The organism is Sphingomonas trueperi, assembly GCF_040545665.1.
GTDB classification, from domain to species: domain Bacteria; phylum Pseudomonadota; class Alphaproteobacteria; order Sphingomonadales; family Sphingomonadaceae; genus Sphingomonas; species Sphingomonas trueperi_B.
On record NZ_JBEPMH010000001.1, the window covers coordinates 1,405,070 to 1,515,577 of the forward strand.

The window sequence follows — 110,508 nt, forward strand, 5'->3', positions numbered from 1 at the left end:
CAGCGAGCCCTGCGAGATCGCGAGGGTGAGCGAATCCATCACGCGGACGAACGGGATGATGCCGCTGGTCTTGCCATTGAGGCCCACCGGCTCGCCGATGCCGCGCACGCTGCCCCAGTAGGTGCCGATGCCGCCGCCGCGCGAGGCGAGCCAGACATTCTCGTTCCAGGTCTGGACGATGCCGTCCAGGCTGTCCGGCACCGAGTTCAGATAGCAGCTGATCGGGAGGCCGCGGCCCGTGCCGCCGTTGGACAGCACCGGGGTGGCCGGCATGAACCACAGCTTGGAGATATAGTCGTACAGGCGCTGGGCGTGCGCCTGGTCGTCGGCATAGGCCGAGGCGACGCGGACGAACAGGTCCTGATAGCTTTCGCCGGGGAGGAGATAGCGGTCCTTGAGCGTCTCCTTGCCGAAATCGGTGAGCAGCGCGTCGCGCGCATGATCGACCTCCACCGGATAGGGCTGCGGCACGATCGCCTTGCTGTCGAGCGCCTTGCTGGCGGGGGCGGCTTCGATGGTGGCGGTCTCGTTCACGCTGGTCTCACTATCTCTGAATTCCATACCTCGGACCCCTGTCTTCTGCGTTACGCAACAACCGACTCGGGGCACGGTAGCGATCGTAGCACCAGCCGGGTTTGCGCGAGAACAAAAAGTGTCCATCGGCCCGGCGCCCGGCACGAGTCTACCCAAGCCGCATTTGGGGATGCGAACGATGGGTTACCAGTGCTTGGGCTTGCCCCTTGGTGCGACCACTACAGATTGTGCCAATCCGAGTCCGGGCACAAGAGCGGAAATCACGGAGGATTGCAACGGCTCGTCGCTGAAATGACTCGGCTCGTGGCACGGTTAACAGTCGATTCATGTCGCGACGCATGGACCTTCCTCGCCTCCGCAAAAGGCAAGGGAACGAACATGGAACTGCAAATAAATTTTGGGGGATGAATCACCGCCGCCACAACCGCTGGTGGTCGCGGCGGCGCACGCTGCACCATGGGCGCTATCGGAGCGGCAGATAGAGCTCGGTCACGGCCTCGTTTTCGGGGACGTCGGGGAAGAAGGCGACCCGTCTTGCGAACAGCGGGAAATCGCCGGGCTCCTCGCCGCTCTCGGGCAGCCATGCGCGGTAGAGGAACAGCGCGGCGGGCTCGAGGTCGTCGGCATGCCGTACCACCCGCAGCATCGCGCAGCGGCTCGCCGGGATCAGGCCGGGTTCGATGCCATGCACCAGGTCCGCAACCGGGTGCGCGGCGCCCGCGCAGAGGTCGAGGCGATAGTCTTCCGGCGGCGTGGTGCGCGGGTCGGTATGGAAGATGGTGTAGGTGGCGCTCGCCGGCGGACGGTGGCCGGTCGTCTTGCGCCAGGCGATGAAGCGGCGGATCGTGTCGCCGAGAAGCGCGGGGTCGCCGCGGTGGGTGAGGAAGGCGACCGGGGTGGCGGGGAAATCGAGCGTCGTCACGTCGTCGAGGGCAAAGCGGGTCTGCATCGTCTGGCTCCTTGCTTGGGTGAGCGGCACGAGGGCCGCGTGCCAGGGGTGCCAGTCCGGCGCCGCGCGGAACTGCGAGGGCGCCTGGCCGAAGCGCTGGCGAAAGGCCCGGGCGAACGCCTCGGGCGCTTCGTAGCCGGCGTCGAGCGCAATGCCGGTGATCGGCTCGCCCGGCCGATAGGCGAGGCGGTACGAGGCCCGCTTCATCCGCACGAGCTGGACGTAGCGATGCACCGACAGGCCGAACAGCGCGCTGAACTGGCGGTGGAAATGATGCTTCGAAAACGCCGCGACGCCCGCCAGCGTCTCCAGGTCGAGATCCTCCTCGGCATGCGTGTCGACATGATCGAGCACGCGCTGCATCCTGGCATGGTAGCGGGCGAGCGGCGTCTGCATCTTTTCCTCCGTGGCGACGCCTTCCTAGGGAGCGGGGGTGCGGTCCGCCCGACCGATCTTGCCCATTGTCCATCGGGGCAGGATTGCGCTTGGTTCGGCACAGGCTAGGCTGCTCGCGAACCAGACAAAAGGGGGATGCGATGCGAGCTTGGGGTGTGGCGATGCTGGCGCTGGCGGCGGCCTGCCCGGCGGTGGCGCAGGTGCAGGTCGAGGAGGCGACGGCAACGAAGATCGCCGCCGATCTCGCCTCGGGCAAGACCAGCAGCGCGGCGGTGACCGCCGCCTATCTCGCGCGCATCGCGGTGATGGACCAGAAGGGCCCGACGCTGCGCGCGGTGATCGCGGTGAGCCCCGATGCGCTCGCCCAGGCGCGTGCCAGCGATGTGCGGCGCAAGGCGGGCAAGGCGCTGGGGCCGCTCGACGGTGTGCCGGTGCTGATCAAGGACAATATCGAGACGAAGGAGCTGCCGACCACCGCGGGGAGCCTGGCGCTCAAGGACAACCGCACCGGCCGCGATGCGCCGGTGGTGGCGCAGCTGCGCGCGGCGGGTGCGGTGATCCTCGGCAAGACCAACCTCAGCGAATGGGCCAACATCCGCTCGGACCATTCGATGAGCGGCTGGAGCGCGGTCGGCGGGCTGGTGCGCAATCCCTATGCGCTCGATCGCACCACCTGCGGATCGTCGAGCGGATCGGGCGCGGCGGCGGCGGCGAGTCTGGCGGCGGTGGCAGTGGGGACCGAGACCGACGGCTCGGTGGTATGTCCCTCGGCGATGAACGGACTGGTCGGCCTCAAGCCGACCTTGGGGCTGGTCAGCCGGACGCATGTCGTGCCGATCAGCCACAGCCAGGATACGCCGGGGCCGATGGGGCGCAGCGTGGCCGACGTGGCGCTGCTCTTCTCGGCGATGGTCGGCGAGGATCCCGCCGATCCGGCGACCAAGGGCGCGAACGCCTGGCGTAAGGACTATGCGGCTGGGCTTGCCGCCGATGCGCTGAAGGGCATGCGGATCGGCTATTGGCGGCCGGAGATGGCGGACGATCTGGGCGCCCGCTTCGACAAGGCGCTGGACGAACTGCGCGCGGCGGGGGCGACGCTGGTCGAGGTGAAGCTGCCCAAGCTGGATGGGCTGGGCGAGGCCGAGGGGTTGGTGCTCTATACCGAGCTCAAGGCCGATCTCGCTGCCTATCTTGCGACCACACCGGCGGCAGTGAAGGTCCGCACGCTGGCCGATGTGATTTCCTTCAACAAAGCGCATGCGGGCGAGGAGATGGCGTTCTTCGGCCAGGAGACCTTCCTGAAGGCTGAGGCGACCAAGGGGCTCGACGATCCCGACTACAAGGCAGCGCGCGCCAAGTCGCAGCGGCTGGCCGGGCCTGAGGGGATCGACGCGATGCTCAAAGCGGCGGGGGCGGCGATACTGGTGACGCCGACCTATGGCACGCCCTGGCTGAGCGATCCGGCGCATGGCGACCAGTTCGTGGGGCCCTCGGCGAGCGAGCTGCCGGCGGTGTCGGGCTATCCGCACCTCACCGTGCCGATGGGGCTGGTCAACGGGCTGCCCGCGGGTCTGTCGTTCATCGGCACGGCGCATGCGGACGGGCTGCTGCTGCGCGCGGGTTATGCGTACGAGCAGGCGAGCAAGGCGCGGGTGGCGCCGAAATACCGGGCGACGATCCCGGCGGATCTGGGGCCGCGGTGATACCCAAACTAAGCCCCTCCTCCTGGGAGGAGGGGTTGGGGTGGAGGGATTCCAGAACGTGCGTTGGTCTCGGTGAGACACTGCCCCACCCCAACCCCTCCCCTGAAGGGGAGGGGCTATTGCGCCACTCTTACCGCTCGCTCAGATAGTAGCGTTCGACTTCCTTCAGGTCCGCGTCGAGCTCGTACACGATCGGCTGGCCGGTCGGGATTTCCAGGCTGACGATCTCGTCATCCGGGATGCCCGACAGGTGCTTGACCAGCGCGCGCAGCGAATTGCCGTGCGCCGCGATCAGCACGCGCTTGCCGGCCTTGAGCTCCGGCGCGATGCGCTGCTCCCAATAGGGCAGAACGCGGGCGATCGTGTCCTTCAGGCTCTCGGTCTGCGGGATCGGGATGCCGGCATAGCGCGGATCCTTGGTCAGGTCCCAGGGCGAACCTGCCTCGGGGAGCGGCGGCGGCACGTCGAAGCTGCGGCGCCAGATCTTCACCTGCTCGTCGCCATGCTTGGCCGCGGTCTCCGCCTTGTCGAGCCCGGTCAGGCCGCCATAATGGCGCTCGTTGAGGCGCCAGTCCTTCTCTTCCGGCAGCCAGAGCCGGTCCATCGCCTCCAGCGCCAGGTGCAGCGTCTTGATCGCGCGGCTCTGGAAGCTGGTGAAGCACTGATCGAAGTCGAGCTCCTTCTCCTTCATCAGCGTGCCGGCGGCGGTCGCTTCGCGCACGCCCTGCTCGGTCAGGTCGACGTCCCACCAGCCGGTGAAGCGGTTCTCCAGGTTCCAGGCCGACTGGCCGTGGCGGATCAGGACGAGGGTGGGCATGGGCGTTCTCCTTGTAACTGCGCGTCGCCGTCCTTAGCGAAAGGGCCGACAGGGACAAGCGCAGGAGACGACAGGCATGGCATTGGTTCGGCAGACGCTGGTCTATGATGGCCCGGGCGGTCCGTTCGAAGGCGTGGCGGCATGGGACGATGCGGTTTCGGGCAAGCGACCGGCGGTGCTGGTGCTGCCCAACATCCTCGGCCAGAAGGAAGAGGACAATGTGAAGGCCGATGCGCTGGCGGCGCTCGGCTATGTCGCGCTGGTCGCGGACGTGTACGGGCAGGGCAAGCGCACGACGCTCAGCGATCCGGACATGGGCCGTTACATGGCCGAGCTGAACGCCGATCGCGGCCTGCTGCGTGCGCGGCTGGAGGGGTCGCTGGCGGCGCTGGTCGGGCTGGAGCAGGCGGACGGCGAGCGCGCGGCTGCGACCGGGTTCTGCTTCGGCGGCAAGTGCGTGCTCGACATGGCCCGCGCCGGACTGCCGATTCTCGGCGGCGTCTCGTTCCACGGCGTCTATGACCGGCCCGACTATGCCAATGTGTCCCCGATCACCGCGAAGCTGCTGGTCTGCCATGGCTGGGAAGACCCGATCGCCCCGCCCGAAGCGACCGTCGCGCTCGCGCAGGAGCTGACCGACGCCGGTGCCGACTGGCAGCTCCACGCCTATGGCCATGCCGGCCATGCCTTCACCGATGTCAGCCGCAAGGGCGGCGACAATCCGAAGGTTGCCTTCGAGCCCAAGGCCGATCGCCGCAGCTGGCAGGCGATGACCACTTTCCTCACCGAGCTGTTCGGATGAGATGACGCGTATCGCAGCCAGCTGGAATGCCCTGATCGCGCGGATCAGCCCGCGCACCGTCGATATCGGCGAGTGCGTGGTCTCCGTGCTGCTGGCGATCCTGGTGGCGCATGCGATCGGCGGCGACAATGTCGCCTGGGCGGCGTTCGCCGGCTATATGGTCATGCGCGGCCATGCCAGCGAGACGGTGCTCCGCGGCCTGCTGCGGATCGTCGGCACCGTCGCGGGCGGGCTGCTCGCGCTGGGCTTGGCGCCGCTCGTCGCGACCAGCTGGATGGGCAGCGCCCTTGCGATGATGGCGGTGGGCACGCTCAGCCTCTACCGCGCGCTCACCGCACGGCGGGCCTATGCCTGGCTGTTCTTCGGCCTAACCTTTGCGATGGTGCTGCTCGACAAGATCGAGACGCCGGCGACCGCACTCGACCAGTTCGTCCTTACCCGCATCCTGGAGACGGTGGCGGGTACGGTCGCCTGCGCGACGGAGAGCATCGTCTCGACCCTCACGCTGCGCCGGCGCTGGCCCGCACCGCCCACTCCGCCGCCGGAGATCACGCTGTGGCACCCGGCTGCGTTCCGCCATGCGGCGCAGGCAGGCGTGGCGTTGGCGTTGCTGATCGGCGTGGCGCGCGCGCTGGCGCTGCCGGCCCTCGCCCAGAGCGCGGTGGGCGTGATGGCGGTGATGCTGGTGCCGGTCCATGGGCTCGGCGCGGGCGGGCTGGTGCCGGTGAGCGTGCGGCTGGCCCAGCGCTTCGTCGGCTGCCTCGCCGGGGCGGCGCTGTCCGCGGTCTGCCTGTTCCTCGCCCAGGGCCAGGCGCCGATGCTGGTCGCGGGTACCGCGCTCGGCGTGGCGATCGGGCGGGGAATCGAGAACGGGCCGCACAGCTATCGTTATGTCGGTACCCAGTTCACGCTCGCCGTGCTGGTGATGCTGGTGCCGGACAGCTATGCCGATGGCGACGTGCTGCCGGGCGTCGAGCGGCTGATCGCCGTGCTGATCGGCATGGCCGTGCTGGAGCCGGTGCTGCTCGCCGGCCACTGGCTCGGCCCCCGTCGCCTTCCGGTCTCGCGCAGTCCGCAGGGGCTGGACGAGCCCGGCGGCGTGTGAGTTTCGCGACCGCAGCAAAAAGGCAACGTCACGCCAGTTTTATCGAAACGCCGCCGAACTGAAACATCGCGACCCTAGCCGCCCCCCAGCTTGCAACCGCAACATCAGACCTGGGGGGTCGCCACATGAAGTTCCACCACGCACTCCGCGCGACGGTTTCCGTCGCCGCCTTCCTCACTGCCGCCGCCGCGCTGCCCGCGCAGGCGCAGGAGACCAGCACCGTCGCCACCGACGACCAGGGCGGCAGCGACAGCGATACCGCCAGCACCATCGTCGTCACCGCCAAGACGACGCGCTCGGCGACCGCGATCTCGTCGGAAGAAATCCAGAAGATCCTGCCGGGCGTCTCGCCGCTCAAGGCGATCCAGACGCTGCCGGGCGTGCTCTACATCACCGCCGATCCCTGGGGGAACAACGAGCAGAACGCCCAGATCTTCATCCACGGCTTCAACTTCCAGCAGCTTGGCTACACGATGGACGGGATCCCGCTCGGGGATCAGAGCTACGGCAACTATAACGGCCTGTCGCCGCAGCGCGCGGTGATCTCGGAGAATGTCGGCCGGGTGGTGGTGACCACCGGCGCCGGCGATCTCGGCACCGCGTCGACCAGCAACCTCGGCGGCACGGTCGAGACCTTTTCGGCCGATCCGGCCAAGACGCTGGGCGGCACGTTCAACCAGACGGTGGGCAGCTACGGCACCTCGCGCACCTATCTGCGGCTCGACAGCGGCGCTTTCGGACCGGGCGGAGAGAACAGCGCCTATGTCTCGGGCGTCCGCCAGCGCGCCCGCGCCTGGGACTTCAACGGCATTCAGGGCGGCTGGCAGGCCAACGCCAAGTTCGTCCATGACAATGCCGCCGGCAAGCTGACCGTCTTCTTCGACTATTCGGACAAGAAGGAGCCGAACGAGGACGCGACCAGCTTCTTCCAGCCGTCGCCGGGCAAGACCGCGACCGCCGCGCAGCTCTACACCCCGCGGACCCGCCCCTTCTTCTATTCCGATCTCGCCGGCATGCGCGCCTATATGGACGCCTTCGGCAACACGCCGGGCGCGCAGGGCGGCAATTATCGCAACTATTATTCGGATGCGCAGCGCACCGACTACCTGACCTATGCCCGCTACGATGCCAAGCTGGGCGACCGGGTCACCTGGTCCAACACCGGCTATTATCATCATAACGACGGCGTCGGCGTGGTGGCGGGGCCGCTCGGCCAGTCGATCACGGTAATCCAGGCTTATCTCGACCCGAACTATGGCAAGGGGCCCAAGTACGGGACCAACGCCAACGCCTCGGCCGCGCTGGTCGCGGCGACGGGCGGCTCGGGTCTGGTGACTCGCACCACCGAATATCGCATCGATCGCGAGGGCGGCATCTCCAACCTCGACATCGATCTCGGCGCGCACCAGGTCCAGCTCGGCGCCTGGTTCGAGCATAACAGCGCGACCCAGTGGCGCCGCTGGTACGGGCTGGATGTCAACAACCCCGATTCCAGCAGCCCCTATATCCGCCCGTTTAACCCGCTGTTCACCCAGTATCAGGGCGAGGCGCGCGTCAACGTGCTTCAGCTCCATGTGCAGGACGCGTGGAAGGTCAACGAGCAGCTCCGCGTCGAGGCCGGCGTCAAGACCAGCGCGCAATGGGCGAACGGCTGGTTCCCGGTGCAGCCCAAGGCGGGCTCGCTCTCGGGCCTGACCGGCAACCTGCCGAGCGGGCGGATCAACACCAAGAACTGGTTCCTGCCCTCGGTCGGCGCGACCTACGACCTGAACGGCCATGAGCAGCTCTACTTCAACGTCCAGAAGAACCTGCACCAATATATGGCCTATCTGGGCGGCGGCTCGCTCTCGCCCTGGTTCACCGGCAGCCAGTCGGCGTTCGACGCCTTCGCCCAGCAGGGCAAGCCCGAGACCAGCTGGACCTATGAAGGCGGCGTGCGCACCCACCGCAGCTTCGACGGGGTCCTGAGCGGGCTCGACGCGCAGGTGAACTATTACCACGTAACCTTCAGCAACCGCCTGCTCGCGATCAGCACCAACCCCGGCGGCATCGCCGGCGGCGCGATCACCGGCGGCACCTCGATCCTGGTGAACGTGGGCAGCGTGCATACCGACGGCGTCGATGCCGCCTTCACGCTGCACTTCGGCCGCGCGCTGTCGCTGTACAACGCCGTCTCGTACAACAGCTCGACCTATCAGAGCGACTATAGCTCCACCGCGGCCGGCATCGGCGCGGCGGTGCCGGGCTGCATCGGCGGGGGCGTGGTGACCGGCGGCGTGGTGCCGACGTGCGGCAAGCAGGTGCCCGGCTCGCCGAAATGGATGAACAAGTCGGTCGCGACGCTGTCGCTCGGCGCGTTCGAGGCGCAGGTGACCGGCGACTATGTCGGCCGCCGCTATGCGACCTATGCCAACGACACCAGCGTGAAGTCTTACTTCCTCACCTCACTGCGCCTGGCCGCCAAGCTGCCGGCGGAGATGGTGCGGCTGAAGAAGGCGGAACTGAGCCTCAACGTCACCAACCTGGCGGATGTGGGGGGCTGGTCGACCATCTCGGTGGGATCGGCGACCAACAGCTACTCGCTTTACCCGATCGCGCCGCGCCAATGGTTCCTGACGTTTTCGGCCGGGTTCTGATCGCAATCGGCTGACAAGAAAAAGGCCTCGTCCTATCGGGCGAGGCCTTTTTTGCTAACTGGGGCAGGGCGCCTCAGTGGACGAAGCGCGCCACCACGTCGCGATACGAGCGCGACACCTTCACCTGCGCGCCCGAATTGAGCACCAGGAAGCATTCGCCATTGGTGTGCGGCTTCACCTGCCGCACCAGATCGAGATTGACGATCGTCGAGCGGTGCACGCGCTGGAAGCGGCGCGGATCGAGCCGCTTCTCCAGATCCTTCATCGTCTCGCGCAGGATCAGCGTGTTGTCGCCGGTGTAGATGCACATGTAATCGCCGGCCGCATCGATCCGCTCGATCGTGTCGACGTCGACGCGGAAGATCTGGCCGCGATCCTTGATGTTGATCAGCTTCTCGAAGCGGCTCGAGGCCGGCTCGGCGCCGTCGCCGGTGGCGATGTCGTCCACCGCATCCGGCGCCACTTCGGCGAGCACCTCCTTCAGCTTTTCCACTTCCTCCACGCCCCGCTTTTCGGTGAGGCGCTGGCGAACGCGGTCCAGCGTGTCGGCCAGCCGGGAAGGCTCGACCGGCTTCATCAGATAATCCACCGCCTGCGCCTCGAAGGCGCGGATGGCATGGTCGGAATAGGCGGTAACGAAGACGAACAGCGGCGGTTCGACCTCCATCAGGCCCTGGATGACCGAGAACCCGTCGAACCCCGGCATCTGGATGTCGAGGAAAACGAGGTCGGGCTTGTGCGTCTTGATCGATCGGATGGCTTCGCGGCCATTGGAGCATTTGTCGATGATTTCGACATCCTCATGCTCCTGCAGCCGGAGCTCGAGCCCCTGAATCGCCAGGGATTCGTCGTCAACGAGGATGGTACGGATGGTCATGCGGCCTCTCGGTTCGGTTCCTCAAGCTGGAACGGTATTTCGATCTCAACGCTGAAACCTTCCCCAGGTTTCGTTCGTGTCTCGAAACGATGGTCAGGCCCGAAGGCCTGCGCCAGACGTTCCCTGATATTGGCGAGCCCCACGCCGGTTGAAAGCGTCGGCCTAGGACGCGCTTCGATCAATCCCGGACCCGTATCGGACACGGCGATCTGCACCCTGTCTCCGGTGAGTCGAGCCGAAACGATAATATCGGCGCCGTCCTCCTGTGTGCTGACGGCATATTTGATCGCGTTTTCGACCAGGGGCTGGAGCAGCAGCGAGGGCAGCCGGCCCTTGGCGACGCGCGGATCGAGGTCGAAATGCATCCGCAGCCGCTCGTCGAAGCGCATCTTCTCGATCTCGAGATAGAGCTTCAGTGTCTCGATCTCCTGCGCCAGCGTGACGTGGGCGGTCGGCTCGTTGGCCAGCGTGTAGCGCAGGAAGGAGGAGAGGCGCGACAGCATGATGTTGGCCTTCTCGGTCTGCTTGAGCAGCACCAGCGTCGAGATCGAGTTGAGGGTGTTGAACAGGAAGTGCGGGTTGAGCTGGTAGCGCAGCATCGCCAGCTGGGCGCTGGAGGCCTGGTTCTCCAGGATCTGCATCTGGTCGATCTGCTGCTCGACGATCAGGTAGAAGTTGATCCCGAAATAGAGCGCCGACCAGCCCGCCAGCACCGTGAAGGTGAGGAAGCTGTAGCCGATCACGCGGGCGACGGTGATCCCCGCCTCGGCCGCTGTGAAGGAATAGGTGAACGCCTCCAGCACCGCATAGATCAGCGTTGCGGCGCCCAGGGTGGCAAGGGTGAGCAGCACCGCCGGGATGCGCGGCAGCCGGCGGTAGAAGCCGTAGAGTGCGGAGAGCAGCAGCGTCAGGCAATAGCCGACGATCGCCTCGATGATCGCCTTGATCAGCCCCTCGACCGAAAATCCGTTCGAGATCGAAGATACCGAGCGCAGCAGCAGATAGCCGCTCCAGCCGGTCGCCTGGAGAATCCAGAAGGCCCGGCCCTTGTCTTCGAAGAAGGGACGCGAAAACAGATCGGGCTTGGAAAGGCCCAAGGTCCGGGTGTTGGTCTGCGGAAGCGAAGTCTTTGCCACGCTGCGCCTGTACCATCGGGATGGCGAGGGGGCAAAAAAAATGCCGGGCGCGCTGGGCGCCCGGCATTCTGAAAGGATCGGTCGTGCCGCTTAGAAGGTGAAGCGGGCGCCGATGCGGATCGAGTAGAGCGACTGGTTCGCGTAGATCTGATCGCTCGGCGCCGTGAAGTTGGCCGAGCCACCCACCGGCGAATAGCGATACTGGGCGCAGGGCTGCGCGGCGCTGGTCGCGACGGTGCCCGCACCATCGGCGTTGCCCTTGGTGGTCAGGCACTGCACCCGGACCGTCGCCACGTTGTACGGGAACACGTACTCGCGGGTCTGGCCCCACTTCTTGTTGAGGAAGTTGGTGAAGTTCTCGATGTCGCCGAAGAGGGTGACGCGCGACTTGCCCAGGCCGGTCGGCAGTTCCTGCGAAACGTGCAGATCGATGCGGGTGAACCACTTGGAGTGGAACGCATTGCGCGGCGCGACCTGACCGCGATACTTGCCGAGGCCCGAAGCATCGATGAACGCGTTCACCGCATCGCGAACCGCCGGGGTGCTGTACGAAACCAGCGGATCGTTCACCGTCGGCACGTACATCAGATAGCGGTTGCCGCCGGTACCGGTGCCCGAGCTGACGCCGGTGGTGCCGAACACCGAGGAACGGCCGCTGCCGAAGTCCTGGAAGGTGTAGCTGTACGGGTGACCGATGCGCGATTCGCCGAACAGCGCGAACGTGGTCTTGTAGTCACCGAAGAACGCGTGCTCGTAGTTCAGGCTGTACTTGAAGAAGTACTTCACCTGATCGTTCGAGATGCCATAGGCAACGTTGTTGGGGTCGACGAAGGAGCCGTTGCTGTAGTTCGAACCCGCGGTCGACGAGGTCGCCGGCGACTGATCCTTCACGTCCTGATAGGTGAAGCTGCCGTTGATGTTGAGGCCGAAGTCCCAGGTCTTGTCGATGCGCGCGACGCCGATCAGCGCACGGCCCTTGCTGGTGTTGGTCAGCAGGATGTCGGTGTTGGTGTTGGTGCTGGCGGCGCCATCGATGATGTTCCGGTAACGCTGGCGACCATCCGGCGTCAGCGAACCTGCGATCGGCTGCGAACGGATGTCGGTGAAGTACACCTGGTCGCGAACCTTCGAGTAGAGGAAGTCCGCGCCGAAGGTCCAGCCGCTCACCGAATATTCGCCGCTCAGCGTCGCGCGCCACTGCGATGGCAGCTTGAAGTGCGGATCGATCGCATTGACGGGGGCGTTGGTGGCCACCGTGGCGTTGGTCAGCAGGGTGTTCACCGCGCCGGGGATCGAGGTCCCGGTAACGCCGGAGAGCGCGGCGTTGCCGATGGTGGCGTCAGTCGTCGCGCCCGAGAAGCCGGTGGCGGTGCGATTGATATTGATGGAGTTGGTCAGCACGCCGGTGTTCGAGAAGCTGTTCGACACATAGACGTCGGGCGTGCCGCCGCCGAAGATGCCGCCGCCGCCGCGGATGCTCACGCGCGGGAGCGGCTTCCAGTCGAAGCCGACGCGCGGCTGGAAGAGGCCCAGACCGGAGATGTTGGCGTTGTTGGCGCCGATGGTCTGGAGCTGGCCGTTGACGATCGCACCGGCGGCATAGCGCGCCGTGTAGGCCGCGCTGCGTGCCGGGAGATCGTGCATGCCGTACAGATCATAGCGCATGCCGTAGCTGATGTTCAGCGTCGGGGTGACGCGCCAGGAATCCATGACACCGAAGGTGTAGCTCTGGTACGAGAAGTTCGAGGCCGCATCGTTCGGGACCAGCGAGGGGATCGCGTTCCCATAGGTGATCGAGCTGGCAGTCCTGTTCTGCAGGTCGGCGAGCGAGTCGAAGTAATAGTTGCCGGCGCTGTTCTGCAGGAACGAGTTGAAGACGTTCACGAACGCAACTTCGCTGAAGATGCGCAGATCGTGGTCGTTCTTGGTAACGCGCGCCTGGAACATGCCGCCCCAGGTGTCGGTCTTCAGCTGGTTGGTCTGGCGCGAATTGTCCGGGCCGAACGAGACGATCGCTGCGTTGTTGTCACAGGCGGTAAGCGACCCGGTCGAGACCTCGTTGGAGCAGACGCGGAACTGGGCGAAGCCGCGGCCGAACAGCGGGTCCTGGATGCGCGTGTAGTTCTTGTAGAACACGCGCGCTTCGGTCGAGAAGTCATCCGCCCAGTCGGAGTTCAGCTGCACCACGCCGGTGTGCAGGCGGTTGCCCTGGATATAGGCGTTCGACGCCAGGCCCAGGCCGGTTGGCGCGTTGGTGAAGGTGTTGTTGAGCAGGTTGATCGCGTCATTGGCGTAGGTGTACGTCACCGACAGGCGCTGCTTGTCGCTGATGTTCGCGTCGAGGCGGGCGACGACGCGGTCGTCCTTGTCGCCCGAGTCGTTCAGTACGCCGCCGGTATTGTAGTTGTAGACGCTCTTGGCGATCGCGCTGATGCGATCCACCTGCGCCTGGGTAATGCCCGGGATCACGGTGCCGCCATTGTTGTCCACCGGGCCTTCGACGATCGGACGGCCGCCGCGCAGGCGCTCACCGGCGACCATGAAGAACAGCTTGTCCTTGATGATCGGGCCGCTCAGTTCGGCGCCATAATTGTCGACGTGGAACTTCGGCACGTTGACGGTGACGTTCTTGGTCTTGCTACCGACGAACGAGTCGCCCGAACGCGCATAGAAGCCGGTGCCGTGGAAATCGTTGGTGCCCGACTTCAGGACGATGTTGATCGCGCCGCCCTGGAAATTGCCTTCGCGCACGTCATAGGGTGCGACCTTGGCCTGGAACTGGCCGATCGCGTCGAACGGAATCGGGGAGCGGCGGCTGGGCAGGCCATCGGTATTGAGACCGAAATTGTCGGTGATCGGCACGCCGTCGACGCTGAAGCGGTTGTAGCGCGCATTCTGACCCGCGAACGAGATCGCGCGGCCGCCCGTCGGCGTATCGTCAAGACGGGCAAACGGATCGCGACGCGACAAGTCGCGGATGTCACGGTTGAGGCTGGCGACGTTGGCGATCTGCTCAGCCGTGAGCACGGTCGCAGGGCCTTGAGAGATGGAGCGAGCACCGCGAACGGTGCTGGCCGTCACGACGATGTCCTGGCCCTCTGCGACGAGTTCGACCGGGAGATCGAACGACTGTGCGGCCACCGTGTAGATGTCCGTGATCGAGGCGTTCGAATAGTTGGGCGCGGTGACTTCAACGGTGTACGGACCGCCGGTACGAAGACCGGTCAGGCTGAAGTTGCCGCTCGCGTCGGTGCGGGCAGTGGAGCGGGTTCCCGATGCGGAATTGGTCGCCACGACGGCCGCATCGGCGACCGGTGCGCCGTTGGCGGTCACGGTGCCGCGGATCGTCGAGGTGGTTTCCTGCGCATGTGCTGAAACCGGAATGAGCAGCGCGGCAGCGGCCACGCCTGCAAGATAGTGCGTTCGCATCGAGAGTTCCCTTTTTTAGCCTGTGGCTACCAGTCGTGGCGCTTTGCGCGCCATCTGTCTGGCTGCCCCCTGCTTGGCTTTGATTGCGGAATTGTGACAGTCAATACGTGCGCAACGTTCCACTATGGTGCGTTGCAAAAAGGCATCACTCGGAAGCGCTTACGATTGCCAGCCAGTCGCTCTCGCTGATCACCCGGATTCCGAAATCCGCGGCCTTTTTCAGCTTCGAGCCGGCACCCGGTCCCGCGATCACAAGGTCGGTCTTGGCCGACACCGAACCCGATACCCGCGCACCCAGACGCTCGGCCTGCGCCTTGGCCTCGTCGCGGCTCACCGCTTCCAGCGTGCCGGTGAAGACGAGCGTCTTGCCGGTTACTTCCGAGTCGCGCGACTCGACCACGAAGGGCGGCGGCGATACTTCGCGGAGCAGGTCGGCCCAGACGGCGCGGTTGTGCGGCTCGTGGAAGAAGTCCGCCAGCGCATGGCCTACCGCGGCGCCGACATTCTCCACGCCGATCCGCTCGGCGATCGCCTTGTCGAGTCGGGTACGATGCTTGGCCTCGGTTTCCCCCATCTGCGGCGGGGTGGCGTCGCGCAAGGCGATCAGCTCGTTGGCTAGCGCCTCCAGCGCGGGCACGGTGACATAGCGCTTGAGCAGGTCGCGCGCGGTGATCGCGCCGATGTGGCGGATGCCCAGGCCGAACAGCAGGCGCGCGGCGTCGGGCGTGCGCTTGGCCTCGATTGCGGCGAGCAGGCCATCGACTGACTTTTCCTGCCAGCCTTCGCGGCCGAGCAGCGCGTCGCGATGCTGCGCCAGGCGGAAGATGTCGGCCGGTTCGGCGATCCAGCCCAGGTCGAGCAACTCGATCAGCGTCTTCTCGCCCAGCCCGTCGATATCGAGTGCGCCGCGACTGACGAAATGCTTGAGGCGCTCCAGCCGCTGCGCCGGGCAGATCAGCCCGCCGGTGCAGCGGACATCGACTTCGCCTTCTTCCGCCACCGCTTCGGATTGACAGATCGGGCAATGGCTGGGGAAGTGCCACTCGGCGCGGGGTTCGTCGCGGGTGAGGTTCTCGACGATCTGCGGGATCACGTCGCCGGCACGCTGGAGCACCACGCGGTCGCCGGGGCGGACGCCCAGCCGCGCGATCTCGTCGGCATTGTGGAGCGTCGCGTTGCTGACGACGACGCCGCCCACCGTCACCGGCTCCAGCCGCGCGACCGGCGTGAGCTTGCCGGTACGGCCGACCTGGATGTCGATTGCCTGGAGCGTGGTCTGCGCGCGCTCGGCAGGGAATTTGTGCGCGAGGCCCCAGCGCGGCGCGCGGCCGACATAGCCGAGCCGTTCCTGCCAATCGAGCCGGTCGACCTTGTAGACCACGCCGTCGATGTCGAACGGCAGATCGGCGCGGCGGGCCTCGATCGCGCGATACTGGGCGAGCGCGTCCCCGAGCGTGGGCGCGCGGACGAACAGGTCGGAGACCGGGAAGCCCCAGGCGCGGATACGGTCGATCGCTTCATATTGCTTGTCGGCGAGCGGTTCGCTCAGCTCGCCCCAGCCCCAGGCGAGGAAGCGCAGCGGCCGCGTCGCGGTGACGGCGGCATCCTTCTGGCGCAGCGAGCCGGCAGCGGCGTTGCGCGGATTGGCGAACTGGCGCGCTTCCTTGCCGGTCTCCTCGGCTTCGAGCAGCAGCCGCGCGTTGAGCGCCGCAAAGTCTGCCTTGGCCATATAGACCTCGCCGCGCACCTCGCAGACCGGCGGTGCGCCTTCGATGCGGTGGGGGATGTCGGCGATGGTGCGGACATTGGGGGTCACGTCCTCGCCGATCCGGCCGTCGCCGCGGGTGAGGGCCTGCACCAGCACGCCGTCCTCGTAGCGCAGCGAGCAGGAGAGGCCGTCGATCTTGGGCTCGGCGGTGAGTTCGATCGCCGCATCGTCGGCCAGCTTGAGGAAGCGGCGCACGCGGCCGAGGAAATCGGCGACGTCCTCGTCGGCAAAGCCGTTGTCGAGGCTGAACATCTGCCGCGCATGCGCCACCTTGGCGAGCGGGCCCGAGGGCGTGGCGCCGACCTGGCGCGAGGGCGAATCGGCGCGGACCAGCTCGGGGAAGGCGGCCTCGATCTCGGCGTTGCGGCGAACCAGCGCGTCGAAGTCCGCGTCGCTGATCTCGGGCGCGTCGGCATCGTGATAGCGGCGGTTGTGGTGCGCGATCTCGGCCGCGAGCTGCTCGAGCTCGGCGGCGGCTTCCTCTTGCGTGCGGGGCAGCGTCATGGCGTTCGCGCTAGGGGATCGGGGCGGTTGATCGCAAGGGGCTTTGCGGCCATCACCCGCGCCCATGCGTATTGCGACCATGGCCAAGGCACTTGTCGGACTCCTGCTCTGGATCGTGGTGGCGCTGTGCCTGTTCCTCACGCTGGTGCCGCCCTTCCTCGATCGCATCTATTATCGCGGTGCCGAGACCGGCCATTTCGACGGACAGCATTTCGCCAATCCGGATGGCGAGACCGCGCCCGCCCCCGCGTTGGCTTTCGCCTTCCTGGCGCACCGGGCGGCAAGCGCCACGCAGCAGCCGCCCTGGCCGGCCCGCGTGCCGGTGGCGCAGGGGCATCCCCCGGCGCGGGTGGCGGGGCAGGCGATGACGGTCACCTGGATCGGCCATGCCAGCGTGCTGATCCAGACCCAGGGGCTCAACATCCTCACCGATCCGGTGTGGAGCGAGGTGGCCGGCCCGCTCGGCATCGGGCCGAAGCGCGTCGCCGCGCCGGGTGTGCGGCTGGCGGACCTGCCCAGGATCGACCTGATCGTCGTCAGCCACAACCATTACGATCATCTCGACCTCGCCACGCTGAAGACGATCTGGCAGCGCGACCGCCCGGTGATCGTCACCGGGCTCGGCAACGACAGCGTGATCGGGCAGGCGGGGGTGCCGGCGCGCGGGCTAGACTGGGGGCAGCGGCTCACGCTCAGGCCCGGCGTCGATGTCGTGGTGACCCGCAACCATCACTGGAGCAGCCGCTGGTTCGCCGATCGCAATCGCGCGCTCTGGTCGAGCTTCGTGGTGACGCTGCCGGGCGGCAACCTGTTCTTCGCCGGCGATACCGGCTGGGGCGACGGCAAATGGCCCGCCGAAGCCGCAGCACTCGGCCCGGTGCGCTTCGCCGCGATCCCCATCGGCGCCTTCCGCTTCAAGCCCGGCCAGATGGCGGCGGATGCGCATATCGGTCCGCGCGACGCAATCCGGGTGTGGGACGGGCTCGGCCGGCCTTGGGCGCTCCCGATTCACTGGGGAACGTTCCGCCTCTCTTGGGAAGCCTATCGCACCCCGCCGGACATGCTGGCCGCGATGCTGCGCTGTGGCGGGACGCGCGGCGATCGCTTCGTCGATCATGCAATCGGTCGCAGCTTTGACGTGCCCGCGATCAGCACCCCGCCGCCCGCGCCAGACGACCAGGGCATCGCGACATGCCGTGCCGAGGGGCACTTCGATCGTTTCCGCTGAGGTTGAGACGCTTCGCAACCGTTCCTAAGAAGGGGGCGAGGGCGGGGACGGATGCACGACGGCAGCGGCGCAGGGCGCCATCTAGAGACGAATGGAAAGCAGATCGCCAAGGCGCTGGCGGCCGGCAGCGCGCTGGGCGGGCTGCTGATCCTGCTGCTGCTGATCGCGGCGGGGCAGCGCGCGCCGCTGGCGCTGCTGGCGGGCTGGGCGGTCGGCACGCTGTTCGCGGGTCTGGCGCTTGCGGCGGTCGGCGGGCCGATCTGGCTGTTGCTGCACGCGATCGGGTTGCGGCGCGGCCGCTATGCCGCTGCGGTGACGGGGCTGCTCGGGCTGGGCCTGTTCGTCGGCGTGCAGAGCGGCGGGGGCATGTTCAGCCTGGCGCCGATCGACACGCGCAGCTGGCTGTTGGGGCTGGCGTTCAAGCTCGCCCAGGCGGCGGCGGTGACGCTGCTCGCAGGCGGCATCGGCCTGGCGATGTGGCGTATCGCCTACCGTCCAACACCCTGATCGCCCAAGTTCCTGATCGAAAGGCCGCTTTTCAGACGGCGCCCTGCACCCCATATTCCGGCCATGGCGATCCAGATCCGGACCAACCTTGCCGAGCCCGAGACGGGCCAGGCGTTCATCCCCCACCGTCCGCAGCGCCCCGAAAAGGCGGAGGGCGGCAAGGCGTTCAAGCTCGTCTCCGAATACCAGCCCTCGGGCGACCAGCGCTTCGCGATTCCGGAACTGGTCGAGCAGGCGCGCGCCGGCGAGCGCGACCAGGTGCTGCTGGGTGTCACCGGATCGGGCAAGACCTACACCATGGCTAAGGTGATCGAGGAACTGCAGCGCCCCGCGCTGATCCTCGCGCCCAACAAGATCCTCGCCGCGCAGCTCTATGGCGAGTTCAAGAACTTCTTCCCCGAGAATGCGGTCGAATATTTCGTCAGCTACTACGACTACTATCAGCCCGAGGCCTATGTGCCGCGGTCGGACACGTATATCGAGAAGGAAAGCTCAATCAACGAGGCGATCGATCGGATGCGCCACGCGGCGACCCGCTCGCTGCTGGAGCGCGACGACGTGATCATCGTCGCCTCGGTGTCGTGCCTCTACGGCATCGGCTCGGTCGAGACCTACTCCGCGATGATCTTCGACCTCAAGAAGGGCCAGGTGGTCGACCAGCGCGAGATCATCCGCAAGCTGGTGGCGCTCCAGTACAAGCGCAACGACGCCGCCTTCGGGCGCGGCGCCTTCCGCGTGCGCGGCGACAATCTGGAGCTGTTTCCGTCGCACTATGAGGATACCGCCTGGCGGATCAGCTTCTTCGGCGACGAGATCGAGGAGATCGTCGAGTTCGATCCGCTCACCGGCAAGAAGGTGGCGAGCCTCGACTATGTCCGCGTCTATGCCAACAGCCACTATGTGACGCCGGGGCCGACGCTGAAGCAGGCGATGGAGGCGATCCGCCACGAGCTCACCGAGCGGCTCAAGGAACTGGAGGCCGAGGGCAAGCTGCTGGAGTTGCAGCGGCTGGAGCAGCGGACGAACTTCGACCTGGAGATGATCGCAGCGACCGGCAGCTGCGCCGGCATCGAGAATTACAGCCGTTTCCTTACCGGCCGCCTGCCGGGCGAACCGCCGCCCACCCTGTTCGAATATCTGCCCGAGAATGCGCTGCTCTTCGTCGACGAGAGCCACCAGACGATCGGCCAGATCAACGGCATGTCGCGCGGGGATCACAAGCGCAAGCTCACCCTCGCCGAGTACGGCTTCCGCCTGCCGAGCGCGATCGACAACCGGCCGCTGCGCTTCAACGAATGGGACGCGATGCGGCCGCAGACCACCTATGTCTCGGCCACGCCCGGCGACTGGGAAATGGAGCGCACCGGCGGCGTGTTCGTCGAGCAGGTGATCCGCCCCACCGGGCTGATCGATCCGCCGGTGGAGATCAAGCCGGTCGAGGAGCAGGTGCAGGACCTGATCCAGGAGTGCAAGGCGACCGCCGCCAAGGGCTATCGCACGCTGGTGACCACGCTTACCAAGCGCATGGCCGAGGACCTGACCGAGTACATGCACGAGGCGGGCGTGAAGGTCCGCTACATGCACTCGGACACCGAGACGCTGGAGCGCATCGAGCTGATCCGAGACCTGCGGATGGGCGTGTACGACGTGCTGATCGGCATCAACCTGCTGCGCGAGGGGCTCGACATCCCCGAATGCGGGCTGGTCGCGATCCTCGATGCCGACAAGGAAGGCTTTCTGCGTTCGGAGACTTCGCTGATCCAGACGATTGGCCGCGCGGCGCGCAACGTCGAGGGGCGGGTGATCCTCTATGCCGATCGCATGACCGGCAGCATGGAGCGCGCGCTCGCCGAGACCGGCCGCCGCCGCGAGAAGCAGATGGCGTATAATCTCGAACACGGAATCACGCCGGAAACGGTCAAGAAGAATATCGGCGACATCATCGCGCATGTGTCGAGCAAGGACCAGGTGACGGTGGAGATCGATGCCGATCGCCCGCACATGGTCGGCCACAATCTGCGCGGCTATATCGAGGAGCTCGAAAAGAAGATGCGCGATGCCGCCGCCAACCTCGAGTTCGAGGAAGCCGGCCGCCTGCGCGACGAGATCCGCGCGCTGGAGGCGGAGGAACTCGGGCTGCCGGAGAGCGAGCGCAAGGCACCGGTGATGGGGCGCAGCAACGAAGGCAAGCCGGGCACGCGGAAGACGCGCTATGGCAAGCAGACCAAGACGAAGTTCGGCGGGCCGAGGCGGGGATAAGGGCGCTGACGGCGGTAACGAGGCACCTGTCGTCGTGGAAAGCGTGTGACAGTGTTGAACGGTCACACGAGGAAACGATGGTCCGCATTTCCAGGTTGTACGGGCAGGTGATGAATGATCCGCGAGCGACGCTGCCATTCCGCGATTTCGAGGATATTGTCGCTGAGTTCGGATTGAGTATGCAAGAATGAGCGAGCCGCATTACCACATCAATCTGCTCTGGTCGGACGAGGATGGGTGCTGGATCGCCGACGCTCCCGACCTGCGCTATTGCACGACTCATGGCGACACGCCCGAGGCCGCGCTCGCCAATGTTCGCGAAGCCATTGCCGGTTGGCTGGAGGCGGCGGCGGCAAACGGCATGCCGATCCCTGAGCCGCGATACCGCCCCTCAATCTATGCAGCGCGCTTCGCCGCTTGAGTATTCCCGCAAGCAATTGATTCAGCCGCTTCGTTGGGCGATCTTCCTCCCGGATCCGGGCACACCGGAACGACATGGGAGAGGGTAGGATGCGCGCACGCGGCATGGCGGCAGGCATTGCGATGGCGGCGCTGTGCGCCTGTGGCGGTGGAGGCTCCGCAGGGGGGACGGTAACGCCGCCGGTTTCCGCGCCGGCCCCGACACCCACGCCATCCCCAACGCCGGCGCCCACGCCGACCGCGACTAGCGCCAGCTACACGCCCGCCGCCGCCTTCCGCCCGACCACCGGCGCCGCCATCCCGATCGGCAAGTGCGTCAACATGGGCAACCATCTGGAAGCGCCCAACGAAGGCGATTGGGGCCGCGCGATCGGCGAGGCGGACTTCACGATCATCAAGACCGCCGGGTTCGACACGATCCGCCTGCCGGTGCGCTGGTCCAACCACGCGCTTGCCGCGCCGCCCTACACGATCGACGCAACCTTCCTCGCCCGCGTCCGCCACGTGGTCGATACCGCCCGCGGCGCCGGGCTCAACATACTGCTCAACCTGCACCATTATGAGGAAATGGCGACCGCGCCTGCCGCCCATGCCGAGCGGTTCGCGATGCTGTGGAAGCAGATCGCCGCCGCCTTCGCCGACGAACCCGAGGCGAGCGTGTGGTTCGAGCTGATGAACGAGCCCAATGGCGCGCTCAACGACGGCAATCTGCTGGCGATCCTCACCCCTGCGCTGGCGCAGGTGCGCGCCACCAACCCCACGCGCCCGGTGATCATCGGCGGGCAGAACTGGAGCGGCGTGCCCTCGCTCGCGACGCTGCAATTGCCCGACGATCCCCGGCTCGTCGTGACGATCCACACCTATGATCCGTTCGACTTCACCCATCAGAACGCCACCTGGCTGGCACCCGGCCGCGTGCCGCCGCTCGGGCGCATCTTCGGCGGCGCCGCGGACCTGCGCGAGCTCAATGCCAATCTGGCGGCGGTGCAGGCCTATATGCAGCGCACCGGCCGGCAGGTGTTCGTCGGCGAATATGGCGCGAACGACGATCCCGGCATCCCGCTCGCCCAGCGCATCCTCTATTACGGAACGTTGTCCTCGGCCTATGCCTCGATCGGCGTGCAGAGCTGCGCTTGGGCCTATACCAACACCTTCAAGCTCCGCGACGGCAATGGCTGGCTGCCCGGGATGGTCGAGGCGATCCGTACCACGACGACGCTGCGATAGCGGACCCCGTGCGACCGACTGCCGCTGGGATGCGGGCGGCGGGTGTTGAGGCGGGGGCACGCCTCGCCCATAAGCGCGCCATGCGTTTGCTTTCCCTGCTCGCCGGTGCCGGCCTCGTTCTCGTCGCCGGCTGCGTGCCCGCTCCGTCCACGCCGCCGCCTGCGCCTGCTCGGCGCCCGGTGCCGGTACCCGCGCCGCCACCGCCGCCCGCGTCCAAGCCGACGCTCCGCGCGGACTGGCGCGACTGGCCGCTCACGCCGGGCGATTGGCGATATCGCGCGGGCAGCGCGACCTATGGCGCGGCCGGCGGCGCCCCGCTTGCAACCTTCCGCTGCGATCTAACGACGCGGCGCGTGACGCTGGCGCGTACCGGCTCGGCGCCCGCCAGCCTCACCCTGCGCACGACCAGCGCCGTCCGGGCCGTGCCCGCGACACCGGACCCGAGTGCGCCCGGCATGCTCGCCATGGCCTTCGCTGCCAACGACAGCTTCCTGGACGCGCTGGGCTTCAGCCGCGGACGGTTCGTGATCGAGGGCGGGGGCATGCCGGTGCTGGTGATTCCGGCCTGGCCGGAGATCCTGCGGGTGGTGGAGGACTGCCGCAAATAGGGCGACGCGGCGCAGCGCTTCGGCCCAGACTTCCAGAATCGCACCGATAAAAATCTTTTACAAGACTTGTTCTGCGACTCGGGGTCATCCTACATGTCAAGTGTGTCGAGAGGCACAGGCTCTTCAACAAGCGAAAGGAGGTGATCCGATGTCTCATGGTTCAGCAGTGAGGTCGGTTCAGTTCGTTCGGGAGACGCGCCGCTGATCCTGCCGCGTGGATGGAAGCCCTCCATCCATATTGCCGCCGGGAGGTATTCTCCTCCAATCAACGTCGGCAGTTGCAGGTAACGCGGTCCGCATGGTCTCCCGGGCTGGAGCTCTCCGGCCGCTGACCATGTCGGGGGTCGCCGGGTACCCAGGAGTGGGGCCCGGCGGCCTCTTTCATTTTGGCCCCCGTTCTTCCGCTTTCCCGCAATGTCCTTTGGTTATCGGAAAATTACGTTTCCGATATGGATTTGCCCCAACTAGGCAGAACCCGAGTCGGCAGGGCAGAGCCGCACGCTCCAGGGACATTGGCAGCGGAGCGCCCGATGCAGCAGGCAGTGCAGGGAGACGCGGACGCGGCGCGCGGCGCCGATCTGCGCATGATGCTGGGGGCATTGCCCTCGCCGGTGCTGCTGATCGACCAGCACGATCGCATCGTCGAAGTGAACCAGGCATATTGCGACCTGGTCGGCAAAGACCGGGCGCATTGGCTCTCAACGCCGATCGAGGCCTATCTCTCGCGCGAACAGATATCCCGTTTCGTCGCCGAACATGCCCAGGTCTTCGCGACCGGCAAGGACCTCGAGACCGAAGAGCTTCTCGTCGGCCATGACGGCACGGTGCGGAACCTGGTCACCCGCCGCCGGCGGATCGTCGTTGGCGAGACCCTGCTGGTGCTGACCATCCTCACCGACATCACGCCTTTGCGCACCGCGGAAGCGCGAATCCGCCATCTCGCCTATCACGACACGCTGACCGGCCTGCCCAACCGCGCCGCGCTCGCCGAGCAGCTGGCCGGTGCGCTGGCGACATGCCCACCGTCGGCGCCCGCGCTGGTGCTGATCGACCTCTACCAGTTCAAGGACATCAACGACGCGTTTGGGGACAGTGTCGGCGATGCTTTGCTCCGAGCTTTCGCCTACCGGCTCGCGGGCGCTGCCCGCGGGTCGGACCGGGTAGCGCGGACCGGCGGGGACAGCTTCGCGGTGCTGGTCGATGATTGCCGCGACGCCGCCGCGGCCGAGGCGGCGTGCAGGCGGGTGCTCGCGCTGCTCGATGCGCCGCTCGTCGGGCCGTCGGGCGCCGTGACGCTCGGCGTCTCGGTCGGATGCGCCTGGGGGGAACCCGGCCTGTCCCCCGACGAACTGCATCGCCGCGCCGAATTCGCGCTCTACGAGGCGAAGCGCCAGCCGGCCAACGCGTTCCGCCTCTACGACGCAGCGCTGGCCGGCGAGATGCAGGCGCGCCGCATGCTGGCGGCGGACCTGCGCGCCGCACTCGCCGCGGGCGACCAGCTCGACGTCCATTACCAGCCGGTGATCGATGCCGGCGGCCACCGCGTCGTCGGCGTCGAGGCGCTGGTGCGCTGGCACCATCCCCAGCACGGCATGATCGCGCCGCTGCGCTTCATTCCCATCGCCGAGGCGAGCGGGCTGATCGTGCCGCTCGGCGAATGGGTGCTCGATCGGGCGGTTTCGATGATGGTGCGCTTCCCGGCACTGGCGCTGGCGGTGAACCTGTCGCCGATCGAGCTGCGCAGCCCGCATCTCGATTCCCGCATTCTCGCGATTCTCGCTCGGCACGGCATGGACCCGCGGCAGTTGCAGCTGGAGGTCACCGAAAGCACGATGCTCGCGATGGATGCCGGGGTGGAGCTGACCCTCGCCCGGCTGCGCGAGGCGGGCGTTCAGCTGGTGCTCGACGATTTCGGCACGGGCTATTCCAGCCTGTCGCACCTCCACAAGCTCGCGGTGGACCGGGTGAAGATCGACCAGAGCTTCGTCCGCGATCTCGCCCGCTCCAGGGATGCGCGGGCGATCATCCAGGCGGTGCTGGGCATCGGCCAGTCGCTGGGCATCGGCGTTACCGCGGAAGGGGTGGAGGACGAATTGCAGCAGAGCTTCCTGCGCTCCTTCGGCTGCCACGAATATCAAGGCTATCTGTTCTCGCGTCCGCTGCCCGCCGCCGAGGCGGCGGCCTTCCTCGAAGCGCATACGGAACGCGCGGCGGCCTGAACGGCGCTAGCGCAGCACGGTGCGTCCGGGCGTGCCTCCCGCGGGAAGGCGCGGCGCGATGCTCGGGTTGCCGGGATACCGGCGGCCGTCGAAGCGCAGCCGGACATCATATCCGCCCCCGATGCCGCCACCGGCGACATGGACGGCGAGATCGTGCCATCCGCGGGTCTTGCTTGCCAGCACGCGGATCGGCGGACGGGTGACCGACATCCTGCGCACGACGCGCCAGCCGCTGCCTCGGGGGGCCAGGATGTACAGGGTGCAGCCGCCGCTGCCGCACTGCCCGGCGGATTCCGCATAGGCTAGCACTTCCGGCCTGCCGTCCCCGTTCAGATCGGCTGCAGCCGCGCGATAGCGGTCGAGACCGAGCGTCCCGGTGAGGAAGGCCTCGGCGGAAGCGGGGACCGGCGGGGTGAACGCGAGCAGGGCAGCGAGCAGCATCGGGCGACCTCCGGCAGGACGGTGCGATCCTTACCCCTTAAAGCGCTTGGTAACGAAGCGCTTATGCTTCCTTCGCCAGGCCTTTCAGCTTGTACAGCACGTCCAGCGCCTCGCGCGGGCTGAGCGCGTCGATGTCGATCGCGTCGAGTTCGTGGCGCAGCGCGTCGACCTTCTCTTCCTCCGCATGCGCGGCGGCGGCGAACAGCGGCAGGTCGTCCAGGCCTGCAGCGAGGCCGCCGGTCTTGGCGCGGCCGGCCTCGAGCTTGTCGAGCACCGCCTTGGCGCGCTTGACCGTGGCGGGCGACATGCCCGCGAGCCGTGCGACGGCGATGCCGTAGCTGCGATCGGCTGGGCCGTCGGCCAGCTCGTGGAGCAGTACCAGTTCGCCCTTCCATTCGCGCGCGCGGACATGGTGAAGGGTCAGCGCTTCGCAGCGTTCGGCCAGCCGGGTCAGCTCGTGATAATGGGTGGCGAACAGGCAGCGGCAGCGATTTTCCTCGTGGATCGCCTCCACCACCGCCCAGGCGATGGCGAGGCCGTCATAGGTGGAGGTGCCGCGGCCGACCTCGTCGAGGATGACGAAGCTGCGCGGCGTCGCCTGCGCCAGGATCGCCGCAGTCTCGACCATCTCGACCATGAAGGTCGACCGGCCACGGGCGAGATTGTCCGAGGCGCCGACCCGGCTGAACAGCCGGTCGACCAGCCCCAGCGTCGCGCGGGTGGCGGGGACGTAGCTGCCGGCCTGCGCCAGCACCGCGATCAGCGCGTTCTGGCGCAGGAAGGTCGACTTGCCGCCCATGTTGGGGCCGGTGACCAGCCACAGGCGCGAGTCTTCGGAGAGCCTGCAGTCGTTGGCGACGAAACGGCCGCCGGCGCGGGCAATGGCGGCTTCCACCACGGGATGGCGACCGCCTTCGATCTCGAAGCAGCTATGCTCGACTAGGTCGGGGCGGGCCCAGCCGCCTTCGGCCGCGCGTTCGGCGAGACCGGCAGCGACGTCGATCCGGGCCAGCGCGTCGGCGGTCGCGGCGATCGGCTCGCGGCGGGCGAGTGCCTGGCCGGTCAGGTCTTCCAGATGCGCGGACTCGGCGGCGAGGGCATGCGCGCCGGCCTGGGTGACCTTCACTGCGACGTCGTGCAATTCGGGGGCGTTGAAGCGGACGACGCCGGCCAGCGTCTGGCGATGGGTGAAGCCGCTGTCGGGCTTCATCAGCGCGTCGGCCGAGCGGGCGGGGACTTCGATATGATAGCCGAGCACGCCGTTGTGGCGGATCTTGAGCGCGGTGATGCCGGTGCGGGCGCGATACTCGGCCTCCAGCAGGGCGATGGCGCGGCGGCCGCCGGCGCCTGCGTCGCGCAGGTCGTCGAGCGCGGCGTCATAGCCCTCGGCGATATAGCCGCCATGCGCGGCGTCGACCGGCGGCTCGGGGACGAGCGCACGGGCAAGCAGGTCGATCAGCGCGCCGTGCCCGCGCAGCTGGGGGGCGAGCTCGCGGAGCAGGGCGGGGGCGTCGGCCAGCCGGTCGAGCTTCTCGCCCAGCCGCCAGGCACCGTCGAGACCGTCGCGGAGCTGGCCGAGATCGCGGGGGGAACCCCGGCCGGCGGCGAGGCGGCCGAGCGCGCGGCCGATATCGGGGAGCGCACGCAGCGTCGCGCGGATGCTGTCGCGCAGGCCGGAATCGTCGTGGAACAGCGTGACGAGGTCGAGCCGCGCGTCGATCGTGGCGCGGTCCATCAGCGGCGCGGCGATGTCGGCGCCAAGCAGGCGCGCGCCGGCGCCGGTCACCGTGCGGTCTACCGCGTCGAGCAGGCTGCCCTTGCGCGCACCGGCGGCGCTGACGGTGAGTTCCAGGCTCTCGCGCGTCGCCGCGTCGATCGCCATCGCGGCTTCGGCGCGGCTGACCCGCGGCGGGCGGAGGAAGGGCAGCGAGCCCTTGGCGGTATGCTCCAGATAGGCGACCAGCCCGCCCGCGGCGGCGAGCCCTGCGCGCGAGAATTGCCCGAAGCCGTCGAGCGTGGCCACGCCGAACAGCCGCTTGAGTCGCGCCTCGCCCCCGGCGCTGTCGAAATCGAGCTTGGGGCGGAGTGCCGTCGCCAGCTCGGCGAACTCGGTCGCATCGCAGGCGATCGTCTCGGCCGGGTTCAGCCGGGCGAGTTCGGCACCCAGCCGGGCGGCGTCGGTCTCGATCAGCTCGAAGCGGCCAGTAGAGATGTCGGCGCAGGCGATGGCGACGCCGCCGCCGGCCTCGCCCACCGCCACGCACCAGTTGGCGGAGCGGCTGTCGAGCAGCGCTTCCTCGGTCAGCGTGCCCGCCGTCACCACGCGGATGATCGCGCGGGAGACCAGCGCCTTGGAGCCGGCGCGCTTCTTGGCTTCCTCGGGCGTCTCGGTCTGGTTGGCGATGGCGACGCGGTGGCCGGCCTTGATCAGACGGGCGAGATAGGCCTCCATCGCGTGCACCGGCACGCCGCACATCGGGATCTTGTCGCCCTCATGTTCGCCGCGCGAGGTGAGCGCGATGTCGAGCACCGAACTCGCCGTCTTCGCGTCCTCGAAGAACAGCTCGAAGAAGTCGCCCATCCGGTAGAAGAGCAGGCAATCCCCCGCCTCTTCCTTGAGCGCGAGATACTGGGCCATCATCGGGGTAGGGGCGGCAGAGGACATCGCGCCTCGCTACCGGAAGCACGGGGGGCGGCACAAGCCGCAGCCATGGGGTGACGCTGGTGGAAACTGGGGATAAGGCGCGGGGGCATGAGCTTCTTTTCCGCGCAGACGGGCAAGGCAGCGGTGCTGCGCTGGCACTGGATCCTGCTGCTGTCGCTGCTGTCGATCCTGCCCTTCCTGTTCGTGCGGGTGCCGCCGCTGGTCGACGTGCCCGGCCATATCGGGCGGTTCGCGGTGCAGCTGGCCCCGGCGGACAGCATCCTCCACCGCTATTTCGTCTTCACCTGGCGGCCGACGCTCAACCTAGGGGCGGACCTGATCGTCCAGGCGCTGCACCCGCTGCTGGGGCCGGTGGCGGCGATGTGGCTGGTCTGTGCGGCGGTGCCGGCGCTCACCGTGCTGGGGCTGCTTGCGGTCACCCGGCGGCTGAACCCGGGGGGTGCGGCGGCGCTGCCCTTCGCGCTGCTGTTCGTCTACAACGATTCCTTCCTGTGGGGCTTCGTCAACTATGCGCTGAGTGCGGCCCTGTCGCTGTGCGGCTGGGCACTGTGGATGGCACTGGAGCGGCGCAAAGCCCTGCGCGCGCTGATCTTCGCCTTGTTCGCCCCGGCGCTGTTCCTGGGGCATGGCGAGGGCGGCGCGCTGCTGCTGTTGTGGGTCGCGGCCTGGGAGGCCGAGCGGATCGGGCGCTGGTGGCAGCCGCGCGGCCTCGCTGCGCTCGCCGCCAGGCTCTGGCCCTTCCTGTTCGTCGTGGTACCGGTGGTGCTTTCCGCCGGCGGGGAGAAGGGCGGCAAGACCGTCTGGGACTTTCCCGGCAAGATCGACGCGCTGTGCAACATGCTGCGCGATCAGAACATGGCGTTCGACCTGGCGAGCCTGGGCGCCGCCCTTGCGGTGCTCCTCTATGGCCGGCTGCGCGGCGCGCGACTGGCGCGCGGGGGCAGGCTGGCGGTGTGGGCAGGCTGTGCGCTGTTCCTCGCTTCGCCCTACCAGCTTTCGGGCACCGCCAATGTCGACGCACGGCTGGTCGCGCATGCCATGATGCTGGCGCTGGCGCTGCAGGACTGGAGCCGCGTGCAGCGCCGCCCGCGCGCCTGGGTGGCGGCGGCGGGAGTCGCGCTGCTGGTGCTGCGCTTCGGCGTCACCAACGCAAGCTTCATCGGCTATGGCCAGCGCTACCATCGCGAGCTGCAGGCGCTCGACCATGTCGCGCGCGGCAGCCGGGTGCTGAACCTCACCCTCGCCGATTGCGGCGCGCGCGCGTGGCGAAACCCGCGGATCACCCACCTGGCCAATCTCGCCACGCTGGAGCGCGATGCCTGGGTCAACGCGCATTGGGCGGTGAAGTCGGTCCATCTGCTGGAATCCCGCTATGCGCCGTCGGGCTTCGCGACCGATCCGTCTCAGCTCGTTTCTCCACCCGATTGCGTCGGCACCACCGGTGCGGGTCGCAACCGGCACAGCATCGCGCAACTCGTGCCGGCGCTGCCGCTCGACCAGGTCGACTATCTATGGCTGATGGACGTGCAGCTGCCGACGGGCGTCCGCGACCCGCGGCTAGTACCGATCTGGCGCTCCGGCGACAGCGCGCTGTACGCAATTCATCATATTAAAGCGACGTAGGGGAAAGCACGGAAAACGACTTCTGCGGTTTGCAATCGCTGCTTCGGGCTGCTTTAGGGGCGCAAACAGTCAACGAAGTTAGGAGCCGAGCGGATGGCCGAAGAGAGCAACGTCCAGTTTTCCGATCGCGAGGCGCTGCGCTACCACGCTGAGGGCCGCCCCGGTAAGATCGAGATCGTCGCCTCCAAGCCGATGGCGACCCAGCGCGATCTGGCGCTCGCCTATTCGCCCGGCGTCGCCGTGCCGGTGCTGGCGATCGCCGAAAATCCTGCAACCGCCTATGATTACACGGCCAAGGGCAACCTCGTTGCCGTGATCTCCAATGGTACCGCTATCCTGGGCCTGGGCAATCTCGGCGCGCTCGCGTCGAAGCCGGTGATGGAAGGCAAGGCGGTGCTGTTCAAGCGCTTCGCCGACGTCGACTCGATCGATCTCGAGCTGAAGACCGAGGATGTCGATCGCTTCATCGACGCGGTCGAGCTGATGGAGCCGAGCTTCGGCGGCATCAACCTCGAGGACATCAAGGCCCCCGAATGCTTCGTGATCGAGCAGACGCTGCGCGAGCGCATGAACATCCCGGTGTTTCATGACGACCAGCACGGCACCGCGATCATCGCCGCCGCCGGCCTGATCAACGCGCTGTACCTGACCGGCCGCGACATCAAGACGACCAAGATCGTCGTCAACGGCGCCGGCGCCGCCGCAATCGCCTGCACCGAGCTGATCAAGGCGATGGGCCTGCCCCAGGACAATCTGCTGATGTGCGATCGCACCGGCGTGATCTACCAGGGCCGCGAAGGCATCAACCAGTGGCAGTCGGCCCATGCCGCGCGCACCGACCGCCGCACGCTGGCCGAGGCACTGGAAGGCGCGGACGTGTTTCTCGGCCTCTCCGCCGCCAATGCGCTTCCGGCCGAGCTGCTCGAGAAGATGGCGCCCAAGCCGATCATCTTCGCGATGGCCAATCCCGATCCGGAGATCACCCCGCCCGAGGCCAAGCGCGTGCGGCCGGACGTGATCATCGCCACCGGCCGTTCGGACTATCCGAACCAGGTCAACAACGTGCTCTGCTTCCCGTTCATCTTCCGCGGCGCGCTCGACGTGCGTGCGACAGGGATCAACGATGCGATGAAGGTCGCCGCCGCCCGCGCGCTGGCCGAGCTCGCTCGCCAGCAGGTGCCCGAGGAAGTGGCGAGCGCCTATGGCACCTCGCACAGCTTCGGCCCCGACTATATCATCCCGACGCCGTTCGACCCGCGCCTGATCGAGATCATTCCCTCGGCAGTGGCGCAGGCGGCGATGGATTCGGGCGTGGCGACGCGGCCGATCATCGACATGACGGCCTATCGCCAGCAGCTGCGCGCGCGCATGAACCCGACCACGTCGGTGCTCAGCATGGCGTACGAAGGCGCCCGCGCCACGCCGAAGCGCGTCATCTTCGCCGAGGGCGAGGAAGAAGTGGTGCTGCGCGCCGCAATCGCCTTCCAGGAGGGTGGTTATGGCACGCCGGTGCTGGTCGGCCGCGAATCGGTGCTGGATCAGCTGCGCGCGCTCGGTGCGAACCCCGATCATTTCGAGCTGCACAACAGCGTCAACTCGCCGCTGGTCGGCGAGATGGTCGAGACGCTGTACAAGCGCCTGCAGCGCCGCGGCTATCTGCACCGCGACTGCGAGCGGATGGTCAATCGCGACCGCAACATCTTCGGTTCGCTGCTGCTCCGCCTCGGCCATGCCGATGCGATGATCACCGGCGTTACCCGCACCTATGCCGAGACGATGCGCCAGGTGCGTCGCGTGATCGATCCGGTCGACGGCCGCACGCCGTTCGGCATCCATGTGCTGGTCGGCCAGTCGCACACCGTGTTCATCGCCGACACCACGGTGAGCGAACGCCCGAGCGCCGAGGAACTGGCCGACATCGCCGAGCGCACCGTGCAGGTCGCCCGCCGCATGGGCCATGAGCCGCGCGTCGCGTTGCTCAGCTACTCCACCTTCGGCAACCCCGAGGGCAAGTGGATCGACAATATCCGCGACGCGGTGAAGGTGCTCGATGCGCGCGGCGTGCAGTTTGAATATGAAGGCGATATGGCGCCCGACGTGGCGCTGAACCCCAAGCTGCTCGCCAACTACCCGTTCGCGCGTCTCTCGGGCCCGGCCAATATCCTGATCATGCCGGGCCTGCAGTCGGCCAACATCTCGGCCAAGCTGCTGCGCGAGCTGGGTGGCGACTCCACCATCGGCCCGATGCTGATCGGCATGGAGAAGCCGGTGCAGATCGCGCCGATGACCTCCACCGCCAGCGAGCTGGTGACGCTGGCGGTGCTGGCGGCGGGCGAAATCGCGCGGTAATGTCCGTCGACTTGCTCGGGCCGCTGGTCTCGCGCGAAACGCTCGTGCTGGCGCCGGTGCTCGGCATCTATCTGCTGGTATCTGCGGTGGGGTTCCTGCGGTTCCCCACCGCGGTTGCCGATTTCTCCCGCGACCTCTGCCGGCATCCGGCGGCGATGCACGCCGTGGGTGCGGTTGCATTTTTTGTCGGCGCGGGAATTGTCTCCTTTCATCGCCACTGGGGCAATCCCGCGGAGATCGCGGTGACCGCGACGGGGCTCTGGTGGGCTTTCGAGGGGGCGGGCATGTTGGCGTGGCCTGGCTCGGTGGTTCGCGCAATGCAGCACCCCCGCTACATTTCCACCATGCGTGCGATGCAGTGGAGTGCGCTGCTGGTGGGGGCTATCTCCTATCGGTGGGCTTGCTCGGCGGCACGGCTTAGCCGTCGATGCTCGCGCCCAGCGACGCGTTGACCAGCCCTCCGTCCACCGTAACGGTTTCCCCGACCAGATAATCTCCTGCCCGGCTGGCGAGGTAGATGGCCGCCCCCGCCATGTCCTCGGCGACGCCGATGCGCCTCGCGGGAATCGCCTGCGCGACGGTGCCGCCATGATCGCGCGCAGCCTTGTTCATGTCGCTGGGGAAGGCGCCGGGCGCGATCGAGGTGACGTGGATCTGGTCGCGCACCAGCCGCGCCGCCATGCGCCGGGTCAGATGGATCAGCGCCGCCTTGGATGCCTGATAGCTGTAGGTTTCCCACGCGTTGAGGCGCTGGCCGTCGATCGAGGTGATGTTGATCACCTTGGCGGGACGGTCGGTCGAAGCGCCGGCCTTGAGCAGATCGTGCAGTGCCTGGGTCAGGAAGAAGGGCGACTTCACGTTGAGATCCATCACCTTGTCCCAGCCCTTTTCCGGGAAACTCTCGAACGGCTCGCCCCAGGCGGCGCCCGCGTTGTTGACGAGGATGTCGAGGCGGGGCTCGCGCGCGGCCAGATCGGCAGCGAGCGCGCGACAGCCTTCGACGGTGGAGACGTCATGCGGCAGCGGGATCGCATTCGGACCCAGCGTCGCGGCGGTCGCTTCGCAGGCGTCGGCCCGCCGCGACGACACATAGACCTTTGCACCCGAGGCAACGAACCCCTCGGCGATCATCCGCCCGATCCCGCGTGAGCCCCCGGTGACCAGCGCCACCCGTCCATCGAGGCGAAACAGCGAAGCTACGTCCATGCCAAACTCCCTCTCCCCTCCGGGGAGAGGGCCGGGGAGAGGGGCAGTCTCTCGATCCCGGCCCATCGTTTCGTGTGTCCGACTGCCCCTCTCCATACCTTCTCCCCGGTGGGGAGAGGGCTTCCTTATCCGCCGCGCTTGAGTGTCTCCCGCGCGATGATCAGTTGCTGGATCTGGCTGGTGCCTTCGTAGATCCGGAACAGCCGCACGTCGCGGTATAGCCGCTCGATCCCGTAATCGGCGATGTAGCCGGCGCCGCCGAAGATCTGCACCGCGCGATCGGCGACGCGGCCGACCATCTCGCTGGCGAAATACTTGGCGGCCGCGGCTTCCATCGTCGTGTTCGCGCCGGCGTCCTTTGCCGCCGCCGTTTCCAGCACCAGCGCGCGGGCGGCGAGCGCCTCGGTCTTCGAATCCGCCAGCATCGCCTGGATCATCTGGTGCTCGGCGATCGGTTTGCCGAATTGCCGGCGCTCGCTGGCATAGGCGACGCAATCAGCGATCAGCCGCTCGGCCACGCCGGCGCACACCGCGGCGATGTGCAGCCGCCCGCGATCGAGCACCTGCATCGCGATCCGAAAGCCATCGCCCTCTTCGCCCAGGCGATTCTCCGCCGGCACGGGCACGTCGTCGAAGATCACATCGGCGACGCGCGCGCCCTTCTGCCCCATCTTCTTCTCGGGCTCGCCGATCGCGACGCCGGGCAGGTCGCGCGGCACCAGGAAGGCGGAGACGCCGCGCCCGCCGGCTTCCTCGCCGGTGCGCGCCATCACGGTGAAGAGTTGCGCCTTGTCGGCATTGGTGATGTAGCGCTTGGTGCCGCTCAGCCGGTACACGTCGCCGTCCCGGACGGCGCGCGTCTTCACCGATCCGGAATCCGAGCCCACGTCCGGCTCGGTCAGCGCGAAGCTGGTGATGATCGCGCCGCGGGCGATGCGCGGTAGCCAATGCGCCTTCTGCTCGGGCGTGCCGGCAATCACCAGCCCCTGGCTGCCGATGCCGACATTGGTACCGAAGGCGGAGCGGAAGGCCGGGGTGGTGCGCCCCAGCTCGATCGCCACGCGGGCTTCCTCGGCCATGGTGAGGCCCAGCCCGCCATGTTCCTCGGCGATCGAGAGCCCGAACAGCCCGAGCGCCTTCATCTCCTCGACGATCGCATCCGGGATCGCATCCGCCGCCTCCACCGCCGCCTCCAGCGGGCGCAGCCGCTCGGCGACGAAGCGACGGACCGTGTCGATCAGCGCGTCGAACAGCTCTGGTTCGAGGGCCATGGCCATCCTCTCGGTTCTAATTTTTGGCAGGTATAGCGGTTGGATGGCCGCCTGCAAGCCATACCCGATCTTCCAAAGTGTTTCGTTTGCCGGGGCGGCCCCCTCCCTGTATCGGGGAGGGCGGGGGACGTAGTGGAGAATGAATTGATGGCCGGTCGCACCGCCGACACCCCACCTGTGCCGCCGAGCCGGCGCGTGGCGACGCCGACGATGCTCGCTTATGGCTTTGGCGCCGCGGCGTACGGCGTGAAGGACTTCTGCTTCGTCACCTTCCTGCTGCTGTTCTACAACCAGGTGGTGGGTCTCCCCGCGGCGCAGGTTGGCTTCGTGATCATGTGTGCGCTGCTGTTCGACGCGTTCGTCGATCCGGCGATCGGCATGCTGTCGGACCGGACCCGGAGCCGCTGGGGGCGGCGCCATCCCTGGATGTATGCGGCCTGGCTGCCGATCGCGGTGGGCTGGCTGTTCCTGTGGAACCCGCCTGCCTGGGGCCAGAGCGCGCTGCTCGGCTGGCTGTTCGTCTCCGCCGTGGTCGTGCGTACCGCCGTCTCCGCCTTTGAGGTGCCCTCCCAGGCGCTGAGTCCCGAGCTCTCCTCCGATTATGAGGAGCGCACCAGGATCATGGCCTATCGCTTCCTGTTCGGCTGGGGCGGGGGCATGGCGATGCTGATGCTCTCCTATGGCTGGTTCCTTGCCGAGCGGACCGGCCAGCCGCACGGCCAGTTCGATCGCGCCGGCTATCCCGGCTTCGCTATCGGCGGGGCGGCGCTGATGGTGGTGGCGATCCTCGGCTCGGCACTCGGCACGCATCGCGAAATCAAGAACCTGCCGCCGGTGGAGATCGAGCCCCAGCCGCTGCGGCAGAGCATCGCCGAGCTGTTCGCCACGCTGCGCAACCCGGCCTTCCTGGTGCTGATGACCGCGGCGCTCAGCTATTTCGTCGCGCAGGGCATCAGCTTCTCGATGTCCAACTATCTCTACGCCCATGTCTGGCGCTTCGGGAACCTCGCCTTCCAGCTGCTCGGCGCGACGCTGTTCCTGGGTGTCGTCTTCGCCTTCTTCCTCGCCCCGAGGCTGGCGCACCGGATGGGGAAGCCCCAGGCGGCGACGATGGCGATGGTGTTCGCCGTGCTGCTCCTCGTCGCCCCCTATCTCCTCCGCCTCGCCGGGCTGTTCCCGGCGCCGGGGAGCCCGCTCTTGCTGCCGGTGCTGTTCTCGATCTTCACCGTCAACGCGACTTTCGCCGTGTCCTCCACCATGCTCGGCGCCTCGATGCTGGCCGACGTGGTCGAGCACTCCGAAGTCGAGACCGGGCGGCGCTCCGAGGGGGTGTTCTTCGCCGGCTTCTTCTTCGTCCAGAAATGCTCGAGCGGGCTCGGCATCTTCGCGACCGGCCTGATCCTCAGCTTCTCGGGCTTTCCCGACGGTGCCAAGCCCGGGACGGTGCCCGAGGGCGTCATCGACCGCTTCACGCTGATCTTCTGCGCGGTCTACCTCCTGCTCGGCGCCATCGCCGCCTTCTTCTATCGCCGCTTCCCCTTCGGCAAGGCGGAGCATGCCGCCCGGCTGGCGCAGCTCGGCGCGCGGGCCGACTGACACCGGAAATGCCCGCCGGGTACGTAACCCGGCGGGCATCCTTTCCTCCCCAGGAAAGGCGTCAGGCCACGCGGCCCAAGCGGTGGTAGAGGTTGGAGAACTTCACCGATTCCGGCTTGTCCTTCACCGCCTGCAGATGGGCCCCGACGGCCTCGCGGAGCAGGCGGAAATCCTCGGTGGAAAAGACGGCGCGGCTGCGCTGCGGTTCGTTCGACATGGCATGCTCTCCTGATTACGCGGCTTCACTGGTAAACTGGGCGGCTTCGGTGCTCTCGGCGAGCGCGGTGGTGGAGCTGGCGCCCCCCGCCACGGTCTGGGCGACGGCGTCGAAATAGCCGGTGCCGACCTCGCGCTGGTGGCGCGTCGCGGTATAGCCCTCGGCCTCGGCCGCGAATTCGGCCTGCTGGAGCGCCGAATAGGCCGCCATGCCGCGATCCCGATAGCCGCGCGCCAGCTCGTACATGCCGTAGTTGAGGCTGTGGAAGCCGGCGAGGGTGACGAACTGGAACTTGTACCCCATCGCGCCGATCTCGCGCTGGAAGCGGGCGATATCGTCCTTGTCCAGGTTCTTCTCCCAGTTGAAGCTGGGCGAGCAGTTATAGGCCAGCATCTTGTTGGGATGCTGCTTCTTGATCGCCTCGGCGAAGCGGCGGGCGTCGTCGAGATTGGGCTTCGAGGTTTCCCACCACAGCAGGTCGGCATGCGGCGCAAAGGCCAGCCCGCGCTGGATGCAGTGGTCGACCCCGGTGCCTTCCTTCAGGCGGAAGAACCCCTCGGTGGTCCGCTCGCCGGTGAGGAACGGGTGATCCCGTTCGTCGACGTCCGAGGTAATCAGCCGCGCCGATTCCGCATCGGTGCGGGCGCAGATCACCGTGGGGACGCCGCACACATCCGCCGCCAGCCGCGCCGCATCGAGGTTGCGGATATGCGCCTGGGTGGGGATCAGCACCTTGCCGCCGAGATGGCCGCACTTCTTCTCGCTCGCCAGCTGGTCCTCGTAGTGCACGCCCGCCGCGCCGGCGGCGATATAGGACTTCATGATCTCGAAGCAGTTGAGCGGGCCGCCGAACCCGGCCTCGGCATCGGCCACGATCGGGGCGAACCAGTCGCGCGTCGCGCCGCCTTCCATATGCTCGATCTGGTCGGCGCGCTGGAGCGTCGCGTTGATCCGCCGCGCCAGCTCCGGCCCGGCATTGGCCGGGTAGAGCGACTGATCGGGGTACATCTGCCCGGCGGTGTTGGCATCCGCCGCGACCTGCCAGCCCGACAGGTAGATCGCCTTGAGCCCCGCGCGGACCATCTGCATCGCCTGGTTGCCCGAGAGCGCGCCGAGCGCATGGACATAGTCCTCGGTGCGCAGCAGCTCCCACAGCTTGAGCGCGCCGCGGCGGGCCAGGGTGTGCTCCACCGGCAGCGAGCCGCGCAGCTTCGCGACATCTGCGGCGGTGTAGGGGCGCTGGATGCCGTCGAATCGCCCGGCGGGGGCGGGGACGAGATCCTCGAAACCAAGCGACTGGGGCATTGTGAATTCCTTGACTGAATGGCGAAACCTTGTGTGGGTAAGTTGCCAAAGTTCATGCAGGTGGGGAATTCTACTTCGGGTTCGCACAGGGTGTGGGTGTGTGCTGGGTTGCCGAACCTCCTTGTTGTGGTGTAAAGTATTTACATATCAATGGGTGTTGTTTGGTGAGAACGTACCAAGAACGCTTAGTGTAGGAAAGCCGCCGTGGAAGGTGCCGGCCCTCCAGCCGTCATCCCGGCGGAAGCCGGGATCCATTGCCGCTCCGGCGCGGCAGGAGGGGCGGCCGACAGGCGAATGGATCCCGGCTTTCGCCGGGATGACGGTGGCGGGGGCGGTCCTCCCAAAATTCCTCCCCGGAACGGGGAGGGGGACCGCGCCGCGCGAGCGGCGTGGTGGAGGGGCCGCCGCGCTAGCGGCGGTGCGGGCGGGGGATAGTCCGGGACTACCGCGCCTGCGGCGCGGCCCCTCCACCCCCGCCTTCGGCGGCGGTCCCCCTCCCCGTTCCGGGGAGGAATTTGGAAGGAGCAGGACTCGAACCATGGCCGAACGCAAACTCTTCGCCGGGCACGCCATCCGGCGGCTGCGCTTCCAGCTCGGCGTCACCCAGGCGGCGATGGCGGAGGCGCTGGAGATTTCGGCCAGCTATCTCAACCTGGTCGAGCGCAACCAGCGGCCGATCTCCGCCGCGCTGATGCTCAAGCTGGCCGAGACCTATGACTTCGATCCCCGCCGCCTCGCCGCAGCCGAGCCCGGCGGCGGGGCCGAGGCGCTGCGGCGGCGGCTGGCCGACCCGCTCTTCGCCGATCTCGCTATCGATCGCCACCAGCTCGAGGAATGGCTGGCCGGCGCACCCGACGGCGCCGAGGCCTTTGCCCGCGCCTATGACCGGATGGGCAGCGCCGCTGCCCCGCTCCCCGGCACCGCGCAGGATCCCGGCCCCCAGGTCCGCCGCGCGATCGAGCGCTGGCGCAACCATTTCGCCGATCTCGACGCCGCCGGCGAGGCGCTGGCCGACGAACTGCGCATGGCCGGCGAGCCGTATGGCGCGATGGCCGATCGGCTGCGGGTGAAACACCAGCTCGCCGTGCGCATCCTGCCCGCCGAGGTGATGGGGGATGCGCTCAAGCGGCTGGACCTGCATGCGCGGCAATTGCAGCTGTCCGAAGCGCTCGATCCCAGCGCGCGCGCCTTCGCGCTGGCCGAGCAGCTGGCGGTGGAGGCGCGCGACGAGATCGAGGCGCTGGTGCGCGGCGCCGAACTGGACCGGGCGGCGGTGCGGCTGTTCCGCCGCCATCTGACCGCCTATTTCGCCGCCGCGGTGACGATGCCCTATGCCCGCTTCCTGCGCGCGTGCGAGGCGAGCGGCTATGACCTGGAGCTGCTCCAGCGGCGCTTCGGCACGAGCGCGGCGCAGGTCGCGCACCGGCTGACGACGCTGCAGCGGGTGGGCGCGCGGGGGCTGAGCTTCTTCCTGATGCGGTTCGATCGCGCGGGGCAGGTCTCGAAACGCTATGCCGGCGCCAGCGGATCGGCGCTGGTCGAGGCGGCGGTGCCGTGCCCCTTTTGGAACGCCTATGACGCCTTTGCGCGGACCGACGAGACGGCGGTGCAGCTGGTCGAGCTGGAGGACGGCGCGCGCGCCTTCACCATCGCGCGCTGCGTGCATCCGCATGGGGGTGCGCCCGGCGGCGTGCGCCCGCGCTTCGTGATCGCGCTGGGCCTGCCGGCGGCGGAGGCGGGGACGCTGGCGGCGGCGCGCGGCGTGGACCTGGCCGGCCGCGCCGCGCCGATCGGGCTGGGGTGCCGGGGGTGTACGCGGGTGGCGTGCCCGCAGCGCTCGGCGGCGCCTGCGGGGCGGGCTGCGGCGGGGAGCGAGCGGGAGCGCGGGGTTACGGCGTTTGGGTTTGCGGGGGATTGAGGGGGCGCCTTGGCAGCGGTGCTCTACTGCAATGCCAAAGCCGCGCGTAAGTCGCGTATCTCAACCAAATCCGGAAGGTCTGCCTCCAGCGCATCTGCCAGGCGGGTCAGGTATCCCATGAAGGCAACGCCGTCGCAACTGAATGTCGGGAAGGTCAAAGGATAGTCCTCAGGGTCCACCTCCGCTGTGAAGATGATTGGCGACGTGCTGTTTTCCGACGTCGTAACGGGAGGATCCCCGTCTCGATGGATGATCCAACCCGGGTCGCCCGCGACGCCTCCCCAATTCGAATCGGTTAGAAGGGCGATGATGTCTGGGATGCGCAATTCAGAACCGACGACCAAGAGCGACAGTTTCATAGCGGCATCCTCATCCTGAAGAGGATCTAACCGGAAGGCGTTCTTAAGATGGGTCATGGCGTGATTCATCGCTCTGGATTGTCCTTCATAAGCCATGATGGATAGTGGCGCCCGAAGCTGTCGCTGCATAGGCTCGCGGCTACGGCAAAGGAGGGCGCCCGGCGGGGTGCGCCCGCGCTTCGTGATCGCGCTGGGGCTGCCGGCGGCGGAGGCGGGGACGCTGGCGGCGGCGCGCGGCGTGGACCTGGCCGGCCGCGCCGCGCCGATCGGCCTGGGGTGCCGGGCGTGTACGCGCGTCGCCTGCCTGCAGCGCTCGGCGGCGCCTGCGGGGCGGGCGGCGGCGGGGAGCGAGCGGGAGCGCGGGGTTACGGCGTTTGGGTTTGCGGGGGATTGAGAGGTTAAGAGGTCTGCAGCAGTGTCTTTGAATCACGAATTTTCATGATAAGCATTATGTTTCGATCATCTGGTCAATTAGTATTTCGGTATTCACCTCGGAGGCGATCTTGCTGCCATCGCAGGCTATTGAACGGTTTTTGCAATCGTTGGTCGGGTTTGATGCTCATATGGAGTTCGTGCTGAGCTTCGTTGCATCTAGAAAAAGTGACTCTTGGAGCCTGCATAAGGGAGTCATAAACTACAACATCCCCGGAGACGTTGTTCAAGAGGTTTGGGTAGAAACCGACAATATTCGAGCTGCTAAGATCAAGATGGATCGTAGTGATTGTGAATTAGGGGATGTAATCGGTAGTTTGTTGGACGGCGTTATAGAGATAAGGGGGTGCCGGTATTACTTTCAGAAAAATGCAGACGATTTTTACGATGTTAAATTAGATGAAGCTCCAGGTGGAGTATCAAGCCGTCAGCTCCATGTACACGCTCTCACCTTGATCGGTGGCTTGCAAAATGAAATTATAAATCGGCCATCGTTTGATTGGGAGCTGCGCTCGCACAGCGAACCGTATGATGGGATGATTGACCTGCTGCAAACGGTCGGCATAGCGATTACAGAAAATACAAATGCAAGCTTTGAAGTTCGCTCGCCCATCGTCGTGGCGATTGATACTCGTTCGATGGTGCGAGGCTCTCGTGCCGACGTGAAAGTAAGGTTGGTCAAAGGCCTCGATTTTGGCAAAGCTGCCGTGGGTTATCGCATACTTGCGAACGGTAGTTTGTTCAGCCGAGGGGTTTGGGTCGCCGGGCACTTCAAGTGGGAGGATGAAGGCAATGTATGCGTGGGAAGCGGCCACTTCGACGTTCCCCCAGCAGCATTGATTCAGGCATTCGCGAGCTATGATGGCAAGGCGTTTCACAGCTGGTGGATTCATGATCCAGATAAATCGCAAAATCCAAGGCGTGCCGCGCTGGAGGTCTATGACCCCGGTCTTAAGATACTTACAGGGTATCTGAGGGGCGAGGGGTCTGATCCCGGAAAAGATCTTGAGTTTGCTGTGTCTTGGCTTGTGTGGCTTCTGGGTTTTAGTCCGTCTCATCTTGGGGTCAATTCCAAGATGAAAGATGCTGTCGACATACTTGTGTCGTCGCCAGAAGGAAATATAGCACTTGTTGAATGTACTACCGGCGTCCTAAAGGCCGGGCACAAGCCATCCGTCTTACTCGGAAGAGCGGCGGCAGTACGAGCAAGTCTGAACGCTACCAATAATTCCCATATCAAAGTTTACCCCATCATGGTTACCACGAAGTTGAGGGAGGAGATACTTCCCGAAATCAAAGAGGTCATGAATTCTGGAGTTTATGTTTTAACCAGAGATGATTTAGAGGCGTTGCTGATTCGTACAGCGATAGTAAACGACGCAAATATTCTGTTGGCTGAAATCGAGCAGGTCGCGGAGTCGGCTGCTAACGTATGATGAAGCAGATGGCGAGGCACACGGATGGTGCCTCGCTCATCCCAACTCACCCCTCCACCCCCAACTGCCAAAGCACGAACGCCATCTCGTCGGCATATTCGCGCAAACTCTCCCACCGCCCGGACTTGCCGCCATGGCCGGCGCCCATATTGGTCTTGAGCAGCAGGATATTGTCGTCGGTCTTGGTCGCGCGCAGGCGGGCGGCCCATTTGGCGGGCTCCCAATAGGTCACGCGCGGGTCGTTGAGGCCGCCCGAGATCAGCATCGGCGGGTACGCTTGTGCCTTCACATTGTCGTACGGGCTGTAGCTGCGGATCAGCTCGAACGCCGCCTTGTCCTCGATCGGGTTGCCCCATTCGGGCCACTCGCCGGGGGTGAGCGGCAGGCTCTCGTCGAGCATGGTGTTGAGCACGTCGACGAACGGCACGTCGGCGATCACCGCGCCCCACAGCTCGGGGTCCGAATTGACCACCGCGCCCATCAGCTCGCCGCCCGCCGATCGGCCGGCGATGGCGATCCGGCCCGGCGCGGTATAGCCGAGGGTGATCAGCCCCTTCGCCACGTCGACGAAATCGTGGAAGGTGTTGGTGCGCTTCTCCAGCTTGCCTTCGTGATACCAGTGCTGGCCGAGATCGTCGCCGCCGCGGATATGGGCGATGGCGAAGGCCATGCCGCGATCGAGGAACGACATGCGGCTGGTCGAGAAGCCCGGTGGGATGGCGTGGCCATAGGCGCCGTACGCATAGAGATAGAGCTTGCCGGTGCCGTCGCGCGGGAAGTCGTGCGGATAGACGATCGAGACGGGGACGGCGGTGCCGTCGCGCGCGGTGATGGTCAGGCGCTCGGTGCGATACTTGGCTCCGTCATAGCCGCTGGGGATCTCCTGGACCTTGAGCGTTTCCAGCGCGCCCGTCGCGACGTCGTAATCCTGGACGGTGCCGGGGGTGACCATCGATTCATAGCCGAGCCGCAGCTTGGTGACGGCATATTCGGGGTTGTCGCCCAGGCCCGCGACATAGCTTGCCTCGGGGAAGGTCAGGCGCACCGGGGGGATGGCGGGGTCGTAGCGGTGCAGCGCGACCTGATCGAGCCCGTCCTCGCGGCCCTCGACGATGAAGAAATCGGCGAAGCAACTGACCCCCGTCATGTAGAAATGGCGCGAGGGGGCGATGCGCTCGGTCCATTCGCCCGGGGCCGAGATCGGCGCGGTGACGAGGCGCCAGTTGGTGTCGGTATCGTTGGTGTGGATGAACAGCGTGCCGTCATGCTCGTCGACGTCATATTCGCGGCCGGGCTTGCGCGGGGCGACGCACACGGGCGTGGCGGCGGGGTTGTCGGCGGGGAGCAGCCAGACCTCGCTCGTCACATGGTCGCCGGTGGCGATGGTCAGCCATTTGCGCGACGAGGTCTCGCCGACCGCGACGCGGTAGCCTTCGTCGGCCTCGCGGAACAGCTCGATGTCGCTGTCCACCGGCTCGCCGAGCTTGTGCCAGCGGGCATTGTCGGTGCGCCAGTTCTCGTTGGCGAGGCCGTAGAGGAAGCCCTTGGAATCCGCGGTCCAGACGATGTCGGAGAGCATGCCCGAGATGGTGTCGGGCAGGAGCTCGCCGGTGGTGAGGTCCTTGACCCGGACTTCGAACCGTTCCGAGCCGTTGTCGTCATAGGCATAGGCGAGCAGCCGGCCGTCGGGGCTCACCGCAATCTCGCCGAGGCGGAAATATTCCTTGCCGGCGGCGAGCGGGGTCTCGTCGAGGATCAGCTGGTCCTCGCCGCCGGCGACGGGCTTGCGCCACCAGCGGGCATATTCGGCGCCGACCTCGTGATCGGTCCAGTAGAGCCAGTCGCCGTCCTTCTGGGGGACGCTGGCCTCGTCTTCCTTGATGCGGCCGCGCATCTCCTGGAACAGCGTCTCGGCGAGCGGCTTGTGCGGCGCCATGATCGCGTCGAAATAGGCGTTCTCGGCCTCGAGATAGGCGAGGACGTCCTTGTCGGTGACCTCGGGATAGCCGGGGTCGCGCAGCCAGGCCCAGGGGTCTTCGATGGTGATGCCGTGATGGGTGACGCTGTGCGGGCGGGTCGCGGCGACGGGCGGCGTGGGGTTTTCGCTCATGGCGACGTTGTAGGAAGTCGTGGGGGTTGGGCAAGTCCCGATGCCCCAAGATCCTCCCCCAGCGGGGGAGGGGGACCGCCGCCGAAGGCGGTGGTGGAGGGGTGTCCCCGCTGCCGTGGAGGACACGCCCCCAGCGGTTACACCCCTCCGTCGCGCTGCGCGCGCCACCTCCCCTTGCAGGGGAGGATTTCAGTCGAAGCTTACGCCCGCGTGCCCGTGATCGGGAAGCTGCCGAAGGCGCCCGCGGTGACGGTGCCGTCGAGGCTGTCGCCGGTGACGGTCGCTTCGCAGGTGAGCGTCATCGGCATCGGCACCGAGATGTCGAGCGACCAGCTGAGCGTGTCGCCATTGACCTTGCCGTCCTTGATCTCGGTCTGGCCCATCGCGCCGTTGAAGCTGCCGGTGAAGCTGTCGCCGTTGCTGGTGACGGTGAGCGTCGCCTGCTGGTCGCCCAGCGGCGACTTGGTCACGGTGTTCCAGCTGCCATCCACATTCGCCATTTGGATCTCTCCTACTTGCCAGGTTACTTGGTTGCCGGCGGGGCCTTCCCCGCCAGAGAACTCGCGCTGATCACCTCGACAGGCAGGCCGAGGCTGTCAAGCTGCGGGCGGACCTTGGCGGCGTCGCCCACCACCACCCAAACGAAGCGATCGACGTCGAGTGCCCCGCGTGCCGCAGCGTCAAGCTGGGCGGCGGTGAGCGCGCGATATTTTTGCGCGATGCTGTCGTAATAATCGTCCGGGCGATGGCGGAGGTCGTTCTGCTGCATCGCGCCGAGCACCGCGCCCGCGGTTTCGAATCGCCCGGCCAGCTCGCGGGTGGCGCCGTTGACCTCGCGGGTGAGCTCGGCCGGGGTGACGCCCTTGGTCGTCAGGAAGTCGCGGACCTGCTGGCGGATCGCCTGGATCGAGTCCCCGGTGCGGTCCGCCTGGACCGGCGCGTTCACCGCATAGGGCACGGCATGCTCCAGCCAGTTGAACCCGCCGCCCGCGCCGTAGGACCAGTGCTTGTTCTCGCGCAGCTCCATGTTGATGCGCGACAGGAAGCCGCCGCCCAGCACCTGGTTGGCGGTGACCGCGACGAGCAGGTCGCCGGTGGGATCGAGCGCCGTCATCTGCCCTGCCTGAATCAGCGACTGGGGCGAAGCGGGCCGGTCGACCAGCACGATGCGGGCGCCGGACGGCTGCGGCTTGCCGGCGAACGCCTTGACGCCGGCCGCGCCCTCACCCTTCCAGTCGCCGAAGCGCGCCTCCAGCGCCGCCTTCACCTGCGCCAGCGGCAGGTCGCTGACGACGAAGATCTTGGCCTTGTCCGGCCGGATCCAGGCGCGGTGGAACGCGAACAGATCGTCGCGCGACAATTTGGCTATCGCGGCGGGATCGCCCGAGCCGTTGCCGAGCTTGGCATAGGGATAGGCGCTGCCATAGAGCAGGCCCGGCAGCACGCGGTTGGCGAGGCCGCTCGGATCGCTCAGCTCGAACTGGATGCCGGTCAGCGTCGTGGCGCGCAGCCGTTCGACTTCGTTCGGGGCGAAGGCCGGGTGCCGCACGACATCGGCAAACAGATCGACCGCGCCGCCCAGGTTGGCGCTCGGCACGCCCAGCGTGAGGTAGGTGCGGTCGGCCGAGCTGCCCGAACCGATATTGGCGCCCAGCCGCTCCTCGGCCTCGGCGATCGCGATCGAATCGCGGCGGGTGGTGCCTTCCTCGAGCAGCGAGAGCGCGAGGTTCTGGGTGCCGGCCTTGCCATCCGGATCGGCGGTGACGCCCGCGTCGAAGCTCAGCGACACCTGGGTGATCGGCACCGCGCTCTGCTGTGCGTAGATCAGCTCCATGCCGTTGGACAGCTTGGTGCGGGCCACGTCGGGGAAACGGATGTCGCGCACCGGGCCGACATCGGGCAGGGCCCCGCGATCGCCCTTGGGGATCGCTTCCTCGGCCGCCGGCTTGGCCGGGGGCACCGGGGTGGATTCCTCATAGGCGGCGCGGTCGCCCGGCTCGACGCGGATGGTGAGCGCGGGACGCGCCAGCCATTTGGCGGCAGCGGCGCGCGCCTTTTCCGGCGTTACCGCCGCGAGCGCGGCAAGGCGCTTGCGGAAGAAGCCCGGGTCGTTCGAATAGAGCGCGCCCTCGGCCAGGGCCGATGCCTGGGCGCGGGTCGATTCCAGCCCGGCAATCGTGCCGGCGACGTTGCTGGTGGCGACGCGCTGCACCTCATCGGCGGTGGGTCCCTTGGCGATCAGATCGGCCAGGATGGCGTCGATCCGCTGGTTGACCAGCGCCGGGTCTACCCCCGGCTTCACCACCGCCTGGATCTGGAACATGCCGAGCTGCGCCATCGGGCTGGCCCCCGCGGAGACGTTGACCGCCAGCTTCTCCTTGCGGACCAGCGCATTGTCGAGCCGCGAGCTGGCCAGGCCGCCCAGCACTTCGCCGAACACCTGCAGCGCCGGTGTCTCGGCATCGTTGAGGCCGGGGATCGCCCAACTGCGCACGATCAGGGTGGCGGGTACGCGGTCCTTCAGCACAACGGTCTTGGCGGCGGGCAGCGTCGGCACCGTCACCTGGGGCAGGTGGCCCTTGGGGCCCTGGGGAATCGCGCCGAAATATTTCTCGACCAGCGGCCGCGCCTCTGCGGCGTCGATATCCCCGGCCAGCACCAGCACGGCGTTGTTCGGACCATAATGATCGTGGAACCAGCCCTTCACATCGGCGAGGCTCGCCTTGTCGAGATCGGCCATCGATCCGATCGGGGTATGGCCATACGGGGTGGTGCCCAGCAGTTCCTGGAAAAGCGTGTACTGGATCAGGCCATAGGGGCGGTTGTCGCCCTGGCGCTTCTCGTTCTGGACGACGCCGCGCTGCTCGTCGAGGACGCCCTGGGTGATGGCCGGGGTCAACCAGCCCATGCGATCGCTCTCGAGGAACAGCGCGCGGGCGAGCGCGGGCTTGGGCACCGTCTCGAAATAGTTGGTGCGATCGAAGCTGGTGGTGCCGTTGAGATCGGTGGCGCCGACCTGCTTGAGCGGCTCGAAGAAATCGCCAGGGGCGTTCTGCGAGCCGTTGAACATCAGATGCTCGAACAGATGCGCGAAGCCTGTCTTGCCCGCGGGCTCCGACTTGGAGCCGACATCGTACCAGACCGAAACCGCGACGACCGGCGCCTTGCGATCGGTATGGACGATCACGCGCAGCCCGTTGGCGAGGGTGAACTGCTCATAGGGGAGCTTCACCTGGTCGACCAGCGTGGAAAGCGGTGCGGGGGTGGTCGCGATGGGCGCCTGCTGGGCGAAGGCGGGCAGGGCAGGCGCGGCGAGCGCGATCAGGGCAGTGGTGCAGAGCAGGCGCATGGACGGCATCGAAGCGGAATCCCCCACAGAATGTGATGGGCCGCACCATAGCCGCGCGGGCGGGGGCGGCAAGCATCGGCAGGCATCGGCAAGCTGCATGCTTTGATCGGGTGACTTTTCGTCCACTCCGGCCGCTACGGTCATGCCGTCCGACGGCGCGCGCATCCGGCGGTCTAGCGGCCGGATGCGGCTCCGCGCGCACCATGCAGCGCCAGCTGGTCCAGTCGCAGCGCGATCCTTTCTCGGATCTGGTCGGTCGTCATCGACGCGGTCGGCTCGGACGAAGACCGGTCCGGCTTCTCTCCGCGTGCCCGGCAGCGCGCGCGATAGGCTTCCTCCACGGCTTCCAGCTCCGTGAGGGCTTTCGCGCGTTCGGGACTGTCGTCGCGCAGCGTCTCGCCGGCAATGCGATCGGACCAACTCCGCCGACGCGACTCCTTGGGCGAGATGCGAGAGGGGGTGGCCTTCGCCGTTCCCACCGATTTCAGCAGCCGCGCTGCCCGGTAACGCCGGTACATCCTGACTGCGTAGCCACCGGTAAGAACGGCAACGACGATACAGGTATTGATATACCAGGTCGAGTTGGCCTGCGGCGCATAGCTGACGAGCACGTACATCGCCGCACTCAGCAACGTCATGAAGACGAAATAGACGAGAAACTCCAAGGCTTCCCGCCAATACCCCCGTCCCGCGGCGACAATCATGTGCGGCTCCCCTTTATCCCCGCCGTCCCCGCAACACACCGGACTTGACGGATTTATCGTTCCACGTCTGGTTAGACAGCCCGCATCGTTAAGAAAGTGTGCAGGTGCGCATTGCGCCGGTGCTGCAGGCCTGGAGAGGGACGTATCGGCCCCTCGCGCCATCTTCCACCCGGCCGCCTTTGGCGCTAGCACCCGGCGATGGATACCCAGAAGCTCGCCGTCCCCCGTTCGCTGTTCGTCTACGCCATCCTCTATGGCGGCATGGTCTGCATGGCGGGCGTGCTGGGGGTGAAGCAGGTCGCGCTCGGCCCGCTGGCGGTGGAGGCGGGGATCTTCGCCTTCCTGCTGCTCGTCGTGCTGTCGAGCGCGGTGGCCGAGCTGCACGGCCAGGCGATCGCCACCGGGCTGGTGCGGCTGGGTTTCGTGCCGCTGCTGATGTCCGCCGCGCTGATCCAGCTGGTGCTGATCCTGCCGACCGATCCCGGCATGTACCCGCCTGCGGTCGCCGCCTTCCCGATCGTGGTGGGGCAGGGGATGAGGATGATGCTCGCGGGGTTCATCTCCTACGGCACCTCGCAGACGCTCAACGTGTTCATCTTCAACAAGCTGCGCGGGCGCGAGGGGCCGGGCGGGCTGGTCTGGTTCCGCGGGATGGTGGCGAGCGTGGTGTCGCAGATCGTCGATACCGTGCTGTTCATCAGCATCTCCTTTCTCGGCGAGCGGCCGATCCTGGAGCTGATGGCCGGGCAGATGCTCACCAAGGTGGTGCTGTCGATCGTGCTCGTGCCGTTCCTGATCACCGGCGCGGTGGCGCTGGGACGCGCTCTCGATGGACGTAGGGCCTGAGCGGCTCTAAAGGGCCGCGCATGACCGACCACGCACCCCATCCGGCGCTGCTCGCCAAGGCCGAAACCCTCACCGAGGCGCTGCCCTATCTGCAGCGCTATGCCGGCGCCACCTTCGTCGTGAAATATGGCGGCCACGCCATGGGCGATCCCGAGCTGGCGCGCGACTTCGCCGAAGACGTGGTGTTACTGAAGGCGGTGGGGATCAACCCGATCGTCGTCCATGGCGGCGGCCCGCAGATCGGGCGGATGCTCAAGCGGCTCGGCGTCGAATCGACCTTCGTCGGCGGTCTGCGCGTCACCGACAAGGCGACCGCCGAGATCGCCGAGATGGTCCTGGCGGGCTCGATCAACAAGGAAATCGTCGCCTGGATCGCGGCGGCCGGCGGCAGGGCCGTGGGCATCTCGGGCAAGGATGCCGGCCTCGTCCGCGCCGAGAAGGTGCAGCGCAGCGAGGCCGATCCGCTGCAGGGCATCGAGCGGCACGTCGACCTGGGCTTCGTCGGCGAGCCGGTGGCGGTGGACATCTCCATCCTCCAGTCGCTCGCGGCGTCGGGCTTCATCCCGGTGGTGTCGCCGATCGCGCTGGGCGCGGACGGGCACACCTACAACATCAACGCCGATACCATGGCGGGGGCGATCGCCGGGGCATGCGGCGCCAAGCGCTTCTTCCTGCTCACCGACGTGCCGGGCGTGCTGAGCAAGACCGGCGACCTGCTGACCGATCTCGATGCGGCGCGGGTGCAGGCGCTCAAGGACGACGGCACCATCTCGGGCGGCATGATCCCCAAGGTGGAGACCTGCGTGAACGCGGTCGCGGCGGGCGTCGATGCGGCGGTGATCCTCGACGGGCGCATCCCGCACGGCATGCTGCTGGAAATCTTTACCCGCCAGGGCGTAGGCACGCTCGTCCACAGCTGATTGTTCGGCGCGCGTTTCATCCTATATCGCACCTGAAACGGTGTCGCGGAGAGTGAATTGACCCAGATTGGCCTGATGCTGCTGCAGATCGTGCAGGTGGTGCTGAACATCGTCTGGTGGATCATCGTGATCCAGGCGGTCCTGTCGTGGCTGATCGCGTTCAACGTCATCAACACGCACAGCGACTTCGTCCGCGCGGTGTGGACCGCGCTGCAGCGGATGACCGAGCCGCTGTACCGCCCGATCCGCCGCATCCTGCCGGACTTCGGCGCGCTCGACATCTCGCCGCTGGTCGTGCTGCTGATCCTCTACATCCTGCAGAACATCGTGATCCCGCGGATCGCGATCATGATCGCCGGCGCCGCGCTCTGAGCCGTGCCGGCCTGGCGGCCTAGCGCCACGGGGCTCGAGATCGCCGTGCGCGTGACGCCCCGGGCGTCGCGCGACGTGCTGGCGGCCGGGACGGAGGAGCATTTCGCCGCCCGCCTTGCCGCCCCGCCGGTGGAGGGCGCCGCCAACGCCGCGCTGGTGCCGCTGGTCGCCAAGGCGTTCGGGGTGCCCAAGCGCGACGTGACGCTGATCGCGGGCGAAACGTCGCGGCTCAAGCGACTTTCGATCGCCGGGGACGGTGCGGCGCTGGAACAAATCGCCCGCAGCCTCTATGGCGAGGCGCATGACGGCTGAGATCATCGACGGCAAGGCATTTGCCGCGGGCCTGCGCGCCCGCATCGCGACCCTGGTTCCTGCATTCGAAGCGGCGGCGGGGCGCGTGCCCGGCCTCGCCGTGGTGCTGGTGGGCGAGGACCCGGCGTCCGCCGTCTATGTCCGCTCCAAGGGCAAGCAGACCCGCGAGGCCGGGATGGCGAGCTTCGAGCACAAGCTGTCGGCCGATACGACGCAGGAAGCGCTGCTCGCGCTGGTCGACCAGCTCAATGCGGACGCCAGCGTCGACGGCATCCTCGTCCAGCTGCCGCTGCCCAGGCATATCGACGAGCAGGCAGTGCTGCTGCGCATCTCGCCCGAGAAGGACGTCGACGGCTTCCACCCGGTCAATGCCGGCCGCCTCGCCACGGGTCTCGAAGGCTTCGTGCCCTGCACCCCGCTCGGCTGCCTGATGCTGCTGCAGGACAAGCTCGGCAGCCTGTCGGGCCTCGACGCGGTCGTGATCGGCCGCTCGAACATCGTCGGCAAGCCGATGGCGGCACTGCTCACCAAGGCGAGCGCGACGGTGACGATCGTCCATTCGCGCACCCGCAACCTGCCGCATTATCTCCGCCACGCGGACATCGTCGTCGCGGCGGTGGGCATCCCGCACTTCGTCAAGGGTGAGTGGTTGAAGCCAGGCGCGACGGTGATCGACGTCGGCATCAACCGCACCGACAATGGCCTGGTCGGCGATGTCGACTTCGACGGCGCGGCGAGCGTCGCGGGGGCGATCACGCCGGTGCCGGGCGGCGTCGGCCCGATGACGATCGCCTGCCTGCTGCGCAACACGCTGGTCGCCGCGCACCGCAATGCGGGGGTACCGCTCGAGGCAGACGCGATTTGATCGAGCTGTTCGTCTCGTCCTTCGTCACCTTCTTCGTCATCATCGACCCGCCCGGCTGCGCGCCGATCTTCGCGGGGCTGACGGCGGGGACCAATGCCGTGCATCGCCGCGCGATGGCGGTGCGCGCGGTGATGGTCGCCTCGATCATCCTGCTCGGCTTCGCGCTGTTCGGCGAGGCGCTGCTCCACGCGCTGGGGATCAGCCTCAACGCCTTCCGCATCGCCGGCGGCATCATGCTGTTCCTGATCGCGCTGGAAATGGTGTTCGAGAAGCGCACCGAACGCCGCGAGGACCGCGCCGAGAAGGTGAAGGCCGAGGATCCGGTCGACATCTCGATCTTCCCGATGGCGATGCCGATGATCGCCGGGCCGGGCTCGATCGCCTCGGTGATGCTGCTGATGGCGCAGAGCAAGGGGATCGAGCAATCGCTGGTCGTGCTCTCGGCGATGCTGGCGGTGCTGCTGCTGTGCGTGCTGGCACTGCTCGCGGCGGGGCCGATCATGCGGATCGTCGGCGCCAAGATCGAGGCGGTGGTGTCGCGGCTGCTCGGCGTGCTGCTCGCGGCGCTGGCGGTGCAGTTCGTGATCGACGGTATCCGCGCGGCACTGGCGGCGGGGTAGGGCCGACACGCGCAGATCGGTTGGCGAGCGCAACGTTTCGCTTCATACCGGGGGATGGCATCGACCCCCGCACCCACTCCGACACAGCGCAACGCCGGCATCGATCTGGTGCGGGTGCTCATGACGATGCTCGTCATCCTGCACCATAGCGCGATCGTCTATGGCGGGTCCGGGGGGTGGTTCTGGCGGCAGGAGCCCAACGCGTCGAATCCGCTGCTGGTGATGTTCAACGCGGTCAACCAGTCCTATTTCATGGGCCTGTTCTTCCTGCTGGCAGGCTATTACACGCCTGCCTCGTTCGACCGGAAAGGCGCCGGCCGCTATCTGGCGGACCGCTGGATCCGGCTCGGGCTGCCGCTGCTGGCGTTCTTCTTCGTGCTGTTCCCGCTCACCGTCGAGATTGCCGACGCCACCGGCGGCGCGGACCTGCTGCGGCGCTGGGGGCAGGGGATTGTTGGCGGAACGCATGGCCCCGGCCCGCTCTGGTTCGCACTGGCGCTGCTGATCTTCGCGCATGCCTATGCGCTGTTGCGCTGGGCGGGCGCGTTTCCGGCCAATGGACGCACGGCGGCAGCGCTGCCGCGGCCGAGGACGCTCCTGCCGGCGATGATCGGGATCGGCATGGTGGCGTTCGTGGTTCGGCTGGTCATCCCCGTCGGCCACGAGGTGCTCTGGCTGCAGCTCGGTTTTTTCCCGCTTTATATCCTGCTGTTCGTCACCGGCATCGCCGCCGCACCGCATCGTCTGCTGGAACGGATACCCCTGCGCGCGGCCGTGCCCTGGCTCGCGGTTGCCATCCTTGCCGTCGTGACGTTGCCCATCATGATCATGCTGCACGGGGTTGGCGGGGGCTTCGAAGGCGGGTGGAACGGCAACGCGCTCTATTATGCGTTGTGGGAGCCGTTCGTCGCGACGGGCGTGATCCTGACGCTGTTCGCCTGGGCGGCGACTCCGGCGCGGCGCTCGGGCCCGGTAGGCCGGTGGTTCGCGGCGAACGCGTTCGGCGCGTTCGTGGTGCACGCACCGGTCCTTGTTGCGCTCAGCAGGTGGGCCGCGACCTTGCCCTATACGCCTTGGGTCAAGTTCGTCGGCGTTTCCGCCGCGGCCTGTATTGGTGCCTTCGTGGTTGCCGCCGCCTTGCGGGCGATCCCCGGCGTGCGGCGCGTTCTCTGACTATCCCCGCGTAGGATCGCCGGAGCCAACGCGGCGCTGTAGCATTTGTGCAGCGCGGCATCCTCGCCGCGTCCAGCGAAGGACTGCACGACCATGCGCCTGCCCCTCCTGAAGCCCGACCAGCTCTCCGACGACCAGAAGCCGCTCTACGAGGATATGAAGCGCGGCATCTCGTCCAACTTCAATGCCTTCGTCGCGGTGGGCTCGGACGGCAGCCTGATGGGGCCGTGGAACCCGTGGCTGCACGAGCCCAAGATCGGCGGCGCGATCTGGGCGCTGACCAAGGCGATGTCGATGGAAGCGACGCTGCCCGATCCGGCGCGGCAGGTCGCGATCCTCGTCACCGGGGCGCATTTCGATGCGGCGTACGAACTCTACGCGCATGTCGCGGTGGCCGAGGCCGAGAAGATGTCCCCGGCACGGATCTCGGCGATCTGCGCGGGGCTCAAGCCCGCCGATTTGGACGAGCAGGAGAATGTCGCGTTCGACGTCGCCTATGCGCTGGTGAAGGGCGGGGTGCTGCCCGAGCCGTGCTATCGGCTGGCGGTCGATACCTTCGGCCAGCACGGCGCCAACGAACTGATCTATCTGGTGGGGCTGTACAGCCTGGTGTCGGTGACGCTCAACGGGTTCAACGTGCCGGTGCCCGAGCGGGAATAGGGGCTTCCGCCAGCCGCCCTCACCGACCCCGACTCACCCTCACCCTTCCGGCGCTGGGCGCCTCCCTCCCTCTCCCGCAGGCGGGAGAGGGATTCTTACCTCGGCCCTCTCCCGCCTGCGGGAGAGGGAGGGGCCCGCTGCCGAAGGCAGTGGGAGGGTGAGGGTGCCGGCTCAGCCGCCCATGCTGCCGCCCACCGATCCGCCCATATAGCCGCCGCGATGCCCGCCGCCGCCGCGCCGGCCGCCGCCCTCGCCACCACCGCCGCCGCGCCCGCCGCGACCCCCGCGCTTGAACGCGCCGGTGCGCAGTTCGGGAAGCTCGGCCTTGGTGATCTTGCCGTCATGGTTGGTATCGAGCAGATCGAAGCGGCGCTTGGCCGAGCTCATGAACTCGATCGCGCTCACGCCGCCGTTGAGGCTGGTGTCCGCCGCGGTTACCGGCTCGGGGCTGCCGAGATAGTTGAACCGGGCGAGGCCGCTCAGTACGCGGGTGGAGCCGATGTCGGCGGCCTTCACCTCGCCATTGTCGCCCATCGTCGGCCCGCCGGTCTCGAAGCCGCCGCCGCGCGCCTCGGGGGCAAGGACGGTCTCGTAATGCTCGATATCGGCAGGGTCGATCTCGCCGTCGCCCTTGCGGTCGAGGATCTTGAACCAGCGCATCGCATCGTCGCGGAACTCGTCGAGCGTCAGCGCGCCGTCATGATCGGCGTCGGCGCCGTCGAACCAGGCATCGGCGGGCGCCTTGCCGTCGGGGGTGCCGCGGAACGGCTCGCCCATCGGGCTGACGAACAGGCCGCGCGGACGCGGGCCCCCAGGGCCACCCGGTCCGCCCGGCGGCGGGGGACCGTCCTGCGCCTGTGCGCCGCTCGCCAGCACCAGCAACAGTCCTGCCAAACCCAGCATCCGCATCTTTGAACCCTCCACCCGAAAACCGATTCGTCCCGCTAGCTAGCGATTGTCGCAAAATTGTGCCCGCAAATTTCGGCTTGGGGGCAGGGGCGCGCTTGTGGCAGCAGGCAGCGCATGACCGGCGCCACCCCCATCACCCCCGATACCGAACATCGCGGCTTCATCGGCCTGCTGCCCAGCGGCTGGCGGCCCTACGCGCTGCTCGCCCGGCTGGACCGGCCGATCGGCTGGTGGCTGCTGTTCCTGCCCTGCGCCTGGGGCGCGCTGCTCTCGGGCCTGCCGGACGGGGCCTGGTGGCGGATCGGCGCGATGCTGCTCGGCGCGATCGCGATGCGCGGCGCGGGCTGCGTCTATAACGACATCGTCGACCGCGACCTCGACGCGCAGGTGGAGCGCACCCGCAGCCGCCCGCTGCCGAGCGGCGCCGTCTCGCTGCGCGCGGCCTGGACCTGGCTGGCGGTGCTGCTCGCGATCGGCCTGGCGGTGTGGCTCGCCATGCCGCTGCCCGCCAAGCTCTGGTCGCTGGCGACGCTGCCGGTGGTCGCCGCCTATCCGTTCATGAAGCGCATCACCTGGTGGCCGCAGGCGTTCCTCGGCATCGTGTTCGGATCGGGGGCGGTGGTGGGGTTCGTCGCGGGCGATCCCGGGGCGGCCTTTGCCAGCCGGCAGGGGGCGCAGTGGTGGCTCTATGCCGGCACGATCCTGTGGGTGATCGGCTATGACACGATCTACGCGTTGCAGGACGTGGAGGACGACGCGATCGTCGGGGTCCGCTCGTCGGCGCGGCGGATGGGGGCGCACGTCCGCGGCGGCGTCGGGCTGCTCTATGTCGGCGCGGTGGCCTTGTGGGGAGCGGCCTTGTGGACGGTGCGGCCCGATCCGCTCGCGCTGCTCGCGCTGCTGCCGGTGGCGGTGCATTTCGTCTGGCAGCTCGTGACGCTCAAGCCCGCCGACGGCGCCAATGCGCTGCGCCGCTTCCGCGCCAATCGCGATGCCGGGTTCCTGATGCTCGCCGCCTGCGCGGTGGTGGGAATGTCCGGACTTTGATTTTACGGCCCCGCGCTCCTAAGTCGCGGGGATGCTGAACAACGATCAGGCCCTGGAGCGCGCCGCCGATGCGGTGGCGCGTGCCCGCCGTGCCGGTGCCGACGCCGCCGATGCCGTCTTCTCCGCCGACCGCTCGCTTTCCGTCTCCGTCCGGATGGGGGCGCTGGAGGATGTCGAGCGCTCCGAGGCCGAGGAACTCGACCTGCGGGTGTTCGTCGGCAAGCGCTCGGCCAGCGTCTCGACCAGCGACCTGAGCAGCGATGCGATCTACACGCTGGTCGAGCGCGTGGTGGCGATGGCGCGCGAGGCGCCGGAGGACCAATGGGCGGGGCTCGCCCCGCAGGACCGGCTGATGCACGGCGCCCCGCCGAACCTCGATCTCGACGACGGCGCCGAGGTGGAGCCCGCCGCGCTCAAGGTCCGTGCGCTCGCCGCCGAGGAAGCCGCGCGCGGCGTGGCGGGCGTGACCAACAGCGAAGGCGCGGGCGCAGGCGCGAGCCGGGTGCAGCTCGCGCTCGTCACCAGCCACGGCTTTCACGGCGCCTATGCGCAATCGAGCCACGGCATCTCGGCCAGCGTGCTCGCCGGCAGCGGCGGCGCGATGGAGCGCGACCATGCCCACCATTCCGCCCGCCACGCGGCGATGCTCGACTCGCCCGAGGCGATCGGGCGGCTGGCGGGCGAGCGCGCGGTTGCCCGCCTCAACCCGCGCAAGATCGCCAGCGGCGCGATGCCGGTGGTGTTCGATCGCCGCGTCTCCTCCGGGCTGCTCGGGCACCTGATGGGGGCGATTTCCGGCGCGGCGATCACCCGCAAGACCAGTTTCCTGCTCGACGCGCTGGGCACCCAGATCTTCGCCCCCGGCGTGACCATCTGGGACGATCCGCACCGCCCGCGCGGCATGCGCTCGCGTGCATTCGACGGCGAGGGCTTGCCGGTCAGCCGCATGCAGATCGTCCGCGAAGGCATGCTGGAGACCTGGCTGCTCGAGAGCGCCGCCGCCCGCCAGCTGGGTCTCGAGCCGACCGGCCATGCCACCCGCGGCGGCGGCGGGGCGCCCGGCGTCTCGCCGAGCAATCTCTATATGGAGGCGGGCCATGTCCCCGCCGAGACGCTGATCGGCGAGATCGAGCACGGCCTCTATGTGTTCGAGCTGATCGGCCAGGGCGTCAACGGCGTCACCGGCGACTATAGCCGGGGTGCGGCAGGCTTCCTGATCGAGAAGGGCGAACTCACCGTGCCGGTCTCCGAGGTGACGATCGCGAGCAACCTCAAGGACATGTTCCTGGCGCTGACGCCTGCCAACGACCTCGAGTTCCGCTATGGCATCAACGCGCCGACGGTCCGCATCGACGGGATGACGATCGCCGGTGCCTGAGCTCGCCGCCGAGATCGCGGCGATCGCCGCCGACGCGGGCCGCCACGCCATGGCGCGCTGGCAAAGCGATTTCGCGCGCTGGGAAAAGGCGCCGGGCAACCCGGTCTGCGCGGTCGACCTGGAGGTGGACGCGCTGCTCCGCGAACGGCTGGGGGCGCTGCTCCCCGATGCCGGCTGGCTTTCCGAGGAGACGGTGGACAATGCCGATCGGCTGGCGCTCTCCCGGCTCTGGGTGGTCGATCCGATCGACGGCACCCGCGATTATTTGCGCGGGCGGCCCGGCTGGGCGGTCTCGATCGCGCTCGTCGAGAATGGCCAGCCGGTGATCGGGGTGCTCGATGCGCCCGCGCGCGGCGAGGTTTGGACGGCACGGGCGGGCGCGGGGGCATGGCGGAACGGCGTCGCGCTGCGGGCGGCCGAGCGCGCCGAGCTCCCCGGCGCACGAGTGCCGGCGGACCAGCTCCCCAGGGTCGACCGCGACCTGGTGACGGTGCCCAAGCCCAATTCGATCGCGCTGCGCATCGCGATGGTCGCAGCCGGCGAGGCGGACCTCGTCGCGACGCTGCGCTGGGGCCATGAATGGGACATCGCCGCCGCGGTGCTGCTCGCCCGCGAGGCCGGCGCGGCGGTGACCGATGCGCTGGGGCAACCGCTGGCCTTCAACACCCCCGCGGGCGAGGCGTACGGCGTACTGGCGACGACGCAGGGCATCCACTCCGCCGCCGTGACGCGGCTGGCGGACCGGGTGGAGCCGGGAAAGCGGTAGGCGCCGCCGATTACTGCCAAACTGCGTTGTTGCATTCACCGTCTACCAGCTTCAAATTTGTAGAGTGCCGGCATTTAGCGACTACATCGTCTTTGCGGACGAAAGTGGAGATCACGGTCTTCAATCGATTGATCCGCAATTTCCCGTTTTTGCTTTGGTTTTTTGTATATTCGAAAAGAGCGCATATGCGGAAAATGTTGAGCCAGCCTTTCGGAGGCTGAAGTTCAAATACTTCGGTCATGACGCCGCGATTTTGCACGAGCGCGAAATCCGCAAGCAGGAGCCGCCGTTCGCTTTCTTTAAGAAAAGATTCCGCTCTCCGAGCAGCGTTCATGGCAGATGTCAGCGCGGTGATGGCGGATGCTCCATTTCGCGCATTTTGCGCGGTGATCGACAAGTTTAGGCACAAAGCACGGTATGTGAACCCCTGGAACCCATACGAGATTGCGATGCAGTTTTGTATGGAGAAGCTTAGCGACAAGCTGATACGCGAAGGGCAGGAGGGGCAGCTGACGCATGTTCTGTTCGAAGGGCGGGGACGGGAAGAGGACCGTCAGCTGGAACTGGAATTTCGGCGGATCGCCCAAAATGGCAAGCAATGGGGATGGCGTTCTGTTGACCTCATGAGAACGCCGCTTGAGCCCCTTTTCGTCCCTAAATCAGCCAATCTCGCAGGACATCAGCTTAGCGATATTATCGTACGGCCGATTGCGCTTCGCGCCCTTCGACCGGACCAGGCGAACCGGGCTTTCGATACCATCAAGGATCGCGTGTCCGCCCTGACGATCTTTCCATGAGTGCAAAACAAAAGGGCCCCGGAAACCCGAAGCCCTTTTGTCGACCGGGAAAGCCCAATCCTTGCTCGGTATGTAGGCCAAGAGCCAGACTGATACAAGCCGCAGCGCTACCTCGGCGTTACTCGTTCGGCATCCCCTTGTTCCGCCCCTGTGTCTTTGCCCGCCTAGCATGCTAAGGGCCGCCCCATGTCGAAATCCCTGAGCACAAGCGGTGCCATCGATCTGGATGGCGTTACCTATGATTGGCGTCTGCAACGCGAGCCTCATCTATCGGACGATGAGGGCTGGAAGGGGATGACCATCGCGGTTGCCCAGCGCGATGCCAAGCGCGAGGCGTGGCTGGAATTCCCGGCGCCCAAGCGGCTGCTCAAAGGGCTGCCACGCGGGCGTCTCCAATTGGACGATGCGACGATCACGCGCTGCGTCCGCTCCGCGCTCTCGGCCGGGTGGGACCCCTTGTCGCGGGGGAAGCCCGAGGTGTTCGTCGTCGATTCGGAAGGCAATTGAGCCGCCACGCGCGCGGGTGACGAGGGGCTAGCCCCGCTTCACCCGCGTGACATGCCCCATCTTGCGCCCCGGCCGGGCTTGGCCCTTGCCGTAGAGGTGGAGATGGGTGCCCGGCTCGGCGAGCAGTTCGGGCCAGCGATCGGCCTCGTCGCCGATCAGGTTCTCCATCTCGACATGGCTACCGGTCAGCGCGGTCGAGCCGAGCGGCAGGCCGCAGATCGCGCGGACATGGTTCTCGAACTGCGAGGTCTCGGCCCCCTCGATCGTCCAGTGGCCGCTATTATGCACGCGCGGCGCCATTTCGTTGAACACCGGACCCTGCTCGGTCGCGAAGAACTCGCAGGTCAGCACGCCGATATGGCCCAGCGCCTCGGCGACGCGGCCGGAAAGCGCTGCCGCCTCGGTCCAGTGACGCGCGATTTCGGCCGGGGCGGGCAGGGTGGAGCGGGCGAGGATGCCGTCCTTGTGCTCGTTCCAGGGCGGCGGATAGCTGGCCAGCGTGCCGTCGAGCCCGCGCACGGTGATGATCGAGAATTCGTGGCTGAAGGTGACGAAGCCTTCGAGGATCGCCGGGCGTTCGCCGATCGCTGCCCAGGCCGCCTCGGCTTCGGCGGCGTCGTGCAGCCGCACCTGGCCCTTGCCGTCATAGCCGAGCCGCAGCGTCTTGAGGATCGACGGCGCGCCGATCTTCGCGATCGCTTCGTGCAGCTCGTCGCGGGTGGTGACCAGCGCCCAGGGCGCGGTACGGCCACCGAGCTCGGCCACGAACGACTTCTCGTTGGCGCGGTCCTGCGCGATTTCCAGGCTCTTGGCGCCGGGCCGCACCGGAACCTTGCTGGCGAGATGCGCGACGGGGGCGAGCGCGACATTCTCGAACTCGTAGGTGATCACGTCGGCATGGCTCGCCAGTTCGTCGAGCACGATATGGCTGTGATAGTCGGCGCGGGTGAAGCTGGAAGCGGTCTGCGCCGCGATGCTTTCCTCGTCGGGAGCGAGGACATGGGTGCGATAGCCGAGATTGGCGGCCGCGACCGCGATCATACGGCCGAGCTGGCCGCCGCCGAGGATGCCGATGGTGGAGCCGGGGGGGAGGATGTCGCTCATGCCGGTTCCTCCGCGACGCTCTCGGTCTGCGCGGTGCGCCAGGCGATCAGCTTTTTGGTGAGGGCCGCGTCCGACGTGGCGAGGATTGCGGCGCCGAGCAATGCGGCGTTCTTGGCGCCCGCCTTGCCGATCGCCAGCGTGCCGACGGGAATGCCGCCGGGCATCTGGACGATCGAATAGAGGCTATCGAGCCCCTTCATCGTCTTGGATTCGACCGGCACGCCCAGCACCGGCAGATGCGTCATCGCCGCCGCCATGCCGGGGAGGTGCGCCGCCCCGCCGGCCCCGGCGATGATCACCTTGAGCCCGCGATCCGCCGCGCTGGTCGCATAGTCATACAGCCGCTGGGGCGTGCGGTGGGCGGAGACGACCTTGGTCTCGTGGGGCACGCCCAGCTCCTCGAGGATCGACGCGGCGTGGCGCATCGTCTCCCAATCGGAGGTGCTGCCCATGATGATGCCGATAAGAGGTGCGTCCGCCATTGCCTGCCCGACCGTGGAATGGAAGCGGGGTGTTAGTCAGGCGGCGCCCTTAGGGCAATGGGCTAGGAATCAAGTTCGAGCAGTTCCTGGCGGACATGGATCGCCTTGAGCGACATCCGCACCTCGACGAGGAAATAGAGCAGCCCCGCGATCAGCAGCAGCATCGAAATGATGAAGGCAACCGCGACCCAGATGCCGACATGGAGATTGGCGAGCCGCGAGACGAACATCAGCGCGACGACCATGCAGATGGCGAGCGCGCTGGCGGTGCACAGGAAGATCGCGTTGTTGATCACCGAGATGCGGCGATCGATGATGCGCAGTTCCCAGACATGGCGGTCATGCTCGGGGCCGCTGGAGCGCGGGTGCAGCTCCTCGATCACCCGCGCGCGATCGATGATGCGGGCGAGCCGGCCGACCATGGTGTTCAGGAACGCGCCGATGCCGGCGAGCAGGAACACTGGCGCGATCGCAGCCTGGATCGTATCCGAGACGGTGGAGAGATAGGGACCTTCCATGCATGCTCCTTATGCAAGCGGTGGTGCGCTGCGTGCAAGCAGGGGCTGCACCGGATGGTAACGGGTGAGCACGTAAGACGCTCGAATGGCCCCGCCGGTCCCCCGCCTCCACCGTCATCCCCGCGAAGGCGGGGACCCCTTGGTGGGAATGCCTGGGCTTCTTCCCAGCCCGTCCTGGCAAATGGATCCCCGCCTCCGCGGGGATGACGATCGGGTGGGGGAAGGGATATCCACCACCTTTGTACACGGCCTGGCGGACGCGCTGGACGCGGTTGCCGAACGTGCCGCGGAAAGCCACCGCTTCCTCCGGCGCGGGTGGTACGCCGCAGCGCTCCACGCCTATGGCGGCACAGCGCGGACGCTGGTGGTGGAGACCGTGGGCATGCCGGCGGCGGCGCTGCCCTTCGTCGCCAAGGGACCGCACTGGCTGGGTCTGGCGGAAATCCCCGGCTGCTACTGGCCGTTCCGCAGCTTCCCCGTGGCGGAAGGCGCGAGCGACGCGGCGGCGGATGCCCTGCTCGGCGCGCTGGTGCGGCAGGTGCGGGCGCTGCGGATCGGGCCGGTCGAGGACGGCGATCCCGCGCTCGACTGGCTGAAGGCACGCGCGCTGGCGACGGGATGGACGCTGCTCGATCGGCATGTGGCCGACAGCTTCCAGCTCGACATCGCAGCCGAGGACTGGCCGCGCGGATCGACGCTGCGCAAGAACCGGCATTTGGAGAAGCATCTCGCCGCCGCGGGCCCGCTCGCCTGGGAATGGGGACCGCCGGACGTCGACGCGCTCGCCGATATCGAGCGGCGCAGCTGGATCGCCGACCGCACCGACGGACGCGACGCCAAGTTCACCGCCGACGGGCACGGCGCCTTCTGGCAAGCGGTGTTGCACGATCCCGTGCTGGCGGACATGCTCTCCGCCGCGGTGCTGCGGATCGACGGGCGGCCGATGGCCTTCTCGTTCGACCTGGTCGCCGGCACGCGCTGTTACGCCATCGCCAACAGCTATGATCCGGCGGTGGCGAAGCAGTCGCCGGGCAAGCTGCTCCAGTATCGCAACCTGCTGCGCGCCCGCGAGCGCGGGGTGACGCTGGTCGATTGGGGCGCGGGCGACAGCGGCTACAAGCAGACCATGGGCGCGACCAGGGGCCCGGCGATCCGCGACTGGATCTTCGTTCGGCCGGGCTTGGACGCTTTCGCGGCGCGGTTGCTGCACGGCGTATGGCGCCGCAGCGGTCAGGCGGCGGGCGGCCAGGCCTGAGCGGCGAGTCGCTCGCGCAGCGCGAGGACGAGGATCGCGGTCTTCATGTCGGCCAGCGCGGCCATGCCCTCTGCCCAGAGATCGTCGAGCCGCATCTCGATCACCTCGATATCTTCATGGTCGTGCGCCAGCCCGCCGCCGGCGCCGGTGCGATCGGCCAGGCTGTAGGGCGCGAGATAGAGGCTCAGCCGCTCGGTGGAGACCGCCGGCATCGCGAAGAAATGGCCGACCAGATCGATCGTCCCCAGCGTGACGCCGCATTCCTCCACCGCTTCCCGGCGGGCGGTGGTGTCGGCATCCTCGCCCGGATCGATCCGCCCGGCGAGTGCCTCGTAGACCGGTTCGGTCTCGCCCCGGAAGAGCAGCGGCGGGCGCGACTGGCGGACCAGCAGCACGGTGCCGCGGTCAGCATCATAGGGCAGCACCGCGACGGCATCGCCGTGATCCTCGATCTGTCGGGTGATCAGGCTGCCGTCGGGGGTGCGCAGCGTCGCCAGCAGCAGCCGGCCCCAGCCTTGGTAGACCGTCTCGACGCTTTCGATGCGGTGGCCGGGCTCAGACCCGGACATAGCGGAAATACCACACCTCATGCCCCTGGCGTCGCGCCTTGCGCTCGTAGCGCGTCTCCGGCCAGTCGGCGGGGCGGGTGAGGAAGTCCTGCGCGGTTGTAGCCTGCCAGACGAAGTCCTTGCGCTGGCCCAGCACCATCATCGCCCAGCGGCAATAGGTGGGATCGTCGGTGCCGAGGCGGAACTCGCTGCCGGGCTTGAGCTTGGCGGCGATCAGGTCGAGCGGACCGTGGTTGACCATGCGCCGCTTGGCGTGGCGCGCCTTGGGCCAGGGATCGGGGTGAAGCAGGTAGACGCGGGACAGGCTGGCATCGGGCAGCCGCTCCATCACTTCCAGCGCGTCGCCCATGTGCAGGCGGACATTGGCGAGTTCGCCGTCGCGGATATAATTGAGCGCGCCGACAACGCCGTTGAGGAACGGCTCGCAGCCGATAAAGCCGTGATCAGGCCGCATCGACGCCTGGCCGGCGAGATGCTCGCCGCCGCCGAAGCCGATCTCGAATTCGAGCGGGCGATCGTCGCCGAACAGGGTCTGCGCATCGAGCGGGCCGGCATCGGGCACGCTCACCTGGGGCAGCAATGCCTCGACGAGCGCGGACTGGCCCTGGCGGAGCTTGTGGCCTTGGCGACGGCCATAGAGACGACGGAGGGTGACGGGATCTGCCATGGGGCGCAGCGCATAGTCGCGCCGCCGCGTGCTGGCAAATCCGGGGCGTTCAGGCGGCGAGGCGGGTGACGGCGACCGGGGCGGCCCAGCGGCGGACCGGGCGGGTGTAGCGGCGGACGCGCGGCGCGGCGCTCGGCGTTCCCTGGAAGTGGCGGAGACCGGCGGCGGCGGCAGCGCGTTGCTCGGCTTCCTCGGTGGGGACCGGTGCGATCACGGTGACGCCCATGCCGCGGGCGAGGCGCAGCACGCCTTCGATCAAACGGGCGCGGGCCGGGGCGGCCTCGAGATGGTGGACCAGCGCGGGCGCGAGGCGGATCAGCCGCGGCGAGCAATGGGCGAGCAGGCCGAGCGCCAGCGGACCGGCGGCGAAGTCGCTCAGGCCGATCATCATGCCGCGATCGGTGCAGGCGTGGATCATCGCGGCGGCGGCATCGCGGTCGGTCGATTCGTCGGCGCTGATCTCGACGACGATCTGGTCGAGCGGGAAGCGGTGGCGCAGCGCGGCGCGGAAGAGGTGGCCGAGCAGGCGATCGGGCGAACCGGCGTGGACCTGTACCGGCACCGCCAGCAGCGTGCCGGCATCGGCCAGTCCGGCCTGCGCGGCAGCGGCGAGCGCACGATCGAGACGGGCAGCTTCCAGTTCGGCGCGGTCCTCGCGCAGCAGGATCGCATCGACCGTGTGGAAGGCTTGGGGACGCGCCTGGATGCCGGCATGCCAGGCGAAGGGCTCGGTGCTGCCTTGCGCCGTGATCGGCTGCAGGTCGATCCGAAGATCCATCGTGGTGGCCATGGGGTGTGCTCCTCAACGCGATTCTTGTGAACCTGGAGCCTGGGTACCCAATTCGGCCGAACCCTCCCATTCCGTGCGTCTGCGCAGCGGATTCAAACGGTTGGGGAATCTACGGTGCTTGCATTCGACGACTGCAAACGATTCCGCGATTCGTGCCTCATGCCGCGGCGTTGAGGCGCAGCGAAGGGGCAGGCAGCGCGCCCACTTGCGGCAGCGCGATCAGGTCGCCCTGCATCAGCGTCACCTCCAGCGACCGCAGACGATCATGCTCGGCGCGAGTCGTGACACCTTCGGCGATCAGCCGGATGCGTCCCTTCTTGGCAATCTCGGCCACGCGCTCGACGACGATTCGCTTGGCCCAGCTGCTGCACAGGCTGTGGACCAGCTCGGGCGCGAGCTTGAGCGTGTCGGGGGTGAAGGCGGAAACCAGATCGAGGCCCATGTCACCCGCGCCGAAATCGTCGAACGCGATGAGGAAGCCGAGCTTGCGATAGGCTTTCATCAGCCGCAGCATCTTGTCGCTTTCGAGATGATCGCGGTCGCTGAACTCGAACACCAGTTCGCGCGCCGGGAAGCCGAGGCGGCGGACGATGCGCAGCATGCGATCGGCATCCGCGTCGGGATCGGTAATGTAGCTCGGCATCACCTTGATCGCGAGGCGGGTGTGGCGCTCGGTAATGCCGAGCTGCATTGCCTGCTCGATCGCGGCGACACGGCAGCGCAGATCGAAGGTGGGCCGTTTGTCCTCGGCGAGCGTCTCGACAAAGGCGGCGGGGCCTTCGCCGTCGGGGCCGCGGAACGTCGCCTCATAGGCGGTGACGATGAGGGTGGAGGTGTTGACGACCGGCTGGAACGCCATCGCGAACCAGTCCCGGCGAAGCGCTTCCTGAAGCGGAGCGGGGGCGATTTGGTCGAGCACGGGGCATCTCCAAGCTGGATCCCCTTGCATCGAATGGTAGGCGGAAGTGATTACCCGAGCGTTGATGGTGACGCTCGGGCTAACACCATATCAAGCCGCCGCGGCGGGGCGCTCGATCCGGGTGGGCGGCAGCATGCCGGGCATCGGCGGCGCGACCAGCTCGCCCTGGAGGTGGAAGATGCCGAAGCTGCGCAGGCGGCGCAGCACGCCCTCGTGGGCAACGCCGTCGGCGATCACGCGGATGCCGTGCTCGCGCAGGCGCGGCGCCAGTTCCTCGAGCATCAGCCGGCGCGACCAGCTGGCATCGATGCCGTTTACCAGGTCGGGGTCGAGCCGCACCATCGCCGGGCGATAGCGCACGCAGGGGCTGAAGCCGATCGGGTCGTGCCCCAGGCCGAGGAAGGCGGTGAGCGCACCGGCGCGGGTGTGGCCGTCGACCAGGTCGGCGAGCTGCTGGCCGGGCACGTCGGCAAAGCCGTGGATGCCGAAGATCATCCGCTCGGGAATCAGGCCGGTGCGCTGTCCGGCCAGGGTGGCGGCAGCTAGTGCCGCGTCGGCGGGGGCAACGCTTGGCGAATGGATCGGGATCAGCAGCCGCGCGGTGGTGGTGCCGAGCCCCATCTCCATCGCCTTGGTGACGGCGCCGGCGGCGACGCGGCGGTCGAGCTCGGCATGGCGCTCGGCGGGGATCTGGGCGAGGATCTCGTCGCCTTCCTCGCCGTCGGGGCCGCGCAGCACCGCCTCATAGGCGAAGACGCGGGACGTGATGACATCATGTACCGGCCGAAATGCAAGATGCAGGCCCGGTGCCGATGGTGCCTGCCAGTCCTCCGTGTCGAGAACCATTCCTACTCCCTCCGCTGCCCGCGTTAACCATGGCGGGCCCCACAAGCCCTTATAGGGCGCGCCCGTAACGAGCGGGTGGGAGGGCCATGAAAAAGCCCCGCGCGGCGGCTGCCGGCGGGGCTCTTTTCATCTTCGGATCAGAAGGACCGATCAGGCGGCGAGCGCGGCCTTCAGGTCCTCGACCAGATCGGTGCGCTCCCAGGGGAAGAAATCGCCCTCGGGCTTGCGGCCGAAGTGACCGTACGCAGCGGTCGGCTGGTAGATCGGCTTGTTGAGGCCCAGGTGCGTGCGGATGCCGCGCGGGGTGAGGCCGCCCAGCTTCTCGATGCCCTGGATCGCCTGCTCGATCTTGTCGTCGCCGACGGTGCCGGTGCCGTGGGTGTCGACATAGAGCGACAGCGGCTTCGACACGCCGATGGCGTAGGCGAGCTGGATCGTGCAGCGCTTGGCAAGGCCGGCCGCAACGATGTTCTTGGCGAGATAGCGGGTGATGTACGCCGCCGAACGGTCGACCTTGGTCGGGTCCTTGCCGCTGAACGCGCCGCCGCCGTGCGGGCTGGCGCCGCCATAGGTGTCGACGATGATCTTGCGGCCGGTCAGGCCGGCGTCACCGTCCGGGCCGCCGATTTCGAACGAGCCGGTCGGGTTGATGTGATACTCGGTCGCGTCCGACAGCAGCTCGGCCGGAAGCAGGTCGGCAACGACCTTCTTCACATAGGCGTGGAGCTCGGCCTCCTTCTCGCCCTGGTCATAACCGGCTGCGTGCTGGGTCGAGACGACCACGGCGGTCGCGGCGACCGGCTTGCCGTTCTCGAAGCGCAGGGTCACCTGGCTCTTGGCGTCGGGCTCGAGGAAGGGGGCCGCGCCCGAATGGCGGTCGGCGGCCATGCGCTCGAGGATCTTGTGGCTGTAGTAGAGCGTCGCCGGCATCAGGTCCGGGGTCTCGTCGCAGGCGAAACCGAACATGATGCCCTGGTCGCCGGCGCCTTCGTCCTTGTTGCCGCTCGCGTCCACGCCCTGCGCGATGTGCGCCGACTGCGCGTGCAGGTTGTTCTCGAAGCGGAAGGTCTGCCAGTGGAAGCCCGACTGCTCATAGCCGATGCGCTTCACCGTCTCGCGGACGGTCTTCTCGATCTCTTCCTGCGCGCCGGGGGCCCAGGCGCCGTCCTCGTACACGCCCTTGCAGCGGATTTCGCCGGCCAGGACGACCAGCTGGGTGGTGGTCAGCGTCTCGCAGGCGATACGCGCTTCGGGATCCTTCGACAGGAACAGGTCGACGATCGAGTCGGAAATCTGGTCGGCGACCTTGTCGGGATGACCCTCAGACACGGACTCGGACGTGAAGAGATAGTTGGAACGCATGTAAATTCCTCAGGTTGGGAAGGATCGCCGGGCCGTTGCCATGCCCATATAAAGCTTTCCTTATATGTGCTCCCTAGCGGGCGAAGCGCCGATATGCAATCGCGAACAACCCCGTAAGCACCGCGACGAGCAACACCATCCAGTTGCCGACCCGCGAGAACAGCGTCGGCGGCAGCGGGCGGGGCAGCGGCAGGCGGATCGCGCCGGCCTGGTTTGGTGGGATCGTGCCGAGCAGGCGGCCATGGCCGTCGATCAGCGCGGAGATGCCGGTGGGGGTGGCGCGCAGGATCGGCAGGCCCTCCTCGATCGCGCGCAGTCGGGCCTGGGCCAGGTGCTGCGGCGGACCCCAGCGGCCGAACCAGGCGTCGTTGGAGGGGTTGAACAGGAAGTCGGGCCGATGCGCCTCGTCCACCACCTGGCCCGAGAAGATGATCTCGTAGCAGATCTGGATGCCGGCGTTGCCGAAGCCGGGCACGGCAATCGCGCGCGGGCCGGGGCCGGGCAGGAAGTCGACATCGCCCATCACCAGCCGGGCGAGGCCGAGCGGGGCGAGCAGCGTGCGCATCGGCAGATATTCGCCGTACGGCACCAGATGCGCCTTGTCGTAGCGGCCGCCGAGCATGCCGTCGGGCCCTAGCGCCCAGACCGAGTTGCCGGCGCCCTGCAACTGGCTGGAACGATCGAACTCCAGCGCGTTGCCGCCGATCAGCGCCTGGTCCCACGGTCCCAGCATCGCGCCGATGCGCGCGCGTACCAAGCGCGGGTCCTGCCGATACCATTGTACCGGATAGCCGTCCTCGACGAAGTAATCGACCATCCCCTCGGGCCAGACGACGAGGCGGGGCAGCGCACCGGGCTTGCCGCTGAGCGCGATCATCCGGTTGAGGAGGAACTCGGCATAATCGGGGCGGCTGACTGCGTCCTGGCCGATATTGGGCTGGACGATCACCACTTCCTTGCCGCTCGCGGTGCTGATGCAGCGGATCTGGTCGCAGCGATCGGACCAGCCTAGGCCCAGCGCGAGCAGCGCCACCGCCTCGACGAGCAGCGGGCGATACTGGCGCTGGAAGGCGAGATAGAGGCTGCCGGCGACCGCGATCGTCACGCCCGACAGCGCATAGGTGCCGATCAGCGTCGCGAGGTTGCGCACCCCCGGCACCGGCACCCAGATCACGCCCAGCGGGTTCCACGGATAGCCGGTGAACGCCACCCCGCGCAGCCATTCCGTGACGATCCAGGCAGCGCTCCCTGCAAGGACATAGCCGAGGTCCGGCTCGACCCAGCCCGAGCGGGGCTTCACCTTGCGCGCGAAGGCCCAGGCCGTGCCCATCGCCAGCGCCGGATAGACGGCGAGGTACAGCGCCAGCAGTACGACCGCGGCATAGCCGAGCGCGGGCGGCATCTTGTCCTGAAAGTCGAAGGCGTGCTGGATCCAGTTGTCGCCCAGCGTGAAATGGCCCAGCCCGAACAGCCATGTGCGGAACAGCGCGCCGCGGAGCGTCGGCGCGGCATGGACCAGCGCGAACAGCCCGGCGAAGCAGAGCAGGGTGAGCGGCCACCATTCCAGCGGCGCGAAGCCGGTGGCGGAGGCGATGCCGAGAAGGAGCGAGGCGAGCAGCGGACGGCGAAACATCGCGGGCGGGCCTACACGATGCACGGGGCGAGGGGGAGGGGCGTTGCGCCCCAGGTCCGCCACTACACTGGATCGCCTGTCGCGTTCGCTTAGGCGTGCAACCAGTCCGCCGTGAGCTCGCCGCTATGCCCTTCCGGCGCCAGTGCCGCACGGAGCGCTTCGAGCAGCGGCGGCAGCGCCTGCGTGAAGGCATAGGGCGGATTGACGATGAACAGGCCGGCGCCGTTATAGATGCCGGGCATGTCGGCATCGTAGAGCCAGTGCTCCACCGACAGGAATTTCGGGATGCCGAGCCTGCGTAACTTGTTCTTCCATTGCTGGTGCGTCGCGCGGTCCTTCAGCGGATACCAGATCACGGTCACGCCATGCGCCCATTTGCGGTGCGCTGCGGCGAGGGTGGCGGTGATGCGTTCGCGCTCGTCGGTCTGCTCATAGGGCGGATCGACCACCACCACGCCGCGCGGCGTTCGGGTCGGCAGCATCGCCAGCCACAGCTCATAGGCATCGCGCTCGTGGACGGCAGCCGGCGACCCGCGCATCGCGCTGCGCAGGACCTGCGCGTCCTCGGGATGCTTTTCGTTGAGGATCAACAGGTCCTGCGGCCGCAGCAGCTGCGCCAGGAACTGCGGCGAGCCGGGATAGAGGTGCGGTTCCGCCCCCGCGTTCACCGCCCGCACGGCGGCCCGATAGTCCTCCAGCAAGGGGTGTGCGTCGGCAAAGGCGCGCAGCACGCCATGGGCGGCTTCGCCGGTGCGCTGGGCCTGCTCGCCGCCAAGGTCGTAGAGGCCGCAGCCGGCATGGGTGTCGATCAGGGTCAGCGCGCCCGGCTTTTGCTGCAAGGCGCGGACAAGGGCGATCAGCAGGCTGTGCTTCACGACATCGGCGCTGTTGCCGGCATGGAAGGAATGGCGATAGTTCATTGAAAATCCAAAACCCGGCCGATTGGTCTTTGTTCGCGTTGCGGGGCGAGGAAGCCGATCGCGACGCGATGGATGCACTCCCTCCTCCGGCCTATGCGCCGGGTGAAGGGCACCCCCTCTGCGCATCGCCTCAAATCAGCTTTCGCGGCCGGCGGCAACCGGCAGCAGGTACGTCCGCGATAACCCCATGCCGCGAGCCGTTTCACCCGCTCGCGCCAAAGCGGATCAACGACGTTGCGTGCGATCGGAAGCAGAGACCTCCTCGAACCGCCCCGGCGCGATCCCCGCGACGGACCAGTCGCCGATCGACCAGCGGACCAGCCGCAGCGTGGGCAAGCCGACCGCCGCGGTCATCCGGCGCACCTGCCGGTTGCGCCCTTCGCGGATGGTGATCTTCAGCCAAGCGTCGGGGATCGACTTGCGCTGGCGGATCGGCGGATCGCGCAGCCACAAATCCGGCGCATCGATCCGCGCGGCCTCCGCAGGCAGGGTCATGCCGTCGTTGAGCAGAACGCCCTGCCGCAAACGCGCGAGTTCCGCTTCCTGCGGATCGCCTTCGACCTGCACCAGATAGGTCTTGGGCATCTTGAAGCGCGGATCGGCGATGCGCGCCTGCAGCCGCCCGTCGTCGCACAGTAGCAGCAGACCCTCGCTGTCCCGATCGAGCCGCCCGGCGGGGTAGACGCCCTTCACCTGGATGAAGTCCGACAAGGTCGACCGCACCGTCGGCGATCCGCGGTCGGTAAATTGCGACAGGACCCCGAAGGGCTTGTTGAACAGAAGCAGCCGGGGCATCGCGCGCTCATAGCGCCGGGCGGCGGCGATGTCTCGTGGCGGATCGGCCGCGAGCAGGGGAAGACACGCTTGCGGCTGTTCCAACATCCAGCCGTTGAAGCAGAGGGGGGCTGCATCGGCGGGTGCGTCCATCACGTGCCAGTTCCGGAACGATCGTAATCTCGACCGCTGGCGCGCATCCGATTGGACGGCAGTGTTCAAGTCGAGGTGGAGCATCGTTGAACAGCGCAGGGAGAGCGGCCGTTCGCGTGGCTGGACCCTTCAACGCAGGTTTGACGACCGCCCAAACGGGTGGCTATCCATCGTATAGAGCGTTCCGTGGATTGGACATCGGCAGAAGTCGTCGTCCCGATTTGGAGGGGGCACCTGACGCGAAAGATCATTTGGAGCGCGATCGGAGGGACCCTCCTGCTCTACATTGCAGGCCTGACATGGCTGCACGTGAACCAGCGATCCTACATCTATCCTGGGGCAACTGGTCATGGCGCAAAGACGCTCGCCGATCCGGAAATGGTTAGCCTCAGGACGCCCGATGGGCTCGTTCTGCGTGCAATGTACCGGCCCGCTAGGAATGGGCGGCCGACGATCGTTTTTTTCCATGGAAACGGCGACACCACCGCGGGTAGCAGAGTAGCAACCCAAGCCTTCGCCCGGGCTGGGTACGGCCTGCTCCTGCCCGAGTATCGAGGCTACGCCGGCAACCCTGGATCGCCCAGTGAGGAAGGATTGTACAAGGACGGCAGAGCTGCACTTCAGTGGCTTTTGGGCCATGGCGTTCAGGGGCCGCAGATAGTTCTGATGGGCAACTCGCTGGGATCGGGGGTCGCCACCGAAATGGCCGCGGAGCATCGGGTCGCTGCACTCGTCCTTGTTTCCGGCTTCACCAGCATGGTCGATGTGGTCCGAAGGCAACTGCCGTTCGTGCCGGCTGGCCTGCTCGTGCGCGACCGCTTCGATAACGAGCAGAAACTGGCAAAGATCGGCTGCCCCACGCTGATCTTGCATGGTGAAGCGGATACGCTCATTCCCGCGTCCCAAGGTGCTGCGCTGGCAGCAGCAAGCGGACACGCTCGCCTCGACATCATCCCCGCCAAAGGACATGAGTTGGCCTATACAGCCATCTCGCAAGATCGCACGCTTGTGTGGCTGGCAAGCATCGCCAATCAGCGACCCGGCTTTGGCAGGACAGCTGCACCAAATAACAAGCAAGTTGCGTGAAACGGCCGCAACGATAGGCTGCCAGGCGATCAATCTTCTGCCGGCCAATTGTGTAAACTGGGCGTGAACTGTCGGTCAGCCCTACTATGTGCGGCCCAATCCGTTCGCTGCGGCGGCACCTCGGTATTCGCGAGATGCTTGCCGTCGCGCTATAGCCTCGTTTGGCCCCATCCCCGGAGTTGCGGGCCTGCCGGGGCACAACCCCCGGCAGACCCGTCCCCCGCGCTTGCGCGCTGCGGGAAGCACGAGAGGGGGTTAACCCGCGCCGCCCGTTTCAAACCGTTCCTTTCGCGGCCGGACCAAGGTCGGTTGCCGGTCGCTCGACCGGCCGCGCCGGCCGATGGCAGTGATGGCAGAAGGCGAAATCGAACAAATGGCTGAGCACCCAAGCCTGCTCGGCCACGTTCCATTCCGCCCACGCCTCGCGTGTCACCCCCAAGCGGCCGCAATGTTCACAGGCGACTTCCAGCGGCGTATCGACGGGGGTGATCCGCGCGTTCATCACGCGACCCCTTGTATCGAATGGCGTCGGGATTGCGGCGGAGACCTGCTCCGAAGCGGATCAACCCGCGGGTGCGGGGGCGGCAGCCTCGGCGGCGGTGCGGGCCTGCACCGCCATGGCGCGGCACATGCGGTGGAGCGCCTCGCTCATCTGGCGTGCGGTTTCGGGTTCTATGCCCGGATCGGCGGCGAGCGCACGGTCCATCGCGTGCGCCCATTGCGCCGCGGTCTGCGCGGTAACGGCAAGCTGGCGGTGGAAGCCCATGATGCACATGCCGGGACGCGCCTCGAACCAGTCGCGCGGGCCGCCGAGCCAGGCGACCAGGAATCGGGTGAGCGAGTGGCGGAGCGCGGTCAGGTCCGGCTGGTGCATCGCGTGGAGCGCCGCATAGGCGGGGTCCTGCTCGACCAGGTCGTAGAAGCGGTCGACGATGGCGCGGACGGAGTCTTCGCCGCCGACGCGGTCGAAGGGCAGGGACGATTCGGACATGGCGCCCGCCATAGCCGAAACCGGCGCGGGCGGGTTGACCGGAATCAACGGGAAGCCGCCCCTCCGCAAGGAGGGGCGGCGGACCCGATCAGAAGTGCGCGATCACACCCGCCATCGGGCGGAAGCTCTTCGCATCGCTGAACGTGTTCATCTCGAGGCGCAGGCGCAGGCCGCTGCGGCCGGTGATGCCGCCCAGGCCGATGTCCTTCGGGCCGACCTCGACGCCGATGCCGTAGGTCATCGCGTGATAGTCACGATTGGTGTCGGCGACCTTGTCGAAATTGACCCACTGATAGCCGACCTTGCCGTAGATCAGGCCGCTGTCGCCCGCGCGCAGGCCGAAACGCCCGGCAACGCCATATTCCCAATCGATGTCGCCGCTGACGCCCTTGGCGACGTTGCCTTCGGCACCAACGAACACCGGGCCGAGCGGCACGTTCATGCCCGCCACGCCCTGCACGAGCGCGCCATCGAGGCGATACTTGTTCGGCGGGATCGGGATGCCGGCGTTGGGCTGACGATCGAAGCGCTCCCAGCCGCCGAGCACGCCGACATAGGGCTCGATGCCGAAGGCCTTGGAGCCGTCCGGCGCGCGCGGGCCATCCTCCTGCGCGGCGGTGGTGGTCGTCTCCATCGTGCCGGCACCGGTGGTGGTGTCCTGCGCGAAGGCGGGGACGGCGAAGGGGAGCGCGGCAGCAGCTGCCGCGACGGCGATGATCTTACGCATGGGGGGATAACCTCTACGCTGGTGAAACACACATCTCCCGGCGCTGGTCCGCTGCAACAGGCGGGACGGCCGGAGATGGGCGCACAATGCCCGGGCTACGGCCAAGGTTGCATCGCCAAGAAGCATTTGCGGCAAAGGTGTTGCACTGCGGCAACGGTTCCTGTCGCCCCGATGAACAAACGTTTCGATAGGCGCCGGCGGAATCAGCCCTTGGGCTGGACATCCGCCGGCACGGGAGTCAGCTCATAGACGTCGACGCTCCCGGGCACCGCACCGGGGATTGCCAGCCGCCAGCGGAAGGTGCCGAAACGCTCGACCATGCCCACCACGTCGCGCGCGCCGGGATTGCCATAGCCGATGTCGTTCGCGCCCGGCTTGGCCTGGCGGGCGCCGAGGAACACGTAGCGCTTGCCGTCCGGGAACACATAGCCCGCGACGATGTCGGTGCCGGTCTGCTTGGCGAGACCGAGCGGTGCGTCGTCCTTCGGCTCGTTCGAGGCGGAGATGTAGCAGAAGCCGGCAGGGCTCGGCTGCACCAGCGCCCGGCCGGCGGGTCCCGGCTTCAGGTGCAGCGTGCGGCAACGATAGGAGCCGGGCGGCAGCGCCGGATGCGGCTGGCCGGCATCGGGATCGAGCACCGCGCCCTGCAGCTTGCGCACCGGCGCGCGGACGTTCTCGTAGAGCTGGCGCCAGCTGGCGGGCAGGTTCTCGAGCCGCGGCATGTCGGCCTGGGCGATGCGGGTGCGCCACAGCGGCGGAGGCGGCGGCATCTCGACGACCGCGATCGGACGAAGCTCCGTTTTGGTCGTGCTTGCCTGACAGCCGGCGAGCATGGGCAGAGCGAGCATCGCAAAGGCGAGCCGGTGCATGATACTTCCCCTGTGAGTCTTTGGCCGTGTGAACCTGGGGAGGCGCTATGCCGCGACGCTCCCGACAGGCAAAGTCGTAAAGGAAGGTTAACGAAAAGTAAAAGCTGCGGTGGGCGTGCGGTCTGGTGCGGCGAACCGAAGCAATCCGCCGTATCCTACCGACGGATGGCCCGAACCGGCCGCCCCGGCTCTTGGAACCGCGGCCAAGAAGGGCCATTACGCTGCATCAAGGACATGGCCGGGAGATTGAACATGAAGGCTTGGGGAATCGGCGCGAGTGCAGCGGTCATCGGCCTGCTGCTGGGCGGCTGCGCGACCAAGGCGCAGAACGCGCGCTATATGGCAGGCCATTTCCGCGCGCAGGCGGAACTGCACGATGCCGGCGGCAAGGTGGTCGGCACCGCGGTGGCCGAGCAGGTCGAGGGATCGATTCGCGTGCTGGTCGACGTGAACGGCATCTCGCCCGGGCCGCACGGCGTGCATGTGCACACCACCGGCGTCTGCACGCCGCCGGACTTCACCAGCGCGGGCGGGCACTGGAACCCGGGTGCCACCAAGCACGGCAAGGAAAACCCGATGGGCCCCCATGCCGGCGACCTGCCCAACATGAAGGTCGACGAGAAGGGCCATGGCCGTTTGAGCTTCACGCTGGCCGGCGGCAGCTTCGACCAGCTGATGGACCAGGACGGCGCGGCGCTGGTCGTCCATGCCGGCGAGGACGATTACAAGAGCGACCCCGCGGGCAACAGCGGCGGCCGCATCGCCTGCGGCGTGTTCCAGACGGTCTGAGCTACCATTTGAAATTCGCGGAAGCGCGAATTTCAAGGCGGCACCGGCCCGCTCCCCCACCCACCCAACGGCAATATTCTATGGGTGGCCGGGTGGGGGAGCGGGCCGGTGCCGCGAAACGCGCTACTGCGCGTTTTAAACTCGTCACACCGCCTCGCCGGCGGCGCGGGCGCGGGCAAGCTTGCTCGCCTCCGCCGCCGGCAGCAGCCGATAGGCGCCCCAGATCGCCGCCAGTGCCAGCGGCACGCTGGCGAGCAGCGCCAGCACGCCCGTGGCCAGATCGCCGGTGAGCGTCGCGATCCGCCCGGCGCAATAAGGCCCGAGTGCAAGGCCGATCAGCGTCGTGCCGATGAAGAAGGCGGCGGTGGCGGTGCCGCGCATCCGCGGCAGCACCAGGTCCTGGGTCGTGGCGGCGGCCGCGCCCAGCCCGCCGCAGATCAGGAACTGGGCGAGCGGCAGCATCACATAGGCGGTGGTGAGGTCGCGTGCGGTGAACAGCAGCACGATCGGTAGGATCGGCGCGACGCAGGCGAAGAGCAGCACGTGAAGGCGCCCCACCGCGCTGCGGGCGCGCAGGGCATCGGCGATGCGCCCGGCGATCGTCACGCCGAGGAACCCCGCCAGCGCCACCGGCGCGCCGATCCAGAAGCCGAGCGACCCCAGCTGCTCGGGCGGAATGTCGAAGGCGCGGCGGATGAAGCTCGGTGCGAAGCCCGCCATCGCATAGGCGAGGAAGGTGTTGAGGCCATAGGCCAGCACCACGCAGAGAAAGGCGGGGGTGCCGACGATCAGCGCATAGGTCGGCGGGTCGCGCCGCTTGAGCGCGGTCGCCCAGCTGAACACGGCATAGGCGCCGATCCCCACCGCGATCCATTGCGCGGGCGGCTCGCCCAGATGGACGAGCAGCGCGACCAGCCCGGCGACCAGCGCGAGCACGGCAAGGTTGCGCGCCAGCGCGGCGGTCCCCAGCCGCGCCGCCCCGATCAGCGTGAAGGGCGGGATGATCGTCAGCAGCTCCTGGAAAAAGGCGCGGAACGGGGCGGGGTGGGGCGGGGTCGCCATGCCTTCGGAAAGCCCGCGCGGCGGCTCGCGCAGGGTCACGATCCACGCGGCCACCAGCAGCCCCGGCACGCCGACCGCGAGGAACGCCGCCTGCCAGCCGACCAGCCCCAGCGGTCCACCGCCCGGATAGGCCTGGTTCCAGCGCTGGACGATCAGCGCGCCGAGGAACAGCGACAGGCCGCCGCCGAGATAGACGCCCGAGGAATAGAGCGCGAGCGCGGTGGCACGCAGGCGCTTGGGGAACCAGTCGGAGATCAACGAATAGGCCGCAGGCCCGGCGGTCGCCTCGCCGATGCCCACGCCCATCCGCGCCAGCCCCAGCACCAGCCCGGTGCGGGCGAACCCGGAAAGCGCGGTCATGCTCGACCATAGCGCGAGGCCAAGGGTCATCAGCCGCACCCGGTGCCAGTTGTCGGCCAGCCGGCCCAGCGGGATGCCGAACAGCGCATAGAACACGCCGAAGGCCGTGCCGTAGAGGAAGCCGATATCCTGGTCGCGCAGGCCCAGGTCGCGCTTGATGTCGTCGGCGAGGATCGCGACGATCTGGCGATCGACGAAGTTGAGGATATAGACGAGCAGCAGCAGCGAGAGCACGTACCACGCATAGGGGGTCGCCTTGGCCCCATCGGGCGTTGGGGGCATGCTGGCCATATCCTCTCCTTCGGCGTTGTGCGTGCCGTTGCCAGCCAGGCTAGCAGAGCGTACCCGTTTTACGAAAGGATGATTTCGACGATGGCCGAACCGGCATTCCTGTTCGTCTGCTTGGGCAATATCTGCCGCTCGCCGCTGGCCGAGGCGGCATTCCGCGCGGCGGCGGCGGATGCCGGCGTGGCGGTGGTCGCCGATTCGGCGGGGACCGGTGGCTGGCATGCCGGCGAGCAGCCCGATCGCCGCTCGATCGCGGTCGCGGCGAAGCATGGCATCGACATCACCGGCCAGCGCGCCCGCCAGGTGACGCGCGAGGATTTCGAGCGGTTCGACCACATCCTCGCGCTCGACCCCCAGAACCTTGCCGACCTCCGCCGGATCGCGCCGAAGGGTGCGCGCGCCCGGCTGCGGCTGCTGCTCGACGCGGTACCCGGCTGGGAAGGCCGCGCGGTCGACGATCCCTATTATGGCGGGCCGGAAGGCTTCGACCGCACCTGGGACGAGGTGCGCGCGGCGGCCGACCGGCTGGTGGAAGAACTCGTACAAACGCGTTGAACAAACCGAAGGAGAGGGACCCATGGCATTCACCGGACGCGAACTGCGCTCGACGCTGAGCGAGGACGGCACGCTGCGCCTGTCGCTGGAGCAGGCGACCTATGGCGAACCCGCCGCGGACGAGGTGATCGTCCGCATCGAGGCGGCGCCGATCAACCCCAGCGATCTCGGGCTGCTGCTCGGCCCGGCACAGGTCGATACGCTGCGCCAGGAGGGCGATGCGCTGCTGTTCGAGGTGCAGAAGGGGCGGCTGGGCAGCATGAAGGCGCGGCTCGGCCAGTCGATGCCGGTGGGCAATGAGGGCGCCGGCACGGTCGTGGCCGCCGGGGCCGAAGCCGCGGCGCTGATGGGCAAGCGGGTCGCTGCCGTGGGCGGCGCGATGTTCGCCGATTACCGGGTGCTCAAGGCGCGCGACGTCGTCGAACTGCCCGAGGGTACCGCGGCGGCGGACGGTGCGGCGATCTTCGTCAATCCGCTGACCGCGCTCGGCTTCGTCGAGACGATGCGGCGCGACGGGCACAGCGGAATCGTCCACACCGCCGCTGCCTCGAACCTGGGGCAGATGCTCCAGAAGATCTGCCTCGCCGACGGGGTGCCGCTGGTCAACATCGTCCGCTCCGAGGAACAGGCGGCGATCCTGCGCGACATCGGCGCCACCCATGTGGTGAACAGCCGCGACGAGGATTTCCGCGGGCGGCTTACCGATGCGGTGGCCGAGACTGGCGCCACCGTGGCCTTCGACGCGATCGGCGGCGGTACGCTGGGCAGCGACATCCTCCAGGCGATGGAGGCGGCGGCGGTGCGCAAGATGACCGAATATAGCCGCTATGGATCCGAACAGTTCAAGCAGCTCTATATCTACGGCGCGCTCGACATGGCGCCGACCACGCTCAACCGGCTGGCGTTCGGCTTCCAGTGGAGCGTCTCGGGCTGGCTGCTGACGCCGTTCCTGCGCCGCGCGGGCATGGCGACGCTGGGGGCGATGCGCCAGCGCATCCTCGCCGAGCTCACCACCACCTTCGCCAGCCGCTACACCCGCACCATCGGGCTGGCCGAAACGCTGCAGCCGGACGTGCTGCGCGCCTATGAGCGCAAGGCGACCGGAGAGAAGTTCCTGATCGATCCCGGGCGGGGGTGACCCGGGCGACTCTCTCATTTCGGGTTGAGGGTTTCAGACAAATTGTTTCCGACGCATGTCAGAATGAACTTTTTCAACCTCTTGCCCTCTACAATGCAGCTGGGTGGGCTCAACGCGGGACTGGCGGAGGAAGGCCGGCATCCGACGGGTTAGGGACGAACATGCTGCACTGGTTGGAAGTAAAGGCTCCCATTCGGGAGAAACTGAAGGTCACCTTCGGCGCGATGGTCGGGATCATGGTGGTCCTGGCGGTGCTCAATCTGGTGCTGCCGCATTGGGTGATGCTGGGGCTCAACGTGGTGGTGATCGCCACCGCCTTCGTGCTGACCCGCATGTTCGCGCGCGTGATCGCCGATCCCTATGTCGCGACGGTCGTGCGGATGGAGGGACTCGCCGCCGGCGACCTCGCCGCGCCGATCGCGCATACAGACTATGAGGATTGCGTCGGCCGCATCTCGCGCGGGATGCTCATCTTCCGCGACGCCGCCGTCGCGCAGCGCGAGGCTGCCGCGCAGCAGGCCGAAGTGGTGCGGGTGCTGGGCCAGTCGCTCGAGCGGCTCGCCAAGGGCGACCTGACCGCGGACGTGACCGCCGATTTCCCCGGCGCCAATGCGGTGCTCAAGACCAATTTCAACGAAGCGCTGGCCTCGCTGCGCGAACTGGTACGCTCGGTCGCGACCTCGGCGGAGACGATCAGCACCGGCTCTGCCGAAATCGCGGTTGCCTCCGAGGACTTGTCGCGTCGTACCGAAAGCGCGGCGTCGAGCCTGCAGGAGACGGTCCAGTCGATCAGCGAGATGGACAAGCGCCTGCGCAGCACGGCTGGCAGCGCCAGCCAGACCGTGGCGCGCGCGGACGGGGCGATCGCCTCGGTCCAGGCCGGCCGCGACGTCGCCGACGAGGCGGTGTCGGCGATGAGCCGCGTGTCGGAAAGCGCCAAGGGCATCGACGACGTGATCGAGGGCCTCGACAAGATCGCCTTCCAGACGCGGGTTCTGGCGATGAACGCCGCCGTGGAAGCGGGCCGTGCCGGTGAGGCGGGGCGTGGCTTCGCGGTGGTCGCGGATCTCGTCTCCGCCCTCGCCATGCGCGCCGAAGAGGAAGCCGGGCGCGCGCGCGACCAGTTGACCACCACCCAGGCCGATGTCACCGCCGCGGTGGGCATGGTCCAGCGCGTCGACGGCGCCTTTGCCGCGATCGCCACGGATGTCCGCGAAGTGCACGACCTGCTCGGCAGCATGGCGACCGCGAACCAGGCCCAGGCCTCGTCGATCGGCGAGATCAGCACCGCGGTCACGGTGATGGATCAGGCGACCCAGCAGAATGCCGCGATGGTCGAGGAGACCTCCGCCGCCGCGCGCAGCCTGAGCCGCGAAGTCGAGGCGCTGAAGCGTTCGGCCCATGCCTTCAACGTCGGCGAAACGCACAATCCGCGGATGAGCCTGCCGCTGCAGCGCCCGAACCTCTCGAAGCGCAGCGGCACTGGCGGCCGCGCCGCACCGGCGCCCGCTCCCGCCATGGCGGACGGCGACTGGGCGTCGTTCTGACGACGCCCGCCCGGCTCAGCCCTCCATGCCCGCATGGGCGTGGAGGCGCTGCCGGGCTGACATGAGCGTGCCCACCGGCTTGGCGACCGGCGCGAACATGCCGAGCCCGAGCCGCTGGCCGGGCAGGTTGACATACACCGCCTCGATGCCGCGGGCGCTATAGGCCTCGTGCCAGAAGCCCGCCCCCTGCGGGTCCTTGAGGAAATCGCGCCACCACACGCTGTGCGGCGCGCTGCGGGTGAAGGCCTCCAGGCTCGGCAGGTCGCGCCAATATTGGCGAAAGCCGACATGGTTCCAGCCGAACAGCATCCCGTCCTCGGCAAGCAGCCCGTCGGGCGGGTTCTTCTTGATCTCGGCGAGCCCGCGGCCGATCCGCATCATCGCGGGGAGCGCGCGCCAGCGGCGCAGCTTGAACCCCAGGATCACCACGATCAGTTCGGGATAGGCAGCGAGATCGACCGTCTCGCGGAGCGTGTTGGCTTGCATGGCGAGTCTCCTTGTTTACACTGTACACGATACGGGTAGTTTACGGTGTAAACAAGATGGAAACTGCAGACGGGCTGCGCGCGCGGCTGATCGGTGCCGCGACGGCGCTGCTGGATGAACAGGGCGAGGCGGGCGTGACGCTACGCGCGCTGGCCAAGGCGACCGGCGTGTCGGCGATGGCGCCCTATCGGCACTTCGCCGACAAGGCGGCGCTGCTCGGCGCCGTGGCGGAGGCGGGGTTCGCCGACCTCGCGCGCGTGCTGGCGGACGCCGATCGGGCAGAGCCGGCCAAGGCGGCATTGGTCGCGCAGGGGATTGCCTATTTCCGGTTCGCGCAAGCCCATCCGGCGATGTTCCGGCTGATGTTCGGCGGCAATCCGGGCTGCGCCGTTGCGCCGAAGGAATATGGCGAGGCCTTCGCGATCCTGTCGCGGCGCGTCGCGAGCCTGGCGGGCGGCGATTCGGGGCCGGCGACGCTCGCCGCCTGGGGCGTGGTGCATGGCCTGTCGACGCTCGCGCTCGACGGCAAGGTGCCGGCCGAGGACGGCGTCGTCCGCGCCGCAATGGCGCTGGTGGCGGACGGCGTCACGGGGACTCAGCCCCGCAGCTTGTAGCGCTCGATCGCTTCGTAACTGGCGCCCTCGCGGCCAAGATGGCTTTCGTAGAGCAGGAAGCTGTCGACGGTGAACGGCGAACTGGCGAGACCGGCATGTGCCTCGAGGAAGCGTTCGTTGGCGCCTGCCTGCACGTTCATCCGGGCCAGCGTGATGTGCGGCAGATAGGCCCGGCGCTCGGGGACGAGGCCGGCTCGCACCAGCGCCTGGTCTATCTTGTGATGGAGCAGGGTCACCGTCTCATGGGGCCGCAGTCCTGCCCAGAGCGCATTGGGCCGCCCGCGCGAGTCGAACTCGCCGACGCCGACGACCGCCAGCTCGAAAGGGGCGAAGCGGACGCTGCCGAGCGCGAGCGCGACGTCCTCCGCCACCGGCCGCTCGACCTCGCCGATATAGCGCAGCGTGCAGTGCAGCTGTTCGTCGCTCTGCCAGCGCGCGCCGGGCACGCCGCCGGCAAGGCCGAGCAACTGCGCGCGAATCGCGGACGGGGGGCGGAAGCCGACGAACAGACGATGCATGCCGGGGATTCTAGGCGCGCGAGCGGCCAGGTCCACCCCGGGCGCCGGGGCCGCGTCCGCAGCGATCTGCAGCAGACGCAGCGCCAGCCGGGACGTCAGCGGATGCCGCCGCTCGCGGTGATGATCTCGCCGGTCAGCCAGCGTGCATCGTCCGACGCGAGAAAGGTGACCACGTCGGCGATGTCGTCCGGGGTGCCCGCCCGGCCCAGCGGCGTCTGCGCGACCAGTCCGGCTTCCATGTCGGAGCCGACGATGCCTGCGGTGTGCGTGCCTTCGGTGACGACATAGCCGGGGCTGACCGCATTGACGCGAATCTTCCGCGGGGCGAGTTCGTTGGCGAGCACGCCCGAAATGGCGTTCACCGCGCCCTTGGTGCCCGCATAGGCGGCGGCGCCCGGCGTGTTCACATGGGTAATCGCCGACGAGATGTTGATGATGCTGGCGCCTTCGCCGAGGTGCGGCGACGCGGCCTGGGTGGCCAGGAGCACACCGAGCACATTGACGTCGAACTGGTGCCGATAATGGTCCTCGGTCAGCGCCTCGATCGGGGCGAATTCATAGACGCCCGAGTTGTTGACCAGCACGTCCAGCCGCCCGAATTCGCGAAGGGCGGTATCAACCAGCGCCTGCGCCTCTGCCGCCTTCGACACGTCGCCCTGCGCCGCAACGGCCCGACCGCCTGCGGCGGTGATGCCCTCCACTACGGTTTCGGCACCCGCCCTGCTCGACGCGAAATTCACGACCACCGAAGCGCCTTGCTTTGCCAGCGCCTTGGCGATGGCCGCGCCGATACCCTTGGATGCACCGGTGACGATGGCCACCTTCCCGTTCAACTTCGTCATTTGAACCAACCTCCGACGCGGGAAGGCGGGAAACCCCCGCCTTTATCCCATAGTTCGGAATATCGGAACTAATGCGGTTGGCGTCAACCGCCCCTATATGGAATTCGCATGAGGCCGCTGATTCACCCTGCCATCGACGAGATTCGTCCCGAGGCCATCCTGCATGCGCTGTCGGATCCGAACCGCGCCGCGATCTTCGCCAATATCATGCGGGCAGGGTGCGTGGAGGCGTGCTCCGCCGTCGCCGCGGTGGGGGACCGAGTCATCCCCAAGTCTTCCCTGTCCAACCATTTCAAGGTGTTGCGGGAGGCCGGCCTGATCCGGAGCGAGCGCCACGGGGTTGAGGTGCGCAATCATTCCCGATGGGCGGAGGTCGAAGCGCGCTTCCCGGGTCTGCTGGCCGGAATCATCAATGCCTATGCGACCAGCGTCGGCGAGGATCCGCCCCTCGTTCAGGATAGAGCGATCCCGAAGAGCAGTTGAGCGGGGTATCGGCGGTGCTATCGCCTTCAAAGGCCCGGCAAAGTCGTTCGAACCGATGTATCGAAACGTTGCTGGGCCCGGTTTTGCTTGAAAACCCCTGTGGCGAGGCCGATATTCCATGCATCCGGCATCGCGCCGGTCAAAGGAGTTTTTCGAATGGCTAACTGGTCCGATCCCCGCACGAGCGAGTCGCCCTTCGCGACCGCGAGTGCACGCGCCGCGGCGCATGACGCGGGGCTCCGGTCGTACATGCTGTCGGTCTACAACTACATGCTGTCCGGCGTGCTGCTGACCGGCATCGTCGCGCTGGCGTTCGGCAAGGTCGACGCGCTGCAGCGCGTGCTGTTCCAGGTGGTGGAAACCGCCCGCGGGCCGTCGCTGCAGCCGACTTTGCTCGGCTGGGTGGCGATGATCTCGCCGCTGGCGATCGTGTTCGCGATGAGCTTCGGCCAGAACCGCATGTCCGAAGGCACGCTCAAGGCGCTGTTCTTCGCCTATGCCGGCCTGCTGGGCGCGTCGCTCTCGACGATCTTCGTCACCTATACCGACATGTCGATCGCCCAGGTGTTCTTCGGCACCGCCGCCGGCTTCGGTGCGCTGAGCCTGTATGGCTACACCACCAAGAAGGATCTGTCGGGCTTCGGCACCTTCCTGCTGATCGGCCTGGTGGGTATTCTGGTGGCGTCGATCGTCAACATCTTCCTGCAGTCGGGCACGATGAGCCTGGTGATCAGCGCCGTCGGCGTGCTGATCTTCGCCGGCCTCACCGCCTATGACACGCAGAAGATCAAGAGCATCTACGCCTATGTCGCCGGCACGCCGGAGCAGGGCAAGGTCGCGATCATGGGGGCGCTGAACCTCTATCTCGACTTCATCAACATGTTCCTGTTCCTGCTGCGCCTGTTCGGCAGCTCGCGCGACTGATCTTCGCGCGGAACGGAAGACACATGGGCCCGGCGGAGCGATCCGCCGGGCCTTTTGTTTTGCACGGGTGCCGGCCGACGGAACGTGAGTCCCGACATGTCCGTTTAATCGGGGTAACGCTCAGGAGAGTGCAGCATGACCAACAATCCCCTCGACCCCGCGATGGACCGGATGTCGGTCGCTCCCGACCCCCGCGCCGATGACGACGCCAAGGGCGCGGTCCATTCCGCCGATGCCGGTACCGATTCCTCGATCGAGGAGCGGCTCGCCCGCGATCCGGCGAGCAAGGACGCCCGCCTCGACCGCGCGCTCGACGAGTCGATGGACGCCTCGGACCCGCCCGCCTCGACCCAGCCGGTGCACAACAACGAGATCCCGGAAAGCTCCGGCTATGACGCGAAGGCGGAAGCCGCGCGCACCGAGGGCAAGGACGGCGCCCCCAAGGAAGATCGCAGCGTAATCGACAAGGCGCTGCACAAGCTCGGCCTCGACTGAGGCACTCCCGGATGGCCGCGTCTCCCGCGTCGGGCTGGCGCGCCAATCTGGTTCTCTACGCGGCGCTCGGCGCCAATATCGGGATCGCCGTCGCGAAGTTCGTCGCGGCGGCGATCACCGCCTCGTCCTCGATGCTCACCGAGGGCGTCCACAGCCTGGTCGACAGCCTCAACCAGATCCTGCTGCTCTACGGCCAGCGCCGTGCCAAGCGGCCCCCCGATGCCGAACATCCCTTCGGCTATGGCCGCGAGCTCTATTTCTGGGCCTTCGTCGTCGCGATCCTGATCTTCGGGCTCGGCGCCGGTGTGTCTGTCTATGAAGGCTATCTCCACATCCTCGATCCGGAGCCGCTGCGCGATCCGCTGGTCAACTATATCGTGCTCGGCATCGCCACCGCGATGGAGGGCACCAGCTGGGTGATCGCGATCCGCGAGTTCCGCGCAAGCAAGGGCGATTGCGGCTGGTGGAAGGCGATCCGGGAATCGAAGGATCCCGCCGGCTTCATCGTGCTGTTCGAGGATTCGGCAGCGCTCGCCGGCCTGATCGTCGCCGCGATCGGGGTGTGGGCGAGCCATGCCTGGGGCGACCCGCGGATCGACGGGGCCGCATCGATCGCGATCGGCCTGATCCTCGCGGCGGTCGCGACGCTGCTGGCGCGCGAGGCCAAGGGGCTACTGATCGGCGAGCGCGCCAACCCGGACCTCATTGCCCAGGTCCGCGCGATGCTTGAGGCCGAGCCGCGCATCACCGCAGTCAACCATGTCCGCACCATCCACACCGCGCCCGACCGGGTGTTCGTGGCGATCAGCGCCGACTTCGACGACAGTCTGGCGATGGGCGAGGCCGAGACGCTGATCGAGCGGATCGAGGCCAAGCTCAAGGCCGCGCTGCCCCAGCTCAGCTCGATCTATATCCGGCCCGAAAAGCGCGAGGATGCCGAGGTGGTGGCCTAGCGCTTCCTTCGCCGCGTCGCGCGCTTGTGGCGATGGCGGAAAGCAGACATGCTCGGCATCTTCTTGGATTGGGGGATGCGCGCATGCGAACGATGCTGGGTGCTCTTGCGGCGCTGACCGCTGCCGCATGGCCCGTCACGGCTTCCGCCCAGGCGACGGCGCGGCCCTGCGAGGCGACCGAGCGAGTCGGGCCGGCGTGCCTTCTCGCGCGGAAGCAACTCCCGACATTGCCGGCGGGGAAGGTCTATTGGCACCTCGATCGCTTCGCCTCGAAGGATGCCGCGGAAAAGGCTGCCGCCGCGACCAGCGTGGTCTCGGAAGCCTTCGGATCGGTGTGGCTCTTCACGATCGCCGATGCCGGGTGGCGCCCGCGCGGCGGCAAGCATGTGTCGACCGTGGGGCCCCTACCGATCGCACCTGCCGCGAGCTACGCGGCGGAGTATATTCGGTCCGTCTTCGATCCCGGGACGACGGCCCCCCTGCATGTGCATTCGGGGCCCGAGGCATTCTTCGCGGTGGAGGGCGATACCTGCCTCGAAACGCCCGACGGCGTACGGATCGGTCGGGGTGCGGGCAACCAGCTGATGATCGAGGCGGGGCCGCCGATGCTGCTGATGGCGATCGGGAAGGTGCCGCGCAAAGGGTTCGCGCTGATCCTGCATGACGCCGAACAACCGCCGACGACCCTGACGCATGCGTGGCACCCCGAGGGGCTTTGCGCACGGCAGCTTTCGCTCGATCGCACGCGGTAGGCGGTCGTCCGCTTCAGTCGCCCAGCGCGCCGAGCAGCTCGTGCGTTCGCAGCGGCTTTTCGAGCAGCGCCGCATAGCCGGTAGCCTCGGCCTCCGCGGTGAGGGCCGGGCTGGGATAGCCGGTCATCAGCACCGCGCGGCCGGTCCAGCCCCGCGCCTTCAGCGCGCGGAGCAGGGCGATGCCGTCGCCATCGGGCAGGCAATAATCGGCCACCAAATAGTCGGCGGTGAGCGCCGCGGGGTCGGCGAGCGAGGCGGTCGCCACGCTGTGCGCCCGCACGCGATAGCCCTGGCCGTGCAGCAGCAACTGGGTCGAGCGACGCACGCCGTCATCGTCTTCGACGAGCAATACGCTGGGGCGTTCGGCGGGGGAGGGGGTGGTCATTGCGCGAGCCTGATCGCCTCGCCTGCCACGGCGCGGATGCGGGGTCTCTACGCAAATATCCTAGGCGGCGGCCGGTCCGATGCAGCGCTCCGCTGGCCCAAGGGGTGGTTGCGGGGCGCCCTGCGATACGGCACCTTCGCCAACGATGTTCTTCGACGAGAATCGCGTCTGGCCCCGGCCGGAACCGCAGCGGCCCGTGCCCCTGCCGCCGGGTCGGCGCGAGCGATTCCTGACGCGGATGTTCCTCGTCTATGCGCTGATCCTGCTGCTGCTGCCGGTCAGCGCGAGCGGGATCGCCGACCTGATCCGCTACCTGCTCGCGTTGCTCTGAGCGCTCAGCCCAGCTCGTCGTCCTTGTACTTGATCTGCAGGAAGTTGCCGCGGGTCGCCAGCGCGTCGAGATCGCCCTGCGCCAGCTGCGCAGTCATCTCGGCGATCTCCTCGTCGATCACCTGCAGACCCTGGGCGAGCTGCTGGTCCGGCGTCATGCCGTTGCGGGGCACGGTGCGGAGCGGCTCGGGCACGAGGCCATAGCCCTTGACCAGCTCGGGCAGTTGCTCGCCGATCAGCTTGCGGACTTCGTTGGCGGCGGGCGAGGACTCGTCCAGCCGGGCGAGCTGCGGCGCCAGCGTTTCCAGCTTCACCCCGATCGAATCGACCAGCGTGCGGGCAGGCGCGGGCAGCGCCAGCCGCTGCGTCTCCAGCCAGCGCTCGGTGGTGGACGGCAACGCCTTGAGCGGCACCTGCACCAGCTGCTCGACGCGCGGCGCGCTGGTGACGGGCATCGAGGCGAAGACGAGAGTCGCCAGGATCAGCAGCATCATCACCGCCAGCGCCCCGAACATGCCGAGCGGCACGAACATGCCGATCGTGATCGCGGCGATGATGATGACGGCATCCGCCGCCGCGACCCGCGCGAGCCGCGCGAGGATCTCCGCCTCGCGCCGCTTGCGGGTGCGGGTGGCGAGCGCGCCTTCGGTGCGGGCGCGGGAGCGTTCGATCAGTTCCTCGCCACGGGCGAGCAGGCGGTCCACGTCACTCGGCATCGCGGCTTACATCGCCTCCAGCTTGAAGCCGTCCGTGGGGCCGCCAAGCCGGTTCTGCTCGGCACCCTCGGCGCGGGCGATATAGCCCTTTGACTTCTCGACCTCGTTCGACAACGTGTTGACCGTTACCTTCATGCTGTCGAGCGCCTTCAGCTTGAACGTGTCGATCGCATCCATCGTGTCGTAGATGTTCTGGAAAGCGCGCTGCAGCGTCTCCACCGGGATGGTCGCGCTCGCCGCCTGTTCGTGGATGGCCGCCGTCTGGCTCTTGAGCAGCTGGCCGGTCGATTCGATCAGGTTGGCGGTGGTGGTGTTGAGCGCGGTGATCTGGTCGAGCACCAGCTTCTGGTTGTTGAGCGCCTGGGCGACGGTCACCGCCGTGCGCAGCGCCGATACGGTGGTGGTCGAGGCGCGGTCGACGCCCTTGATCAGCTCGACATTGTTCTTCTTGACCAGATCGAGCGCCAGATAACCCTGCACCGTCACCGCCATCTGGGTGAGCAGGTCCTGGGTGCGCTGGCGGACGTAGAAGAGCGCGGTCTCGCGGATCGCCTTGGCCTTGGCGGGATCGGTGTGATCGAGCTCGTTGGCCTTGTCCTCGAGCTTCTCGTCCATCGCCTTGGACAGGTAGATCATCTGTTCGAGGCGACCCATCGCGTTCCACAGGTTCGCGCGCTCGGTGGCGATCGCGGCATTGTCCTGCAGTAGCTCGTCCTTGCCGTTGGCCAGGCTCTTGAGCACCGCGTTGATATGGCTCTGCGACGACTGGTACTTGCGGAAATAGTTGGTCAGTCCGCCGCCGCCGCCGAAGATCTTCGACAGGAAGCCGTCCTTGCCGCCGATCAGCTTGCCGTTGCGCGAGGGGTCGAGCTCCTCGACCGTCTTGCGCAGTGCCAGCAGATCGGCGCCGACGCCGCCGTCGCTGCCCATCGCGCGGACCGGGCGATCGAGAAAGCGGTTGGACTGGCCCGCCGCATCGCGGATTTCCTTCTGGCCCATCGCCGCGATCGCATCGACGCGCTTGCCGAATTCGGGCGAGTTGACGTCCTGCGCGATCAGATCGTCGATGAAGCCGGTGACGCGCTTGTCGAGTTCGGACTTCTTGGTATCTTCGACCGGCACCAGTCCGGCGGCCTTTTCGGGCGCCACGGCGGGCACGGGATCCGGGGGCGTGAGCACCAGACCCTGTTCTGCGGTATCCGTCACAGTCGCCATCGTCGCTCTCTCCAACTCCGTAGGGATAACCATGCAGGCGAAGCACGTATCCCGCAAGTGTGGTATATGGCTATGGCACTATGTGTTTCAACGGGAATGCCGTTTGCAGCAGGGGCCTTCCCGCGACGCACCATTTCGGCTATGGGCCCGCCCGTACGCGCGCTTCCGCGCCAATCAGGAAATCGCATGAACCTCCGTAACGTGGCGATTATCGCACACGTCGACCATGGCAAGACCACCCTCGTCGACCAGCTCTTCCGCCAGTCCGGCACCTTCCGCGACAACCAGCGCGTCGAAGAGCGTGCGATGGACTCGAACGATCTCGAAAAGGAGCGCGGGATCACGATTCTCGCCAAGCCGACCTCGGTCGACTGGTCGCCGGACGGCACGGAAGAGAACAGCATCCGCATCAACATCGTCGATACGCCCGGCCACGCCGACTTCGGCGGCGAGGTGGAGCGCATCCTGAGCATGGTCGACGGCGTGATCCTGCTGGTCGACTCGTCGGAAGGCGCGATGCCGCAGACCAAGTTCGTGACCGGCAAGGCACTGAAGCTGGGCCTGCGTCCGATCGTGGTCGTCAACAAGATCGACCGTGCCGATTCGCGCGTCCAGGAAGTGCTCGACGAAGTGTTCGACCTGTTCGTGACGCTGGAAGCGACCGACGAGCAGCTCGACTTCCCGGTGCTCTACGCCTCGGGCCGCAACGGCTATGCCTCGACCGACCAGGACGCGCGCGAAGGCACGCTGACCCCGCTGTTCGAGAAGATCGTCGAGCATGTCCCGCCGCCGCAGGTGGACGAAGAGGCCGAGTTCAAGTTCCTCGTGACGCTGCTCGACCGCGACAACTTCCTCGGCCGTATCCTCACCGGCCGCGTCGAGAGCGGCACGGTGCGCCTCAACCAGCCGATCCACGCGCTGGATAACGACGGCAACATCGTCGAGACCGGTCGCGCCTCCAAGATCATGTCGTTCCGCGGCCTCGACCGTGTGCCGGTGGAGGAAGCACGCGCAGGCGACATCATCAGCCTCGCCGGCCTCGCCGTCGCCACCGTGTCGAACACCATCGCCGACACCTCGGTGAGCGAGCCGCTGCACGCGCAGCCGATCGATCCGCCGACGCTGTCGATGCGCTTCGCCGTCAACGACTCGCCGATGGCGGGCCGCGAGGGCAGCAAGGTGACCAGCCGCATGATCCGCGACCGCCTGTTCCGCGAGGCGGAATCGAACGTCGCGATCAAGATCACCGAGAGCGACGAGAAGGACAGCTTCGAAGTCGCCGGCCGCGGCGAACTCCAGCTCGGCGTGCTGATCGAGACGATGCGCCGCGAGGGCTTCGAGCTCGGCATCAGCCGTCCGCGCGTGCTGTTCCGCGACGGCGAGAACGGCCGCGAAGAGCCGTACGAGACCGTCGTGATCGACGTGGACGAGGAATTCTCGGGCACGGTCGTCGACAAGATGAACCAGCGCAAGGCCGAGATGACCGACATGCGTCCGAGCGGTGGCGGCAAGACCCGCATCACCTTCTCGGCACCGTCGCGCGGCCTGATCGGCTATCACGGCGAGTTCCTCTCGGACACCCGCGGCACCGGCATCATGAACCGCCTGTTCGAGAAGTACGGGCCGTACAAGGGCAAGATCGAAGGCCGCAAGAACGGCGTGCTGATCTCCAATGGCGCCGGCGAAGCGCAGGGCTATGCGCTGGGTCCGCTCGAAGAGCGAGGCATCCTGTTCGTCGGCCACGGCGAAGCGCTGTATGAAGGCATGATCATCGGCGAGAACGCCAAGACGGAAGACCTCGAGGTCAACCCGATGAAGGCGAAGCAGCTGACCAACTTCCGCGCTTCGGGCGGCAAGGACGATGCGATCCGCCTGACCCCGCCGAAGAAGATGACGCTGGAACAGGCCATCGCGTACATCGACGACGACGAGATGGTGGAAGTGACGCCGAAGAACATCCGCCTGCGCAAGCGCTTCCTCGACCCGAACGAGCGCAAGCGCCAGAGCCGGTCGAAGTCGGCCGCGTAAGCGACGGCTTCCGGAAGAAAGGGCCCCTGCCGGCAACGGCGGGGGCTTTTTCATTGGGGCGGAGCCGCTCCAACACAAGCATCGCCTCCACCGCGAAGCGGGGGAGGGGGACCGCGGCGCGCAAGCGGCGTGGTGGAGGGGGCATGCCCGGCAGCTCCCCCTCCACCACCGCCTTCGGCGGCGGTCCCCCTCCCCCGGAGCCTTGCTCCGGGGGAGGAAACGCGTGGTGGTTAGGCGCTGCCGTTCGCCTGTGCCTCGAACACGGCGCGCTGCGCCGCGAAGGCGCGCTGGAATGCCGGCCGGGCCTCCCCTCGGGCGATGTACGCCAGCAGCCGCGGCTGTTCGGTCAGCATCGTCGATCGCCCCAGCCGCCGCAGCACGCCCACCATCAGCAGATCCGCAGCCGTGAAACCGACTTCCAGCCAGTCGGCCTCGCCCAGCCGGTCGGCGAGGTGCGCCAGCCGCGTGCGGACGCGGTCCTCCAGCATCGGCTGACGCGCCGCGAACCAGGGCGCTTCGCGCTCGAGCATCCGCGCCATCGCCCATTCGACGATCGGCGGCTCGACCGTGCTCACCGCCGCGAACATCCAGGCGATCGCGCGGGCGCGGGCGGCCGGATCCTCGGGCAGGAGCCCGGCATGGCGTTCGGCAAGGTGGTGGACGATCGCGCCCGACTCGAACAACGTCAGCCCGTCCTCCTCATAGGTCGGGATCTGGCCGAAGGGCTGGCGGGCGAGATGCTCGGCCTGCTTCATCGCGGCGAAGGAGACGAGGCGGACGTCATAGGCCAGCCCCAGTTCCTCGAGCGCCCAGCGCACCTGCATGTCGCGCGCGAGGCCGCGGCCTCGATCGGGTGCGGCTTCGAAGGCGGTAAGGATGATCGGCATGCTGCGCTCCCCGGTAGCGGTTGCCATGCTAGCGCGGGCCGGGAGCGTGCGGAATGCGCTTTCGCTGGCCGCTGCGGCATGGTCTAAGGGCGGCCCGCCGGGAGAGTATCGGATGTTGCTGGCCGCGTTGTTGATGAGCCTCTCGCCCCAAACCCAGGCGGCCGCGCCCGCCACCACCGCCGCGGTGAACACCCCGCAGCAGGCGGCGGACGGCTCGCAGCGCTGGTCGGTGCTCGCGGAGCCCTGCGCCTCCGCCCAGACGGGCGGCGATCAGATCGTCGCGTGCGGCAAGGGCGTCGATGCGCCGCGGCTGCCGCTGCCGGGCGAGCGCGGACCGCCAGATCGGCCCATGCCCAGCAATCCCGATCGCACGGGCATCGGCGCGCTCAACGTTGTCGAGACGCCCTGCGCCGCGCGGGTCGGCGGGTGCCAGGTTGGCGTCGACATCTTCGGCGCGGCGACCACGCTGGTCCGCGGCGTCGGCAAGGTGATCAGCCCGGACAGCTGCTGCGAGGAACCGGGCGAATCGACCAATTTCTTCAAGCTGGTCGGCGATGCCGGCAAGGGCGTCGGCCGGGCGTTCAAGAAGAAGCCCGACAAGTCCAACCGCGTGCCGATCGACCTCAGCGATCCGGTGCCGTTCCGCTCATCTCCAGCAGCACCGCCCACTCCTCCGGCCGCACCGGCGTCACCGACAGGCGCGACTGGCGCACCATCTCGAGGTCCTTGAGCCGGGGCTCGGCCTTGATCTCGGGCAGCGGGACGGGCTTGGCGAGCGGGCGCAGCGCCTTCACTTCCACGCTCGCCCATTTGCCGTCGTCGCCGTCGGGCTGCCAGGAGCGGGTGATCTCCATGATGCCGACCGCGGCCTTCTGGATATTGGAATGGTAGAAGATCGCCTGGTCGCCGGGGACCATGTCCTTCAGGAAATTGCGCGCGGTATAGTTGCGCACGCCGTTCCATTCGGTGGTGCCGTCGCGCACCAGGTCATCCCAGCCATAGACATCGGGTTCGGAGCGAAGGATCCAGTAGGCCATGCCGCCCGTTACCCAGCTAAACCGCGGCTGAACAGCCAGTTCCGTACCGATTAAGCCGCGATTGCGTATCGGAAGGCCATCGGCGCTCAGCGACTCGCAGGCGCCCCGAGGTGAGGAGCAAACAGCATGAACAACCTGGCGAAGAAGCTGGTGCTGGGCATCGCGACGGGCGCGAGCCTGCTGGCGGCGGCAGCGCCCGCGCAGGCGCAGGACTGGCGCTATCGTCGGCATTACTACCATGATCGCGGCGGCGACGTGGCCGGTGCGGCGCTGGTGGCGGGCATTGCGGGCCTGGCGATCGGCGCGGCGATCTCGAACGACCGGCGCTATGATTACGACCGGCGCTTCTACCGCGAGCGCGGCTATTACCCGACCGACGGCTATTGGTACCGGGATAATTTTCCCCGCTATCGCTACTATGAATATTGCAACGTGCGGCGGGTATGGGATCCGTATCTCGGCCGCCCGGTGCTGGTGCGCTACTGCGACTGAGCGCGCAGGTGCGCGACCATCTCTAGAGATGGGTCGCGCGCCGCGCAGCGCGCGTTAGGGTGGGCGCATGGCAACCACCGAATCGCTCGACCCGGCCGATCCCTATGCGCGATCCGCCCAGACCTTCCCGGTCCTGACCGCGGAGATGATCGCGCGGGTCGCCGCCTTCGGCACTGAGGAGGCGGTGGAGGAAGGCGCGATGCTGTATCGCCGCGGCGATCACAGCGTGGATTTCTTCCTGTGCCTGTCGGGCGGTATCGCGATCGTCGATACGGACAGCGAGGGCCGGGACCATGTCTTCCACGTCCATGAGGCCGGCCAGTTCACCGGCGAGCTCGACCTGTTCAACGACCGCAAGATCCTGGTGAGCGCCCGCGCGCTGCCCGGCACGCGGGTGGTGCGCATCGAGCGCGCCGCCTTTCGCCGCATGATGGCGGCCGAGCCGGATATCGGCGAGATCGTGATGCGCGCCTTCATCCTGCGCCGCGTCGGGCTGCTCCGCCACAGCGATGCGGGCGTCGCGCTCGCAGGGCCGGGCCACGGCGCGGACATGGGGCGGATCGAGACCTTCCTCACCCGCAACGCGATGCCGCACCGGCGGATCGACACCGATACTGATCCCGATGCCGCGGGCTTCCTCGAATGCCTGGCGCTGACGCAAGCGGATCTGCCGGTGGTGGTGCTGGAAGGCCGCGTGCTGCGCAACCCGACCAACGCGGCGCTGGCCGATGCGCTGGGCCTCGCGACGTCGCTCGATCCGGAGCATGTGCACGACGTGGCGGTGGTCGGCGCGGGGCCTGCGGGGCTGGCAGCGGCGGTCTATGCCGCATCCGAGGGGCTCGACTCGATCGTGATCGAGGCGGTGGCGCCCGGCGGTCAGGCGGGGACCAGCTCCAAGATCGAGAACTATCTGGGCTTTCCCACCGGTATTTCCGGCCAGGCGCTGGCCGGCCGCGCGCAGGTGCAGGCGCAGAAGTTCGGCGCGCGGCTGCTCGTCTCGCGCTCGGTGGTGCGGATCGAGTGCGAGGAGCGGCCGCTGCGGCTCCACCTCGACGACGGCGCGACGCTGCAGGCGCGTGCGGTAGTGGTCGCCACGGGTGCGCGTTACCGCAAGCTCGACCTGCCGCGCTATGCCGAGCTGGAAGGCAACGGCATCTACTATGCCGCCACCGCGATGGAAGCCGGGCTGTGCGCGGGCTCCGAGGTGGTGGTGGTCGGCGGCGGCAATTCGGCGGGACAGGCGGCGGTGTTCCTCGCCCGCCATGCCGCGCATGTCCATGTGCTGGTGCGCGGTCCCGGGCTGGCCGCGACGATGTCGCGCTACCTGATCGACCGGATCGAGGCCTCGGACAGGATCACGCTCCACCCCTTCACCGAAGTCACCGCGCTGGAAGGCGAGCGTGCGCTGACCGGGCTCGACTGGACCGATCGCAAGACCGGGGCGGTCGAGCATCGCAAGGTCGGCGCGCTGTTCGTGATGATCGGCGCGGTGCCCAACACGACTTGGCTGGAGGGCTGTGTCGATCTCGACGCGCGCGGCTTCGTGCAGACCGGCAGCGGCGAGACCTTCTTCTGCTCGACCGCACCCGGCGTGTTCGCGGTGGGCGACGTGCGCGCCGGATCGGTGAAGCGCGTCGCCTCAGGCGTGGGCGAGGGATCGGTGGTGGTCTCGGCGATCCACCGCTATCTTGAACCCGCGGCCGAATGACGGCATGAGCCGCGCATGAGCGATACCCCTCCCGATCGTCTGTCGGTCAACCCGAGCAGCCCCTATTTCACCCGCGAACTGCTGGAGCGCGGCGTCGGCATCAAGTTCAAGGGCGTCGAGCGCCGCGATGTCGAGGAGTATTGCATCTCCGAAGGCTGGGTGCGCGTCGCGCTCGGCAAGAAGACCGATCGCAAGGGCAACCCGCTGACGATCAAGCTGGTCGGCCCGGTCGAGGCCTGGTTCCAGAGCGGCGGCGAGGCGGCCGCGGAAGAAGCAAAGAACGAGGACGGCGCCGAGGGCTGAGGCCCGACTGCGTTCCGCCTTGACGGGAAACTCTACATAGATAGCTTGCGAGGATGTCCCGCAACCGGCGTCCTTCCAGGCAGATGCTTTCCCTTCTCGACGCCCTGGCGGCGGCGCCGCAGCACTGGCGCCATGGCTATGAACTGATGAAGGAGACCGGGCTCAAGTCCGGAACCCTGTATCCGCTGCTGATGCGGATGACCGAGCAGGGCCTGGTCGAAGCCGAATGGCGGGAGCCCGCGCAACCGGGCCGGCCGGCGCGTCATGCGTACCGGCTGACGGCGGCGGGAATCGCCTTCGCCCGCGATGCTCAGGTCTCGCCGCAGAACGGGCAGACCCCCTTGGGGGTGGCGCTGGCATGAGGGCGGCGGCGGCCCGCGCGATGATGCGGCTCGCTGTCCATGTGCTGGGCGATGCGCGTCGGCCCTGGGCGCAGGCGATGCTCGCGGAGTTCGACATCGCCGCGACCGAGGGCCGGGGGCTGGGCTTCGCGGCGGGATGCCTGGGCGCGTCGTGCCGCCTGCTGCCCCTGCAGGCCGACGGCCGCCGCGGCGTTGCCACCCATCTCCTTGCGCTGGGCCTGATCCTGCCGATGGCTGCGTTGCTGCTCTGCCGTGCGGGCGATCTTTCGCTCGCGGCAATTCATGTCATGGTGGGGCCGGAAGCGGTTCCCAATCCCTATCTTCGCAGCGCGCAGCGTGCGGCGGTACCCGGGCTGCTGCTCCTCTGGCTGGTGCTGGGCGCGGCGCATCTGGGACTCGCCTGGGCGCTGGTAGAACGGAATACCCGGCGGATCGCGTTGCTGGGCGCGGTGATGCTGGCCGCGACCGTGACGCTGGCGACCTACAGGAGCGTCTTGCTGCTGCAAGACCTGCAATGGGTGTGGCAGGCGTGCGCCATCCTTGCGGAGCTCGGCGGCCTCTTTGCGTTCGTGCGCTGGCTCCCCACCTCCGCACAGCGCCAATAGGACCTTCCCGAACGTCGCCTGCCACTCTCCTTGACTGATAAATCTACATATGTCGGAATGATGGCGCCGCTTTTTCGGGCCTAGTATGCCCGGGGCGGGGGAGGCCTGCACATGCACCAGCTTTTGGCGGTTCCAATTCTTCTCTCTGCCCTGTCCGGGGGTATTCCAGCCGCAGCGCAACCGGCCGCCCCGTCGGCCTGTGGTCCGGCAGCGGCGCAGGCGCCTCAGGACCCTGTGGCGGCAGCGGTGCAGACGCTTGCGACAGATTGGTTCGAGGTCATGAACACAGGGGACGAAACGGCCTTCCTCCAGTTCGTCAAGGAGCGCGGCCCCGCGCTGCTCTATACCCCGTCCGACTGGCTCGAACTGCGGCAAAACCTCCGCGGCATGCGCGTCTGTGGCGTTCAGTCGAGCGATGCGAAGCAGGTCAGTCTGTGGGTCCACGATCCGAGTTTCGACGGCTACGCCGTCGCGCAGTTCGGGCTTGGTGCTACGCCGGGTGAGAAGCCGCGCCTCCTCTTCGTTGCGGCCCGTGACGACGTGCCACCCGGCGTATCCCGCCCCGTTCGGCTTGCGCTCCCCGCGCTGATAGCCGCCGTGTCGGCGCGCGCCGACGAGCGCCACGCATTGAACCGGTTCGACGGCGCGGTGCTGGTGGCGCAGGGAAGCCAGGTGCTGTTCCAGAAGGCCTATGGACTCGCCGACCGCGAGAAGCACCAGTCGAACACGCTCGATACCCAGTTTCGCTTCGGCTCGATGGGCAAGATGTTCACCGCCGTCGCCATCCTGCAACTGGTGGAGGCGGGCAAGATCGCGCTCGATGCGCCGATCGGCCGCTATCTGCCCGGCTATCCGGATCCCGGCATCGCCACCAAGGTGACGCTCGCGCACCTGCTGACCCACACCGGCGGCACTGGCGACATCTTCGGACCCGAGTTCGATGCGAACAAGGCCTCCCTTCGCACGCTGCAGGACTATGTGGCACTCTACGGGAAGCGGCCCGCGGCTTTCGCGCCCGGCGACCAGCAGGCGTACAGCAACTATGGCTTCATCCTGCTCGGCCGGATCGTCGAAACCGTCTCCGGGCAGGGGTACGACAGCTATATCCAGCGCCACATCTTCGATCCCGCGGGCATGGCCTCCACGGGCAACCAGCCCGAAAGCGCGCTGCTTCCGCGCCGGGCGGTGAGCTATATGGGAATGGAGCCGCGGTTGCAGCGCGCCGACAGGACGCTGCCGCTGAGAGGGACGTCGGCCGGCGGCGGCTATGCGACGGTGGGGGACTTCCAGCGCTTCATCCTGGGCCTCACCGACCATCGGCTGCTGCGCGCGGAAACGTTCCGCCAGCTGATCGAGGGCGGCGTGCGCATCAAGGACGGCAGCTTCGTGCCCTTCGACTTCGGCGGCACCATGCCGGGGAGCGGCCGGTATATCGGCCATGGCGGCGGGGCGCCGGGCATGAGCGGCTCGCTGATCCACTTCCTCGACAGCGGCATCACCATTGCGGTGCTGGCCAACCGCGATCCCGGCGCGGCCGAGAGTATTTCCTTGTTCGCGGCGCACCGCGTGCCTGTGGGGGCAGCGGGCGCTGGCACCGGCCCGGCAGCTTCGATGCGCTAGACTGGCCTGGTTGCCTGTCGCGTTGCGGCTGCGGCGACCGGGGCGTCAGATCGCGCTTTTGATCATCCCGTAATGGTGCCAGGCGAAGATCGCCGCCGCGCCGCGGTGCGGGCGCCATGCTTCCGACCATTCGCGGGTCAGCTTCTCGCTCGGGCGCTCGGGATGGCCGAGGATGCGGCCGATCTCGATCTGCACGGCCAGGTCGCCGGCGGGCCAGATGTCGGGCCGGCCTTCGGCGAACAGCAGGTAGATTTCCGCCGACCAGCGGCCGATGCCCTTGATGCGGGTGAGCGCGGCGATCGCCTCCTCGTCGTCCGCCGGCAGCGCGGCGAGGTCGAGCGCGCCGCTGGTCACCTGTTCGGACAGGCTGCGGGCATAGCCCATCTTCTGCCGCGACAGGCCGGCGCTGCGCAGCAACTCATCGCTCGCCGCCGCAAGCAGCGCGGGATGCTCGGCATCGCCCAGCAGCGCGTCCAGCTTGTTCCATACCGCGGTCGCCGAGGCGACGCTCACCTGCTGGCCCAGGATCGTGCGCAGCAGCGTGGCATAGCCGGGTTGGCGGATGCGCGGCTCGGGATAGCCGGCGCGTTCCAGCGCTGCGGCGAAGGCGGGTTCGAGCGCGGCCAATGCGTCGATCGCCCCCTTCAGCTGGTCGGCAGTCAAACCCATGCAGTGGCTCCTTGAACTGGCCCCGGTTCACCGGCATGGACGCCGGAAACCAAGGAGATGCAGATGCCCCAGCTTACGGTCGTGACGCGTGACGGAACCGAACGCACGGTAACCGGCGAGGCCGGTCTCAGCGTGATGGAAGTGATTCGCGACAATGGTTTCGATGAGCTGCTGGCGCTGTGCGGCGGCTGCTGCAGCTGCGCCACCTGCCATGTCCATGTCGACCCGGAATTTGCGGACAAACTGCCCAAGATGAGCATGGACGAGGACGATCTGCTCGACAGCACGAGCGATCGCGACGCGACCTCGCGGCTTTCCTGCCAGCTGCCCTTCACCGATGCGCTGGACGGCCTGCGCGTGCGGATCGCCGCCGAGGATTGAGGACGGGCGGGGGCGGGCAGGTCACCGCCCCTTTGCCTGGTCGACCGTCTGCCAGACGTGGACATAGTCGATCTCCATCCGCGACGGGAAGGCGGCAGGGTCGATGCCGTGGGTGCCGCCCCAGCCGCCGACCGCGACGTTGAGCAGCAGATATTGCGGCTTGTCGAACGGCCAGGTGGCGGGATCGCCCTTATGGTCGTTGTCGAAGCGCATATAGGCATGGCCGTCGATGCCGATCAGGATACGGTCGCTGGTCCAGTCGAGCTGGTAGGTGTGGAAGGCGGTGCAGGCGTCCGGCACCTGCGTCGTCGCGCCCTTCTGCGTATGTTGCGCGTGGTTATAGGCGCCGGTGTGGATGGTGCCGTGCACCGTCTGCGGATCCCAGCCGACCAGCTCCATCACGTCGATCTCGCCGAGGCGCGGCCAGCCTGCCTTGCCGTCGGTGCCGAGCAGCCAGATCGCCGGCCATAGCCCCTTGCCGCAGGCAAGCCTGGCGCGGACCTCGATAAAGCCATAGGTCCAGCTGGCGAGACCGCGCGTGAGCAGGCGGGCGGAGCTGTATTCCTGGCCGCCATAATCGGGCTGGCCGGTCAGCCGCTCGCGGCGTGCCTCGATGACGAGATGGCCGTTCTCGACCCGCGCATTCTCGGGCCGGTTGGCGGCGTAATATTGGAGTTCCTGGTTGTACCAGCCTTCGCGGTTGCGGGCGGTATCATAGGCCCAGCGCCTGGCATCGGGCAGCCGGCCCGAGTCGAACTCGTCCGCCCAGACGAGTCGCGCGCCCTTGGGGACGGCGATCGATTCGCTGGTCGCGGCGGGGATGGGCGGCAAGGCGGCGGTCTGCGCGACCGCCGCTGCCGGCAGGAACCAGGCTGCGGCGGCGGCCGCGAATGCGAACCGCCGCCGGCGCATCACTTGGGCGAGAGCACCATCAGCATCTGACGGCCTTCCATGCGCGGATAGCTCTCCACCTTGGCAACTTCCGCCGCGTCCTGCTGGACGCGCTGGAGCAGTTGCATGCCGAGCTGGCCATGCGAAAGCTCACGACCGCGGAAGCGCAGGGTGATCTTCACCTTGTCGCCCTCGCCGATGAACTTCAGCACGTTGCGCATCTTCACGTCGTAATCGTGGTCGTCGATGTTGGGACGCATCTTGATCTCTTTGATCTCCTGCGTCTTCTGGGTCTTGCGTGCGAGGTTCGCCTTCTTCTGCGCCTCGTACTTGAACTTGCCCACATCGAGGAACTTGGCGACGGGCGGGTCGGCGTTGGGCGACACTTCGACGAGGTCGAGACCGACCTCGGCAGCCTGCGCCATCGCCTCGCGCGTGTACATCACGCCAAGGTTTTCGCCGTCCTGGTCGATCACGCGAACCTTGGGCGACTGGATGAATTCGTTAAACCGCGGCCCGTTCAGCGGCATCGCGGGCGCCATCGGGCGCCGGGGCATGGGAGAACGTATAAGACTGGCTCCTGTAGTTTGATCAGCGTCCTATATAGACATGAATTGGCCGCGAGAGAAGGTCTTCCGGACGGCATATTGCGGCGATATTGCGCGGCAAGTGCAGCAGCGACGCGGGAAAGCCCGGCAGCGGCAATCACGTGGCTGTTCTGGCGTCTATAATGCTCCCAAAGCCGGCGGACATTTCCGCGTGCCGGCGATGTGGGGAATAGCATGCAGCGACTGTTTCGCATGGCGGCGGGATTCGCCGCCCTGACTCTTGCCGGCCAGGCGCTGGCGCAAACCCAGGCGGGCGCGGAGCAGGGCAAGACGAGCGTTGGTGTGACCGCCGGCTCGTTGGGCGTGGGGCCGGAGATCGGCTATCGCTTTAACCAGCATGTCGGCGTGCGCGCAAATGGCGGCTTCCTGGGCGTAGACCACAGCTTCAGCTCGGGCGGCATCGACTATGACGGCGATGCCAAGCTTTCGTCGGGGGGCGTGATCCTTGACGTCTACCCGTTGGGCGGCGGCTTCCGCATCTCGGGCGGTGCGCGCTACAACGGCACCGACGGCAATGTCCGCGCGACGCCCAACGGCCCGACTCGGATCGGCAGCCTGGTGTTCACCCCCGAGCAGATCGGCACCATCACCGGCCGCGCCGACCTGCGCGAATTCGCGCCGCAGCTGACGCTCGGCTATGGCGGCAAGCTGCGCAAGGGGCTGGCCTTCACCATTGAGGCGGGTGCGCTGTTCCAGGGCGCGGTGCGGATCCGCGACTTCACCTCGAACGGCACGCTGGCGACCGATCCTACGGTGGCGGGCACCACCTACCGCAACGAACTCGCCAAGCAGCGCCAGAAGCTGCAGGATTCGGCGAACGACTATCAGGTCTATCCGATTCTGCAGTTTGGGCTGAAATACCGGTTTTGAGGCTGGCGCCGGCGGTGCCTTCGCGTGCCGCCTGCTCAGTCCAGCGTATCGAGGCGGATCGTCAGGTCCGGGAAGAGCAGCGGCGTGACCGTGTCGTGCGCCTCATATTCCTCGACATCGGTGTAGACGCCGTTTTCGGCCGCGCGGTGGATACGGATCGTCTGGCGGACTGCGTCGACGACCCAATAGTCGCGCACGCCGTGACGGGCGTAGAGCGGCGGCTTGACGCGCAGGTCGTACGGCAGCGAGCTGTCGGCCACTTCGATCAGCAGCAGCACATCCGGACCGCCGATATCCCGCATCCTGGTGCCGAGCGGCACGACCAGAAGATCCGGCTCCACCAGCGTATCAAGTGCCAGCGTCAGCGAGGGGGCAGGATAGACGCGGGCGGTGTCCGGCAGTCCCCGGGCCAGCGCCCAGTTCAGCTTGCCTTCCATGATCGAATGCCAGCTTGCCTTGGCAGCCGCCATCGGCACCACCTCTCCCTCGATCAGCTCGATATGCTCGCTCTCGCGCAGCACGCCAGCGGCCGTGAGATCGTAGACCTCGTCGACCGTCAGTCGGGCGGGGAGGAGGCCCCGGCGCACGTTCTGGAACAGCGTCATGCGGCGAGGATAGCAGCTTATCAATTATGGCGCGAGGCTCGTCGCCGATGCTCCCCTCCCGCTTGCGGGAGGGGTCGGGGGAGGGTGTGTGCTGAAAGCCGAGCATGCGGCGGAAGAAGGAGCCCTTTTGCGATCTCCGCCCATCGCGGCGTGTCGCCTGCTACCCTCTCTCACCCTCCCCTAACCCCTCCCGCAAGCGGGAGGGGGACTTGAGAGCAGTTTACCGCAGGTCCGGTGCCAGCGCTTCGGCCTTGAGCCGTTCGATCGCCTCGTCCAGGGTCAGCATGGTCTGGCCCTGGCTGCCGAGGACGCGGAGCGCCACGGTGCTCTCCTCGGCCTCGCGCTTGCCGACGACCAGCAGGTTGGGCACCTTGGCCAGCGAGTGTTCGCGCACCTTGTAGTTGATCTTCTCGTTGCGCAGGTCGCTCTCGACGCGGATGCCCGCGGCGTGGAGCTTGGCCACCACCTCGCGGGCATAGTCGTCGGCATCGGACACGATCGTGGCGACCACCGCCTGTACCGGCGCGAGCCAGGTCGGCAGCTTGCCGGCGAAATGCTCGATCAGGATGCCGATGAACCGCTCGTACGAGCCGAAGATCGCACGGTGCAGCATCACCGGGCGGTGCCGCTCGCCATCCTCGCCGACGTAACTCGCATCGAGCCGCTCGGGCAGCACCCGATCCGACTGGATGGTGCCGACCTGCCAGGTGCGGCCGATCGCGTCGGTGAGGTGCCATTCCAGCTTCGGCGCGTAGAAGGCGCCTTCGCCGGGAAGTTCCTCCCAGCCATATTCGGGCGTGGCGAGACCGGCGGCGACCACCGCGTCGCGCAGCTCGTTCTCGGCCTGGTCCCACATCTCTTCAGTGCCGAAGCGCTTGTCGGGGCGCAGCGCCAGCTTGATCGCATAGGTGAAGCCGAAATGCTTGTAGACCCGGTCGGCGAGCGCGCAGAACGCCTTCACCTCGTCGACGATCTGGTCCTCGCGGCAGAAGATGTGCCCGTCGTCCTGGGTGAACTGGCGGACGCGCATCAGCCCGTGCAGCGCGCCGTGCGGCTCGTTGCGGTGGCAGCAGCCATTCTCGACGAGGCGCATCGGCAGGTCGCGATACGACTTGATGCCCTGCTTGAAGATCAGGATGTGCGCGGGGCAGTTCATCGGCTTGAGCGCCATCCACTGCGCATCCTCGGACACCATCGGACCTTCGTCCTCGATGTTCGGGGTCTCGTCGGGGATGACGAACATGTTCTGGCGATACTTGCCCCAGTGGCCGGACTGCTCCCACTGGCGCGCATCCATCACCTGCGGGGTCTTCACTTCCTTGCTGCCCGCGCCGTTGACCGCGCGGCGCATATAATCCTCGAGCACGCGGTAGATGACATAGCCATTGGGGTGCCAGAACACCGAGCCATGCGCCTCCTGCTGGAGGTGGAACAGGTCCATCTCCGCGCCGAGCTTGCGATGGTCGCGCTTGGCAGCCTCTTCCAGGCGCGTCAGATGCTCCTGGAGCTGCTTCTTGTTCAGCCAGCCGGTGCCGTAGATGCGGCTGAGCATCGCGTTCTTCTGGTCGCCGCGCCAATAGGCGCCCGACACGCGGGTGAGCTTGAACGCATCCGCCGCGACCTTGCCGGTGGAGGCGAGATGGGGCCCGCGGCACATGTCGAGCCAGGCGTCCTGGCCCTTGCCGGCGCGGTAGACGGTCAACTCCTCGCCTTCGGGGAGTTCCTTGGCCCATTCGGCCTTGAAGGTCTCGCCCTGCGCCGTCCAGCGCGCGATCAGGTCGGCGCGCGACCAGACTTCGCGGATCAGCGGCTCGTCGCGCGCGATGATGCGGCGCATCTCCTCCTCGATCGCCGGCAGGTCCTCTTCGGTGAAGGGGCGGTCCTTGGGGGCGAAGTCATAGTAGAAGCCGTCGTCGGTCGACGGGCCGAAGGTGATCTGCGTGCCGGGGAACAGGTGCTGGACCGCCTCGGCGAGGATATGCGCGTAATCGTGGCGCGCGAGTTCGAGCGCATCCGCCTCGTCCTTGGCGGTGACGAGCGCGAGCTGGGCGTCGCCCTCGAACGGGCGGCCGATGTCGCGCAGCTCGCCATCGACGCGCGCGGCGAGCGCCGCCTTGGCGAGGCCGGGGCCGATCGCCGCGGCGATGTCCGCCGGGGTAGTCCCCGGGGCTACCTCGCGGACGGAACCGTCGGGCAGCGTAATGCGGAACATCTCGGACACGGGAAGAACCCTTCTTCTTGGGTGGGAATGGAGCGCGGCTTATGCCCGCGCGGGTGCGATATAGGCAAGCGCTCGCGAAAAGGGGATGGGGTGGGGGGATTTCACCCGTCTCCCCCTCACCCTTCCCCACGCCTTCGGCGGCGGGCCCCTTCCCTCTCCCACAAGGGGAGAGGGAGTTTCGGCGTCCTGGTCCCTCTCCCCTTGTGGGAGAGGGAGGGAGCCGCGAAGCGGCGGAAGGGTGAGGGGGACGCAGCAATGCTTTGGGGTGGCGCACCGCGCGCCGCCAGCATAGCCTGCCGCCATGGACGCCAGCCACCACATCGTCGCCATCCTGCCCTGCCGCGACCTTGACGCGAGCACCGCATTCTACCGCCGGCTAGGGCTGAAGGTGACCGGCGACTACGGCCACTACCGCATCCTGGAAGACGGCCGCGGCTGGCACCTGCACCTGCGGCACGAGGCGAAGACGCCCCAGGCGCCGGACAATCCCTTCGGGCTGTACCTCTATGTCGAGGATGTCGACGCGGTGGCGGATCGGGTGCGCGAGGCCATCATCCAGCCGGGAACGCCGCATGCGATGCCGTGGGGGACCTACGAGTTCGCGGTGTCCGATCCCGATGGCGCGCTGGTGCGGGTGGGGCGGGTGCTGGAGGGGTGATAGATATTTGACCTCGGATCGTTCATCGCGCACGCCATACTGATGATCACCGATTCAACGCTGATGCCTCCCGAGCTTATCCGGTTGCTGAATGAGGTGGGTAACAAGCTAGAGGGTGACGACAACCCTGAGCCGTTACTGCGTAATGCAGTGAACATGGTCGCCAGCATTGACCCGGCTGACATCGCCAGAGCTGACAGGGAGATTGCAGACGCGGCGGGTCTTTACCGACGATATGACATGCCGCTGATCAGCAAGATTTATTCGCCTGTTCGACGCGAGATCTCGTTTTTGTCGCGATTTTCGGGTCTTGAATATCTCTATATCTTTCATCGAGATGGGCGGCTCAGAGAGGCTGCGCTTCGCAACATCCAGGGTGGCTTACCCAGCCCGTTCCTGTTTGCTGCGATTCTTTGGCGGCTGAACGACTGGGCTGAACCCGTTCGTCGGGCGGCAGCCGAGTGTGCAATACGTTGCTTTCCCGCTACGGCAGCTACCATCGTTGCCCGGACAGCCGTCGAAATTCTTGTCCGGCAGAAGACGTGGCGCAGGTGGCGACAAGAGCGTGCCATCCTTGATGACGTGTTTGGGCGCGCTGATGTGGCTGCTGAACTGGCAGTTCTTTTTGCCCGCGCTGCAACCGGCCCGCAGGCTTCGACACTCCGATATGCCATGCGGACGGCGGCGCTCGATCCCTACTTGGTTGCGCTTGCATCTGATGCGGTCCAGCCATCCGTTCGGGCGGTGGCGCTAGAGGCTCTGATCAACGGTAAGGCCGAATGGCCCTCGGGAACCGCATGGCGCTGGATCGACAAATCGATGGGACTGCGACGGCGCGAAACGGCTTTCGACAGACGCGATCTGACGGTGACCTATTGTAGGGAGAGCCTAATTGCACGCGGCATCCGAGACAAGTCAGCGGCGGTGCGGAGAGTGGCGGTCTCCAGCATCATCCGACACATGCTCGATACTTCGGATGCTCGGGCGTTGGCAGAAACGCTCGTCTCTGACCCGTCAAAAGCAGTTCGAGAAAGAGCGGACTTCGTTCTTCGTCACCACGGACGGTAGCGACGATTAACTCGAACAGGTCAGGTCCCAAACACCTCCCGATACGCAAACAACCCCGGTACCCCGCCGGTCATGACGTACAGCACCGCCTCGCCCGCCCGGAACGCGCCGCCGCGGATCGCCGCGAGCAGCCCGGCGAACGCCTTGCCGCTATAGACCGGGTCGAGCAGCAGGCCCTCGGTGCGGGCGAGCAGTTCCACCGCTTCGCGCATCGCGGGCGTGGGGATGCCATAGCCGGGTCCACGCTGGCTGCCGTCGATCGCCACCTCTGCCGCCGTCACGCTGCCCGGCAGGGCGTTGGCGGCGAGCGTCGCCTGGGCCAGCGCCAGCGTCTCGGCATGGGCGCGCTCGGGGGTGGCGAGGACGGCGTAGGACTGGACGCGCGCCCCGTCCGCGCCCGCTGCCGCCATGCCGGCGGCGAGGCCCGCATGGGTGCCGGCGCTGCCATTGGGCACGACGATGCGGGCGAAGCGTTCGCCTAGTGCCGCTTCCTGGCCAAGGATCTCCCAGGCGCAGGCGACATAGCCGAGCGCGCCGACCGGCGACGACCCACCCGCGCCGACCACGTACGGCGTCCGCCCCTCCGCCCGCAGCGCCTCGGCGCGGGTATGGGCGAAAGCGAGCGGGTCGGTGTCGCCGGACACGCGGTGGACGGTCGCGCCGAAGATCGCGTCGAGCAGGAGGTTGCCGTTGCCGCGATAGTCGGCATCATGGCGCGGCACGACATCGGCCAGCACCAGCTCGCAGGCGAGGCCCATCCGTGCCGAGGCGGCCGCGCTCAGCCGGGCATGGTTGGATTGCAGCCCGCCGGTGGTGACGAAGGTGTCGCAGCCCTGCGCGATCGCATCACCGAGCAGGAATTCGAGCTTGCGCAGCTTGTTGCCGCCGCCGCCGATGCCCGCCACATCGTCGCGCTTCACATAGATCCGCACCTCCGTGCCAAGCGCCGCCTCCAGCCGCGTCAGCCGCTCGATCGGCGAGGGGTGGGCGAGCAGCGATACCGCGCCGTGGCGTGTACGCAGCGCTTGCGGATCGGGGCTCATGCGACCCCGAACGGCACGACGTGGTTGGTCGAGATATGCCCGATCGCGCAGCGGCCGAGATAGGGGACGCCCATCTCCTTGCACCACCGGACGATCATCTCGTCCACCGTCTCGCCGAAGGGCGGGTCGTTCTCGGCGATCGCGGTCACCGCGCCGAGGCGGATGCCGGCGATGCCCTTCAATTGCTCGGCATGGGCCATGTTGAACAGCATCCGGTCGATCCGGTAGAGCGGCTCGTCCACCTCCTCGATCATCAGCACATGGTCGGTGAGATCGGGCAGATACTTGCTGCCGATCAGCGAGGTGAGAATCGCGAGGTTGAAGGCGGCGGCGGGGCGGCCATCGGCCAGCGCGGGGTCCAGCCCGCGGCGGTCGCGGTCGATCAGCCAGCCGAGCGCCCAGCCGGTGTCCACGCCGGCATCGTTCTTGCCGATGCTGCTCGCCATCGAGGCGTGTACCGGATGGCCGATTCCGCGGGCGTACAGCGCGCCGAGCAGGAAGCCCATGTCGGAAAAGCCCATGTACGTCTTGCGCCGGGCCGCGTCGCCGAGATGCGGCATCACCGCGTCGAGGATGCGGTTCGATCCATAACCGCCGCGCGCGAACCAGATGGCGTCGATCGCGGGATCGTTGGCGAACTCCAGGAACGCCGCCGCGCGCTCGGCATCGGTGCCGGCGAAATGGCCCGCCGAGAGATAGCATTGCGGGTGGAACACCACCGCATGCTCGGGATAGGTAAGCGCCATGAACGCCGCCATGCGGGCAGACGATTCCCGGGTGACTGGCCGCGCCGGCGCGACGACTCCGATCCGCATATGCTTGTATGGTCTCCTCGAATTGCCGATAGCGTGCCCATGCAGCATGGCAAAGCAACCTTCTTCGTAGGGATCGGCGGTTCGGGGATGATGCCGCTGGCGATGATCCTCGCCGGCCGGGGCGCCCGGGTCTCGGGTTCGGACCGCAGCCTCGACGGCGGGCGGCTGGCCTCCAAGTTCGACTGGCTGCGGTCGCGCGGGGTAGACCTGTTCCCGCAGGACGGCAGCGGGGTGCAGTCGGCCGAGCAGGTGGTGGTCGCCTCCGCCGCGATCGAGCCGACCGTGCCGGACATGGTGCGCGCGGCCGAACTGGGCTGCGCGCGCATGTCGCGGGCCGAGCTGCTGGCGAGCCTGTTCAACGCTTCCCCGCTGCCGATCGGCGTGGCGGGGACCAGCGGCAAGTCGACCGTGACGGGGATGATCGGCTGGATCCTCCACGCCTGCGGGCGCGATCCCACGGTGATGAACGGCGCGGTGATGAAGAATTTCGCCACGCCGGACGCGCCCTTCGCCAGCGCGCTGGTCGGGGCAGGGGACGCCTTTGTCAGCGAGGTGGACGAGAGCGACGGCTCGATCGCCAATTACTGGCCGCGGATCGCGGTTCTCAACAATGTCAGCCTCGACCACAAGTCGCTGGAGGAATTGCGGCTGCTGTTCGGCGCCTTTGCGGGCAAGGCGGCGACGACGGTGGTCAATGTCGGCGATGCCGAGAGCGCGGCGCTGGCGGCGGGGCTGGATCGCGGGCGGACGCTGACCTTTGCGGTCGAAGGCGAGGCGGATCTGATGGCGCGGAACCTCGCGCCCGAGGCCTTTGCGATCGGCTTCGATCTGGTGATGGGCGAGACGGTGCGGCGGGTGCGGCTGCAGGTGCCGGGACGGCACAATGTTGCCAATGCGCTGGCGGCGATCGGCGCGGCGACGGCGGCGGGCGTGTCGCTGGCGGATGCGTGCCAGGCGGTGGAGGGCTTCACCGGGCTGCGGCGGCGGTTCGAGCTGGTCGGCATGGCGGGCGGCGTGTCGGTGATCGACGATTTCGGGCACAACCCGGACAAGATCGCCGCGACGCTCGATACGCTCCACGCCTTTCCCGGGCGGTTGCTGCTGCTGTTCCAGCCGCATGGCTATGGCCCGCTCAAGGTGATGCGGCGCGAACTGGTCGCGATGTTCGCGACGAAGCTGGGGCGCGAGGACCTGCTGGTGCTGCCGGACCCGGTCTACCAGGGCGGTACGGTGTCGCGCGAGGTGACGAGCGCGGACATCGTCACCGATGTCGCGGCGACCGGCGCACAGGCGATGCACATCCCCGGCCGCGAGGCGGCGGCGGCGCATCTGGTCGCGCAGGCCCGCCCGGGCGACCGGATCGTGGTGATGGGCGCGCGGGATGACACGCTGAGCCAGCTGGCCGAAGACATGGTGACGCGGCTCGGCACGTAAATTCCTCCCCGGCACGGGGAGGGGGACCGCGCGGCACCGCCGCGTGGTGGAGGGGCCGTGCCGCAGGCACGGTACTTGTCGATAGCATCGGATACCGCCGCGTTCGCGGCGCCCCCTCCACCATGTGCTGGCGCACATGGTCCCCCTCCCCGTGCCAGGGAGGAATGGTACATGTCAACCACGCTTGACATGTAAAGCATGTTTGACGTAAAGCTCCCTTGTCTATCCGAAAAGGGAGCTTTCCATGGCTTGTGGCACCATGAACGCAGCGCAGCGCCGGTACATGTGGCGGTTCCTGCCCGCGATGGGCGTCTATTCTGTCGTTCTCGTGGCATGCAAAGTGGCGGCCCAGGCGTGGCATCCCGATGGCACGCTCCTGTTCGTCCTGGCCCTCGCACCCGCCCTGCCGCTGCTCGCCGCCATCGCCGCGATCGGCCTCTATCTGATCGAGGAGAAGGACGAGTATCTGCGCAGCCGCAACGCAATTGCCGCGATCGGCGGACTGGGAATCCTGCTCGCGTTCACGACCGTCTGGGGCTTCCTGGAAGAGGGCGGCGTGGTCGGGCGCTTCCCGCTCTGGGGAGCCTTCCCGCTATGGGCTGCCGGGCTGGGCTTGTGCCAGGGCCTGGTCTATCGGCGCGATCGGCCGGGCGCCGACGCATGAACAACCGCCTCCGCGTGCTCCGCGCCGAACGCGCTTGGAGCCAGCAGGATCTCGCCGAACGGCTCGAGGTGTCGCGCCAGAGCGTCAACGCCATCGAGACCGGTCGCTACGATCCCTCGCTGCCGCTCGCCTTCAAGATCGCCGA

At 67.6% G+C, this 110,508-nt stretch carries 111 protein-coding genes (2 of these 111 only partly in view); 60 read left to right on the plus strand and 51 right to left on the minus strand.

All coding sequences use genetic code 11. The features are described 5' to 3' along the window. Positions 1-561, minus strand: the 5' portion of a protein-coding gene (locus ABIC65_RS06620; RefSeq protein WP_315380127.1) for a ribonucleoside-diphosphate reductase subunit alpha. The gene continues 1,329 nt to the left of window position 1, outside the view; only the first 561 of its 1,890 coding nucleotides appear in the window; it begins with the start codon at positions 559-561; its stop codon lies beyond the left edge, outside the window. Between the two features lie 436 nt (positions 562-997). After that, positions 998-1,879, minus strand: a complete 882-nt coding sequence (locus tag ABIC65_RS06625) for an AraC family transcriptional regulator (RefSeq protein ID WP_354307623.1) — start codon at positions 1,877-1,879, stop codon at positions 998-1,000. A 161-nt stretch (positions 1,880-2,040) separates the two neighbouring features. On the opposite strand from ABIC65_RS06625, the gene ABIC65_RS06630 reads away from it, so the two are divergent. Beyond that, complete coding sequence (locus tag ABIC65_RS06630) at positions 2,041-3,582, plus strand: amidase (protein WP_436286717.1); 1,542 nt, start codon at positions 2,041-2,043, stop codon at positions 3,580-3,582. Positions 3,583-3,712: 130 nt separating this feature from the next. Here the strand turns inward: ABIC65_RS06630 and gpmA are convergent, their stop codons facing one another. Further along, complete coding sequence (gpmA, locus tag ABIC65_RS06635; RefSeq protein ID WP_354307626.1) at positions 3,713-4,399, minus strand: 2,3-diphosphoglycerate-dependent phosphoglycerate mutase; 687 nt, start codon at positions 4,397-4,399, stop codon at positions 3,713-3,715. 76 nt (positions 4,400-4,475) lie between these two features. On the opposite strand from gpmA, the gene ABIC65_RS06640 reads away from it, so the two are divergent. The 3 genes from ABIC65_RS06640 (at position 4,476) to ABIC65_RS06650 (ending at position 8,942) form a co-directional block, all read left to right on the plus strand. Further along, on the plus strand, positions 4,476-5,201 hold the full coding sequence (locus ABIC65_RS06640) for a dienelactone hydrolase family protein (RefSeq protein ID WP_354307627.1): 726 nt from the start codon (positions 4,476-4,478) through the stop codon (positions 5,199-5,201). Position 5,202: 1 nt separating this feature from the next. Further along, complete coding sequence (locus ABIC65_RS06645; protein WP_354307629.1) at positions 5,203-6,306, plus strand: FUSC family protein; 1,104 nt, start codon at positions 5,203-5,205, stop codon at positions 6,304-6,306. Positions 6,307-6,431: 125 nt separating this feature from the next. After that, positions 6,432-8,942, plus strand: a complete 2,511-nt coding sequence (locus ABIC65_RS06650; RefSeq protein WP_354307630.1) for a TonB-dependent receptor — start codon at positions 6,432-6,434, stop codon at positions 8,940-8,942. 73 nt (positions 8,943-9,015) lie between these two features. Here the strand turns inward: ABIC65_RS06650 and ABIC65_RS06655 are convergent, their stop codons facing one another. The 4 genes from ABIC65_RS06655 to ligA form a co-directional block, all read right to left on the minus strand. Further along, positions 9,016-9,819: a LytR/AlgR family response regulator transcription factor gene (locus ABIC65_RS06655; protein WP_354307631.1), complete on the minus strand. Its 804-nt coding sequence runs from the start codon at positions 9,817-9,819 to the stop codon at positions 9,016-9,018. Then, entirely contained in the window at positions 9,816-10,955 is a 1,140-nt protein-coding gene (locus ABIC65_RS06660) for a sensor histidine kinase (RefSeq protein ID WP_354307633.1), read from the minus strand. Before ABIC65_RS06660 ends, ABIC65_RS06655 begins: the two co-directional genes overlap by 4 nt. A gap of 90 nt (positions 10,956-11,045) precedes the next feature. Then, on the minus strand, positions 11,046-14,384 hold the full coding sequence (locus tag ABIC65_RS06665; RefSeq protein ID WP_354307634.1) for a TonB-dependent receptor: 3,339 nt from the start codon (positions 14,382-14,384) through the stop codon (positions 11,046-11,048). Between the two features lie 145 nt (positions 14,385-14,529). Further along, complete coding sequence (gene ligA / locus ABIC65_RS06670) at positions 14,530-16,656, minus strand: NAD-dependent DNA ligase LigA (protein WP_354307635.1); 2,127 nt, start codon at positions 16,654-16,656, stop codon at positions 14,530-14,532. Between the two features lie 64 nt (positions 16,657-16,720). Here ligA and ABIC65_RS06675 point away from each other — a divergent pair, with 64 nt between their 5' ends. The 7 genes from ABIC65_RS06675 (at position 16,721) to ABIC65_RS06705 (ending at position 25,124) form a co-directional block, all read left to right on the plus strand. Next, positions 16,721-17,884, plus strand: coding sequence for an MBL fold metallo-hydrolase (locus ABIC65_RS06675; RefSeq protein WP_354307636.1), 1,164 nt, complete (start codon positions 16,721-16,723; stop codon positions 17,882-17,884). Positions 17,885-17,935: 51 nt separating this feature from the next. Next, positions 17,936-18,391, plus strand: a complete 456-nt coding sequence (locus ABIC65_RS06680) for a hypothetical protein (protein ID WP_354307637.1) — start codon at positions 17,936-17,938, stop codon at positions 18,389-18,391. A 63-nt stretch (positions 18,392-18,454) separates the two neighbouring features. Then, complete coding sequence (uvrB, locus tag ABIC65_RS06685) at positions 18,455-20,650, plus strand: excinuclease ABC subunit UvrB (RefSeq protein ID WP_354307639.1); 2,196 nt, start codon at positions 18,455-18,457, stop codon at positions 20,648-20,650. 187 nt (positions 20,651-20,837) lie between these two features. Then, entirely contained in the window at positions 20,838-21,071 is a 234-nt protein-coding gene (locus ABIC65_RS06690; RefSeq protein WP_354307640.1) for a type II toxin-antitoxin system HicB family antitoxin, read from the plus strand. Between the two features lie 89 nt (positions 21,072-21,160). After that, positions 21,161-22,297, plus strand: a complete 1,137-nt coding sequence (locus ABIC65_RS06695; protein WP_354307642.1) for a glycoside hydrolase family 5 protein — start codon at positions 21,161-21,163, stop codon at positions 22,295-22,297. 80 nt (positions 22,298-22,377) lie between these two features. Continuing rightward, the gene (locus ABIC65_RS06700) at positions 22,378-22,905 is read left to right on the plus strand and encodes a hypothetical protein (protein WP_354307643.1); all 528 of its coding nucleotides are present in this window, start codon (positions 22,378-22,380) and stop codon (positions 22,903-22,905) included. A 530-nt stretch (positions 22,906-23,435) separates the two neighbouring features. Then, complete coding sequence (locus ABIC65_RS06705; protein WP_354307644.1) at positions 23,436-25,124, plus strand: putative bifunctional diguanylate cyclase/phosphodiesterase; 1,689 nt, start codon at positions 23,436-23,438, stop codon at positions 25,122-25,124. Positions 25,125-25,130: 6 nt separating this feature from the next. Here the strand turns inward: ABIC65_RS06705 and ABIC65_RS06710 are convergent, their stop codons facing one another. Together ABIC65_RS06710 and mutS are read right to left on the minus strand one after the other, a co-directional pair. Continuing rightward, positions 25,131-25,565: a hypothetical protein gene (locus ABIC65_RS06710; RefSeq protein ID WP_354307645.1), complete on the minus strand. Its 435-nt coding sequence runs from the start codon at positions 25,563-25,565 to the stop codon at positions 25,131-25,133. Between the two features lie 61 nt (positions 25,566-25,626). Next, a complete protein-coding gene (gene mutS / locus ABIC65_RS06715; RefSeq protein ID WP_354307791.1) occupies positions 25,627-28,206 on the minus strand; it encodes a DNA mismatch repair protein MutS in 2,580 nt (859 codons plus the stop codon). 111 nt (positions 28,207-28,317) lie between these two features. Here mutS and ABIC65_RS06720 point away from each other — a divergent pair, with 111 nt between their 5' ends. The 3 genes from ABIC65_RS06720 (at position 28,318) to ABIC65_RS06730 (ending at position 32,654) form a co-directional block, all read left to right on the plus strand. Further along, positions 28,318-29,853, plus strand: a complete 1,536-nt coding sequence (locus ABIC65_RS06720) for a DUF3488 domain-containing protein (protein WP_354307646.1) — start codon at positions 28,318-28,320, stop codon at positions 29,851-29,853. Between the two features lie 93 nt (positions 29,854-29,946). Continuing rightward, a complete protein-coding gene (locus ABIC65_RS06725; RefSeq protein WP_354307648.1) occupies positions 29,947-32,202 on the plus strand; it encodes an NADP-dependent malic enzyme in 2,256 nt (751 codons plus the stop codon). Further along, positions 32,202-32,654: a hypothetical protein gene (locus tag ABIC65_RS06730; RefSeq protein WP_354307649.1), complete on the plus strand. Its 453-nt coding sequence runs from the start codon at positions 32,202-32,204 to the stop codon at positions 32,652-32,654. Before ABIC65_RS06725 ends, ABIC65_RS06730 begins: the two co-directional genes overlap by 1 nt. Here ABIC65_RS06730 and ABIC65_RS06735 read toward each other — a convergent pair. Continuing rightward, positions 32,620-33,408 carry an SDR family oxidoreductase gene (locus ABIC65_RS06735; protein ID WP_354307651.1) on the minus strand — a complete coding sequence of 263 codons (789 nt, stop codon included), beginning with the start codon at positions 33,406-33,408 and terminating at the stop codon, positions 32,620-32,622. The two genes, ABIC65_RS06730 and ABIC65_RS06735, sit on opposite strands and share 35 nt — an antisense overlap. Before the next feature lie 125 nt (positions 33,409-33,533). Continuing rightward, positions 33,534-34,679 (minus strand): acyl-CoA dehydrogenase family protein, encoded by a 1,146-nt coding sequence (locus ABIC65_RS06740; protein WP_354307652.1) that lies wholly within the window; start codon positions 34,677-34,679, stop codon positions 33,534-33,536. Positions 34,680-34,826: 147 nt separating this feature from the next. On the opposite strand from ABIC65_RS06740, the gene ABIC65_RS06745 reads away from it, so the two are divergent. Continuing rightward, positions 34,827-36,275 (plus strand): MFS transporter, encoded by a 1,449-nt coding sequence (locus ABIC65_RS06745; protein ID WP_354307653.1) that lies wholly within the window; start codon positions 34,827-34,829, stop codon positions 36,273-36,275. 61 nt (positions 36,276-36,336) lie between these two features. Here ABIC65_RS06745 and ABIC65_RS06750 read toward each other — a convergent pair whose 3' ends face one another. Beyond that, on the minus strand, positions 36,337-36,492 hold the full coding sequence (locus tag ABIC65_RS06750) for a hypothetical protein (protein ID WP_019367690.1): 156 nt from the start codon (positions 36,490-36,492) through the stop codon (positions 36,337-36,339). 15 nt (positions 36,493-36,507) lie between these two features. Continuing rightward, entirely contained in the window at positions 36,508-37,797 is a 1,290-nt protein-coding gene (gene aceA / locus ABIC65_RS06755) for an isocitrate lyase (RefSeq protein WP_354307654.1), read from the minus strand. A gap of 538 nt (positions 37,798-38,335) precedes the next feature. Here aceA and ABIC65_RS06760 point away from each other — a divergent pair. Continuing rightward, on the plus strand, positions 38,336-39,715 hold the full coding sequence (locus ABIC65_RS06760) for a helix-turn-helix domain-containing protein (RefSeq protein WP_354307656.1): 1,380 nt from the start codon (positions 38,336-38,338) through the stop codon (positions 39,713-39,715). 23 nt (positions 39,716-39,738) lie between these two features. Here the strand turns inward: ABIC65_RS06760 and ABIC65_RS06765 are convergent, their stop codons facing one another. After that, the gene (locus ABIC65_RS06765; protein ID WP_354307657.1) at positions 39,739-40,074 is read right to left on the minus strand and encodes a hypothetical protein; all 336 of its coding nucleotides are present in this window, start codon (positions 40,072-40,074) and stop codon (positions 39,739-39,741) included. Positions 40,075-40,171: 97 nt separating this feature from the next. Between ABIC65_RS06765 and ABIC65_RS06770 the strand changes: the two genes are divergently transcribed. Then, positions 40,172-40,468: a short-chain fatty acyl-CoA regulator family protein gene (locus tag ABIC65_RS06770; RefSeq protein ID WP_354307792.1), complete on the plus strand. Its 297-nt coding sequence runs from the start codon at positions 40,172-40,174 to the stop codon at positions 40,466-40,468. A 169-nt stretch (positions 40,469-40,637) separates the two neighbouring features. Then, the gene (locus tag ABIC65_RS06775) at positions 40,638-41,942 is read left to right on the plus strand and encodes a hypothetical protein (protein WP_354307658.1); all 1,305 of its coding nucleotides are present in this window, start codon (positions 40,638-40,640) and stop codon (positions 41,940-41,942) included. Positions 41,943-41,988: 46 nt separating this feature from the next. Here ABIC65_RS06775 and ABIC65_RS06780 read toward each other — a convergent pair whose 3' ends face one another. From ABIC65_RS06780 to ABIC65_RS06795, 4 genes are all read right to left on the minus strand, one after another. Beyond that, positions 41,989-44,052: a S9 family peptidase gene (locus ABIC65_RS06780; RefSeq protein ID WP_354307660.1), complete on the minus strand. Its 2,064-nt coding sequence runs from the start codon at positions 44,050-44,052 to the stop codon at positions 41,989-41,991. 200 nt (positions 44,053-44,252) lie between these two features. After that, a complete protein-coding gene (locus ABIC65_RS06785) occupies positions 44,253-44,552 on the minus strand; it encodes a hypothetical protein (RefSeq protein ID WP_354307661.1) in 300 nt (99 codons plus the stop codon). A gap of 23 nt (positions 44,553-44,575) precedes the next feature. Next, complete coding sequence (locus ABIC65_RS06790; RefSeq protein ID WP_354307662.1) at positions 44,576-47,410, minus strand: M16 family metallopeptidase; 2,835 nt, start codon at positions 47,408-47,410, stop codon at positions 44,576-44,578. A 164-nt stretch (positions 47,411-47,574) separates the two neighbouring features. Beyond that, entirely contained in the window at positions 47,575-48,105 is a 531-nt protein-coding gene (locus ABIC65_RS06795) for a hypothetical protein (RefSeq protein WP_354307664.1), read from the minus strand. Positions 48,106-48,303: 198 nt separating this feature from the next. Here ABIC65_RS06795 and ABIC65_RS06800 point away from each other — a divergent pair, with 198 nt between their 5' ends. The 8 genes from ABIC65_RS06800 to ABIC65_RS06835 all read left to right on the plus strand — a co-directional run bounded on the left by ABIC65_RS06800 (position 48,304) and on the right by ABIC65_RS06835 (position 53,873). Further along, positions 48,304-48,951 carry a queuosine precursor transporter gene (locus ABIC65_RS06800; RefSeq protein ID WP_354307665.1) on the plus strand — a complete coding sequence of 216 codons (648 nt, stop codon included), beginning with the start codon at positions 48,304-48,306 and terminating at the stop codon, positions 48,949-48,951. Between the two features lie 20 nt (positions 48,952-48,971). Continuing rightward, on the plus strand, positions 48,972-49,871 hold the full coding sequence (argB, locus tag ABIC65_RS06805; protein ID WP_010544919.1) for an acetylglutamate kinase: 900 nt from the start codon (positions 48,972-48,974) through the stop codon (positions 49,869-49,871). 75 nt (positions 49,872-49,946) lie between these two features. Next, complete coding sequence (locus ABIC65_RS06810; protein WP_354307793.1) at positions 49,947-50,243, plus strand: YggT family protein; 297 nt, start codon at positions 49,947-49,949, stop codon at positions 50,241-50,243. A 3-nt stretch (positions 50,244-50,246) separates the two neighbouring features. Continuing rightward, the gene (locus tag ABIC65_RS06815) at positions 50,247-50,555 is read left to right on the plus strand and encodes a DUF167 domain-containing protein (protein ID WP_354307666.1); all 309 of its coding nucleotides are present in this window, start codon (positions 50,247-50,249) and stop codon (positions 50,553-50,555) included. Beyond that, positions 50,545-51,420, plus strand: coding sequence for a bifunctional methylenetetrahydrofolate dehydrogenase/methenyltetrahydrofolate cyclohydrolase FolD (folD, locus tag ABIC65_RS06820; RefSeq protein WP_354307668.1), 876 nt, complete (start codon positions 50,545-50,547; stop codon positions 51,418-51,420). The genes ABIC65_RS06815 and folD overlap by 11 nt, the downstream gene beginning before the upstream one ends. Then, positions 51,417-52,040: a MarC family protein gene (locus ABIC65_RS06825; RefSeq protein WP_354307669.1), complete on the plus strand. Its 624-nt coding sequence runs from the start codon at positions 51,417-51,419 to the stop codon at positions 52,038-52,040. Before folD ends, ABIC65_RS06825 begins: the two co-directional genes overlap by 4 nt. A gap of 54 nt (positions 52,041-52,094) precedes the next feature. After that, the gene (locus ABIC65_RS06830; RefSeq protein ID WP_354307670.1) at positions 52,095-53,213 is read left to right on the plus strand and encodes an acyltransferase; all 1,119 of its coding nucleotides are present in this window, start codon (positions 52,095-52,097) and stop codon (positions 53,211-53,213) included. A gap of 93 nt (positions 53,214-53,306) precedes the next feature. Beyond that, the gene (locus ABIC65_RS06835; RefSeq protein WP_354307672.1) at positions 53,307-53,873 is read left to right on the plus strand and encodes a carboxymuconolactone decarboxylase family protein; all 567 of its coding nucleotides are present in this window, start codon (positions 53,307-53,309) and stop codon (positions 53,871-53,873) included. A gap of 171 nt (positions 53,874-54,044) precedes the next feature. Here ABIC65_RS06835 and ABIC65_RS06840 read toward each other — a convergent pair whose 3' ends face one another. Beyond that, the gene (locus ABIC65_RS06840; protein WP_354307673.1) at positions 54,045-54,782 is read right to left on the minus strand and encodes an EF-hand domain-containing protein; all 738 of its coding nucleotides are present in this window, start codon (positions 54,780-54,782) and stop codon (positions 54,045-54,047) included. Between the two features lie 114 nt (positions 54,783-54,896). Here ABIC65_RS06840 and ubiA point away from each other — a divergent pair, with 114 nt between their 5' ends. The 6 genes from ubiA to ABIC65_RS06870 all read left to right on the plus strand — a co-directional run bounded on the left by ubiA (position 54,897) and on the right by ABIC65_RS06870 (position 59,277). Then, entirely contained in the window at positions 54,897-55,829 is a 933-nt protein-coding gene (gene ubiA, locus ABIC65_RS06845) for a 4-hydroxybenzoate octaprenyltransferase (RefSeq protein WP_354307674.1), read from the plus strand. A 31-nt stretch (positions 55,830-55,860) separates the two neighbouring features. Next, positions 55,861-57,207 (plus strand): TldD/PmbA family protein, encoded by a 1,347-nt coding sequence (locus tag ABIC65_RS06850; RefSeq protein ID WP_354307676.1) that lies wholly within the window; start codon positions 55,861-55,863, stop codon positions 57,205-57,207. Beyond that, positions 57,200-57,973: a 3'(2'),5'-bisphosphate nucleotidase CysQ gene (locus ABIC65_RS06855; RefSeq protein ID WP_354307677.1), complete on the plus strand. Its 774-nt coding sequence runs from the start codon at positions 57,200-57,202 to the stop codon at positions 57,971-57,973. The genes ABIC65_RS06850 and ABIC65_RS06855 overlap by 8 nt, the downstream gene beginning before the upstream one ends. 64 nt (positions 57,974-58,037) lie before the next feature. Further along, a complete protein-coding gene (locus tag ABIC65_RS06860) occupies positions 58,038-58,376 on the plus strand; it encodes a DUF3800 domain-containing protein (protein ID WP_354307678.1) in 339 nt (112 codons plus the stop codon). Beyond that, a complete protein-coding gene (locus ABIC65_RS06865) occupies positions 58,360-58,770 on the plus strand; it encodes a DUF3800 domain-containing protein (protein WP_354307795.1) in 411 nt (136 codons plus the stop codon). Before ABIC65_RS06860 ends, ABIC65_RS06865 begins: the two co-directional genes overlap by 17 nt. 186 nt (positions 58,771-58,956) lie before the next feature. After that, the gene (locus tag ABIC65_RS06870; protein ID WP_064310305.1) at positions 58,957-59,277 is read left to right on the plus strand and encodes a hypothetical protein; all 321 of its coding nucleotides are present in this window, start codon (positions 58,957-58,959) and stop codon (positions 59,275-59,277) included. A 27-nt stretch (positions 59,278-59,304) separates the two neighbouring features. Here ABIC65_RS06870 and ABIC65_RS06875 read toward each other — a convergent pair whose 3' ends face one another. The 3 genes from ABIC65_RS06875 to ABIC65_RS06885 all read right to left on the minus strand — a co-directional run bounded on the left by ABIC65_RS06875 (position 59,305) and on the right by ABIC65_RS06885 (position 61,381). Continuing rightward, positions 59,305-60,381 carry a 5-(carboxyamino)imidazole ribonucleotide synthase gene (locus ABIC65_RS06875; protein ID WP_354307680.1) on the minus strand — a complete coding sequence of 359 codons (1,077 nt, stop codon included), beginning with the start codon at positions 60,379-60,381 and terminating at the stop codon, positions 59,305-59,307. Then, on the minus strand, positions 60,378-60,863 hold the full coding sequence (purE, locus tag ABIC65_RS06880) for a 5-(carboxyamino)imidazole ribonucleotide mutase (protein WP_354307681.1): 486 nt from the start codon (positions 60,861-60,863) through the stop codon (positions 60,378-60,380). The genes ABIC65_RS06875 and purE overlap by 4 nt, the downstream gene beginning before the upstream one ends. A 62-nt stretch (positions 60,864-60,925) precedes the next feature. Then, positions 60,926-61,381 (minus strand): DUF2721 domain-containing protein, encoded by a 456-nt coding sequence (locus ABIC65_RS06885; protein ID WP_354307682.1) that lies wholly within the window; start codon positions 61,379-61,381, stop codon positions 60,926-60,928. Between the two features lie 181 nt (positions 61,382-61,562). Between ABIC65_RS06885 and ABIC65_RS06890 the strand changes: the two genes are divergently transcribed. Continuing rightward, positions 61,563-62,636 (plus strand): GNAT family N-acetyltransferase, encoded by a 1,074-nt coding sequence (locus ABIC65_RS06890; RefSeq protein WP_354307684.1) that lies wholly within the window; start codon positions 61,563-61,565, stop codon positions 62,634-62,636. Here ABIC65_RS06890 and ABIC65_RS06895 read toward each other — a convergent pair. The 9 genes from ABIC65_RS06895 to ABIC65_RS06935 form a co-directional block, all read right to left on the minus strand. Continuing rightward, complete coding sequence (locus ABIC65_RS06895) at positions 62,612-63,205, minus strand: NUDIX hydrolase (RefSeq protein WP_354307685.1); 594 nt, start codon at positions 63,203-63,205, stop codon at positions 62,612-62,614. The two genes, ABIC65_RS06890 and ABIC65_RS06895, sit on opposite strands and share 25 nt — an antisense overlap. Beyond that, positions 63,192-63,872, minus strand: a complete 681-nt coding sequence (gene trmB / locus ABIC65_RS06900; protein WP_354307687.1) for a tRNA (guanine(46)-N(7))-methyltransferase TrmB — start codon at positions 63,870-63,872, stop codon at positions 63,192-63,194. The genes ABIC65_RS06895 and trmB overlap by 14 nt, the downstream gene beginning before the upstream one ends. A gap of 49 nt (positions 63,873-63,921) precedes the next feature. After that, entirely contained in the window at positions 63,922-64,662 is a 741-nt protein-coding gene (locus tag ABIC65_RS06905) for an EAL domain-containing protein (RefSeq protein WP_354307688.1), read from the minus strand. A 157-nt stretch (positions 64,663-64,819) separates the two neighbouring features. Next, positions 64,820-65,581: an EAL domain-containing protein gene (locus ABIC65_RS06910; RefSeq protein ID WP_354307689.1), complete on the minus strand. Its 762-nt coding sequence runs from the start codon at positions 65,579-65,581 to the stop codon at positions 64,820-64,822. Between the two features lie 90 nt (positions 65,582-65,671). Further along, complete coding sequence (locus tag ABIC65_RS06915; RefSeq protein ID WP_354307691.1) at positions 65,672-66,427, minus strand: EAL domain-containing protein; 756 nt, start codon at positions 66,425-66,427, stop codon at positions 65,672-65,674. A gap of 150 nt (positions 66,428-66,577) precedes the next feature. Continuing rightward, entirely contained in the window at positions 66,578-67,789 is a 1,212-nt protein-coding gene (gene metK, locus ABIC65_RS06920) for a methionine adenosyltransferase (RefSeq protein WP_354307692.1), read from the minus strand. A 73-nt stretch (positions 67,790-67,862) separates the two neighbouring features. Beyond that, positions 67,863-69,422 carry an apolipoprotein N-acyltransferase gene (gene lnt / locus ABIC65_RS06925; protein ID WP_354307693.1) on the minus strand — a complete coding sequence of 520 codons (1,560 nt, stop codon included), beginning with the start codon at positions 69,420-69,422 and terminating at the stop codon, positions 67,863-67,865. 89 nt (positions 69,423-69,511) lie between these two features. Further along, complete coding sequence (locus ABIC65_RS06930) at positions 69,512-70,342, minus strand: 23S rRNA (adenine(2030)-N(6))-methyltransferase RlmJ (RefSeq protein WP_354307695.1); 831 nt, start codon at positions 70,340-70,342, stop codon at positions 69,512-69,514. Between the two features lie 225 nt (positions 70,343-70,567). After that, positions 70,568-71,137, minus strand: coding sequence for a pseudouridine synthase (locus ABIC65_RS06935; protein WP_354307796.1), 570 nt, complete (start codon positions 71,135-71,137; stop codon positions 70,568-70,570). 552 nt (positions 71,138-71,689) lie between these two features. On the opposite strand from ABIC65_RS06935, the gene ABIC65_RS06940 reads away from it, so the two are divergent. Continuing rightward, the gene (locus tag ABIC65_RS06940) at positions 71,690-72,355 is read left to right on the plus strand and encodes an alpha/beta hydrolase (RefSeq protein ID WP_354307798.1); all 666 of its coding nucleotides are present in this window, start codon (positions 71,690-71,692) and stop codon (positions 72,353-72,355) included. Between the two features lie 274 nt (positions 72,356-72,629). Here ABIC65_RS06940 and ABIC65_RS06945 read toward each other — a convergent pair whose 3' ends face one another. The 4 genes from ABIC65_RS06945 to ABIC65_RS06960 all read right to left on the minus strand — a co-directional run bounded on the left by ABIC65_RS06945 (position 72,630) and on the right by ABIC65_RS06960 (position 74,942). Further along, entirely contained in the window at positions 72,630-72,857 is a 228-nt protein-coding gene (locus ABIC65_RS06945) for a hypothetical protein (protein WP_354307696.1), read from the minus strand. 60 nt (positions 72,858-72,917) lie between these two features. Beyond that, positions 72,918-73,346, minus strand: coding sequence for a globin (locus ABIC65_RS06950; protein ID WP_354307697.1), 429 nt, complete (start codon positions 73,344-73,346; stop codon positions 72,918-72,920). An 88-nt stretch (positions 73,347-73,434) separates the two neighbouring features. Continuing rightward, entirely contained in the window at positions 73,435-74,073 is a 639-nt protein-coding gene (locus ABIC65_RS06955; protein WP_354307699.1) for an outer membrane protein, read from the minus strand. A gap of 203 nt (positions 74,074-74,276) precedes the next feature. Continuing rightward, complete coding sequence (locus ABIC65_RS06960; protein ID WP_354307700.1) at positions 74,277-74,942, minus strand: DUF4893 domain-containing protein; 666 nt, start codon at positions 74,940-74,942, stop codon at positions 74,277-74,279. A 252-nt stretch (positions 74,943-75,194) separates the two neighbouring features. Here ABIC65_RS06960 and ABIC65_RS06965 point away from each other — a divergent pair, with 252 nt between their 5' ends. Beyond that, a complete protein-coding gene (locus ABIC65_RS06965) occupies positions 75,195-75,731 on the plus strand; it encodes a superoxide dismutase family protein (protein ID WP_354307702.1) in 537 nt (178 codons plus the stop codon). 144 nt (positions 75,732-75,875) lie between these two features. Here ABIC65_RS06965 and ABIC65_RS06970 read toward each other — a convergent pair whose 3' ends face one another. Continuing rightward, positions 75,876-77,444, minus strand: a complete 1,569-nt coding sequence (locus ABIC65_RS06970; RefSeq protein WP_354307703.1) for an MFS transporter — start codon at positions 77,442-77,444, stop codon at positions 75,876-75,878. A gap of 81 nt (positions 77,445-77,525) precedes the next feature. Between ABIC65_RS06970 and ABIC65_RS06975 the strand changes: the two genes are divergently transcribed. From ABIC65_RS06975 to ABIC65_RS06985, 3 genes are all read left to right on the plus strand, one after another. Next, positions 77,526-77,996, plus strand: a complete 471-nt coding sequence (locus tag ABIC65_RS06975) for a low molecular weight protein-tyrosine-phosphatase (protein ID WP_354307705.1) — start codon at positions 77,526-77,528, stop codon at positions 77,994-77,996. Between the two features lie 22 nt (positions 77,997-78,018). Continuing rightward, a complete protein-coding gene (locus ABIC65_RS06980; protein ID WP_354307706.1) occupies positions 78,019-79,134 on the plus strand; it encodes a zinc-binding dehydrogenase in 1,116 nt (371 codons plus the stop codon). A gap of 161 nt (positions 79,135-79,295) precedes the next feature. Further along, positions 79,296-80,681 (plus strand): methyl-accepting chemotaxis protein, encoded by a 1,386-nt coding sequence (locus ABIC65_RS06985; protein WP_354307707.1) that lies wholly within the window; start codon positions 79,296-79,298, stop codon positions 80,679-80,681. 15 nt (positions 80,682-80,696) lie between these two features. Here the strand turns inward: ABIC65_RS06985 and ABIC65_RS06990 are convergent, their stop codons facing one another. After that, positions 80,697-81,167, minus strand: a complete 471-nt coding sequence (locus tag ABIC65_RS06990) for a monooxygenase family protein (protein ID WP_354307708.1) — start codon at positions 81,165-81,167, stop codon at positions 80,697-80,699. 56 nt (positions 81,168-81,223) lie between these two features. On the opposite strand from ABIC65_RS06990, the gene ABIC65_RS06995 reads away from it, so the two are divergent. Further along, positions 81,224-81,781 carry a TetR/AcrR family transcriptional regulator gene (locus tag ABIC65_RS06995; protein ID WP_354307709.1) on the plus strand — a complete coding sequence of 186 codons (558 nt, stop codon included), beginning with the start codon at positions 81,224-81,226 and terminating at the stop codon, positions 81,779-81,781. On the opposite strand, the gene thpR is transcribed toward ABIC65_RS06995, so the two are convergent. Continuing rightward, positions 81,763-82,299: an RNA 2',3'-cyclic phosphodiesterase gene (thpR, locus tag ABIC65_RS07000; protein WP_354307710.1), complete on the minus strand. Its 537-nt coding sequence runs from the start codon at positions 82,297-82,299 to the stop codon at positions 81,763-81,765. The genes ABIC65_RS06995 and thpR overlap by 19 nt on opposite strands. A 95-nt stretch (positions 82,300-82,394) precedes the next feature. Then, a complete protein-coding gene (locus ABIC65_RS07005; protein ID WP_354307711.1) occupies positions 82,395-83,141 on the minus strand; it encodes a glucose 1-dehydrogenase in 747 nt (248 codons plus the stop codon). 108 nt (positions 83,142-83,249) lie between these two features. Here ABIC65_RS07005 and ABIC65_RS07010 point away from each other — a divergent pair, with 108 nt between their 5' ends. The 5 genes from ABIC65_RS07010 (at position 83,250) to ABIC65_RS07030 (ending at position 86,748) form a co-directional block, all read left to right on the plus strand. Then, on the plus strand, positions 83,250-83,624 hold the full coding sequence (locus ABIC65_RS07010) for an ArsR/SmtB family transcription factor (RefSeq protein WP_354307712.1): 375 nt from the start codon (positions 83,250-83,252) through the stop codon (positions 83,622-83,624). 156 nt (positions 83,625-83,780) lie between these two features. After that, on the plus strand, positions 83,781-84,548 hold the full coding sequence (locus ABIC65_RS07015) for a Bax inhibitor-1/YccA family protein (protein WP_354307713.1): 768 nt from the start codon (positions 83,781-83,783) through the stop codon (positions 84,546-84,548). Positions 84,549-84,683: 135 nt separating this feature from the next. Further along, positions 84,684-85,043, plus strand: coding sequence for a hypothetical protein (locus ABIC65_RS07020; RefSeq protein WP_354307714.1), 360 nt, complete (start codon positions 84,684-84,686; stop codon positions 85,041-85,043). An 11-nt stretch (positions 85,044-85,054) separates the two neighbouring features. Then, complete coding sequence (locus ABIC65_RS07025; RefSeq protein ID WP_354307715.1) at positions 85,055-85,996, plus strand: cation diffusion facilitator family transporter; 942 nt, start codon at positions 85,055-85,057, stop codon at positions 85,994-85,996. Positions 85,997-86,079: 83 nt separating this feature from the next. Beyond that, positions 86,080-86,748, plus strand: a complete 669-nt coding sequence (locus ABIC65_RS07030) for a hypothetical protein (RefSeq protein ID WP_354307716.1) — start codon at positions 86,080-86,082, stop codon at positions 86,746-86,748. 13 nt (positions 86,749-86,761) lie between these two features. On the opposite strand, the gene ABIC65_RS07035 is transcribed toward ABIC65_RS07030, so the two are convergent. Beyond that, a complete protein-coding gene (locus ABIC65_RS07035; RefSeq protein ID WP_354307717.1) occupies positions 86,762-87,133 on the minus strand; it encodes a response regulator in 372 nt (123 codons plus the stop codon). A gap of 145 nt (positions 87,134-87,278) precedes the next feature. Here ABIC65_RS07035 and ABIC65_RS07040 point away from each other — a divergent pair, with 145 nt between their 5' ends. Further along, complete coding sequence (locus tag ABIC65_RS07040) at positions 87,279-87,464, plus strand: hypothetical protein (RefSeq protein WP_354307718.1); 186 nt, start codon at positions 87,279-87,281, stop codon at positions 87,462-87,464. Between the two features lie 4 nt (positions 87,465-87,468). Here the strand turns inward: ABIC65_RS07040 and ABIC65_RS07045 are convergent, their stop codons facing one another. Together ABIC65_RS07045 and ABIC65_RS07050 are read right to left on the minus strand one after the other, a co-directional pair. Next, positions 87,469-88,179, minus strand: a complete 711-nt coding sequence (locus ABIC65_RS07045; protein WP_354307719.1) for a hypothetical protein — start codon at positions 88,177-88,179, stop codon at positions 87,469-87,471. 6 nt (positions 88,180-88,185) lie between these two features. Further along, positions 88,186-89,394, minus strand: coding sequence for a toxic anion resistance protein (locus tag ABIC65_RS07050; RefSeq protein ID WP_354307720.1), 1,209 nt, complete (start codon positions 89,392-89,394; stop codon positions 88,186-88,188). A gap of 186 nt (positions 89,395-89,580) precedes the next feature. Between ABIC65_RS07050 and typA the strand changes: the two genes are divergently transcribed. Continuing rightward, positions 89,581-91,422, plus strand: coding sequence for a translational GTPase TypA (typA, locus tag ABIC65_RS07055; RefSeq protein ID WP_354307721.1), 1,842 nt, complete (start codon positions 89,581-89,583; stop codon positions 91,420-91,422). Positions 91,423-91,652: 230 nt separating this feature from the next. Here typA and ABIC65_RS07060 read toward each other — a convergent pair whose 3' ends face one another. Further along, complete coding sequence (locus tag ABIC65_RS07060) at positions 91,653-92,309, minus strand: glutathione S-transferase family protein (protein WP_354307722.1); 657 nt, start codon at positions 92,307-92,309, stop codon at positions 91,653-91,655. A gap of 112 nt (positions 92,310-92,421) precedes the next feature. Between ABIC65_RS07060 and ABIC65_RS07065 the strand changes: the two genes are divergently transcribed. Next, positions 92,422-93,039 carry a hypothetical protein gene (locus ABIC65_RS07065; RefSeq protein WP_354307723.1) on the plus strand — a complete coding sequence of 206 codons (618 nt, stop codon included), beginning with the start codon at positions 92,422-92,424 and terminating at the stop codon, positions 93,037-93,039. On the opposite strand, the gene ABIC65_RS07070 is transcribed toward ABIC65_RS07065, so the two are convergent. Continuing rightward, positions 92,933-93,346, minus strand: a complete 414-nt coding sequence (locus ABIC65_RS07070; RefSeq protein ID WP_354307724.1) for an EVE domain-containing protein — start codon at positions 93,344-93,346, stop codon at positions 92,933-92,935. The genes ABIC65_RS07065 and ABIC65_RS07070 overlap by 107 nt on opposite strands. A gap of 126 nt (positions 93,347-93,472) precedes the next feature. Between ABIC65_RS07070 and ABIC65_RS07075 the strand changes: the two genes are divergently transcribed. From ABIC65_RS07075 to ABIC65_RS07100, 6 genes are all read left to right on the plus strand, one after another. After that, positions 93,473-93,838 carry a hypothetical protein gene (locus tag ABIC65_RS07075; RefSeq protein ID WP_354307725.1) on the plus strand — a complete coding sequence of 122 codons (366 nt, stop codon included), beginning with the start codon at positions 93,473-93,475 and terminating at the stop codon, positions 93,836-93,838. A 67-nt stretch (positions 93,839-93,905) separates the two neighbouring features. Further along, complete coding sequence (locus ABIC65_RS07080; protein ID WP_354307726.1) at positions 93,906-95,546, plus strand: FAD-dependent oxidoreductase; 1,641 nt, start codon at positions 93,906-93,908, stop codon at positions 95,544-95,546. Positions 95,547-95,561: 15 nt separating this feature from the next. Continuing rightward, positions 95,562-95,849, plus strand: a complete 288-nt coding sequence (locus ABIC65_RS07085; protein WP_354307727.1) for a DUF3297 family protein — start codon at positions 95,562-95,564, stop codon at positions 95,847-95,849. Between the two features lie 53 nt (positions 95,850-95,902). Further along, positions 95,903-96,211 carry a PadR family transcriptional regulator gene (locus tag ABIC65_RS07090; protein ID WP_436286705.1) on the plus strand — a complete coding sequence of 103 codons (309 nt, stop codon included), beginning with the start codon at positions 95,903-95,905 and terminating at the stop codon, positions 96,209-96,211. A gap of 20 nt (positions 96,212-96,231) precedes the next feature. Next, positions 96,232-96,816 carry a hypothetical protein gene (locus tag ABIC65_RS07095; protein WP_354307728.1) on the plus strand — a complete coding sequence of 195 codons (585 nt, stop codon included), beginning with the start codon at positions 96,232-96,234 and terminating at the stop codon, positions 96,814-96,816. A 279-nt stretch (positions 96,817-97,095) separates the two neighbouring features. After that, entirely contained in the window at positions 97,096-98,436 is a 1,341-nt protein-coding gene (locus ABIC65_RS07100) for a serine hydrolase domain-containing protein (RefSeq protein ID WP_354307729.1), read from the plus strand. Between the two features lie 45 nt (positions 98,437-98,481). Here the strand turns inward: ABIC65_RS07100 and ABIC65_RS07105 are convergent, their stop codons facing one another. Beyond that, entirely contained in the window at positions 98,482-99,105 is a 624-nt protein-coding gene (locus ABIC65_RS07105) for a DNA-3-methyladenine glycosylase family protein (RefSeq protein ID WP_354307730.1), read from the minus strand. 63 nt (positions 99,106-99,168) lie between these two features. Between ABIC65_RS07105 and ABIC65_RS07110 the strand changes: the two genes are divergently transcribed. Next, positions 99,169-99,486 carry a 2Fe-2S iron-sulfur cluster-binding protein gene (locus ABIC65_RS07110; RefSeq protein WP_064311720.1) on the plus strand — a complete coding sequence of 106 codons (318 nt, stop codon included), beginning with the start codon at positions 99,169-99,171 and terminating at the stop codon, positions 99,484-99,486. Positions 99,487-99,507: 21 nt separating this feature from the next. Here the strand turns inward: ABIC65_RS07110 and ABIC65_RS07115 are convergent, their stop codons facing one another. Both ABIC65_RS07115 and infC read right to left on the minus strand, forming a co-directional pair. Further along, positions 99,508-100,398: a glycoside hydrolase family 16 protein gene (locus ABIC65_RS07115; RefSeq protein WP_354307731.1), complete on the minus strand. Its 891-nt coding sequence runs from the start codon at positions 100,396-100,398 to the stop codon at positions 99,508-99,510. After that, the gene (gene infC / locus ABIC65_RS07120; protein WP_029623153.1) at positions 100,398-100,934 is read right to left on the minus strand and encodes a translation initiation factor IF-3; all 537 of its coding nucleotides are present in this window, start codon (positions 100,932-100,934) and stop codon (positions 100,398-100,400) included. The genes ABIC65_RS07115 and infC overlap by 1 nt, the downstream gene beginning before the upstream one ends. A gap of 225 nt (positions 100,935-101,159) precedes the next feature. Here infC and ABIC65_RS07125 point away from each other — a divergent pair, with 225 nt between their 5' ends. Beyond that, positions 101,160-101,855 carry a hypothetical protein gene (locus ABIC65_RS07125; protein ID WP_354307732.1) on the plus strand — a complete coding sequence of 232 codons (696 nt, stop codon included), beginning with the start codon at positions 101,160-101,162 and terminating at the stop codon, positions 101,853-101,855. Between the two features lie 35 nt (positions 101,856-101,890). Here ABIC65_RS07125 and ABIC65_RS07130 read toward each other — a convergent pair whose 3' ends face one another. Both ABIC65_RS07130 and thrS read right to left on the minus strand, forming a co-directional pair. Beyond that, complete coding sequence (locus tag ABIC65_RS07130; protein ID WP_354307733.1) at positions 101,891-102,460, minus strand: Uma2 family endonuclease; 570 nt, start codon at positions 102,458-102,460, stop codon at positions 101,891-101,893. A gap of 220 nt (positions 102,461-102,680) precedes the next feature. Then, positions 102,681-104,672, minus strand: a complete 1,992-nt coding sequence (thrS, locus tag ABIC65_RS07135; RefSeq protein WP_354307800.1) for a threonine--tRNA ligase — start codon at positions 104,670-104,672, stop codon at positions 102,681-102,683. 310 nt (positions 104,673-104,982) lie between these two features. Between thrS and ABIC65_RS07140 the strand changes: the two genes are divergently transcribed. After that, complete coding sequence (locus ABIC65_RS07140) at positions 104,983-105,339, plus strand: VOC family protein (protein WP_354307734.1); 357 nt, start codon at positions 104,983-104,985, stop codon at positions 105,337-105,339. A 42-nt stretch (positions 105,340-105,381) separates the two neighbouring features. Then, positions 105,382-106,407, plus strand: coding sequence for a hypothetical protein (locus ABIC65_RS07145; protein WP_354307735.1), 1,026 nt, complete (start codon positions 105,382-105,384; stop codon positions 106,405-106,407). Positions 106,408-106,427: 20 nt separating this feature from the next. On the opposite strand, the gene ABIC65_RS07150 is transcribed toward ABIC65_RS07145, so the two are convergent. Further along, on the minus strand, positions 106,428-107,450 hold the full coding sequence (locus tag ABIC65_RS07150; RefSeq protein ID WP_354307736.1) for a D-cysteine desulfhydrase family protein: 1,023 nt from the start codon (positions 107,448-107,450) through the stop codon (positions 106,428-106,430). Then, the gene (locus ABIC65_RS07155) at positions 107,447-108,265 is read right to left on the minus strand and encodes an LD-carboxypeptidase (RefSeq protein ID WP_354307737.1); all 819 of its coding nucleotides are present in this window, start codon (positions 108,263-108,265) and stop codon (positions 107,447-107,449) included. The genes ABIC65_RS07150 and ABIC65_RS07155 overlap by 4 nt, the downstream gene beginning before the upstream one ends. A gap of 39 nt (positions 108,266-108,304) precedes the next feature. Here ABIC65_RS07155 and ABIC65_RS07160 point away from each other — a divergent pair, with 39 nt between their 5' ends. The 3 genes from ABIC65_RS07160 to ABIC65_RS07170 form a co-directional block, all read left to right on the plus strand. Then, a complete protein-coding gene (locus ABIC65_RS07160; protein ID WP_354307738.1) occupies positions 108,305-109,699 on the plus strand; it encodes a UDP-N-acetylmuramate--L-alanine ligase in 1,395 nt (464 codons plus the stop codon). A gap of 244 nt (positions 109,700-109,943) precedes the next feature. Continuing rightward, on the plus strand, positions 109,944-110,363 hold the full coding sequence (locus ABIC65_RS07165) for a hypothetical protein (protein WP_354307739.1): 420 nt from the start codon (positions 109,944-109,946) through the stop codon (positions 110,361-110,363). Further along, on the plus strand, positions 110,360-110,508 hold the 5' portion of the coding sequence (locus tag ABIC65_RS07170) for a helix-turn-helix transcriptional regulator (protein ID WP_168847489.1). It continues 61 nt past the right edge of the window; the window shows 149 of its 210 coding nt (coding positions 1-149); its start codon is at positions 110,360-110,362; its stop codon lies beyond the right edge, outside the window. The genes ABIC65_RS07165 and ABIC65_RS07170 overlap by 4 nt, the downstream gene beginning before the upstream one ends.

Coding starts and splice junctions, on each gene's coding strand:
- ABIC65_RS06625 (WP_354307623.1), bottom strand. CDS start 1,879: ATGCAGACGCCGCTCGCCCGCTACCATGCCAGGATGCAGCGCGTGCTC.
- ABIC65_RS06630 (WP_436286717.1), top strand. CDS start 2,041: ATGCTGGCGCTGGCGGCGGCCTGCCCGGCGGTGGCGCAGGTGCAGGTC.
- gpmA (WP_354307626.1), bottom strand. CDS start 4,399: ATGCCCACCCTCGTCCTGATCCGCCACGGCCAGTCGGCCTGGAACCTG.
- ABIC65_RS06640 (WP_354307627.1), top strand. CDS start 4,476: ATGGCATTGGTTCGGCAGACGCTGGTCTATGATGGCCCGGGCGGTCCG.
- ABIC65_RS06645 (WP_354307629.1), top strand. CDS start 5,203: ATGACGCGTATCGCAGCCAGCTGGAATGCCCTGATCGCGCGGATCAGC.
- ABIC65_RS06650 (WP_354307630.1), top strand. CDS start 6,432: ATGAAGTTCCACCACGCACTCCGCGCGACGGTTTCCGTCGCCGCCTTC.
- ABIC65_RS06655 (WP_354307631.1), bottom strand. CDS start 9,819: ATGACCATCCGTACCATCCTCGTTGACGACGAATCCCTGGCGATTCAG.
- ABIC65_RS06665 (WP_354307634.1), bottom strand. CDS start 14,384: ATGCGAACGCACTATCTTGCAGGCGTGGCCGCTGCCGCGCTGCTCATT.
- ligA (WP_354307635.1), bottom strand. CDS start 16,656: ATGACGCTGCCCCGCACGCAAGAGGAAGCCGCCGCCGAGCTCGAGCAG.
- ABIC65_RS06675 (WP_354307636.1), top strand. CDS start 16,721: ATGCGTATTGCGACCATGGCCAAGGCACTTGTCGGACTCCTGCTCTGG.
- ABIC65_RS06680 (WP_354307637.1), top strand. CDS start 17,936: ATGCACGACGGCAGCGGCGCAGGGCGCCATCTAGAGACGAATGGAAAG.
- uvrB (WP_354307639.1), top strand. CDS start 18,455: ATGGCGATCCAGATCCGGACCAACCTTGCCGAGCCCGAGACGGGCCAG.
- ABIC65_RS06690 (WP_354307640.1), top strand. CDS start 20,838: ATGAGCGAGCCGCATTACCACATCAATCTGCTCTGGTCGGACGAGGAT.
- ABIC65_RS06695 (WP_354307642.1), top strand. CDS start 21,161: ATGCGCGCACGCGGCATGGCGGCAGGCATTGCGATGGCGGCGCTGTGC.
- ABIC65_RS06700 (WP_354307643.1), top strand. CDS start 22,378: ATGCGTTTGCTTTCCCTGCTCGCCGGTGCCGGCCTCGTTCTCGTCGCC.
- ABIC65_RS06705 (WP_354307644.1), top strand. CDS start 23,436: ATGCAGCAGGCAGTGCAGGGAGACGCGGACGCGGCGCGCGGCGCCGAT.
- ABIC65_RS06710 (WP_354307645.1), bottom strand. CDS start 25,565: ATGCTGCTCGCTGCCCTGCTCGCGTTCACCCCGCCGGTCCCCGCTTCC.
- mutS (WP_354307791.1), bottom strand. CDS start 28,206: ATGATGGCCCAGTATCTCGCGCTCAAGGAAGAGGCGGGGGATTGCCTG.
- ABIC65_RS06720 (WP_354307646.1), top strand. CDS start 28,318: ATGAGCTTCTTTTCCGCGCAGACGGGCAAGGCAGCGGTGCTGCGCTGG.
- ABIC65_RS06725 (WP_354307648.1), top strand. CDS start 29,947: ATGGCCGAAGAGAGCAACGTCCAGTTTTCCGATCGCGAGGCGCTGCGC.
- ABIC65_RS06730 (WP_354307649.1), top strand. CDS start 32,202: ATGTCCGTCGACTTGCTCGGGCCGCTGGTCTCGCGCGAAACGCTCGTG.
- ABIC65_RS06735 (WP_354307651.1), bottom strand. CDS start 33,408: ATGGACGTAGCTTCGCTGTTTCGCCTCGATGGACGGGTGGCGCTGGTC.
- ABIC65_RS06740 (WP_354307652.1), bottom strand. CDS start 34,679: ATGGCCCTCGAACCAGAGCTGTTCGACGCGCTGATCGACACGGTCCGT.
- ABIC65_RS06745 (WP_354307653.1), top strand. CDS start 34,827: ATGGCCGGTCGCACCGCCGACACCCCACCTGTGCCGCCGAGCCGGCGC.
- ABIC65_RS06750 (WP_019367690.1), bottom strand. CDS start 36,492: ATGTCGAACGAACCGCAGCGCAGCCGCGCCGTCTTTTCCACCGAGGAT.
- aceA (WP_354307654.1), bottom strand. CDS start 37,797: ATGCCCCAGTCGCTTGGTTTCGAGGATCTCGTCCCCGCCCCCGCCGGG.
- ABIC65_RS06760 (WP_354307656.1), top strand. CDS start 38,336: ATGGCCGAACGCAAACTCTTCGCCGGGCACGCCATCCGGCGGCTGCGC.
- ABIC65_RS06765 (WP_354307657.1), bottom strand. CDS start 40,074: ATGAAACTGTCGCTCTTGGTCGTCGGTTCTGAATTGCGCATCCCAGAC.
- ABIC65_RS06770 (WP_354307792.1), top strand. CDS start 40,172: ATGGATAGTGGCGCCCGAAGCTGTCGCTGCATAGGCTCGCGGCTACGG.
- ABIC65_RS06775 (WP_354307658.1), top strand. CDS start 40,638: ATGGAGTTCGTGCTGAGCTTCGTTGCATCTAGAAAAAGTGACTCTTGG.
- ABIC65_RS06780 (WP_354307660.1), bottom strand. CDS start 44,052: ATGAGCGAAAACCCCACGCCGCCCGTCGCCGCGACCCGCCCGCACAGC.
- ABIC65_RS06785 (WP_354307661.1), bottom strand. CDS start 44,552: ATGGCGAATGTGGATGGCAGCTGGAACACCGTGACCAAGTCGCCGCTG.
- ABIC65_RS06790 (WP_354307662.1), bottom strand. CDS start 47,410: ATGCCGTCCATGCGCCTGCTCTGCACCACTGCCCTGATCGCGCTCGCC.
- ABIC65_RS06795 (WP_354307664.1), bottom strand. CDS start 48,105: ATGATTGTCGCCGCGGGACGGGGGTATTGGCGGGAAGCCTTGGAGTTT.
- ABIC65_RS06800 (WP_354307665.1), top strand. CDS start 48,304: ATGGATACCCAGAAGCTCGCCGTCCCCCGTTCGCTGTTCGTCTACGCC.
- argB (WP_010544919.1), top strand. CDS start 48,972: ATGACCGACCACGCACCCCATCCGGCGCTGCTCGCCAAGGCCGAAACC.
- ABIC65_RS06810 (WP_354307793.1), top strand. CDS start 49,947: ATGCTGCTGCAGATCGTGCAGGTGGTGCTGAACATCGTCTGGTGGATC.
- folD (WP_354307668.1), top strand. CDS start 50,545: ATGACGGCTGAGATCATCGACGGCAAGGCATTTGCCGCGGGCCTGCGC.
- ABIC65_RS06830 (WP_354307670.1), top strand. CDS start 52,095: ATGGCATCGACCCCCGCACCCACTCCGACACAGCGCAACGCCGGCATC.
- ABIC65_RS06835 (WP_354307672.1), top strand. CDS start 53,307: ATGCGCCTGCCCCTCCTGAAGCCCGACCAGCTCTCCGACGACCAGAAG.
- ABIC65_RS06840 (WP_354307673.1), bottom strand. CDS start 54,782: ATGCGGATGCTGGGTTTGGCAGGACTGTTGCTGGTGCTGGCGAGCGGC.
- ubiA (WP_354307674.1), top strand. CDS start 54,897: ATGACCGGCGCCACCCCCATCACCCCCGATACCGAACATCGCGGCTTC.
- ABIC65_RS06850 (WP_354307676.1), top strand. CDS start 55,861: ATGCTGAACAACGATCAGGCCCTGGAGCGCGCCGCCGATGCGGTGGCG.
- ABIC65_RS06870 (WP_064310305.1), top strand. CDS start 58,957: ATGTCGAAATCCCTGAGCACAAGCGGTGCCATCGATCTGGATGGCGTT.
- ABIC65_RS06875 (WP_354307680.1), bottom strand. CDS start 60,381: ATGAGCGACATCCTCCCCCCCGGCTCCACCATCGGCATCCTCGGCGGC.
- purE (WP_354307681.1), bottom strand. CDS start 60,863: ATGGCGGACGCACCTCTTATCGGCATCATCATGGGCAGCACCTCCGAT.
- ABIC65_RS06885 (WP_354307682.1), bottom strand. CDS start 61,381: ATGGAAGGTCCCTATCTCTCCACCGTCTCGGATACGATCCAGGCTGCG.
- ABIC65_RS06890 (WP_354307684.1), top strand. CDS start 61,563: ATGGATCCCCGCCTCCGCGGGGATGACGATCGGGTGGGGGAAGGGATA.
- ABIC65_RS06895 (WP_354307685.1), bottom strand. CDS start 63,205: ATGTCCGGGTCTGAGCCCGGCCACCGCATCGAAAGCGTCGAGACGGTC.
- trmB (WP_354307687.1), bottom strand. CDS start 63,872: ATGGCAGATCCCGTCACCCTCCGTCGTCTCTATGGCCGTCGCCAAGGC.
- ABIC65_RS06905 (WP_354307688.1), bottom strand. CDS start 64,662: ATGGCCACCACGATGGATCTTCGGATCGACCTGCAGCCGATCACGGCG.
- ABIC65_RS06915 (WP_354307691.1), bottom strand. CDS start 66,427: ATGGTTCTCGACACGGAGGACTGGCAGGCACCATCGGCACCGGGCCTG.
- metK (WP_354307692.1), bottom strand. CDS start 67,789: ATGCGTTCCAACTATCTCTTCACGTCCGAGTCCGTGTCTGAGGGTCAT.
- lnt (WP_354307693.1), bottom strand. CDS start 69,422: ATGTTTCGCCGTCCGCTGCTCGCCTCGCTCCTTCTCGGCATCGCCTCC.
- ABIC65_RS06930 (WP_354307695.1), bottom strand. CDS start 70,342: ATGAACTATCGCCATTCCTTCCATGCCGGCAACAGCGCCGATGTCGTG.
- ABIC65_RS06935 (WP_354307796.1), bottom strand. CDS start 71,137: ATGCCCCGGCTGCTTCTGTTCAACAAGCCCTTCGGGGTCCTGTCGCAA.
- ABIC65_RS06940 (WP_354307798.1), top strand. CDS start 71,690: ATGTACCGGCCCGCTAGGAATGGGCGGCCGACGATCGTTTTTTTCCAT.
- ABIC65_RS06945 (WP_354307696.1), bottom strand. CDS start 72,857: ATGAACGCGCGGATCACCCCCGTCGATACGCCGCTGGAAGTCGCCTGT.
- ABIC65_RS06950 (WP_354307697.1), bottom strand. CDS start 73,346: ATGTCCGAATCGTCCCTGCCCTTCGACCGCGTCGGCGGCGAAGACTCC.
- ABIC65_RS06955 (WP_354307699.1), bottom strand. CDS start 74,073: ATGCGTAAGATCATCGCCGTCGCGGCAGCTGCTGCCGCGCTCCCCTTC.
- ABIC65_RS06960 (WP_354307700.1), bottom strand. CDS start 74,942: ATGCACCGGCTCGCCTTTGCGATGCTCGCTCTGCCCATGCTCGCCGGC.
- ABIC65_RS06965 (WP_354307702.1), top strand. CDS start 75,195: ATGAAGGCTTGGGGAATCGGCGCGAGTGCAGCGGTCATCGGCCTGCTG.
- ABIC65_RS06970 (WP_354307703.1), bottom strand. CDS start 77,444: ATGGCCAGCATGCCCCCAACGCCCGATGGGGCCAAGGCGACCCCCTAT.
- ABIC65_RS06975 (WP_354307705.1), top strand. CDS start 77,526: ATGGCCGAACCGGCATTCCTGTTCGTCTGCTTGGGCAATATCTGCCGC.
- ABIC65_RS06980 (WP_354307706.1), top strand. CDS start 78,019: ATGGCATTCACCGGACGCGAACTGCGCTCGACGCTGAGCGAGGACGGC.
- ABIC65_RS06985 (WP_354307707.1), top strand. CDS start 79,296: ATGCTGCACTGGTTGGAAGTAAAGGCTCCCATTCGGGAGAAACTGAAG.
- ABIC65_RS06990 (WP_354307708.1), bottom strand. CDS start 81,167: ATGCAAGCCAACACGCTCCGCGAGACGGTCGATCTCGCTGCCTATCCC.
- ABIC65_RS06995 (WP_354307709.1), top strand. CDS start 81,224: ATGGAAACTGCAGACGGGCTGCGCGCGCGGCTGATCGGTGCCGCGACG.
- thpR (WP_354307710.1), bottom strand. CDS start 82,299: ATGCATCGTCTGTTCGTCGGCTTCCGCCCCCCGTCCGCGATTCGCGCG.
- ABIC65_RS07005 (WP_354307711.1), bottom strand. CDS start 83,141: ATGACGAAGTTGAACGGGAAGGTGGCCATCGTCACCGGTGCATCCAAG.
- ABIC65_RS07010 (WP_354307712.1), top strand. CDS start 83,250: ATGAGGCCGCTGATTCACCCTGCCATCGACGAGATTCGTCCCGAGGCC.
- ABIC65_RS07015 (WP_354307713.1), top strand. CDS start 83,781: ATGGCTAACTGGTCCGATCCCCGCACGAGCGAGTCGCCCTTCGCGACC.
- ABIC65_RS07020 (WP_354307714.1), top strand. CDS start 84,684: ATGACCAACAATCCCCTCGACCCCGCGATGGACCGGATGTCGGTCGCT.
- ABIC65_RS07025 (WP_354307715.1), top strand. CDS start 85,055: ATGGCCGCGTCTCCCGCGTCGGGCTGGCGCGCCAATCTGGTTCTCTAC.
- ABIC65_RS07030 (WP_354307716.1), top strand. CDS start 86,080: ATGCGAACGATGCTGGGTGCTCTTGCGGCGCTGACCGCTGCCGCATGG.
- ABIC65_RS07035 (WP_354307717.1), bottom strand. CDS start 87,133: ATGACCACCCCCTCCCCCGCCGAACGCCCCAGCGTATTGCTCGTCGAA.
- ABIC65_RS07040 (WP_354307718.1), top strand. CDS start 87,279: ATGTTCTTCGACGAGAATCGCGTCTGGCCCCGGCCGGAACCGCAGCGG.
- ABIC65_RS07045 (WP_354307719.1), bottom strand. CDS start 88,179: ATGCCGAGTGACGTGGACCGCCTGCTCGCCCGTGGCGAGGAACTGATC.
- ABIC65_RS07050 (WP_354307720.1), bottom strand. CDS start 89,394: ATGGCGACTGTGACGGATACCGCAGAACAGGGTCTGGTGCTCACGCCC.
- typA (WP_354307721.1), top strand. CDS start 89,581: ATGAACCTCCGTAACGTGGCGATTATCGCACACGTCGACCATGGCAAG.
- ABIC65_RS07060 (WP_354307722.1), bottom strand. CDS start 92,309: ATGCCGATCATCCTTACCGCCTTCGAAGCCGCACCCGATCGAGGCCGC.
- ABIC65_RS07065 (WP_354307723.1), top strand. CDS start 92,422: ATGTTGCTGGCCGCGTTGTTGATGAGCCTCTCGCCCCAAACCCAGGCG.
- ABIC65_RS07070 (WP_354307724.1), bottom strand. CDS start 93,346: ATGGCCTACTGGATCCTTCGCTCCGAACCCGATGTCTATGGCTGGGAT.
- ABIC65_RS07075 (WP_354307725.1), top strand. CDS start 93,473: ATGAACAACCTGGCGAAGAAGCTGGTGCTGGGCATCGCGACGGGCGCG.
- ABIC65_RS07080 (WP_354307726.1), top strand. CDS start 93,906: ATGGCAACCACCGAATCGCTCGACCCGGCCGATCCCTATGCGCGATCC.
- ABIC65_RS07085 (WP_354307727.1), top strand. CDS start 95,562: ATGAGCGATACCCCTCCCGATCGTCTGTCGGTCAACCCGAGCAGCCCC.
- ABIC65_RS07090 (WP_436286705.1), top strand. CDS start 95,903: ATGTCCCGCAACCGGCGTCCTTCCAGGCAGATGCTTTCCCTTCTCGAC.
- ABIC65_RS07095 (WP_354307728.1), top strand. CDS start 96,232: ATGATGCGGCTCGCTGTCCATGTGCTGGGCGATGCGCGTCGGCCCTGG.
- ABIC65_RS07100 (WP_354307729.1), top strand. CDS start 97,096: ATGAACACAGGGGACGAAACGGCCTTCCTCCAGTTCGTCAAGGAGCGC.
- ABIC65_RS07105 (WP_354307730.1), bottom strand. CDS start 99,105: ATGGGTTTGACTGCCGACCAGCTGAAGGGGGCGATCGACGCATTGGCC.
- ABIC65_RS07110 (WP_064311720.1), top strand. CDS start 99,169: ATGCCCCAGCTTACGGTCGTGACGCGTGACGGAACCGAACGCACGGTA.
- ABIC65_RS07115 (WP_354307731.1), bottom strand. CDS start 100,398: ATGCGCCGGCGGCGGTTCGCATTCGCGGCCGCCGCCGCAGCCTGGTTC.
- infC (WP_029623153.1), bottom strand. CDS start 100,934: ATGCCCCGGCGCCCGATGGCGCCCGCGATGCCGCTGAACGGGCCGCGG.
- ABIC65_RS07125 (WP_354307732.1), top strand. CDS start 101,160: ATGCAGCGACTGTTTCGCATGGCGGCGGGATTCGCCGCCCTGACTCTT.
- ABIC65_RS07130 (WP_354307733.1), bottom strand. CDS start 102,460: ATGACGCTGTTCCAGAACGTGCGCCGGGGCCTCCTCCCCGCCCGACTG.
- thrS (WP_354307800.1), bottom strand. CDS start 104,672: ATGTTCCGCATTACGCTGCCCGACGGTTCCGTCCGCGAGGTAGCCCCG.
- ABIC65_RS07140 (WP_354307734.1), top strand. CDS start 104,983: ATGGACGCCAGCCACCACATCGTCGCCATCCTGCCCTGCCGCGACCTT.
- ABIC65_RS07145 (WP_354307735.1), top strand. CDS start 105,382: ATGATCACCGATTCAACGCTGATGCCTCCCGAGCTTATCCGGTTGCTG.
- ABIC65_RS07150 (WP_354307736.1), bottom strand. CDS start 107,450: ATGAGCCCCGATCCGCAAGCGCTGCGTACACGCCACGGCGCGGTATCG.
- ABIC65_RS07155 (WP_354307737.1), bottom strand. CDS start 108,265: ATGCGGATCGGAGTCGTCGCGCCGGCGCGGCCAGTCACCCGGGAATCG.
- ABIC65_RS07160 (WP_354307738.1), top strand. CDS start 108,305: ATGCAGCATGGCAAAGCAACCTTCTTCGTAGGGATCGGCGGTTCGGGG.
- ABIC65_RS07165 (WP_354307739.1), top strand. CDS start 109,944: ATGGCTTGTGGCACCATGAACGCAGCGCAGCGCCGGTACATGTGGCGG.